Genomic DNA, 99,652 nt, shown 5'->3' with positions numbered 1-99,652 from the left:
ACTTTATTTTATCAGATTTTTGCCTATCTCTCTTTTCTTTTTTCTTAATTTTGTCCAATATCTATTGTAGCACTACAACCGTTACTTTTTTATTAATAGATAATACTTGAAATCTTCGGGATAATATAGTATAATAGCTTTATATGTTGTTATCCTGATAGGAAAACTCAGGCAGAAGGAATGGTGATAGTATGAAAAAAGGAGTTATCTCTGTGAACTCAAATGCAGAGAAAACTATTATCGCAATGACGATATCCGTTGTTCTTGCCATTATTTTTGACGGCAAAAAGAAAAAGCCTGCAAAGCGCAAAAGCTTTGCTCAGCGTGTTTCAAAGCACTATAAAACTATCGACAATATAATGCTTATGACAGTTGCAAAGGACGTCAAGAAAAAAGAGCAGGAACGTGCGGCTCTTAAAAAGAAAAATTCATACAAGACCAAGCTCCGTGACCTTGAGATACAAGACGCTGAGTTTATTGAACTGTAGGTGATATCATGACGGAATATTTCAAGCGTTACCGCAGTTTTGTTGCAAGCTGTCTTGATGATAAAGACTGCGACTTTGCAAAGCTCCTTGATTATCACAAAGAACATATCGCTTTTTTTCAGCACGAACGGCTGATACATCTTATCGTGACGGTGCTTTTTGCACTTTGTACTGTCATGACGTTCATTGCCATTGCAGTTTGGCAGGTCATGATACTCATACCCCTTGCCATTGCGTTTCTCGTACTGCTTGTGCCTTATATAAAGCACTACTATTTTCTTGAAAATCAGACTCAGCTTCTTTATAAGGACTATGACAAAATATACAGACGAGTACATAATTTTGGACTTAACAACGAGAAAGGCGTGAAATAATGGAGTACACAAAATACACCAAGGAGCAGTGGAAAGGCAGCGTCATAACCTCTCCCCTGCCACCTACTCTCGTTACCTGCGGCAGTATGGATAAACCCAATGTGTTCACAGTTGCGTGGACAGGTATTCTCTGCACTCAGCCGCCTGTTACCTACATCTCCGTCAGACCTGAGAGATATTCCCACGAGCTTATCACTCAAAGCGGTGAGTTCGTCATAAATCTGCCGACCAGAGAGCTTGTGAAAGCTGTGGATTGGTGCGGTGTGAAAACCGGCAGAAAAGTGGATAAGTTCAAGGAAATGCACCTTACCGCAGAGCCGTCCGCAAAGGTATTGGCACCTTTGCTGGCCCAGTCCCCTGTGAATATCGAGTGCAAAGTAAGAGAGGTCGTGAGCCTTGGAACGCATGATATGTTCATTGCTGACATTGTGGGGCTTGACGTTGCAAAAGAATTGCTTGACGAAAAAGGAAAGCTTTGTCTTGACAAAGCGGGGCTTCTTGCCTACGCTCACGGAGAGTATTACGGTCTTGGCAAAAAGCTTGGCACGTTCGGCTACTCAGTAAGGAAAAAGAAAAACAACAAAAATATCAGAAAAGGAAAATAGAGTTATGAAAAAAATTCTCACAGCCGCAGTTGCGCTGGCTGTATGCTATAGGCTCAGACCTATCAAAGCGTACGCATGGAGCGGCACTACTCACGAGGACATTGTGAAAAAATCACTTGCACTTCTGGAAAAGGAAAAGAAACAAAAGCAGGTGACATTCTATAAGGACTATCACAGCGAGATACTCAAGGGCTGCACACAGCCTGACGAGGAGAACGATATGGACAAAGGTCATGGCAAGCATTATTACTCATGCGTTAATCCAAAGGGCAAGGAACTTCCTGAAACTAACGGCTATTACCGCAACCGCTTTGGTGACCTTGCAGTGAGCGCAAGAACTTGCCTCGAAGAAAACTACACCGCCGCAGTATCTCTTTACAAAAGCGGTGACATAAAAAACGCCATGCGTGTTCTCGGCAGAGCCGCACATTTTATTTCAGACATGGGCTGCACTGTTCACGTTGCAAACATGAAATATCAGGACAAGGCAAACAACGTGCATTACGCTTTTGAGAAACACGTTTCCACCACCTGCACAAGACACACAGCCGACAGCTTCGACAAGCGTCTGCTGAAATACTACGGCAAGGATAACTTTGGCGAGGCTTCAAACAAGCTTGTAAAATACGCAGGCAAGTTCGTTGACACCATTTCTCACCTTGACCCAAGAGCTTTTGATGACGTTGCAAAGAACACTCTGCCGGTCACACAGCAGAATGTCACAGCGCTTCTTCTGAAATTCTATGACGATTGCACCTCTGATGCAGGAAATTACATACTTGACGGCAAGGCTTACACATTCAAAAACGAGATATCGGGACTTATCCTCACTGTTACCCCAAAGGGATTGCAGCTTGAAAAACCTGACAAGGAGCTTGAACAGAAGCTGACGGTCTGTCTTACAGAGGACGGCACATTCGGTTTGAAGATAGGCGACGGCGGATATGTAAACGCTTCATGCAAGGGCTATGACTATCTGAAAATAGACGGCAAGCCTGTTCAGTTCAGGGTCACTGCGCTGGGAAAAAGACGTTTCAGAATATCCACTGAGTCCACAGACTATGTAAAGGTGCTTGCAAACTCAAAGGGCGGAAAGCTCTCCTTTGCTGACCTTGAGCCTGAAAACTCAGCTCAGATTTGGATTCTTAACTAAAGATCACAACACAAAAAAGGCAGACTCATCGTCTGCCTTTTTTTTACTGCAAATTATGTTTGCGTGTTATTATGAAGTTTGTTAGCAGGAAATATGCCAAAATATATGCGAACTGATACATTGTCATAAACACAAGTCTTAGGTTGAATGCCACTTCCGTATCGGGCAAGCGTGACGTTGGCATAAAGAGCATATTCCACAGAGAAAGGTCGCCTGCCAGATTGCTTATCATCGAGGATAACATATTGCAAGCGAAGATTATGGCAAAGCCTACAAGAACTTTGTGCTTGAAACAGTTTGAAAGGGAGATAACAAAATATAAGAATATCTGCAAGCCTGCAAACAGCGTCAGAGTATACAGGCATATCAGAAACGAAGTGAGCGGTTCTTCAGCAAAGCCGTTGCCAAATGCGTTTATAAAATCTCCCACAGAGTCAAGATACTCTGTTGGGTCGATAAGCAACAGCGAAAGCACAAAAACGATCATGCTTGCCGCCGACCATATAACAGAAGAAATGAACTTTGTGAAAATATGATAATATGGCTTGACAGGTATTGTCAGCATAAGATAGCCCTCGTCAGTGAAAAGGGTCTTGTGAAAGTTTGTCAACGATATGGTAAAACCCACAGTGAACAAAGCCCCCACGGCAATACCATAGGCAATGCTCACAACAATGAATATCATCAGAAAATTAGGGCTTTTAACGCTCTCACCGTAACGAAGCATAAGAGAAAATATCAGTGCAACTATCATATATCCCACCACAAGAGGGAAAAACTTTCTTGCCGAGCGTTTAAGCTCATATTTCAAAAGCTTGCCTAACATCTGTACACCTCCCTGAAAAGCTGATCCACAGACTTGCCGGTTTCGTTATGGATAGCGTCAACAGATTTATGCAACCTTAGCATACCATTTTGTATCATTACTACGTCGTCAAGGACAGGTTCGATATCTGCAATAAGGTGGGTGGAAATTACCACAGCCGCCCGCTCGTTGTAATTTGAGATTATGGTGTTGAGGATATAATCTCTCGCCGCAGGATCAACGCCTGCAATTGGCTCATCAAGAAGATAAACGTCAGCCTCACGGCTCATAACAAGACAAAGCTGCACCTTTTCTTTTGTGCCCTTTGACATTGTCTTGAACTTTGACGCAGGGTTTATCCCCAGCCTGTTCATCATATCCTGAGCCTTTGCTACATTGAAATTGCTGTAAAAATCCTGAAAAAACCTGAGCATCTCATTTACTTTCATATCGTCAGGTATGAAATTTCTGTCAGGCAGATAGGAAACCACTTTTTTAGTTTCCACGCCAATAGGCATTCCGCATATGAGTATATCCCCTGCCGTAGGTTTTATAAGTCCACAGCAAAGCTTGATAAATGTTGTTTTTCCGCTTCCGTTCGGCCCTAGCAGACCGATAATTTTACCCCTCTCCAGCGCAAGGTCAAGATTGCTCAGCGCTGTAAAGCTTCCATACTGCTTTGTAAGCCCATAAGTCTGCAAAACAGTTTCCATGCTGTCCCCTCCTTTGTAGCAAAAAGCAGCAAGACTTTAACACGCCTTGCTGCCGCATTATTATCTTTCTTCACAAATAAGCTTGATCGCAGTTCTTTCCTCACCGTCGATCAAAACGCTTGCAAATGCAGGGATACAAATAAGATCAATGCCCAATGGTGCAAGATAGCCCCTTGCGATTGCTATAGCCTTGATCGCCTGATTGGCTGCGCCTGCGCCCACTGCCTGTACCTCAACTGCACCGCTGTCACGGATAACGCCCGAAACTGCTCCTGCCACCGAATTAGGGACAGACCTTGAAGAAACCTTTAGAATTTCCACTTGAATACCTCCATAAGTAAATTCAAAGAATTTACCCCACTTATTATACAAACTATATTATACTACATACATAATAAAATTTCAAGCTTTATTAATACTTTTCGTTATTATCGCTTAATAACACGCTGTATATTTGTTGCTTTTCCCGATTTTTCATCAAATTTTACCACAACTCCGTTTATAAAGCAATCATTGGTGCTTTCTGAAAACCTCACAGGGGTGCGATATTTGAACTTATTTATGACTATATCACTGTCTACCCCAAGTACGGAAAGCTCAGGGCCTGTCATTCCAACATCGGTGATATAGGCGGTATGTCCGCCTAAGATCGTTTCATCAGCCGTCTGAACATGGGTATGAGTGCCAAGCACAGCAGTGCATCGTTTTTGCAGATAAAAGCCCATAGCCTTTTTCTCAGAAGTTGCCTCCGCATGAAAATCAACGATTATATTAGGCGTATCAATGCTTTCAAGAAGCTTGTCAACATAGTTGAAAGGATTTTCCACTGCTTCCATATACATCGTTCCCATAAGATTTACCACGGCTATCTTATAAGGACACATATCGATATAAGTCACACCATGACCCATAACGCCCTCAGGGTAATTGGCAGGTCTTAAAAGTTGCTCGTTTGTGTCATAAAGCTCCTCAGCCTCACGTCGTCTGAAAGAATGATTTCCTGTCGTTACAACGTCAGCCCCCATGTTGAGAAGCTGTCTGTAAGACTGCGGTGTGATACCATTGCCCTGAGCAGAATTTTCACCGTTCACCACGGTCACATCTATATCATATTCACGCTTCAGCTTATACATTCTGCTTTCAAGAAAATCGCAGCCACTTTGTCCCACAACATCTCCGATAAAAAGTAAGTTCATTTGCTATCTCCGTTCTATACTGCATTTTACAGTTACCCTTATTATACACTATCCTTACTGCAAAATCAAGCAGACATCACAAAAAAAATCAGACGCTTTTACACGTCTGATCTTTTATATCAATTATCGTCAACTGAAATATCATCAACTATCTCAGGAGTATCCTGAATTTCTGGTGTTTTATCAGGTTCGCCCATAAACTCGCTTTCTGTAAGCTCGCCATTCATAAGCTTCTCGAATGTCGCACCGTCAACCTTTTCATATTTCATAAGATACTTAGCCACAACATGAAGCTTATCCATATGCTCGTTGAGTATCTTTTCAGCGTCAGTAAACGCACTTTCAATAAGAGTTCTTATCTCATTATCGATCTCAGCCGCAACGTTATCGGAATAGCTTGGTGTATTAGTGTAATCCCTGCCAAGAAATACTTCATGATCGCCCTGACCGTATACAACTGGACCAAGATTGTCACTGAAGCCGTAGCGTGTTACCATGTTTCTAGCTGTTGAAGTAGCTCTCTCAAGGTCATTTGAAGCACCCGTTGAGATATCGTCAAGGATCAGCTTTTCAGCAACACGTCCGCCAAGAAGAACCACGATATTTTCGTACATCTCGTTCTTGCTAACATAAGATTTATCCTTGACAGGCAGGCTCATTGTGAAACCGCCAGCCTGACCTCTAGGTATGATAGATACCTGATGAACTTTATCCTGTGATTTGCTGTAGTATGTGCAGAGTGCATGACCGCCCTCGTGATAAGCGGTAAGCTTCTTTTCGTCCTCTGTGATGACCTTAGACTTTTTCTCAGGACCTGCCACAACCTTGATAGAAGCTTCCTCAAGCTCGTCTTTGGTGATAGCCTTTTTATTCTTTCTTGCCGCAAGGAGCGAAGCCTCGTTCACAAGGTTTTCAAGGTCTGCACCTGTGAAGCCTACAGTTGATTTTGCAATAGTTTCAAGGTCAACGTCAGGAGCGAGCGGCTTGTTTCTTGTGTGAACTTTCAGTATAGCTTCTCTGCCCTTAACGTCAGGATAGCCCACAAGTATCTGTCGGTCAAATCTGCCCGGACGAAGAAGTGCAGGGTCAAGTATATCACGTCTGTTTGTTGCAGCCATAACAATAACAGAATCGTTATCCTCAAAGCCGTCCATTTCAACAAGAAGCTGGTTAAGGGTCTGCTCACGCTCGTCATGACCGCCGCCAAGGCCTGCGCCTCTCTGTCTGCCCACTGCGTCGATCTCGTCTATAAAGATGATAGCAGGAGCGTTTTTCTTAGCCTGCTCAAAAAGATCTCTTACTCTTGAAGCACCGACGCCCACAAACATCTCAACGAAGTCAGAACCTGAGATCGAGAAGAATGGAACTTTTGCTTCGCCTGCAACGGCTCTTGCGAGAAGCGTTTTACCTGTACCCGGAGGGCCGAGGAGCAGAACGCCCTTAGGTATTCTCGCACCGATCTCGGTATACTTCTTATTATCACGAAGAAAATCAACGATCTCCTTAAGTTCTTCCTTTTCCTCGTCTGCACCCGCAACATCTTCAAAGGTAGCTTTCTTGCTGCTTGGCGCCATTTTGGCATTTGTTTTTCCGAAAGATGACATCTTTCCGCCGCCTGCATTCTTCATCATGAACACAAAGAAGAATATCATAACGCCCAGCATAAGCAGCGTCGGTATCAGATTGAGCCAGAAGCTGTTATCCGATATCGGTATAAGATTATACTGCAAAGGATCGTCTGGATTTTCAGTATTATATTTCTTACGATAATTCTCAGCATCCTCACCGCCAAGGACTTCATTTGCAAACAGTGAAACATTTGGAACTGTATAACTATATACCTTATCCTCGCCCTTGAGCTTATACTTAAGCTGTCCAGAGCCAAGGTCAAGCTCAAACTGTGACACGTTTAGGCTGTCAAACTGTTCCATTATCTCCGAATATTTTTTGTCGGAAGATTTTGTGCTCATGCTTGTTAGCATATAGACCAATCCGCAGATTATGGCAACCGATACCAGCAGATAGATCAACAGGGTCTTTCCATTATTATTGTTTTTCAATCGATCACAACCTTTTGTTCTGTATTATATTTGGCTCCTTATTCGGAAACTATACCGATAAAAGGAAGATTTCTATATCTCTCATCATAATCAAGACCACAGCCAACAACGAATTTGTCCTCGATCTCATAGCATTTGAAATCAGGTGTTATGTCTGCAACACGTCTTGACGGCTTATCAAGCATAACAGCTATCTTAACACTTGGCGCACCCATTGACGCAAACTTCTTTTTTAACTCGCAAAGCGTTCTTCCTGTGTCGAGAATATCCTCAACCAATAAAACGTCCCACTCTCTCAGGTCAAGACCCATAAAATCATGATCTCCTGAAATTGAAACATTTCCTGTTGAGCTTGTGCCAACATAACTCTTTGCAGTAATAAAAGCGATCTGCATATCGTTGTCGATACTTCTTACAAGATCAGCAGTAAACACGAACGCTCCCTTAAGAACGCACACAACAAGAAGCTTTTTTCCTTTATACTCTTCAGTTATCTCTGCTCCAAGCTTTTTCACAGACAATGCAAGCTCTTCCTCAGAATAAAGAACCGATATATTGTTCATTAACTAACAACCTCTCTGATTATATATTATCAATGTGACAGAAAAGTGAAAAAATACAAGTTCACACAAAAAACTTTTCACCTTAGGGTGATATTCATCTCACTTTATGGTAAAAGCCAATATTTTAACGGTTTCAGAGTCTATCTTCACCCTTTCAGCCGCACCGCTTCCTTCAACGAAAACAACGCCCTGACTATCTTTTAGGATAACGGCACTGCTCCTGTCCTCAAGTCTGAAGGACTTGTTCACCAGCTTTCGCACATCGCTGTCAAAATCTCTGTTCACAAGGCGTATCTTCTCGCCCTCTCTGCGATTTTCGACAACAATCTCACCCTTTATTTTATCATAATCCAGGCAACAATTTGCAAACTTTTTATGAACATTTGCGATTTTTCCGTCAAAAGGATAGATTTTGAACTCTATCTCCTTATTGCCGAACTGATAAACGCCCTCGTTGCTTACCTTAACGCTCCTGAGAGTGCTGTTTTCAAACATCTCGCCCTTTGCAAAGCTGAGCACACCTTTTGAGCAGACCGCAAAGACTCCGCCCTTGACGTTCGCCTTACCCACGTCAAGTATCAGCCTGTCGATATCCTCGATACTGTCATGGCTCACAGTAAGCCCCTCTTTCTCAAGAATGTGCATTATTGCACGTCGGCGTACACTTTCGTGGAGCTGTCTTAGACACAATGCGTCATAACCCTTTGGCAAGACCGCTTTCTCAAAGGCTTCAAGCCCCTGACTTTCAAGATAGTCGCTGTCTGTTCTAAGCCTGTCAGCTGTCATGGAATATGAGCCAAAAAGCGAACTATTAAGCTCCGCAAGCCTTGGCACAACAAGGTGGCGAATCTTATTTCTGGTATAATCGTCAGTAAGATTTGTGGAGTCAGTAACAAAGTCCTGTCCTCTCTCTTTAAGAAAGCCCTCTATTTCCTGACGAGTACAATTTATAAGCGGTCTTATGATATTTCCCCTCACAGGCGGTATTCCGCAAATACCTTTCAGACCTGTACCCCTTGCGAGGTTGAATATGGCAGTTTCAAGGCAATCCGAAAGACTGTGTGCTGTGCATATCTTGTCTGCCCCAACGCTGTCAAAAAAGTCATATCTAAGCTTTCTTGCCCCCTCCTCAGTGGATACAGAATGTTCCTTGCAATAGCCCACAACGTCGGCATGAAACACCTTCAGCTCGACCCCAAGCTTCTCGCAAAGCTTTTCACAAAAATGCTGATCTCTGTCGCTTTCCTCCCCACGGAGGTGGTGATTGACATGACAAGCGCACACATCATAGCCCAGCTCATATAAACACAAAAGGAGCGTAACGCTGTCGGCACCTCCTGAGAGGCACACAAGCAAGCGTTCGCTCTTATTTGCCATATTAAATTTCTCTATGGTAGAAGCTACCTTTACAAGAAAATTATTCATCATCTCTCCTGAAATCAAGACCTCTGAACAGGGTATATTCGCCTATCCAGCCAAGCTGCACCTTATCTGTCTGTCCGTGACGGTTTTTCGCAACGATACACTCAGCCACCGACTTGTCGCCCTCATCGCTGTAGTAAGCGTCACGATAGAGGAACATGATGATATCAGCGTCCTGCTCGATAGAACCAGATTCTCGCAGGTCTGAAAGGATAGGTCTTTTATCGTCACGCTTCTCTGAGCTACGGGAAAGCTGTGAAAGTGCGATAACAGGCACATTAAGTTCCTTAGCCATAAGCTTCAAGGAACGTGTTATCTCAGACACCGCCTCAACACGGCTGGTGTTTTTATTTGCTGATTGCATGAGCTGTATGTAGTCGATGACCACAAGTCCAAGATTTCTCATTCTTCTGAGCTTTGCTTTCATCTGCGGCACTGTACAGCCTGCACCGTCATCAAAATATATAGGAAGCTGTGACAGCGTATCTGCCGCACCTGCTATCTTCTCCCAATCGGAAGGCTCGAGATTGCCCGACCTAAGCAGGGTATTATTAACAAGCGCCTCTGAAGCGAGCATACGGGACACAAGCTGTTCCTTACCCATTTCGAGAGAGAATATAACAACGTCACGCTTTGTCGCCTTGCAAGTATTCACCGCAATATTAAGTGCAAATGCAGATTTTCCCATTGCAGGACGTGCAGCGATAATGATAAGGTCAGTTCTGTTAAGACCTGTTGTGATTGCGTCAAGCTGGCCAAAGCCTGTCTTTGCGCCAAGATGTTCGCCTGCGTCAGGACCTGATATCTCCTGCAAATGCTCGAATGTATCAACGATAACGTCGCTTATTCGTGTAAGGCCCTGAACATCTCTGCCCTGTCTTATCTCAAATATAGACTGCTCGGCAGCGTCAAGCTGCGTCTGAGAATCCTCACCGCCGTCATACGCCTTTTCAAGAATTTGATTAGCGGCATTTATAAGCGACCTTACCCTTGCTTTTTCCTCGATTATCTTGCAATAGCTCTCGATATTATCCGTTGACGGCACCATTTCCATAATACCAAGAAGATAATTCTTAGCCATTGCAGACGTTTCAAAAACACCCATTGTGACGGCTTCATTAATTACCGTGATAAGGTCCTCTTTGCTGCCTGTGGTGAACATTCTCATTATTATGGAGAAAAGCTGCTGGTGCTGTGGACGATAAAAGCTTTCAGGCTTTAGTATCTCAATGACCTTCGGAAGCACCGAAGGATCACGAAGAACTCCTCCCAGAACGGCTTCCTCAGCCTCCTGAGAAAATGGCAGCTCCCTGCCAAGGGTCGCTCCTGTGGTAAGCCCACGGAAATTATCAGCCATGATTACTCCTCAACGACCTTTACTTTAATGCTGCATGATACGCCATGAGTAAGCTTTATCTGTGCAGTATAGTCACCGAAAGCCTTTATCTCGGCTGTAAGATTGATCTTCTTCTTCTCGATAACAACGCCGTACTGAGCCTTGAGGCAATCTGAAATAACGTTTGCTGTAACTGCGCCAAAGAGCTTTCCGCCCTGACCTGCCTTAGCCTTTACCAGAACTTCCTTATCATTTATTTTCTCTGCGATAGCTTTATTGTCGGCTGTTTCAACATCTATCTTGTGCTGAGCGGAAGCCTTTTTGCCTGCAAGGTCATTAAGGTTTTTAGCTGTAGCTTCAAGCGCAAGACCCTTTCCGATAAGAAAATTTCTTGCATATCCGTCTGCAACGTTGATGATATCTCCCTGCTTGCCTGAACCCTTTACATCTTTTAACAAAATAACTTTCATATTATTCACTCTGCCTTTCTTTTTTTATTCCTGCGAATTATTTTCCCAGTATTCGTCAATGGCGTCTGCAAGGCGTTTTCTCGCCTCATTCATTGAACAGTTGAGCTGAGTTGCCGCCATAGTAAGATGACCGCCGCCACCCAAAGACTCCATGACGATCTGCACATTACAAGCACCCATGCTTCGTGCAGAGATATTTATCACACCGTTCGTTTCATAGATAACGAACGAAGCTTTTACGCCTGTTATACCAAGCAGCTCGTCTGCCGCCTGTGAAGCCGCTATCCTTATTTCAGAGAAGCTTTCCTCTGTATAAGCCACTGCACACTCTTTATAAAGGTGAGCACTGTTTATAAGCGACGATTTTTGATGATAAGTCTCGATAGAGTTTGCAAAAAGCTTTTTGACAGCTATGGTATCAGCGCCCTTTTTCTTCAAAAACGCTGCCGCCTCAAAAGTGCTTACGCCTGTTTTCATAATGAAATTCTTTGTATCCAGCATTATTCCCGCAAGCAGAGCTTCCGCCGCATGGACTGTGATATTGGAATCCTCGCCGAAATACTCGATAAGAGCGGTCACAAGCTCGCAGGCTGATGACGCATTCGGCTCTAAGAACGACATGATAGTCGGCTCAATACCGTTCACCATTCTTCTGTGGTGGTCGATAACTACCACATTTTTCGCCCTTGCAAGTATCTCCTTTGACTCCACCAGCGCAGGGTTATGGGTATCAGTTACCACAAGAAGCGTGTTATCGTCAAGTCTTTCAAGACCCTCCTGAGGGGTTATGTAATAATGCTCTGACTCGTTTTCGTTTATGTAATTTATAAGCGTTTTCGACAAATTCTGCTCAGGGTCTACCACAACGTAAGCTTCTTTTACCATGTTTCTGATAGCACAGCAGAAGCCTGTTGCAGAGCCTACGCTGTCAAGATCGCCAAATCGGTGACCCATTATAAGCACCTTATCGTGATTGCAGATAAGCTCCAGCATAGCCTTTGCCACCATACGGATACGGGTCTTATTGTTCTTGTCAGGTGCAGAAGAAATGCCGCCGAAGAACTTGAACTCACCGTCCTCCTTGACAGCCGCCTGATCTCCGCCACGTCCAAGGCACATTTCGAGAGCCTGCTTTGCAAACTTCTCGCTCTCCGCAAGGTTTGCACCATCTCTGCCCACACCTATGGACAATGTAAGGTTAGAACGCTCGCCAACGGCTATTTTTCTTGCCTGCTCGAGTATCTTAAATCTCTGCTCGATTATAGGTGCAAGGTGGCGTTCCTCCATATAAACATAGAACTTGTCGCTTGCTACTTTCTTCGACACCGCAGTAGTATTCTCCAAAAATTCCTCTATGAGCTTTTCTATCTCAACAACCACGTGAGCCTTTTCGCTCTCTCTGATATTTGACATAAGCTCGTCAAAGTTGTCGATAGTTATGATTATTACCGCTTTATGGGACATTCTGAACTCATATTCAAGCTCTACATAATCGGTAACGTCATTGAAATAGACCATTGAAAGCTCACCGTTCACATCGGTGTGTATAGCCTTCGCCTTATAAAAATGGGCGTTTATGCACACAAGGTCGCCGTCAGAGGAATATATCTTGTCCATATCAATGTTCATAAGCTCAGTGAGGTCAATGCCGTAAGCCTCTTCCTCAGAGTAGACCTGTCTGCCAAAAAGTCTGTTATACCACACGATGACGTTTTCGCTGTCGATTATTATAGCAGGAGCAGGAAAATTCAGGAGAGAATCTCTCTCCGTCTTTGAGATCATCGTGGAAAGCTTTGCCACATACTTGCGAGTGTGATTGTGGAAAACCACTTCTTCAAGCACCCACAACACAGCCGCCGCCACAGACACTAGGATAAGCACACTGCCCGACTCTCTGTGAGACGGAGTAGAATGCAGCATAAAAGCGCCTATAAGTGACGAAAGCATGGTAACGCACACTGTTATTCTTATTATGATCTGTAATCCGTTGTTACTTTTCATTTTAAAGCTCCTGCATTTCTATAAACAGCCGCACTGTTGTCAGGCGGTCATAATTCCATTATTATTGGCAAAATCATAGGACTTCTCTTTGTCTTTGTGAAGATAAAGTCCGAAAGATTATCCTTCATTCTGCCCTTTATGGTATTCCAATCCTTCATATTCCTATCAAGACAATCCTGAAGTGTTTCGGTAAGAAGCTTCTGAGCTTCAGTCATAAGCTCCTCGCTCTCTCTTACATACACAAAGCCTCTTGAAACCACGTCAGGCCCTGCAAGTATATCTCCCGAAGCCCTGTCGATAGTTGCCACGGCAATGATAAGTCCATCCTGAGCAAGATGTTTTCTGTCACGGAGAACTATTGCGCCAACGTCGCCGACGCCAAGACCGTCCACAAGTACCTTGCCCGCAGGCACTTGTCCTGTTATCTTCATGTCAACGCCGTCTGTTTCGATAACGTTGCCTATATCAGCAATGATTATATTGCTCTCAGGGATTCCCACAGAAAGCGCTGTATCTCTGTGCTTCATAAGATGTTTATACTCACCATGTACAGGGATAAAGAACTTTGGCTTTGTGATAGAAAGCAACAATTTCTGCTCTTCCTGACAAGCGTGTCCTGAAACGTGTACCTCGTACATTGACTCATATATTACCTCTGCACCCAATCTCATAAGGTCGTTTACTACCTTTGTGACATACTTTTCATTGCCGGGGATAGGATTAGCCGAGATTATGATAAAGTCCATAGGAGTGATAGTAACGTTTCTATGCTCGTTTGCCGACATTCTTGTAAGCGCCGACATAGGCTCGCCCTGACTTCCCGTTGTGACGATGACCATTTTTTCAGGTGCATATCTCGATATAGTGTCGATATCCACAAGCACACCGTCAGGCACTTTAAGATAGCCAAGCTCGATGCCCTTTGAGATAACATTCACCATACTTCTGCCTGACACAGCCACTTTTCTGCCATGTGTGACAGCGTTATTTATTATCTGCTGAACTCTGTGAACGTTTGAAGCGAAAGTGGCAATGATTATCCTCTTGCCCTCAGCCTTGTTGAAAAGCTTCACAAAGCTTTCGCCAACCTTGCGCTCGCTCATGGTATAGCCGGGTCTTTCAGCGTTTGTAGAGTCAGCCATAAGAGCCAAAACGCCCTTGTTTCCAAGCTCTGCAAATCTAGGCAGGTCGATTATACCGCCCTCGATAGGTGTATAGTCTACCTTGAAGTCGCCAGTATGGATAAGCACACCAGCAGGGGTATGGATAGCCATTCCCACGGCATCAGGGATAGAGTGATTTACTCTTATAAACTCCACCGCCATACAGCCAAGCTTAACTGTCTGTCTTGGCGTTACAACGTTGAGTTTTACAGTTCCTAGAAGTCCATGCTCTTTCAGCTTGCCCTCAACAAGACCAAGGGTAAGCCTTGTGCCGTAAACAGGCACGTTGAATTTTTTCAGAAAATACGGCAGACCGCCTATATGATCCTCATGACCATGTGTAAGCACAACGCCCCTGAGCTTTTCCTGATTTTTCTCGACGTATGAGAAATCAGGGATAACGATATCAACTCCAGGCATTTCACTGTCAGGAAAAGCCAAACCGCAGTCGATAACGAACATATCGTTTGAACACTCGATAACAGTGAAATTCTTGCCTATCTCGTTAAGACCGCCCAATGGGATTATCTTCACAGGCGTTCTTCTTACAGGCTCTTTCACTCTGTTCGCCGCAGGTCTTGGACGTCTTTGCTGAGTATTCTGCGGTTTTCTCTGTGGAGTTTCATTTCTCGGCTGAAGCGTTTTTTTCACACTGCCCGAAGCTCTCTGACTTTTTACACGGTCAAGCTCTTTTGAAGCCTGAGCCAGAGGTATCTCGTTCTTATTCTGTTTTTTTCTGAAAAAACGTTTTTGTGTAGGATTTTTTACCGTGTTGTTCTTTTCGTTCATAAAATAATGTACTTTGCCCTGCTGTACTCCGCTTTTAAGCCTTCAAAGGCACAAAATGCCGCAAAAAAGCAGCACAAACATACGGCAGGAGCAATTATCTCCTTCCTGCTGCATTTTATCATGCTCAAATAATATTCGATTTTTCCGTTTAGATTCAATATACCGCTGCGTTTGGGCTTTATTATCATGTGCTGTCAAAAACGCTTAAAGCCTCAAAGAAAGACAAAATGGTGTGATGAACGCAGTTTAAATACAGCGGCATGAGCCGCCTTTGTCCGAACAAAAATATCTGATTATATTGTACTCCATTTTCGTCTCAATGTCAATAGCAATTTATTACATTTATCTAAATATGCCCTTTATCCTGCTTGTTATATCCTCGCAAAAGGCAGCCGCCTGCTCGCAGCTCACGCTTTCTGCAAACACTGTTATACCTTTTTTATCCCTCAGCGGTCTGATAACTGCGTGTGTCTTGCCCATTGTTATCTCTCCCTCTACCGAACAGCCAAGCTCTGAAAATATCTTTTCCTTGTTTTCACGGCTCATTGTTATGCCCACAAATCGGCTTGAAGTGTATGCGTCAGGCACATCACAGAGAGCTTTTTGTAGCGTTATCCCCTGCTCTGACAGATAAGACGTTACCGCTGACGCAAGGTAAAGTCCGTCATAGGCAAACATATTATGGGTTGAAACGGCAACGTCCTTTGCTATGTCAGCATTGTTTTCGTATCGGTAAAGCCTGCCACAGTGGACTTCAGCAGTGGCATCGGCATTAGAGGGGAAATTCTCAGGCAATGCCACCGCAAGCCCCTTTTCAAAGCACACCCCTGCATACATTGCCACCAGTTTTTCCCACATGACATAGCTTGTTTTCTCACTGTAAGCTGATACTTTTGTGCCGTCTGCGGAAAGATTGAATATTATACGCTCACCGTCTATATCGTTCCTGCCGTGAAAAAGTCTGTCTGCAAGGGTCGCCTTTTTAACATCATATGTGCGGATATCCACATTTACGCCTTTAAATCGGTCAGGGAGTATTTTTTCAAGCTCTGCGACGTATATCTCCCTCACCGCTGAAAAATCTGTCACACAACCCGTCTGAGAAAGCCCCACACTGCGATAAGCTCTGTCGTCAGCTATGCTTCCAATGCGGTCAAGAAGCTTTTCATCAGGCAACATTCCCCCAGCCGAAATAAGCCTTGCATGACCTGAAATGTTTGCGCCTATGAGTACGCCAAACTCTCCGCCAAATCTGTTCACAGCATAAGAAAGCTCTGAAATGCCTGCTCTGCCTATACTGTACACGTTCACTCCTGCCTGACATATGCCGCAGTCAAGGGCTTGTTTGAGCAAAAGGCTTTCGTCAGAGCCATAGGCTGTCACTATACTTCCGCCTTTTTTTGCGGCGCTTGCGGCACAAAGTCCAAAAAGCATAGCCTTTTGCGCTGTGGCTTCACCGCCCCACAAACTGCACTCGCCGTTTTCGTCTATGACCAGTCGGCTGTCAGATGATCTTTTCACGTTTTCATAAAGCCTTGCGCCCTTTTCAACAGTTTTTCCAGACCATATGCCCACTCCTTTTTCAATGACGGCTTCACTTGCGATATGAGCCTTTTCGCCTATAACTGAATTTTCACCACACTTCACACCGCTGTCAAGGACAGCCCCACGGCATACCACTGCACTGTTTATATCACAGCGTTCAGATACCACAGAGCCTATGCCAACATATCCGTTCACCTTGCCGCCCTTTACAACAGCGTTATTGTCTATGACGCTTCCGCTTTCTATGACAGACCCTGACATGACAGAAACGTTCTCTCCTATATAAACAGGCTCACCTATTGCCGCACCGCTGAAATTATTTTCCGTCAGCCTTTGTGACATATTTTTGTTGTAAAGCATATGCCTTTGACAATCAAGAAAAGCCTCAGGCGTGGTTATCCTTTTATAATAACCTTTTCCGTCAAGCAGGACAGCTTCGCCACTTTTCACAGCCTCGGGTATAATATCCTCCGTCATATCCGTAGGCTTTTCAGGATTAAAACTATCAAAAAGCTCTCTTTTCAATATATATATGCCAGCAGGTTTGTTTTCAGTATCATAAGCCAGAGCCGTACAAAAGGTATCGTGGCTCAAATGAACTTTTATAATCTCATCAAGAGGGTGAGTGCAGATACAGTTACATTCCACGGCAAGAATTTCTGTTTCATCGCACATTGCTGTTCTAACAGCCTGCGCAGTGCTTTTGCCTGCGGTGTTTATCATATGGAGCTTTATCTTACCTGAGTATTTTTCGTCAAGAAGCCTTTCTACCTGTTCAGAGCCATAGCCCACTGCAAGGACAGCTTCTTCAAAGCCTGCTTTCTCCAGCATTTCAAGAGTAAAAAGCAAAATTTCTTTTCCGCATAATCTCAGAAGAGCCGCAGGTCGCCTGTCTGTCATGGGCATCAATCTTTCTCCACGTCCTCCGCATAAAACAACAGCTTTCATATATGTTCCTCCGTTCATAATATTTGATTTAATGTATTATTGGAAAACATACCCACTGTTATTCATGTGAAAAAAATTTGCCGCCGCCCTTTTCAAGATAGAAAAAATATGCTATAATGTAGGATGCGGCATAAAAGAAATTTTACGGAGGTGTATATAATGGAGCAGTTTACGGCTCTTAAAAGAAAAGCACTTGAAAAATATTTTTCACGAATGAACGACCAACAGCGCAAGGCTGTGTTCAAAATAAAAGGACCTCTCCTTATACTGGCAGGAGCAGGAAGCGGCAAGACCACTGTTTTGGTAAACCGCATCGCAAACATGATATACTTCGGCAACGCATACAACACAGAGCAGACCTACGGCACGCCCTCTGAGCAGGACATACAGTTTCTCAAAGACTACATTGACGGCAAGACAAATGACGCTTCTACCCTCGCAGACATTGTGGCATATGACTGCATAAAGCCGTGGAGCATACTTGCTATCACGTTCACAAACAAGGCGGCAGGCGAGCTTAAAGAACGTCTTGCAGGAATGTTGGGAGAGGCAGGTCAAGGCATAACAGCGGCGACTTTCCACTCCGCCTGCGCAAGGATACTCAGGCGTGAATGTGACAAGCTTGGATTTTCAAGCAGTTTCACCATTTATGATTCTGACGATTCTCAGAGAACTGTAAAAAGCATATTAAGAGAGCTTGGCATATCTGAGAAGATGTTTCCACCGAGAACAATACTCAGCGAGATATCCCACGCTAAAGACCTGCTCCAAGAGCCTGATGAATACATTGCCTCAGCCGCAGGAGATTATCGTAATCTGACCATAGGCAAGGTATACAAGCACTATCAGAAGAAGCTCAAAGCCGCAAACGCTATGGACTTTGACGACATGATCTGCCACACAGTCAAGCTTTTTGAGCAGTTTCCTGACGTCCTCGACCACTATCAGAACTTGTATAAATATATAATGGTAGACGAGTATCAGGACACCAACAAGGCTCAGTTCAGACTTGTTTCGCTGCTGTCACAGAAGTATAACAACCTGTGCGTTGTGGGTGATGACGACCAGAGCATCTACAAGTTCCGTGGTGCGACTATCGAGAACATCCTCAACTTCGAGGAGCAGTTCGACTGCAATGCTGACACTGATGTTATAAAGCTTGAACAGAATTACCGTTCAACACAGAACATTCTTAACTGCGCAAATCAGCTTATAAGCAACAATCAGGGTAGAAAGGGCAAAAATCTGTGGACAGCTTCGGGTGACGGTGAAAAGGTCACAGTATACAAGGCTTCAAGCGAGCGCAGTGAAGCAAAGTTTGTGGCTGACACCATTCTTGAGGACATAAACAAGGGCAGAAAATACAACGACCATGCTATACTCTACCGAATGAACGCACAGTCAAACGCTTTGGAGCAGACGTTCATACAAAGTGGAATACCATATAAAATAATAGGCGGTCTGAAATTCTACGACAGAAAGGAAATAAAGGATATCCTCGCTTATCTTTCTGTAATAAACAACCATTTTGACTTTCTACGTCTGAGAAGAATAATCAACGAGCCGAAACGTGGTATCGGCGAAGCCACTGTAAACGCTCTTGAGCAGATAACCTCAGACCTTGGAGATTCACCTATCCACATCATGCAGGAAGCCGATATGCTTGCTCCCCTTGTGAAGCGTTCAAAACAGCTTATGCCTGTGGGCGATATGCTCTCAGAGCTTACTGAGCTTTCTGACACTCTGCCACTTGCGGAGCTTTTGGACAAGCTTCTTGATATGACAGGCTACAAGCGTCATCTTGAAATGCAGGGCGACGAGGGTCTTACACGTCTTGAAAACATCAACGAGCTTAAATCCACCATGTCAAGCTACGAAGAAAATGCTGACGAGCCGTCGCTGTCGGGATTTTTGGAGGAAATATCACTTTACACTGACGTTGACAATCTCGACTCTGACGCTGACTATGTTGTGCTTATGACAATGCACTCTGCAAAGGGCCTTGAGTTCCCCATAGTTTTCGTGGTAGGCATGGAGGACAACATCTTCCCGTCATCAAGAAGTCTTGAATCGGAGGCTGACACGGAAGAGGAGCGCAGACTTGCATATGTTGCGGTGACACGAGCAAAGGAAAAGCTTTATCTTACCCACGCAGAGGAACGTATGCTTTATGGTCGCACTGACAGGAACAGGATATCACGCTTTATAAAAGAGCTTCCTGCCGATTGCATAGAAAAGCAAGCCGAGGAAACTAAGGCTTCACCTTATCTCAACGGCTATGAAAAGCCTCACAGCATGAGTTTGCAACAGCAATTGGCTCAGCGAAAGGCTGATAAGAGCAATTTTTCTGTTAATACTGAAACTTTTGCACCAGGCGACAGAGTTTTGCACAAGATATTCGGTGAAGGCACTGTTTTAAGTTCAAAACCTATGGCTAACGATACTCTTGTTGAGATAGCATTTGATAATCGTGGCACAAAGAAGATAATGGCAAATTACACGAAGATCAAAAAGATATAAGATAGAAAAATCCGCAGGGCGAAACAAAACGCTCTGCGGATTTTTTGCAATATAAAAGCCGTACACCAAAAAAATGTACGGCACATTTTATGTATCAGATAACATCGTCTTCCTGATTTGGAATGTTAAGCTGTTTCTTTGGAACACGCTTGATAGGATCATAGACCCACTTCTTACAGCTATAATCAGCGTCTACCAGACCCTGCTTCTCACAAAGGACCTTATTTCCTTCTCTTGATCTGTTGCCGAAAAGGCAGTAAGAACATGACGGTGAAATTCTGTTACCAAAATAGCTCTTCTTTGCCATGATTTATACAACTCCTTTAAGATAAGTTAATCTTTTTTCATTTGTTATTAATTATATCATACTGTTTTAGAAAATGCTAGTCTTTTCTTCAAAGTTAGTAATAAAATCATCATAATCAAGCAAAACGAGGGAACAAAATTGTTCACTTTGACGAATTTAACATTATTTGTAACAGAAGTCAAAACTGTGTCGGGGATAAAGAATGGATAGATAAAACGGCATATAACGGCTGACAAAAACGCTGATGCCAAACGTGAGATAAAAAAAGGCACAAGAGAGAAATCCACGCCCAAGGCGGCTATCTGTATCATCACACACAGACCTCCGAAGGAGCAGACAGCGGCTATAAATGGCAAAAGATAAAATGGGCTTCCCGAAAGCTCAGTGAGAGAAGTTATTTCAAGACAGCTTTTCACAAGCACAAGTTCGTTTTCTGACAGTGAAAACGCATCTTTCAGAAAGCTGAACGCTCCGCAGTATTCAAGAGAGGACATAAACGCTCCGAAAAAGACTATCATAACGCAGATAACAAAAAGTGACTTTCCTGCCGAGATAACGCTGTCGGTGAACATTCTGCCGTCAAGTCTGAAAGTCGGCTTTGATGTTTTCTTATCCTCATTTATAGCTCTGCCAAGAACAAGTGCAGTGAGAAAATTTGCCGCTAGTATGGATACGAACACTGCAATGCCTGCTCCTGTACAACCAAACACTGCAAGACCCACTGTACCAGAATAAAAAGCAGGCCCTCCACAGCAGCAAAAGCAGGACATTATCTTTGCAGTACGCTGGGATATTATCTTTCTCTGACACAGATCTGAAAGAAGCTTTACTCCCACAGGATAGCCTGCGGTATTGCCAAGAAGAAATACAAAGAAAAGCTGAGGCGGTATGCCCATTATAAATCTCGATATAGGATAAAAAGGCATTGAAACGCAGTAGTAAAGCCCACTTGAAACAAGTATCTGCGACAGCGCCATAAAAACAAACAGCGACGGGATTATGATATTCATACAGCGGTCAACGGCTTCGGAGATACCAAGCTTTACGCTCTCGCCCCCTGATATGGTGATAATGCAGAACCATATGGCCACCCCCGCAAGTATGTATACGCAAAGCTCCTTTGCAAGTCTTTTCAACATTTTTATTACCTCCCTACTTTTACTTTTTAAGTATATGTCAGTCTGTCTAATAATATAATTAAGCATAAGACAATGAACGGAGGACGCAAAAATGAAGAAGATACCATTTTTAAGCTTTTTCGGCATGACAAAAGAATTGACCGCACTAAGCTCATACATAAGCATAACTGACGACAGAGCCGCCGTTATCGAAAACTGCAAGCAGATAGTTGAGTGCAGTGAGATAATGGCAAAGGTGCTGACAGGCTCTTTTGAGATAGAGATATGGGGCAGCGGACTAACAATGTCAAATTTCTGCTCCGACAGCGTGGAGATAAGAGGAAAAATAGAGTCGGTCAAGCTTGTGTCAAGAAGTATCAGGGAGAGAGGATAATGATTTTCGGTTATATAGATTATGTTATCACAGGGGACAGCTTCACCAGGTTTTTCCGCAGGATAATGTCAAAAAAGCTTCCCGTTAGCAAAATGTGTGAAAAGAACGGAAAGCTCACTTTGCGTATGCCTGCGGAACACTGTAAGGCACTTGAAAGACTATGCGATGAACTTGGGCTTGAATACACCGCCACAAAACGTCACGGAAGCTTTGTTCTTGCAAAACGTTTTTTCGGAAGAGGAGGACTTGTCATAGGCACTGCGGCTGTCATGCTTTCATGCTTCTATCTATCAAACGTGGTGGTGAGGTTTGACATACTCAGTGATGATGAAAATATCAGAAAAGGCGTTATGTCGGTGCTTAAAGAGGAGGGCGTTGAAACCGGCACTTATATCCCAAGCATTGATCTCATAGTCACAGAACGTGCGTTAAAGCAAAAAGTGGAGGGCATATCATGGGCAGGCATAACACGCAAGGGTGACACGCTGATAATCGACGTTATCGAAACTGAGGGCGACACAAAGCGTGAGTCAAACCGCTATCCCTCAAATCTTGTTGCCTGCGAAAACGGAGTTATCGAAAAAATCGAGGTTTATGACGGACAGCTAAAGATACCTGTGGGAAGCGGTGTGACAAAGGGCGATATCGTTGTAGGAGGTGAGATCATCACATCAAAATCAAGCTGGATAGACGGCAAGGAAAACGTTGAAACAAAGACAAGCTATGCACGCTCCAAGGGTAAGATACTAGGCACTTTTGAGCGCACTGTCACATTCACACAGCCCTTTGAGTACAAGGCAGAAAAGACGACAGGCAAGAGAGATACAAAGCGTTTTTTCACTGTGTTTGACGCTGATATCCCTCTTTTTTTCTCAAAGCCTGAGGGTTACTGGAAAAATGAGCAGAGATATTCTCCTCTGTCGCTTTTCGGGCTTGAAATGCCTTTTGGCATAACCACCTGCGAACTTGAAGAGTATAAATTTTCACAAGACACCCTGACAGAACAGCAGGCACTTGACGCCGTTCATGAAAAGGCATATTTATATGAGGAAAATTTTCTTTCAGATTATGAGATAAAAGACCGACAAGTGGAGGATAATGTGACAGAAAACGGAGTAACCGCTACTGTAACATACACCCTATACGGCGAGCTTTGCAGAGAGGTGGAATTTTTTATTAAGAAATGATCAAAAAGTGTGAAAAGGTGCATAAAAAAAGTGTTAAATCTTACTGAGATTGTTGCAATCAGAGGAAAAATGTGATATAATAGCTTTGTATAATAGGTATATCAGAACAAAAAAAGAGGAAGTTGTGCTAATGGCGGAAAAACTTATCAGCGTGGACAGAATGGAAACTGTACTCAGCCTTTTCGGCAATTATGACAAGAATGTTAATCTTATCCAAAAAGAGTATAATGTTGTGATTCTCGGCAGAGGTGACGATATCAAGATAACAGGCGATGAGGAGAACGTATTTAACGCCTCGGAAGCTATAAATAGCCTCATTGCTCTTATCAACAAGGGCGAGGCTATCACTGAGCAGACTATAAGATATGTTTTCACACTTGTGCGTGAGGGCAAGCAGTATGAGATAAAGCATATGTCTGATGACGGCGTATGCGTAACGGTGAGCGGAAAGCTCGTCAAGCCGAAAACTCTCGGTCAGAAAAGATATGTTGAAGCAATAAGGAAAAAGACTATCGTCATGGGCATTGGTCCTGCGGGAACGGGCAAGACTTATCTTGCGGTGGCAATGGCGGTAAAAGCTTTCAAGGCGCACGAGGTGGAGAAGATAATCCTTACACGTCCTGCGGTTGAAGCAGGAGAAAAGCTGGGTTTTCTTCCGGGCGACCTGCAATGTAAGGTAGACCCATATCTCAGACCGCTTTATGACGCACTTTTTGAAATGCTCGGTCCTGACACTTTCGCTAAACAGCAGGAGCGTGGCTGTATCGAAGTCGCTCCGCTGGCATACATGAGAGGACGTACTCTTGACGATTCTTTCATTATCCTTGATGAAGCGCAGAACACCACTCACGAGCAGATGAAGATGTTCCTTACACGTCTTGGATTCAACTCAAAGATAGTCATAACAGGCGATATAACGCAGATAGACCTGCCTGACCAGAGAAAGTCAGGACTTATTCAGGCAATGAACGTACTCAAAGGCATTGACGATATATCAATAAACAGATTTACCGACAAGGACGTTGTCCGTCACAAGCTTGTGCAGGACATAATCCTTGCTTATGAAAAATATAACAAAAAAGGAATGTGAAAAAGTAATGGGCAAGGTAAAAGTAATGATAACCAACAACCAGACAGAGGTAAAGATACCTGTTGGCATAAGGCTTCTTGTAAGACGCTGTTGCCATGCTGTGTTGGAATATGAGGGCCACAATGATGATTTTGAAGTTTCTGTATCTTTTGTGAATGACGAGCAGATACATGAGCTTAACAAGGAGCATAGAAACATAGACCGCTCAACAGACGTGCTGAGCTTTCCTCTTGGCGAGAATGGTGATTTTGACATGAACCACGAAACAGGCGCTTTCCTGCTGGGAGATATAGTCATAAGCCTTGAAACGGCTTACCGTCAGGCTGAGATATATGGTCACTCTCTTGAAAGAGAGATAGGCTTTTTGACAGTACATTCAATGCTTCATCTCCTTGGCTATGACCATGAAGAAAGCAATCTTCAGGAGAGGATAATGCGTGAAAAGGAAGAAGCTATACTTGGCAATCTGGGCATATCCCGTGACGCCACTTTCTTAGGCGAGCATGAACACAGGTAAAACAGGGATAGGACGTTTCTTCAAGGGCTTTGTTTATGCCTTTGAGGGCGTTGTGAGCTGTATAAAAACAGAGCGCAATATGCGTTTTCACATTGGCGTTGCAGTGCTTGTGATACTGCTTATGCGATTTTACGGGCTTAGCGCCGCCGAAACTGCCGCAGTTTATATCTGCATAGGACTTGTTATTTCACTAGAGCTTGTGAACACGGCTGTTGAAGCCGCTGTGGATATGGCGTGTAAAGATAAAAACCCCCTTGCTAAAAAGGCTAAAGACTGTGCGGCAGGGGCTGTTCTCATTGCGGCGGCAGCTTCTGTGGCTGTGGGAATAAGGATATTCTGGGACTATTATGCTTTTATGGCGATAGCCTCTTATTTTGCAAGAAACATATGGCTAGGGATAGCTTTAGCCGCAGGTGTGATACTGTGGCTCGTATGGGTGTTCAAAACACCTGCTGACAAAGATAAAAAAGATAAGGAAAAATATATATGAACAAGAAAAATGCAAATTCAAAAAATGCGTTCGTCACCATTGTTGGACGTGCGAACGCAGGCAAATCCTCATTGCTAAACGCACTTGTGGGCGAAAAGATAGCCGCAGTGAGCGACAAGCCGCAGACAACAAGAACAAAGATAACAGGAGTTCTCACAAAGGGAGAAACACAGTTCGTTTTCATGGACACACCTGGTATGCACAAGGCTAAAAACAAGCTTTCAGAGCATATGCTCAACGCTGTGAACGAGTCTGTTGCAGGGGTTGACCTTATTATCCTTATGGCTGACTGCACAAAGAAAATATCCGAAAACGAGCGTGAGCTTGTAAAGGGCTTCAAGACAGGCAAGACTAAGGTGATACTTGTGCTGAACAAGATAGATCTTCTTGAAAACAAAGAGGATCTTATCGCAGTTATAGCAGAGTATTCAAAGCTTTTTGATTTTATAGATATCGTACCAGTGAGCGTTCTTGAAAAGGACGGCCTTGATATTATTATGGAAGATCTTGAAAAGAATGCTGTGGAGGGTCCGCACTACTTCCCTGATGATAAATTCACAGACCAGCCAGAAAAGGTCATAATGGCTGAGATAATAAGAGAAAAGGCACTCAATAACCTTAATGACGAAGTTCCTCACGGCATAGCTGTGACTATCGAACAGCTTAACGAGCGTGAAAATAGAAACGGTGAAGCTATACTTGATGTTACCGCTACTATTTACTGTGAGAGAGAGTCACACAAGGGTATACTTATTGGAAAAGGCGGCTCTATGCTTAGAAAGATAGGTCAGGAAGCAAGAGCTGACCTTGAAGATTTCTTCCAGATAAAAGTAAATCTCCAGTGCTGGGTAAAGGTAAAAGAGGGCTGGAGAAACCGTGAGGGCATGATAAAGAATTTCGGTTTGGAATAAAGGCAACATATTTTTCCGCTTATAATGACCGCCAAAAAAGCTGATAATATCAGTAAGGCGGTGAATATCATGACTTTATGGGACAAGTTCTTTGAAAGCGGCAGGATAGAGGATTATCTCACATATGCCGCACACAGAAAAGAGGATACTGACAATGCTGACCTTTATGGGACTGATACTGAGGGAAAATGACAGGGGCGAAACAAGCAAATCCGTCACTGTCCTCACAGCAGAGCGTGGAGTCATAGATATATTTGTTCGTGGAGGCAGGAAAAGCACGAAAAATGCGTCATCAACGCAGCTTTTTGCATACTCTAAGCTGTGCGTTGAGGAAAAGAAGAACGCTAAAGACCAATCAATGTTTTTTCTCAACAGCAGTGAATCAGAGAAGCTTTTTTACAACATCAGGCTCGACCCTAAGAAAACGGCTCTTGCCTCTTACTTTTCTGAGCTTCTCATGTATATACGAACAGAGGAAAGCGGCTGTGACGAGATAATGCGGCTGACTCTGAACACACTTTATTTTCTCGATAAAGGCGACAGGGATAACGAACTTCTCAAATCTATATTTGAGTTTCGTCTGCTGTGCGAAGCAGGATTAAGACCTGCGCTTCTTGGCTGTTCGGTTTGCATGGCGTATGAAGCTGACATTATGCACTTCAACCTGTCAACAGGGGTCTTGGAGTGTGACAAGTGCTGTTATAATCCTGACAGCATTTACGATATTGAATTAGACAGGACTATGCTATACATAGTCCGATTTATTGCACTGACGGAATATGAGCGGCTTTTTGCTTTTAAGATAAGCGAAAGATATCAGAAAAAACTGACCGCTTTTACAGAGCGGTTTGTTAGATATAATCTGAAAGGCAAGTTTCCGTCGCTTGATTTTTACAGACTTTTGTAGGCATTGCGTAGCTTTGCCTATTGTCATATTTTGAGGTATATATAATGGACGAAAGATTTTATGATTCGCTGGAGCTGAACAAAATTCTTGAAATGCTTTCAAAAGAATGCTCCAACGAAAAAACGAAAAAAATGGCTTTGGGGATAAAGCCTTGTTCTGATCTTTACACGGTCAAGAAAGAAACAGGCAAGACCGCCGAAGCACTTGAACTCAGCGTGAGATACGGCACGCCGAATTTCTACAACATAAATGACGTATCAACTTACATCAAAAGAGCCGAGGCAGGCGGTGTGCTTTCTCTCGGAGAGCTTATCCAGATAAGACGCTTGCTTGCACAGACCTATGAGCTTCACCACTGGTATGAGCAGTGTGAGAACAAGGACACTTCCCTTTCATATCTCTTTGAAATGCTCTATCCAAACAAATATCTGCAGCAGCGACTTGAAACGGCTATCATAGATGAAACAAAGCTTTCTGACGACGCAAGTGCGGAGCTGAGAAGCATAAGACAGAAGATAACACGTTCAGGGCTTAAGATAAGAGAGACCCTTGACAAGATGATAAAATCCCCAAGCACTCAGAAATATTTGCAGGAGAGCATTGTCACAATGCGTGACGGACGCTTCGTTCTTCCGGTAAAGACTGAGTTCAAGGGCAATGTCAGCGGTCTTGTTCATGACACCTCCGCAACAGGCTCAACCCTTTTTATCGAGCCTATGTCAGTTGTGGAAGCCAACAACGATATCCGCATTTTGCAGGGTCAGGAGCAGGACGAGATACACAGGATAATCGCTGAATTTTCTATGGAATGTGCCGAAATGAAAGACCAGCTCATTTCAAACTACAATGCAGTAACAGAGCTTAACCTTTATTTTGCAAAGGCAAACCTCGGTGCAAAAATGAGAGCAATGCTCCCTGAGATATCCAATGACGGTGTTATTGTGCTGAACAAGGCACGTCACCCTCTTATCGACCCAAAAAAGGTCGTGCCTATAAACTTCTCTATTGGCACTGACTATCACTCCCTGATAATAACAGGTCCTAACACGGGCGGTAAGACAGTTGTGCTTAAAACTGTGGGTCTGCTCACGCTTATGACAATGTGCGGTCTGCTCATTCCTGCGTCAGACGGAAGCAGGATATCAGTATATAAAAACGTGCTCGTTGATATCGGCGACCAGCAGTCTATAGAAAACAATCTGTCTACATTCTCTTCTCACATAAGCAGAGTAAAGACCATACTTGACGAGGCTGACAGCGAAAGCCTTGTGCTTCTTGACGAGCTTGGTTCAGGCACTGACCCTGTGGAGGGTGCTGCACTGGCGGTGGCTATAATCGAACGCATAAGGATATTCGGTGCGACGCTAGTTACAACTACACACTATCAGGAGCTTAAAATGTACGCTATCGACACTCCTGACGTTGAGAACGCTTCATGCGAGTTTGAGGTGCAGACTTTGCACCCGACATACAGGCTTATCATAGGCTCACCCGGTAAGTCCAACGCTTTTGCTATCTCTGAAAGTCTTGGTATCGACAAGGATATAATCAAGTACGCTGAATCGCTTATTTCTGAGGATAACAGAAAGTTTGAAACTATCATAGACAATCTTGAACGCACAAGAATGCAGCTTGAAGAAAACAACAGGCTTGCGGAGAAATACCGTGCGGAAAGCGAGGCTCTCAGAAAAGAGCTTGCAGAGCAGAAAGAAAAATTCTACGATCAGAAAGAAGCCGAGCTTGAAAGGGCAAGACGTGAGGCTCAGCAGATCGTAAATCGTGTTCAGCGTGAGTCGCAGGCGCTTGTTGACGAGCTTGACAAGCTGAGAAAAGAGAAAGAAAATCCAAACTTCACTCAGAAAGCCATTGACGCAAGGCACAAGCAGAAGTCCACAATGAACAAGCTTTACAGCGAGGCTAACCCTGTTTCTGAAAGCAGGAACGAGGGATATGTGCTGCCAAGACCGTTGAAAAAGGGCGACAACGTGCTTATCGTTGACACAAACAGAAAGGGTATCATTATAACGCCCCCTGACAACAGCGGAATGTGCTTCATTCAGGCAGGCATAATGAAAACCAAGATAGATGTAAAGAAGCTTCAGCTTATTGAAAAACAACAGCCGCAAAAGCAGACAAAGAAGCCTGTGAAAAAAGGCGGAGTATCTAAAAACGGCATTGAGAGCCGCATGACACGAAAGGTATCCACCGAGCTTGATATCAGGGGCTATGCCGCTGACGAGGGCGTTCATGAAATGGAGCAGTTTATTTCTGACGCTATCATGTCAGGAGTGACGATGCTCACCATAATCCACGGCAGAGGCACTGGTATTCTCCGTGACGCCATAAGGCGTGCGCTTAAACACCACCCTTCTGTAAAATCATTCAGAAAAGGCGTTTACGGCGAGGGCGAGGACGGAGTAACCATAGTCGAACTTAAATAATCACATATCACCGCATTTTGGTATATAATAAGCCAAAGGCGGTGATTTTTTTGAGCGTTCACAAGCGTTCTTTCAAGAACAGAATTTCATACATAATTCTTGCTGTCGTTATTATTCTTGCACTGCTCACGACGGTATTTTTTGCACAGCTTTCAAGGCACATCAGCGAAATAAGCGAGTTTGAAAGCAAGCAGGCGGCACTTGACGTGATAAATGCGGCCATAAGCAGAGAGCTTGAAAAACTGCCCCAGAGCAGTTATATAAAGATATCTGAAACTGACGGCAGGATAACCTCCATAAACAGCGATACGAACGCTGTGAACAGGCTTCAAAGCAGTGTTTCAAGGGCTGTGAACGAAAGCCTTTCACAGCTTGAGGGTACAAAACTCAGCGTACCCATCGGCACACTTTCAGGAATAAATATCCTCACAGGCAGAGGTTTTGACATACCACTGCGGCTTCATCAGATAGGTGCGGCAAAAACAGAGCTTAAAAGCAATTTAACGGAAGCAGGGATAAATCAGACAAAATACAGCCTCTATCTCACTGTGACCATAGAAATGACAGCCATTCTTCCTGCACACTCTACGGATATCGTGGTGAGCTATGACTATCCCGTAAGCGAAACTGTTATCGTAGGGGAGATACCTGATATGTACTTAGGCAAGGGAAAAGGCTGATTTTTTCGCAGTTTATAGAAAAAAGGCTTGTATTTCACCAGCAATTATGGTATAATATAAAGGGCAATACCGCATAAGGCACGCCTAACGGCTTTGCACGCAATCTGCTTGCAGATTTTCCGTTATCTCGCACAGAAACTCCTTGAAATACGGAAGTATTCCTGCGTCGTTTCTATACAAGCTAACGAAAAATCTGGCTACGCATCTTGCGTACAATCCTTATGTGGTATTGCCCTGCGTATGATATGCCGTAAAAAGTTGGCAGAAATGGAGTTGTGTTATTTTGAACGAACAGGACGCTAAAAAACGTATAGACGAGCTTGTGAAGCTTTTGAATTATCACTCTCAGCTTTACTATGTTGAGGACAGGAACGAGATCACAGACTATGAATACGATATGCTCCAGCAGGAACTAAAGGGTCTTGAGGAGCAGTTTCCGCAGTTTATCAGAAGCGACTCCCCTACTCAGCGTGTAGGCGGCAAGGCGATATCAATATTTGAGAAAGTCACACACCGTGTGCAAATGGGTTCTTTGCAGGACGTTTTTTCCTTTGAACAGGTGAGAAGCTTTATTGAGACAGTTCAGCAGGCTGTGGATAAACCGCAATTCGTTGTTGAGCCGAAAATAGACGGACTTTCGGTATCCCTTGAATATCACAATGGTGAGCTTGCCATAGGTTCTACCCGTGGTGACGGCTTTGTGGGCGAGGACGTTACTTCTAATCTGAAAACTGTAAAGTCCATTCCTATAAAAATAAACGAGGAACTGCCTTTGATAGAAGTCAGAGGTGAAACATATATGCCGAGAAATGTTTTTCTGAAGCTTGTTAAAGAGCAGGAGGATAATGACGAGCAGCCTTTCAAAAACCCTAGAAACGCCGCCGCAGGTTCTCTTAGACAGAAAGACCCTAAGATAGCGGCAAAAAGAAAGCTTGATATTTTTGTGTTCAATGTTCAGCAGATAGAGGGCAAGGAACTTACTTCTCACAAGGAGTCACTTGACTATCTGAAAACACTGGGATTCAAGACTATCCCTGATTACAAGCGTGTGTCTACCGCTGATGAGGTCATAGACTGCATAAAGGCTATCGGAGAAAAGCGTTTTGACCTGCCATTCGATATTGACGGCGTTGTTATAAAGGTCGACGATTTCAGACAGCGTGAGATACTTGGTGCAACTGCAAAAGTGCCAAAGTGGGCTGTGGCTTACAAGTTTCCGCCTGAGGAAAAGACCTCAAAGCTGCTTGATATAGAGCTTAACGTGGGCAGAACCGGTGCTATAACACCTGTGGCCGTGTTTGAGCCTGTTTTTCTTGCAGGCACGAGCGTTTCAAGGGCGACCCTACACAATCAGGATTTTATAAGAGAGAAAAACATTTCCGTGGGGGATATCATCAAGGTGCGCAAGGCAGGAGATATAATCCCTGAGGTACTTGGCTCTGTGGAAAAGCATGGCGACGGGGTTTTCACGCTCCCTGAGTGCTGTCCTGTATGCGGAACAAAGCTTGTGAAGTCCGAGGAAGAAGCGGCGGTAAGGTGTCCGAACGTTGAATGTCCTGCGCAGATATTCAGAAGCATCGTTCACTTTGCTTCAAAGGGCGCAATGAACATTGACGGTCTTGGTCCGCAGATAGTTCACACCCTTCTTGACAACAAGCTTATCACCTCTGTGGCTGACCTTTACACTCTGAGCGAAAACAAGCTTTTACAGCTTGACAACTTCAAGGAAAAATCAGTGAACAATCTGCTTAGTGCTATAGAAAAGTCAAAGTCCAATTCTTTGGACAGATTGGTGTTTGGTCTGGGCATAAGAAATATCGGACAGGCTTCTGCGAAGCTTCTGTGCGACAAGTTCGGCGACCTTGACAACATCATGAACGCTTCCGCTGAGCAGATATCCGAGATAGACGGCTTTGGCGGCGTAATGGCGCAAAGCGTTTACAACGCTTTCCATGAAGAGCATATGATAGAGCTTATCCAAAGGCTCAAAGAATGTGGGATAAACACAAAGTATGAGAAGATACAGATAGACGACCGCTTTGCAGGAAAGACTTTTGTTCTCACGGGCACTTTGCCGACACTGAAAAGAAGCGAAGCAAAAGCACTCATTGAGAAATACGGTGGCAAGGCAAGCGGCTCGGTGTCCAAAAAAACGGACTATGTTCTTGCAGGTGAGGAAGCAGGAAGCAAGCTTGATAAAGCTCAGCAGCTCGGTATCGAAATAATCACCGAAGAACAGTTCAAGGATATGATAAAATAAGATAATATCTTTTTATATAAATAAAACAGGAGGAATGTAAAATGAACATTGACATTAAACACATTGCCAAGCTGGCAAGACTTCGCATTGAAGACGATCAGCTTGATAAGTTTGAGTCAGAAATGGAAAACATCGTGGGAATGGTTGAAAAGCTCCCCGACATTCAGGACGAAATGACCCTTGACCATGACAACCCGATGATACTCAGAAAAGACGTGGCTGTTCAGGATAAATTCACAAGACAGGAGCTTATGCAGAACGCTCCTCAGGTAAAGGCAGGCTGTCTTGTCGTGCCTAAAACAGTAGAGTAAGGAGTGTTATAATTGGAACTTTTTGAAAGAAATGCCTGCGACTTGTCAGAAATGATAAAGAACAAGGAAATAAGCTCCGCAGAGCTTACAAAGTCTGTTTTTGACAGAATAAAAGCAGTTGAGGGCAAGGTAGACGCTTATCTGACACTTGACGAAGAAAACGCTATGAAAAAAGCCGCTGAGATAGATGAAAAGCTTGCAAATGGCGAAGAGCTTTCACCTTTGGCTGGTATACCTGTTGGTATCAAGGACAATATCTCAACAAAGGGTCTGAGAACAACTTGTGCATCAAAAATGCTTGGAAACTATGTTCCGCCTTTCAATGCGACTGTAATGAACAAGCTTGACGATATCGTTGTAACAGGCAAGCTCAACATGGACGAGTTCGCTATGGGTTCATCAACCGAGAACTCACATTTTAAGCCAACAAAGAACCCATTTGATACAGAGAGGATACCTGGCGGTTCATCAGGCGGATCTGCTGCGGCTGTTGCAGCAAGAGAGGCTATCGTTACCCTTGGTTCTGACACTGGCGGATCTATCAGACAGCCTGCTTCATACTGCGGCGTTGTAGGTCTGAAGCCTACATACGGCAGCGTTTCAAGATACGGTCTTGTTGCTTTCGCTTCATCACTGGATCAGATCGGACCTCTCGGCAAGTGCGTAAAGGACGTTGCTATGGTACAGTCCGCTATCGTTGGTCATGATAAGTATGACGCTACTTCTTCCTATAGAGAGTATCCTGATTTTGCGGCTGACCTCAAGGCCGACGTAAAGGGTCTGAGGATCGGTATACCAAAAGAGTATTTCGGTGAGGGTATCGACCCATTCGTTAAGCAGTCTGTAATGAATGCTGTCAAGGAGCTTGAAAAGCAGGGCGCAACTGTAAAGGAGATCTCTCTGCCGTCTACAGATTATGCACTTTCATCATACTACATCATTTCTTCTGCAGAAGCTTCTTCAAACCTTGCAAGATTTGACGGTGTAAGATACGGCTTCAGAGCTGAAGAATATGACGGACTTGTTGATATGTACGAGAGAACACGTTCAGAGGGCTTCGGCGACGAAGTAAAGAGAAGAATAATGCTAGGCACATTCGTGCTTTCATCAGGTTTCTATGACGCTTACTACAAGAAAGCAAAGCTCGTTCAGAAGAGAATAATGCAGGAGTTCGCATCTCAGTTCGCTGACGTTGACGTTATCGCTACTCCGACAGTTCCGTCAACAGCATTCAAGATCGGTGAAAACACTGACGATCCCCTTAAAATGTACGCAAACGATGTCTGCACTGTTACAGTGAACATTGCAGGTCTTCCTGCAATAAGCATTCCTTGTGCATATGACGACAAGGGTCTGCCTGTTGGTATGCAGCTTATCGGCGGAAAGTTTACAGAGCAGCGTCTGCTTAACACAGCTTATGCTTATGAGCAGCTTGTTGGCGGATTCAAAATGCCTGAGCTTTAAGGAAAGGGGTCACAAAAATGGTAAAAGGCTACGAAGTTGTAATCGGTCTTGAAACTCATGCTGAGCTTAATACCGAGTCTAAAATATACTGCGACTGCAAGAACCAGTTCGGTCTTGAAGTCAATTCACAGGTTTGCCCTATCTGCATGGGTATGCCTGGCACACTGCCTACTCTTAACGAAAAGGTAGTTGATTATGCAATAAGAATGGGTCACGCACTCAACTGCGAGATAAACCGTGTCTGCAAGCAGGACAGAAAGAACTATTTCTACCCTGACCTGCCAAAGGCTTATCAGATATCACAGGCAGAAGTTCCTCTCTGCGGCAAGGGTTATGTTGATATCCTTGTTGACGGCGAGGAAAGAAGAATAGGTATCACAAGAATACACATCGAGGAGGACGCAGGTAAGCTTCTCCACTCTGACAAGTTCCATGGTGTATCACTTGTTGACCTTAACCGCTGCGGCGTTCCGCTTATCGAGATAGTTTCAGAGCCTGATATGCGTTCTTCACAGGAGGCTAAGGTCTATCTTGAAACACTGAAATCTATTCTCCAGTATCTTGGCATATGCGACTGTAAGATGCAGGAAGGCTCTATCAGATGTGACGTAAACGTATCAGTTCACAAGCCTGGCGAGCCATTCGGCACACGTTCTGAGATGAAGAACGTAAACAGCTTCTCTGCCGCTGTAAGAGGTATCGACTACGAGGTAGAAAGACAGATAGCTGTTCTTGAAGCAGGCGGAAAGGTCGAGCAGGAAACTCGCCGTTGGGACGACGAAAAGGGAATGAGCATTCCAATGCGTTCAAAAGAGGACGCACAGGATTATCGTTACTTCCCTGAGCCGGACCTGCTCACTATCGTTGTTGAGCAGGAGCGTGTTGACGAGCTTAAAAAGAGTATCCCAGAGCTTCCAAACGTAAAGATACTCAGATATGTAAAGAAGTTCGGTCTGAACATAAAGGATGCAACGTTTATAGCAGAGTCTGTTTCCCTTGCAAAGCTTTTTGACGACTGCATGGCAAAGGACAAGTTCCCTGCAAAGTGCTATACAACATGGATACTTGGCGACCTTGTTAAGTACATGAACGCAACAGGCAAGACTCTCGAAGATACAAAGCTCACTGCTGACAATCTTACTGACCTCGTCGCTGCTATCGAGGCAAAGACCATTTCCAACGCTGGTGGAAAGAAAGTTTTTGCAGTTCTTCTCGAGGAGGACAAAAAGGTAAGCGACATTATCGAGGAACAGGGTCTTGCACAGGTCTCTGATGACAGCGCACTTGAAAAGATCGCTGACGAAGTTCTTGCCGCAAACGAAAAGTCTGTAAATGACTACAAGGGCGGAAAGACAAATGCTCTGGGCTATCTGGTAGGTCAGTGCATGAAGGCTTCAAAGGGCAAGGCTAACCCAGGAAAGATGAAGGAGATAATCCTTGCAAAGCTTGGCTGAGCACAGAAAAATCTGATATAACGAAAGAGGATCGCATTTGCGGTCCTCTTTTTTGTACTCATATAAGTTTCCCATAACAAAACTCGCCATCTGACGAGGTTATCTCTATCTTTAAAAGCTGTCGCCTTAAGGAAACTTCTTCGCTCGTCCTCGGTATTTTCACTGTCACATAATTTGGCGCATGACCTTGGTGCCACTGAGGGCTTGTTTCCTTTTCAAACAAAACCTCCTGCACTGTGCCAACAAGGCTTTTGAGATACAAAGCCTTTGTTTCGTTGCATACATCTGCCATTTGAGCCGCACGACTGTGCTTGGTCTTGCGGTCGAGCTGACCTTTCATTTTGTCGGCAACAGTGGTAGGTCTGCGTGAATATGGGAAAATATGCGTTTCTGCAAAAGATATCTTCTTTGCAAATGCCAGCGACTTTTCAAATTCCTCGTCAGTTTCCTGTGGAAAGCCCACCATTATATCGGTGGTTATAGCGCAGTTTGGAAAATACCTGCGAAGCTTCTCGCAAAGCTCAGCATACTCCGCCGTATCATAATGGCGGTTCATGCGCTTCAAAGTTTCGTCACAGCCACTTTGCAGGGAAAGATGAAAATGTGGACAGAGTTTTTCAAGCTTTGACATTCGCAGGATATCTTCATCTGAAATAAGCTCAGGCTCAACAGAGCCGATACGCACTCTGTAATCGCCATCACAGCCGCAGGCGGCTTCAACAGCGTCAATGAGCCGTGTGCCGTTTTTGAAGTCTCTGCCGTAACAGCAAAGATTTATGCCCGTGAGGATTATCTCCTTGTGACCTGAGTCAACGAGCTGCTGAACTTCGGGAGCGATATCCTCCAAAGGTTTTGAGCAGATGTGTCCTCTCGCAGTGGGGATAATACAGTAGGTGCAATACTGATCACAGCCGTCTTGAATTTTGATATACGCACGAGTTTTTTGGTCAGCACCTGAGTTTGTCATTTTCTCAAAAGCCTCTCCCCTCTCACGAGGAACTATCCTGATAATACGCTCGCCACTTGTGATATACCTTTTTATAAGGGCAGGTATCTCCTTTTTTGCACCTGTGCCAACTATGATACCGCACTCGTCAAGAGCAGAAGCTTCCTTTTCAAAAGCCTGCGGAAAACAGCCTGCCAAAACTATCAGACACTCAGGATTAGCTTTTTTTATCTTGTGGATAAGCTGTCGGCATTTTGAGTCCGACTGAGCGGTAACAGTGCAGGTATTTACAACACAGACCTCTGCATCAGCATAATCCTCAGTGACCTCATACCCCTCGGACAGCATTGCTTCCTTTATATTTTCTGTTTCATATTGGTTTACCTTGCAGCCGAATGTATAGAAAAAGGCTTTCATATTTGATTTCCTTTCAGTAGCCAAATGTTTATAATGCACAATAAATCACAGTAATATATGTGCATATTGCATAAATCTAAACTTTGATTTTTATCACTCTTGACTATTGTACCATATTTTAATTTTTTTTGCAAATATCCATTGACAAATCAAAAAAATCGTTTATAATATAAATTGTAGAGAAAAGATCTACAGAATTTATGTGGGAATCAAGATCGGATATACCGATCATTCTGAAGGAGGAATATTTATGACAAAGGTAAAAATCATGCTCGATTCCATTGCAGCGGTAAAGAAGTTTGTAAGCGTAGTTTCTATGTACGACTTTGATGTGGATCTTGCGTCAGGAAGATATGCAGTTGACGCTAAGTCAATTATGGGTATTTTCAGCCTTGACCTTTCAAATCCTATCCAGCTCGTAGCACACACAGACGACGCTACTAAATTCCTTGACGAGATCAAAGAATTTATTGTTGACTAAACTTTGATATCACGAAAGCACTGAGTTTTAAAAGCTCAGTGCTTTTTTTGTTGCAAAATTTAAACGATTTCGCATTTTTGCAAAATCTCATCGTATAGTTTAATATATTTACGAATATACACTTTCTACTTTTGTTGTATTTTCATTCAAAACGCATATAAAACGTTTGAGATTTTCGTAATAAGAAAACTTTTAGTTGATTTGTTATAGCTTTTATATAAGTTCCACATTAACTAAAACGTTTTAATATGATTAATTATCCAAATTTTATATAATGAATTAACATGAAATAAGTAAAATTCATATTAATATCTTCGTGTATAATATTTTACACAATATCTGTTTACTATTTGTTCACATGGGCATATAATTATATATGGATTAAGATATGTGACATATAAGTATAGAACTGCTGTTGCCAATGTAAAAAGAAACGAAAATATCAGAAATTTTCGGTTCTTTTTAGTTTTTTAGAGGTTATTATTGCGAAAGGAGGATATGCCAAAGGGCATAATCACGAACATGATCAAAGCTTATATCAGGATAAACGATCTTAATGACATCAAGACTTTGCATGAAGCGGCTTTAAGCTGCAAATACGATCTGGTGGTGCAGTCAGGAACAAAAATACTCAATCCAAAATCACTTATGGGTATTTTCGGTCTTGGCACAAAGAAAACTGTATCGCTGGTAGCTAAATATGACGACAAGCGTGATTTTCTCGAAAAATTCGGTGATCTGATCTCAACTTAGATCATTCCTTATAAAAGCGTTCTGCTGCTGCGGAGCGCTTTTCTCTTTTGCCCTTGTAATCACAAGAGCTATATGTTATAATAGTACAAAAAAGACAAGGAGATAACTAATGAGCGTAAAAATAATATTGCTTGCACTGGAAACTTTGCTGTTGTTTCTGTTTCTTGTACCATTACCTGTTATATGCTCTGGCAACCTGCTTGGCATCATCGTTTCGGTGATGCTAATGATCATAACGGCAAACTGGACAAAATTCTGCGGTATTATATCAAAAATATGGGGACATGGCGCAGGTAAATTCGGGCTTATCTTTGTAAGCACATTGATACTTGCTGGGATAATATATGTGGGCATTCTTTCCATACTTATGTACAAAGCACAGGAAAACCGCCCTGAAAAAGCCAACGTTATAGTTGTGCTTGGCTGTCAGGTAAAAGGCGAACGTCCCTCACGAATGTTACGCAGACGACTTGACGCTGCAATTAAGGCTATGAACGACAATCCCGATACGCTTTGTATAGTTTCAGGTGGCAAGGGTGATGATGAGAAAATAAGCGAAGCCTTGGCAATGAAAAACTATCTGCTAGAAAAAGGCATGGACAGCGACAGGATAATAATGGAGGACAAGTCCACTTCAACTTACGAAAATATCCAAAACTCTCTCAAGATACTCGATGAACTCGGCATGAGCCATGATATGACTATCGTCACAGACGGCTTTCATCAATACCGTGCTAGCCTTATCGCAAAGGCTCAGGGCGTGGAGAATGTCACCGCTTATTCAGCCTACACCGAGCCACGATACCTGTTCACATATTGGGTGAGAGAGTGGCTTGGGCTAACGCACTTTTTCATGCTGGGCAGCTAACTAAATTTCACGAAAATTTGCACAAAAAGCTATTGAAAACAGCACAAAGGTATGCTAGAATAAAGTCATAAATAAATGAAAATCGGAGGTTAAAACATGAAAAATATACCAGAAGTAAGACTTGGCATCATTGCAGTTTCAAGAGATTGCTTCCCTATGTCGCTTTCAGAATCAAGACGTATCAAGGTCTGTCAGGAGTACAAAAAGGCTTACGGAGATATCTACGAATGTCCTACAGTTGTGGAGAACGAGAATGATATGCTCAAAGCCCTTGACGAGGTAAACACAGCAGGCTGCAACGCACTTGTTGTATATCTTGGAAACTTCGGACCTGAGTCCTCAGAAACACTTCTAGCAAAGAAGTTTGGCGGTCCTGTTATGTTCGTTGCGGCTGCTGAAGAACCATGCGGTGATGCACTTATCGACAACAGAGGCGACGCTTACTGCGGAATGCTCAACGCAAGCTATAACCTTGCACTGAGAAACATCAAGGCTTATATCCCTGAGTACCCTGTTGGTACACCTGATGAGTGCGCAAAGATGATAAGCGAGTTCGTTCCAGTTGCAAGGGCTATCCTCGGTCTTAAGGATCTGAAGATAATCTCATTCGGACCACGTCCACAGGACTTTCTTGCCTGCAACGCACCTATCAGACAGCTCTACAACATGGGTATTGAGATAGAAGAAAACTCAGAGCTTGACCTTTTCGAGTCATTCAACGCCCATGCCGGCGACGAGAGAATATCTGCTGTTGTGGCTGACATGGAAGCAGAGCTTGGCAAGGGCAATAAAATGGCAGGCATCCTTCCAAGACTTGCGCAGTATGAGCTTACTCTTCTTGACTGGGCAGAAGCTCACAAGGGCTCAAGGAAATATGTTGTATTTGCAAACAAGTGCTGGCCTGCATTCCAAACGCAGTTTGGCTTCGTTCCTTGCTATGTTAATTCAAGACTTACAAAGATAGGCATTCCTGTTGCCTGCGAAGTAGATATCTACGGTGCTGTCAGCGAATACATAGGCGTTTGTGTATCACAAAAGCCTGTTACGCTCCTTGACATCAACAACACTGTTCCTGCGGACATATACAATGATGATATCGCAGGAAAGTTCCCTTACACACATAAGGATACATTCATGGGCTTCCACTGCGGAAACACAGCTTCATGCCTTGTAAAAGAGCCTGAGATGAAGTTCCAGCGTATCATGAAGAGAAATCTTGAGCCAGACAGCGAACCTAATATTTCAAGAGGTACACTTGAGGGCGATATCGTTGACGGAAATATAACATTCTTCCGCTTCCAGTCAACGGCTGACGCACAGCTCAAAGGATATATTGCAGAGGGCGAAGTTCTTCCTGTGGCAACACGTTCATTCGGCTCTATCGGTATTTTCGCTATCAACGAAATGGGCAGATTTTACCGCCATGTTCTCGTTCAGAAGAACTATCCTCACCACGGTGCTGTTGCTTTTGGTCACTATGGAAAGGCACTCCACAGTGTTATGACATATCTTGGTATGACAGACATAGGCTTCAATCAGCCAAAGGGTATGCTTTATCCAACAGAAAATCCGTTTGCAGATTAATATTTTAGGGATACCGCACTGTAATGGTGCGGTATTTCTGCTTTTATGAACTAAAAAATCAACAAGTGAGCCAACGCTTATTCACACATAATTATATGCCCTGCCGAATAATAATAATTTTATTGACAAATATGCGAAAAATGTAGTATAATAGAGGTAACTATTATAAGGAGATGTAGCCATGTCTGTTTACCGTATTTATGTAGAAAAAAAGCCTGAATTTGCAGTTGAGGCAAATTCACTTATCGGCGGAATAAAGTCAGCTCTGGGACTTGATAACCTTACAGGTCTGAGAGTTATAAACCGCTATGACGCAGAGGGTCTTTCAAGAGAGGATTTCGACCTTGCAGCGCCAGTCGTTTTCTCTGAGCCTGCTGTTGACGTTACTTACGATCACCTGCCTGCTGTAAAAGCTGACGAGTTTGTTTTTGCAGTTGAGTATCTGCCAGGTCAGTTTGATCAGAGAGCTGATTCCTGCGCACAGTGTATCTCACTTCTCACTGGAGGAAAAAGACCTACTATCAAGTCAGCGAGAATTTATATCGTTTCTGGCAAACTCACAGAAGCAGAGCTTGACCAGATCAAGCACTATATGATAAACCCTGTTGAGTCAAGAGAAGCTTCCCTTGATTGCTTCGATACACTCGATATCAAGTATACTATCCCTACCACAGTTAAGACTGTTGAGGGCTTTATCTATTCAACAGACGATGACCTGAGATTCATGCTCACAGACTTGGGTCTTGCAATGGACTTTGACGATATCAAGTTCTGTCAGGATTATTTCAAGAACGTTGAAAAGAGAAATCCTACTATCACTGAGATAAGAATGATAGACACATATTGGTCTGACCACTGCCGTCATACTACATTCTCCACTATCGTCGATAACGTTTCTATCGACTCAGACTACATAGCTGCTACCTTTGCAGACTATATCAACACAAGAAAAGACCTTTATGCAGGCAGAACTGACAAGCCTGTTACACTTATGGATCTTGCTTGTATCGGTGCAAAGCAGCTAAAAAAAGCTGGTCTGCTCAAAGACCTTGACGAGAGTGAGGAGATAAACGCTTGCTCTGTTAAGATAACTGTTGACGTTGACGGCAATCCTGAGGACTGGCTGCTCATGTTCAAAAACGAAACACACAACCACCCTACAGAGATCGAACCTTTCGGCGGTGCGGCAACTTGCCTCGGTGGCGCTATCAGAGACCCTCTGTCAGGACGTTCATATGTATATCAGGCAATGAGAGTAACAGGCGCAGGCAATCCGCTGGTTCCTGTTGAGGACACTATCACAGGTAAGCTTCCGCAGAGAAAGATAGTTGTAGGTGCGGCAAATGGTTATTCTTCATACGGCAACCAGATAGGTCTTGCTACCGGTCACGTTCACGAGATATATCACCCGGGCTACGTTGCAAAGAGAATGGAGATAGGTGCTGTAGTAGGTGCTGCTCCTGCTGAGAACGTAAGACGTGAAAGACCTGAGCCTGAGGATATCGTTATCCTCCTTGGCGGAAGAACAGGACGTGACGGCTGCGGCGGAGCAACAGGCTCTTCAAAATCACACAACCTCCACTCACTTGAAAACTGCGGAGCTGAGGTACAGAAGGGTAACGCACCTGAGGAAAGAAAGCTTCAGCGTTTGTTCAGAAATCCTGAAGTTACTTCAATGATAAAGCGTTGTAACGACTTCGGTGCAGGCGGAGTTTCCGTTGCTATCGGCGAGCTTGCTGACGGACTTTCTATCAACCTTGACGCTGTTACAAAGAAGTATGACGGTCTTGACGGCACTGAGCTTGCTATCTCTGAGTCACAGGAGAGAATGGCTGTTGTTATCGCAAAGAGCGACCTTGAAAAGTTCATGGCTGAGGCTGCAAAGGAAAACCTTGAAGCAACAATGGTGGCAAGAGTAACTGCTGAGCCAAGACTTAAAATGAACTGGTGCGGCAACACTATCGTTGACCTTACAAGAGAGTTCCTTAACTCAAACGGAGCTGAAAAGCACACAGATATTTCTATCCCTGCTCCTGTTTTCGCAGCAGAGAGCAACGACGCTGACACTGCTGACCGCTGGGAGTCTATGATATCAAACCTCAACATCTGCTCACAGAAGGGTCTTATTGAGAGATTTGACTCAACAATCGGCGCAAACACAGTTCTTATGCCATTCGGCGGTAAATATCAGAACACACCTACACAGGCAATGGCTGCAAAGCTCCCTGTTCTTCACGGCAATACAAAGACAACGTCCATTATGGGCTGGGGCTATGACCCATATCTCTCATCTGTAAGCCCATACCACGGCGCAATGAGTGCTGTAGTTGAGTCTATCGCAAAGGTCATCGCAACAGGCGGTACATATGAGAAGTGCTGGCTCACATTCCAGGAGTATTTCGAGAGAACACAGAATGATCCTGAGCGTTGGGGCAAGCCTATGTCTGCTCTCCTTGGTGCATACAAGGCACAGATAGAGCTGGGATGCGGTTCTATCGGCGGTAAGGACTCAATGTCAGGTACATTCGAGGAAATAGACGTTCCACCTACACTTGTTTCATTCGCTGTATCAGTAACAGACGCAGACAAGGTAGTTTCACAGGAGTTCAAGAAAGCAGGCTCTAAGGTGATCCTTATCAAGCCTGAATATGACGACAACAAGCTTGTGAACTTCGATTCACTTAAGGCAGTATTTGAAAAGGTAGAAAAGCTTATCGCTGAGGGCAAGGTGCTTTCATGCTGGGCTGTATCCTACGGCGGTGTATCTGAGGCTGTTGCAAAAATGGCATTTGGTAACAAGATAGGCTTTAAGTTCACAGACAAGCTCACAGCAGAAGAGCTTTACAGAGCTTGCTATGGTGCATTTGTTATCGAGCTTGCAGAGGGCGTTGACACTGACGAGAGAGTTATCGGTGAAACAACAGAAAGCTACGAGATAAAGTCAGACAACTACACAATAAGCCTTGACAAGCTCCAGACACTTTGGGAGGGCAAGCTTGAGCCTGTATATCCTGTTCATGTGAAAGAGCCTGCTGAAAAGCCTGAAAAGTACAGCTACAAGGCAGACAAGAGAGTTGCACCTGCTATCAAGGTGGCAAAGCCAAAGGTGCTTATCCCTGTATTCCCTGGCACAAACTGCGAATACGATACAGCAAGAGCCTTTGAAAAGGCAGGCGCTGAGGCTGACATCTTCGTTGTAAGAAACCTCACAGAACAGGCTATCAAGGAGTCTGTTGACGCAATGGAGAAGAAGATAAAAGAGTCACAGATAGTAATGCTCCCAGGCGGATTCAGCGGTGGCGACGAGCCTGACGGCTCAGGCAAGTTCATCGTATCATTCCTGAGAAACCCAAGACTTACAGACGCTATCCATGACCTGCTGAAAAATCGTGACGGTCTTATGCTTGGTATCTGCAACGGCTTCCAGGCACTTATCAAGCTTGGTCTTGTACCATATGGTGAGATAAGGGATATGAGAGACGACTCCCCTACACTGACATTCAACACCATTGCAAGACACCAGTCTAAAATGGTAAACACAAGGATTGCTTCCAACAAGTCACCATGGCTTGCAGGCTGTGAGGTAGGCGATATCCACAGCGTGGCTATCTCACACGGTGAAGGACGTTTCGTTGCAACAGCAGAGGAAATCGCACAGCTTGCTGCAAACGGACAGATCGCTACACAGTATGTTGACTTTGACGGAGAACCTACATTTGACATTCATTGCAACCCTAACACATCATTCCAGGCTATTGAGGGTATCACCTCACCTGACGGACGTGTTCTTGGTAAAATGGGTCACTCAGAGCGTAAGGGCTGCTGCGTATCAAAGAACGTTCCTGGTGAAAAGGATCAGAAGATATTTGAAAGCGGCGTAGCTTACTTCAAGTAAAAAAACAAAAATACAAGGGCGGAGCTTTTCCGCCCTTTGTTTATATGAGGACAAAGATATGCTGAAATACATTATAATATATCTTTCCGCAATGAGCCTTTTGACGTTCACACTTTTTGGTGCAGATAAGCACAAGGCAAAAGCACACAAATGGCGGATACCTGAGAAAACGCTCCTTGGTCTGAGCCTGCTTGGCGGCTTTGCAGGAGGATTTCTGGGCATGGAATTTTTCCGTCACAAAACAAAACACTGGTATTTTTATATGGTGATGATAATTTCTCTTGCACTATGGGCATTTATCATATACAAGGTCATTGCAGAATAGAATAAGTTCTTTAGGTAGTCGGTAACGGCTGCCTAATTTTTATGCCAATTCTGGTAAAAAGCATATAAAGCAGCGTAAACTTATTGGCGAAAAATAAAGTTAATCCTGTATAATAAAACTTGACACATACAAAACAGTGCATAGTATTATACCACAAAAAAAGACTGCTTTCTACCTTTTTTCCGGGGTAGAAAGCAGTCTTCTTTCATTGTGCGTTTTTTTACAGCGGCTTCAGTAAGTTCAGTTTCCGTGAAGATATAGTTGCTGTTGTCATTAGGAGCGATATACACCGTGATAGTTCCCAGCTTGCAATTTTCACTGATAGCACCACCAGTAATACCGAAGTTTATCGTGTCAGACGGAGCGGCTGAGCCTTCATCCAAATTCTTTATAGTGTCAAGCTCAAGTTTGTCAGTTGAAGTGCCGTCTTTAATAAAACTGCCCTCAATATCACCCTCGGGAGCAAAATTAAACTTCGCCATAATGCCCACATTAGAGTGATTTGTAACTGTGATAGCCTTTGTATCGCTGGTCCATTTGCCGTCTGCCTGATCGACTTGATGTGTTTCAGGATTCCAAGTCTTTTCGCCCTCGGTGTAATCGAAGGTCATATCTTCCCAAGTAATGTCGGCGGATATAGTTACAGGAGATTCCGCACCTGCCATATATTTGCCCTGCACGTCGGCAGTGGTGTCCGCAAAGGCAGGGACCGCCATAGAGGCTGTCATTGCCAGCGACAGTATGGATATAATAACTTTTTTCATTTTTCTGCCCTCCTTATTCCGCTGTAACGGTGTAAATGCCGTTCTCATCAGGTCCGCTGACGGTGCATCCTTCTGCTAGTTGAATACCGCCATATCTGCCTGTTTCATATTCATCCGGCTTAAAGTTATATGTACCCACACCGCAGATGATCTTTACCTCTTCTCTATAAACACTATCAAAGGAGAATTTGCCTATCCGAATATTACCCGACAGTTTTAAGGTCGGCGTACCGGTAGTAACCATGGGAACTTTAAGCGTCCCTAACGTAAAGTCGCCGGAAATGGTGACATCTTTCTTAACTTTCATTGTTCCGGTAATATTATTGACTCCCTCGAATTTCCAAATGTCGCCATAGCTGGTAAAACAATCTTTCGTGATGACACAATCTCTCAAGGTCACATCTGAGTAATTATTATTGTCGCCCAACCCATTCAGAGTACAATTGTCAACGATCAGATGTTGTTCAGCTCTTCCATTCATCTGCACATAACAACCGATAGTACCGTTGCTCAGCGTCAGCGTTTCGTTGCCATCATTTGAGAGTGAAATAGATTCGACGCTCAGCGTCTTTCTGTTCAGATCAAACGCCAGATCTTTTCCTGACGAAACCGTCAGCATCTCGTATGCTCCGTTAAGATCGTTGTTTAGCTTTGCCTTGCCACCATTTTCAAATACACCGCGTCGATCCTCCAAATTTTTCACCATAGTGGTGTCTGAGGTATCTGAGGTGATCTTTACTGTAATAGTACCGATCTTCTGATCTTTTGTGATCGCACCTCCGGAAATGCCAAAAGCAGTTGTGTCTGTTGGTGCGTTTTCAATTGTTGTATTCTCTGCAGAAGCAAGATCAAACTCGGTCTTGTCAAAGCTGCCATTCAGCCCATCCACAACGGCTGCGTAAGGAGCTTGGGCTAGACGTTCCGTCGCCTAAGGAAGAATTCGACCCGCCGTTGGGTTTCTACGAAAAGTGCAGTATTATGGACGAAATGCCTCTGGCTTACTGCGTTATCGAACTTGTATTCGATGAAGATGGTCACGGTGTTGACTTTATTTTCCGCTACTGCAACAAGGAGATGGCGGTAGTTGAGGGTGTGACAGTGGAAGAAATGCTGAATCGGTCTTTTTATGAAGTATTTCGCAACGGAGGCCGAAAATGGCTGGTATCTTACGCAGATGTAGCACTCAACGGCACAAAGCACACGCTGAAGGATTTTAGCCCTGAGATCGGAAAAGACCTCACCCATATATTGCTATCAGCCCGGACCCGGTTTCTGTGCCTGCGTCCTTCTGCCAGAATAAATGCACAACCTAAAATGACATTTCGTTAAAAAGCATAATGTAAAAAAAAGCTCTGATAAGACCAATTTTAGGTCAGCTCAGAGCCTTTAATCGTTAAATGAGGCACAGGTTAGATAGATACTTTTTAGCAAGTTCTTCAAGATAATCAAGCGTAAGTTCACTTTCTGATTTTGAATTGAGCTCATCTAATGCTTCCAATAACGTCAACATTACAATACACCTCCTTACTCATAGCCATATATTACCTTAGTCTGTCCACTTTCTTCGCCAGGCCATCCGGATATGTTGTAAGCTTTGAACGCGTCAGTTAACAAAATTTGAAGGTGTTCTTTATCGTTTAGCAATCCTTTCGGGAAATCAATACGTGTTATTTTCCAACAAACTTGTTGTTCATGAATACTCTTTATTGCTTGAACAGGTATCAGATTTGATTTATACATAAAGATAAATTCCTCTATATCATTATTCGTGTCATGATGGTTATAGCAATGTGCTAACCATGTTTCAGATTTTTTGTCAATAGTTAAGTACAGAGGCATGATACCTTCTGTCGTGTCCCTAAAGCTCCCGTATGGGTTCTTAATCTTTTTCTTAGCCAGTTCCTCTCTTTGCGTTGGAGTCAGCTTTTCATTAACAAATGCCATAGTCTAAACCTCACAATAATAAAAGTATTTAAGGGTATTTTAAAGAGAACCCATATGAAAGCTCTTGCTGCGCTTGTATAGTAAATACAATGAATGAAACGTAAGCACTCAGAATCTCTTCCTAATGAATTATATAGATTATTTAATTGTTTGGTTGGGATTTCATTTATTGAATTCGTGTTGCCAATTTCTCCTATATTAGGGTTAACATCCGGATTTGGTTTTAATTATAGCTTCATCAATTTCGGCACTTGGTGCAACCCAAACAACAGTATCATCTCCAACAGGACGTCCCAATGTAACATCTTTGCCTGAAATATAGTCTTCATAACCTTTTTTCAGATATTAGATAAGATGCACCTTTACTAAATATTTCGTCTATATTCATAATATACTCACCCCATAATTTTTAGTTGCAATGTTATTAATTCTTGTGATTTCCTGCCAAAGCCCATTTTCTTCATTCCAACCTTGCCATTCCTTACAAACACGAAGCTCCTTTTCGTGTTTTAATAGCGTTTCCTTCAATTTCTCAATTAACTCTTGATTAATGAATTTAAATGGTGCTTCGTGTCTTTTTTCATTCCTAATTTGATTCCAACATACCATAAACGCTATCCAATTCTTTGCTGGATCGCAATCAAGAAGATACAATATGGCTTCTTCGAATTTGGCAACAATTTTTTCATTTTTAGTTTCTTCATAAAGTTTGTATACTCCAAAATCTATAATTCTACTAAAATCCGTTGGTACATTTGCTGGAACAAAGTGACTTATAGGACAAGCATATCCTTTCTCTCCGCAAAGGAACTCAACAACCTCGTTATTTTCAAATGCTTTTTTTGTAAGTTCAAGCAGCTCTTCATTTGTAATTTGTTTTTCTAATTTCATAACATTTCCTTTCCCATCAAACGACGAATAAACATTTTCTATTTTTACATCAAGTATATCTATTTGTATCAATCACGGGGACATCTTCTAAATTATCATCTATCATTGACGTTGTGAATTTGAATGTAACCGTCAAACCCTCCGCATCTACCCCACCGATGACTAAAGAAGTATAATAAACTTCAAGCAACTCCATAGAGTAAATTATCCGAACTCAAAAAGTCTATAGAGCTGCTTAGACCAAATTAGATGTGGAGATAAAGATAATGAAAACAACGATTGCAACGGTAAAGAACGAATTTCGCCTGACTGAATGGTCAGCCCAGATCCAGGCACAGAAAAGTAGCGGACTTACAGTGCATAAATGGTGTGAAGAAAACGGTGTCAATGTTAATACCGTGTACTTGAATTTTGTTCCAATTATTTCGCTACTCATTTGTTTTTTATTTCTTGCCTTTAATCTATTCATTCTCTAAAATATATTCATATTTATTATCTTCGCTCCAACGGCTGTCTATATCCTTAACAGACAGCGCATTGATCGAGCCGTCATCTCTGCCAACAGCCACGATCGCATATTTATTGCTATCTGAAATTTCATACATATATACATCGGCTAAAACATGTTCCTTGTCATTGTCAAGAGATTCGGCATACGGAGCGCCGAATTTTTCCTTAAAGCTCAGAAAATCTCTGCTGTTCCATGCGGTTATATCATTATATTTTACAATACTTTGAGGATTGATTATCCTGTAAATATCTATAACTTCGTACTTATTGCCCGTCTGAGCCACTATATAACTGCTGCTGTCGCCATAACCGGAAGCAACGCAGCAGTTATGGTCTGCAATTTCAATAGTATTGGCAGTATTACACTCGATATCACCGGACTCATAATCCAAAGTATTTATGGATATGTTATAAACGCCGACCAGATCTTCCCCATCATCATGCTTTTCATCGATGGGGCAAACTGCTATATATACCCCGTATTTTTGCTTATCCGTGATAATATAAAATGATCTGGAAAAAAAAGCACTGGTATAATTTTTTCCTGAAGAACTGGCGCTCACAGTATCCTTTTCATACTCTGTCGTGCGAATTATATCGCCTTCAAATCCATCAATCAGCGCTTGTATATCAGCGTCAATACCATCTGAATTTTTCAGACCGTTACACAGTAAGGATTTTACGCCGTCTTTATCCCCATCGTCTATGTATGTCAATAATTGATCTACCGTATCTGCGTAGAACTGATCGTTGTATTTATACTCAACACCGTTTATGATAGGCGTTTCTTTAATGGCACAACTACTCAGAGATATCACCAATGCTAAGCTCGAAATAAGGCTGATGACTTTTTTCATTTATTATTTCTCCTTCCAGTCTAATGTTGCCGTATAAGTCTCATCTGAGAATGACCACCCTGCAGTTCCGTCAGTCGCATCTCTGAAAGCCTCATACATGATCTCGCCATTCTCCATCCTCAATATCCGGTTTTTAAGTATTCATACTTATCGTAAAAAACGCACTTACTCTTATCAGCACTATCAAAACGTAAAATATATTCCGCTATTTTACTGCTTATTTTTTCAATTCCACACTTTTGATTGGAAATATAATTTATCATATATTTTATCGTATCTAAAGCTATAAACCTATAGTTTTTCCAATCTTCCGTTAAAATTGCCGTCAGGTTCTGTTAAAGCCCAAACACTTCTACATTTTGTACACTTATAATAAAATTTTTTATGTCCATAACCATCATACTTATTAATGGAGTGTTTTTTACAAAGTTTCTTTGCTTTTTTTAATTCAGCAATATATTTTTTTAGATAACAAAAATCGGAAATATCGTTAAACTCATCAACTTCAGCTAGTACTTCACAAACACATGATATTTTTATTGATTTTATAATATTATTTTCTATAACAATTAAAGGAGAACCTTTCCAATCAAACCATATTGCATCATCTGCTATAAAATACAACCGTTTCTCACCCAAAAAGGTTTTGTTTGCTATAGTCATCAATTCTATTTTTTCATTAATTGTTGCTTTTTTATTTGGATACCACTCTATTTTATTAGCAAGCACCAAAAAATAATCTATTCCTATTTCTCCATGAAATGTTGCTATTTTATCATTATATTTTACATGAATTTTATCGCTACTTGCTTTGCCTACTGTTACAAATTCCATATGCATTTTCAATTATCACTTCTCCTTTAACCAATTGATGATGCTTCCATTTAATGAAAATAGACCTGATAAACCTGATGTAAATTCAAAAGTTCTTGGAATGTTAATTAATAATTGATTGCTAGTTCCAAAATCAGCTAGCTTTGAAACACTTGTTACCATTGCTATAGCTAATACTGCTCCTATTACAATTGTTACTGTGATTAGAATCTCTTTCCAATGCTCCTTGCACCACTCACAAGCGTTATCCCATTTTTCTTCCAGCCAGCTTTTTTCAATATATGGTTTTAAGTATTCATATTTTTCATAAAAGTCATTCTTGCTCTTATTAATAACATCAGCGACATCGCCGTCGATACGCACAACATCGGAAACAAACTCATTTACATCTTTTTTGAGATTATCAAAAGCGTCGATCTTATTTTCCTGAGTCTGTGTAGACGCTTTTATAGAACTAATTACATCGTCAACATTGCAAACGCTGATTACAATTTTTAAGGTCTAGATTTTGTAATCCAATTAACCTTATATTCTATTATTTGGTCATCAACATTTTCTGTTATGAAATTCAAGAATTTATCATAATTTTTCATTTTGCTGTCTACGTAAAACTTTCGTATACCCGCATATACTTTTATTCGTGTAACAATATTGGTTTTTTGATCAACTGTATCCGGTTTTATAATAGTAACTTTTTTTATCTCATCAGTTGTTATTTTTATTCGGATACCGCAGGTTTTAACAACCATTATTTCATCTTTTCGTACTTTAATTTTCAGAGTAGTGAATAATACAGGAAAAGAAAGCAAAACACAAAAAACAAGTAATCCTATATACATAAACCAATTTGCTTTAAAAGAGTGTTCAACAAAATCAATTATTTCAAGTATAATTACAAAAGAAAAAAGTACGACTACTAAAAACAGTAAGACATATCCATTATGTCTAATCTCAAAATAATTGTTTTTAGTTCTCAATCAACAGTTCACTCCTTTAATCTTTTATTGCATCAATTCCGCCTTGACCAATATTCTCAAAAAAACCTTCTATATATCCACCCACAAGACCATTGCGAAGAGTTTTGAAATATCTGCTAAAAATATCAAATTTAATTTTTCATCCAAGCTTCATCATAATTTGGATGTTCATTTAAGCATTTCAAATCAATTCCATGAGTCTCATGCCCTAAATATGAGAACTCTTCTAATTTTGGTAAGTTTAACACAAAGCTTATGTCTGTAATATTACAATAAGAAACATCTAAAGCTTTTAGATTATAAAGTTTATTTATAATTTCTTTATCAATTGAGTGTATATTCGTAGAATTTATATTGAGGGATACAATATTCTCCCAATTAACACTTTCATCATCCAGCTTGGTAAAATCAGCTCCTGAAATTGAAAGTGATTTCAATTCCGTTAATTCAGATAAATCCGGTAAGGTTTCAATTTGAACATCGTATAATTCCAACGATTTTAAATTCTTGAAGCTTCCCTCTGTTCCGAGCAAGTCAATATCGTCAATTTTAAAACGAGCACCCCCATAAGGATTTGATCTAATGCATAAGCTTGATAGACTTCTGATATCTGCCAGCTTTCTTATTGAACCAATAGGTGAATCTACAATATTAACAGAAGTTAATTTTTTTAGTTTAGTTAACTCTTCAAAAAAGTTCTGTGCATCTGAAGCATCACTGATTCCGACAATAGTAATTGTTTCAAGATTCGTTAATTTGCTGAGCAAATCATAATCGTGTCCCAAAAGTGCAACATCAGGACCCGGATCACAAACCAACTCACGTATCTCATCATAATTCTGACTTGTTTGATTAATACAGTCGTTAATGGTTTTTCGTTTCCACTGTAAATCAGCTTCTGTTTCATTATCACTGTTTAAGAACCATATTCCGAAACCTATTACAATAGCCAAAAATATTATAAGAATACAAGTAATAATTATCATCGTAGAAAATATGGTTTTATGTTTCATTATAAACAAATCCCTCATTACGTTAATCTTGCAAAAATGTTATAAAGGCATCAATATGCTGTTTATATTTATCTGCTCTCTTCTTTTTTTCTCCTACAAGTTCACCATCAATATAAGCACCCAAAGTAGATTTAACATCGTAATTTATATTATTGCGAATTTGATCAATACCACCATTATTTAATATGAACTCCGATTTAGGATTGATTGTGCCATCCATTACAGCCTTATTATATTCCTGTTGAACTTTGAGAAAATTACTGTTCTCAAATTTATACTGTATATTATTCGGATCAATATCAGATAAAAAATCCTGATCGTCATACCTTGTCGAAATAATATCTCCACTATAGGATATCATTCTATCAGTACTTCCATTAGCAAAATCCACAATGTCTAAATTATCGTTAAATTCAACATACTGTAATGCCTCATGAACAAAATCTTTCATAACCTCCGAACCAAATTCATTTGCTCTCCTTTTAAACTCTTCAACAGTTGGAGAATTTTCCCCATTAAAAAGATTTTCCTCTTCTCGTGAGAATCCAAAATGTAATTCAATATTCTCATAATTAGAACCATGTTGCACATTTAGAGCAATTGCAAAATCAATAGCATCAGCCACATTTTAGTCAATAGTCACAACATCAAAAATATTTTCATTAATGTCCGAAGCCCCCAAAAAAAAGAATTTTTATCTATTCTATATTTTACAAATACTTCATTATTGCATCTCATAAACCACTCCTTTACCCGGTAAAAAATCCAGCAAATATTATTTATATTCGCTTCCATCATCATTTACAAACTCAATTTTGAATGAACTATTCTTATTTTGCTTTCGCACCGCTTTGATAAGTTCAGTCAATTCATTCTTCTCGATATATTCTTGATGTTTTATCCAAGATATACTATTTACTGTTGCATAAAAACCATCTACGCACATTTCCCCACCAAATCTTGCGATATTCTCTTTGTACTCAATATCGACATACCATTTCGTACCTGTAATTTTAATTTCTTTCATTTTTTATTCCAATCATTTAATAATATTCCCGTTTGAGAAGTTCCTATAAACAAACTCCTTATTAGTGAACCAACCTGAGTAGTATGCGTAATCACATTAACAGCAGTAGGCGTATATATTGTGATATTTCCTACATTAGGATTTATTCTTAAAATAGTACGTTCAAAGACATTCCATACACTGGTTGATCGAACAGTATTTCCGAGTAACGCTTCCACATTCCCTGAAGAATGCATTGCGTAGGAGGAAGAAGCGTTATTCCATGCGCTTATTGTAGAAGGATTGGAAACATCCCAATTTGGAAGTTCAATACCCTTCGATGAAAGAGTTGTTTCCAAAGTAGATCTTCCCATTTTATCCGCACAATTTGCCGCTATCTCCGTTACATATACCCTCATCTCCAATTCCAGACCAGAAAGTTGACGAATCAGATTTAAGTGTGAAATTATATTCACTTGCACCGCTTATGGCTGAACGAAATTGAGGATTAGTTGTCCATTGCTTTCCATAATTTCTTAAATCAGCATTTGAAATTCCTTTTACACTACTATAAATAGATCCAATGGAATAAAAACAATTCGATATTGTACTTGTCCAATTTAATACATTTTGAAATGTATTAAAAACTGAATTATCAATATTTCACCATGTATCAATTATATTTAATGTACTTGATCCAAGAGTTGAAAGTATCGCTATTGCAGCAACAGAAAGACTAGTTATCGTTGCAATTGTTGTAGCAAGACCTGCGTAAACTCCAAATGTTGTAAGCACCGTGGTTAATAATGGTACAAGAGCCATTCCGCCAGTGGCAACAACAGCAACTATAGCTAATACTGCTCCTATTACAATTGTTACTGTGATGAGAATCTCTTACCAATGCTCCTTGCACTACTCGCCGACTTTTTTGCAGCCGTCCTTGAATTTCTCCCAACGGCTTTTTTCATATTCGGGCTTCATGTAGTAGTACTCGTCGTAAAAATCGTCTTTGCTCTCAATAATAGTCAGAGTTTATACAGTTGTATTTTACTTCTAGTATTGATTCTTCATGCTCAAATGAATTATTTTCTTTTGCATTCATAATTAATCACCAGCACCTTATTTGTTATTTATAAAACTCAAGGATATACTACTTTCGAATACTGTCCCAAAGACATATACGCATCTCCTGCACATTGATAAGCGTCAGGATTTTTTGGAGCAAGCCTAATTGCCTCGTTCGCTAAGTGAAGAGATTCGTTGTTTTGGCTGTTTATGAACGCAAAGTGCGAATCTGCCAAAAGCTGTGAAACTTTTTCTTGGTTTGTGGGCATTTTATCACCTCCGTAAATTGATATCAAATATGCCAATATTGATTAAAGATTCATTAATGGCATCATTATTTCCCAATATACTTCCATATCGGATACTTCAAGATTTTCTATGTCATCTTCCCCATTGAGGAATAGTGGTACTTTGTAACCCACACATTTATTGTGAGGCAAAACAAAATTGCCATTTGCCTCAAACCATTCATTGAAGAACTCAGACGCCAAGCAAGCGTCATGATATTGCGGTATCTCACTATCATGGAAATTCACAAAGTTTTCCCCAGTGTTAAGAATCTCTCCTGTACCTGGTTCAAATATCAAGACTACATCTCTTTGCGTATCCAGTGCAAAATTTCTGCCTAACCAATCATATCCGAATACCTGTATGCCATTTTTGAATTTAGGGAAAGCTCTCTTGAGTATCTCATTCCACTTTTTTACATCATTTTTGTTGTGTATACGATACAAACCATTCAAAAATGTTTCTCCGCCATAAATGTCCATAAATCCAGACATATCGGTCACATTATTTTTGTTTTCAACACCTACAAAATCATAAAATTTCTCAAACATCTCTTTTTACCACCTTATAAATTTTTTTGATCTACCATTTTAAAATTTCTTAAAACTGTCCCATAATCCAAATTTTTTATTAAATATGCTATCTGGCTTCCTAAACTTCGATTTACACTTTTATCTAATGGGTTCATATTATGGATATCATCTATTCCACCAAGTTGTAAATCAATAGTGTGATCGACATCTTGTGTCTTTAAAACTGAATTTTCTCCATACTCATTCTTGTATTTTTTTGAAGCGGATGTGCTACCACGTTCTGGAATCGTTTTTGCTGTATCAGCTTTAGATAACGCTTTACATTTTGCATCAGCTTCTGCTCGTTGCCCTGGTGTCCAATCCTCTTTATATGATAGCTCTGCATCATATGTGCCGTCATCATTTTTTATCAGCTTACAATTCGAATTATGAACCCAAACTCCATTTTCGCCAACATGATAAGTATGGAAATCTTCTACCTTAAAATTATAAACCTTAACAGGTTCATCTGTCAACTCAACATCAAAATTTTCAACTAAAAGAACATTTCCGTTTACATCAAGGAGTTCATCACCAACTATTAGTTCTCCTGCTTTGATAAAGCCTTGATTTTTTACATAGAACGGGTGGTCAACAGTTGTAACGATTTCTTCACCGTTCACAGTGAGATGAACAAGCGTTGTTACCTCTCTTATGTAGGTTTCAAGAACAGTTTTCGGAGAAGTTTCCATTGTTTCAGGGTCTGTTGAAATGACTTTATCTCCTGACTTTATCTTTTCTATAGCAACCATTCCGGCAACCGCCATGACAAGCGTTCCCGCCACAAAACATGACGGTTTAACTCCTGCACTGTTAGCTGCCTTGTTAAATCCGCTGTTCATTCCGCCGGTGAAAACAGCTACACTTGCTATAGTCGTCTGAGTTATATTGTATATAGAACTCTCATGCAAAGCCGCATTAAAGTCACTCAGTGTCAATCGTATTCAAATATGATACTATTTTAATATTCAAAACAGATAATTTTTGATTTGACACATTAATATATTTCTTACAATTTTCCGTTATTTCATAACGAAAGTGAATATTTATTACAAAATTATCAAATTGCTTATCTGGATAAATATCTGCATATTGCTTACTCTCAATATACCACAAATATGTATTGAGCTTATCTTGTAATATAACAATATGATCAAATTCAAACTTACCCTCAAAATGTAAATGATCATATATTTCCATAATTAAGGTTTTATTATCATCATCAAATGCTATTCCATCAATAACATTTACATCTGTAACAGCCATATATTTCACTTCCTGTTTTAAATTTGGTTAAATGAAATTTTATTTACCTCTAATCGTATTGATTGGTGTACCTTCAGGAATTACATCTCCAGGTTTAAAAACACCACCACCTTCTCCAGTAACTACAAGATCTTTATTTAAAGCTCCTGTATCAAATCCATTAGCCTTTTGATTAGATGTGTATGTTGCAGTTTGACTCGCTTTATACTCTTCAATAAAAGGATTTCCATCTGAATCTAAAGCAATACCATCGAGGTAATTTCCACCATTTCTCATGGCATTTCCATTCGAATCCATTGGCTTTACTGAAACTTGTGTTTCTGCTTCAGGGTGAGCTTCTTTCAAATTAGAAAATTGTTCTTTCTCAAACTTCTTCCCATTTTCTTGATTTTTGGTAACGGTTTCAGCCTTTTTCCCTGAATAATCCTTGCTAGCATTATGCACCAATACACCCAATCTACCAACAAGATATGTATGAAAATCCTCTACCTGAAAATTATACACTGTAGTGGGTTCATCTGTCAACTCAACATTAAATTTTTCAACTAAAAGAACATTTCCGTTTACATCAAGAAGTTCATATCCGATTGCAAGTTCTCCTGCTTTGACAAAGCCACGACTATTTACATAGAACGGGTGGTCAACAGTTGTAACGATTTCTTCACCGTTCACAGTGAGATGAACAAGCGTTGTTACCTCTCTTATGTAGGTTTCAAGAACAGGAGTTCGCTATAAGTTCAGATAAGCGACCATCTATCGAAAGTGTCATTTTATCACCTCGTCATTACTCAATTGAAATGAACCATATCATAAGGATAATACTGCTCATTTTGTAAATCGTTATCTATAAAACCAAGTCTTTTTGCAATAGCACCAGCTTCAAAACACCAATATCCATAATACTGATATTTATTCACCAGTTCATGTGTACCATACCAAGCACTATCTGCAGAGCCTTTATACCATCCTCTCAAATATTTTAGAAAAGCATCTCTATCTTCATCGTTAATGCTTTTTACTAACTTTTTGTATGGACGAGGGAAGGATATTTTCGATGTATCAAACTCACTTTTATTTCCAATGAGGATAAAATCTAATAATGAATCATATGTTTCAGATTTCCTCAATTTATTTTTAATTATATTCAACTTACCATCGTCCAAATTCAGAAGATATGCTAAAGAAGCAAAAATAATATTGCTCTCGTATACTGAATCATCCCAAGCTTCACCAAACAAATCTAAAGAAGATTCAAATTCTTTTTTTATTTCTTCAATTGAATCACCTTTTGAATACTTAGCGATTATTATCCCGATTTTTTTTTGTAAAATGTAATCTTTTACAAAAAGTATCTTGTCATTTAAGTATTTTCCAGCAGCAATACCCTCTTCAAATCTTTTGATTCCTTCTGACATTTTCAAAATATACTCATCAAAATACTCTTTTGATTTAATTGTATCTCGCATAATATTCTCCTTAATATCAAAAATTCTCGATGTAAATAATTGTCTACTTTAATGACTTAACACTAGTTGTAACATTTACTAAACCGTTATCGTTACTTACATTTACTCTGAACAATTCCTTAACAGTATCACCAGTTGCAAGTCCTTCGATTATGTCATCTGGGTCATCGACTATTTTTCCTATATTATTTTTTATCTTAGTAAATTTCACCTTTATTATTGTTTGGCACTAATAAAAGAGGTCATTCTATTTCAAACCATTTCCATGGCTGCGTTTCATCATCACGAAAAGCGCCGCATCCTAGAGGAAGATCACATAATTCACCAATAGAAGAATCAATCTGCTCCATTTCCGAAATCGATATTATAGCAGCACTTTCTTCACTAACGTCCTCTCCATCCAAAAATTCCCACATTTCATCTTCTTTATCATGGAAAACTAAAACTACTTTCTTTTTTTTGTTAATAATATCTACAGTTGTTATTACCATTGTATTTTCATCAATATCAAACATAATTTTTCCTCACTTATTTGATTTAAAAATATTTTCTTCTCTTGATAAAACCTGTGCATTAGAATAACTATTACTTCCTCCACTGCTTCTTGGCTTTATGTGGTCAATTTGAACTTCCAATGGATCTGGCGTTACGTTTAGCTTACTTTGAGTTGCGGGAACAAGTTCTTTTCCTGACATATCAGATTTTATTTTTCCGCAATTTCGTCTCATATTTTCTTGTATTATCTGTCTTTTTTGAGCCTTTGTAAACTTTTTCCCTTCACCTACATATTTTGAATCTTTTAGATTAGAATAATCACCAGCATTATGCACCAACACACCTAATCCGCTAACGTGATATGTATGGTAATCCTCTACTTGAAAATTATACACCTTAACAGAATCATCTGTCAACTCAACGTCAAAATTTTCAACTAAAAGAACATTTCCGTTTACATCAAGAAGTTCATCACCAACTATTAGTTCTCCTGCTTTGATAAAGCCTTGATTTTTTACATAGAACGGGTGGTCAACAGTTGTAACGATTTCTTCATTGTTCACAGTGAGATGAACAAGCGTTGTTACCTCTCTTATGTAGGTTTCAAGAACAGTTTTCGGAGAAGTTTCCATTGTTTCAGGGTCTGTTGAAATGACTTTATCTCCTGACTTTATCTTTTCTATGGCAAGCAAACTAACCGCCTTGGCATTACCTAAAAACTCACCTGCCGCTCCAAGTCCGCCAAAACCTAGTCATGCGATGTGTAGAACATCTTCTAATCTAATTTAATCTGAAATAGCAGGTGCTCTTTCCCTTGCCCTCTTTTTTTAGTTCTCCTGCGGCAACAAGTTTTCTTAGTGCACCTTCGATAGAACTGTCACTGAGAGTAGGACAGAGTTCCCTTATATCCTGCTTGTTAAATCGTCCTATTTTGCTTTTGCTTGCCATTCTGACCATCTCAAGTGCAGACAGTTTTTCTTGAACAAGGGAGGTACGCTCTTCAAAATCTTTATACGATGCAAGTATCGTGCCTAAAATGTACTTTATAAATGGCAAAGCATTCTCTTTGCCCTCGTGCCAGCCCGTCTGCGACTGACTCAGAGCACTGTAATACAGATCTTTGTTCTTAGAGATCTTTGCCTCGAGCGATATATATTTGCCAATGTAAAAACCATTCTGATACAGCAGAAGAGTGGTAAGCAGACGGCTCATTCTTCCGTTGCCGTAATTAAAAGGGTGTATACATAGAAAATCGTGGATAAATATAGGGATAATTATAAGCGGCTCAACCTCCAAATTACCGATAACACGATTGTACTCTTCACATATCCTGTCAAGTGACTCAGATGTTTCATATGGCGCGAGCGGAGTAAACAGTATTTCTGTATGTCCATCGGGGTAAGCCGCACTGATATAATTCTGCACGCTTTTTGTTCTGCCAGCAAGCGGATTGTTCATATGACTATAAAGCATTTTGTGAAGCTGCAGAATATAGTTCTGAGTTATCGGAATAGCGTCAAAGCTTTCGTGAATAACGTTCAGCACGTCTCTATACCCTGCGATCTCCTGCTCGTCAAGATTTCGAGGAGTAGTCTTTTCTTCGACCAACTGTTTGATCCTCGTGTTTGTTGTTACGATACCCTCTATCGCATTTGAAGCTTCGGTACTTTGAATTTTTGCTCTCTCAACAAGCTTCTCCATCTCTTGCGGACGCTGTTTCAGATACTGCTCCTGTTTTCCAGCCTCTTTGTATATGGCCGCTATAAGTCCGAGAATATCAGAATCCCACTTTTGTTCTTTAAAAGCAGAGTAATTAAAACTTCTCATTTCCTTACCTCCATTATTTTCCCTTAAATTATAATATAAAATAATGGAAATGTCAATAGAATAAGCAAATTTGTCCTTAATATTATGTGCGAAATAAGGGAATATATCAAACAGTATCCCTCTACTGTATAAAAGAGCCGATTTCTCGACTCTTTTGGTATCTATAGCATTGGGGAGCATATTCGTAATTTTATATCATAAATTGTTCCCCATATTTCTTGTTTTGGTTATTAAAAAAAGCACCTATCAGTGATAGATGCTAATGGAATTTGATAAATTTATATGGCTATTGTTGCTCGCCACGCAAAATCCGAAAAACGCAAAAATGCGGAATAACTCGGAATTAGCATAGAAAACCCACGAAAGTGGCGCAAATGCGGCGGTTTGAATATGCAAAAAGTTGACGTGCTTTGCGGATAAGAAAATTGAATGTCAAAAAAATAAGGTCTTAAAATGCAATTTTAAAAGCATTTTAAGACCTTTAAATTTTACCTTTTTAGAACGTTTTAGAACTGTTTTCAAATTTTAAAATTGTCACAAAACAGCGTATTTACGCATTTTAAAGCTATAACGTTTATAAAATAGTTTGAATGTTCAATTGAAAAATCTCATTGAAAAATTTCCATATTTTATACGGGAATATAGGAACTAAAAATTCGATTAATGGGAACTAGTTCCCATTAACTTATCAATGTCCCACTGTGCGGCTCGAACAATCACTACAGTCGGAAGATCAAGCACAAGTTGCTTAGTTTCATATTTTTATATCATACAGTTCCAATAACCTTTCCCCGGCAATAGATACTATCATAATCATGCAGCGGAATATCATCATAATCCGGGTTAAGGGAAATCAAGCGATCTCCGCCGAACTTCTTTATAAATCCTTCCCCGTTAAGTATAAAAATGCCTATCTCGCCGATCTCAACAGATGGCTGCGAGGCTATCAGAACTACGTCTCCGTCGTGGAATACAGGCTCCATGCTGTTGCCAGACACTCTTAGAGCAAAATTAGCCTCAAGAGTGAGCTGCGTTTTCTTAACCTCCAACATACCTTTTTCGCAGCCATCCAGATCAACGCCAGTTCCGGCACTGACAGGCAACGAATAGTACTCTATGAAAACACTGTTTTCAAGCTCTTTTAATGGTATTTTTGACTGCTCAAAAAGGACCTTGGCACGTTCGAGGACTTGACCCTTTTTCATTAAATCTAATTCCTTATAATATGTAAGTAACTCTTGCTCATCATCGGTCAACTGTTCCGCTGGTGAGCTTTTTTCTTTGCCGTAAACAAGGTAATCTATTGAAACATCAAAAAATTCAGCAATTTCAATTAGATATTTTCTATATGATTTGCTTTTCCCAGACTTCCATTCTGAAAAAGCAACATTATTTAATTTCAGGTAATTAGTCAATTCTTTTTGCTCTCGATTGCCTAAAAGCATAGTTATTCTATCCAAAATATCCAAAATTCAATCATCTCCTTTGTTACTTATCACGAAATTAGCGTTTTTCTAATTTCGAGTTAGAATTTCACTTGACAATTAGAAAAAATCTAGTTATAATTTACTATAGGGTAACCTCTAGGGTATAGTTACCCCATGATAAATTAAGTTTAACACAAAAAGCGTTAAACGTCAATCGAAAAAGGAGGAATTTTAATGAATAAGTATAAGATTAAGGAAACCGATGTGAATATGTATGAGTACAGAGGCTATACGATATCAGGTAACGATAGGATAGGCTATGTTTGCATATCACCTTATGGGGCTTTCTCGCCAAAGGCTTATAATACAATCGAGGATGCTAAGGCAGCAATAGATGATGATCTTGATTGCATAGCTGAAAAATACGGCGAGCAGCAAACAAGGGCGGAACAAACTCCGCCAATAAGAGGATATATAATGAATAAAGCTTTATTCGTAGAAAAAGAGCTCTATTTCCTGCTCCATGCCGCCAATGATGATGTTGATGATATAACTTACTGCGAAGACAACGGAGAAGAGTGGGTGCTTGTAACCATGAAGAACGGTCATGTGTATGATATAGGCATCACAGGAGACAGTCCGCTTGCTGCCGCTAAAGACGTTATCACCGTTATGATGTATAAGTAAGGAGGGTTTATTATGAAAAAACTTACGGACGAGGGAAAGGTGCTTACCATGTTTGCCATTATCATGCTATGGTGTGCCATAACAAGTCTTAGCGGACATTCCGAGTTCTGGATCATACCGTTGCTTACACTATCCGGATTGTTCTGTATGCACCTTATCATCTCTCTTATCAGAGATATATACTTTGCTAAAAGGAGGGAACGCCTTTATGAGCGCAGATATTGGGAAAAGCATAAAGCAGATTAGAGAGCAGCGTGATCTTAATCAGAGAGAGCTTGCTAAGTATGCGGGGATCAGCAATGTGACCGTGTGCAAGATAGAGCAGGGCGTTTTGACGCCCTCTCTTAAGACTACGATCAGGATAGCCAATGTGCTGCGATGCAGTCTTGACGATCTGTGCGGCAGATCACGAAACAGCCGAAACAGCCGACAGTAACTCGGCTGTCTGCCGGGGACGGTCTCCCGGTACTGATGATGGCAGACCAAAATATGCAGGTGCCGTGCTTGCCCGCCATAGGGGATATAGTGAATCACCTGCAGCTTGCAAGCTCAGAGGTAACGACTTAGATCTTGAACCAAGCCTGTCATACAGTCTGTAGACCGAGGACATAAAATATCGGTAGCGTATGACTTAAAAACCACGTGTTCTGGCTACGTGTCGTCGGGTTGAATTAGCCGAGGTACAGGTTTTGTTATAAGAGTTCCGACTTTCCTTAAGGTGCGAACTCGTAAATGCAAGCTGAGAGCGCATGAGCTTAATGTTTGCACCAGCTGGAACGTCTTTTGTATTTTTATAACACAGTCTAAAGACAACATAAAGATACCGCCCGTCTGAGCGTATCAGACCCACTTAGGATAACTTTTTATCCTATCTACCTTGCCGTTTCGGTAATAATCGGGGCGGCTAAATGTTCACGCATAGTGCTAGGTTCGCAAGCGTAAGCCTATCAGGTGCAAGTCCTGATGTGAAAGCCAACTCAATCAACCTAGTCGACAAGGTTGTGCAACGCAGTATAAGTGCGCAGGGTACTCTTTCGGAAGGAGTAGACTTATACATTCCGATTTTTCTAGCCGAAACCGAGCCGCAACAGGCGGTTCGGTCTGCCGGGGACGGTCTCCCGGTACTGATGATGGCAGACCGAGAAAGGAAGTGTAACCAATGAAATACAAGGAATTTAAAACACAAGTACTGTCTCATGCGGTGGGACAAGCCCGGCTTCTGGCTCAGGCAAGCTGCCTTGAGGACATAAAAATAGAGCCTGAACAGCTCCGCAGGAATGTTGCGACCATTCTTGCAGTATTGACCGAAACAGAAGATTTTCTGTCCGACCTCGTAAACAACCGTTCTGGCTCTGATACTTAGTATATCAGAAAACATTAGTTTTGTCAAGTAACTTCGGGAGGTGATGATGTGGAATATTTGACGGTTGCCAAAACTGCTGATCTTAAAGGCTGCAGTGAACGATATATAAAGAAACTGTGCAAGGACGGAAAATTGTCATGCAATATCGAAATCAACGACAGGAACCGTCCTAAATATATGATCCCAATATCATCACTCCCCGAAGGCCTGCAGGCAAAATACTATGCTCAGAAAAGAGCGGAAGCGGGCTTAGAACTTGTTGCACAGCCTGTTAAAAATGCATTAAAACAGCCCAAAAAGCCTGTGAAAACGTCAAAGCCTGTGAAAACGTCAATCGAAGAGTTTTCCGAAGATGAGCGTGATGAAATCGCACTCTGGGTAGATATCCTCAGAGACTGGCAGCGTTACCGGGATCAATACCCCGGAAAGAAAACCGAAGTGGATAAGCTTTACGTCGGCAAGTGTCAGCTCGAGCATAATGATATCAAAGTGTCGGTGGATATACTATACCGCAAGTATGCAGCCTACAGAAATAATAATCTGCAGGGGCTTTGTGAAAATCGAGGCGGAGCCAATAAGGGTAAGAGCAGTATCCCACCGGAGCTGTGGGAGCAGTTTTGCTATTTCTATCTTTCCGAAAACAAACCTACCGTTTCGCGTTGTTACGACCTAACGCTTGAATGTGCAAAAGAGTGGTATCCGTCAATGGTATCAAACTTCCCGTCAGACAATACTTTCAGGCGGCATATAAAGTCGGAAATACCACAAGCCGTGCTTACATATATGCGCGACGGCGATAAGGCTATGAAAGATAAATGCCTGCCATATATCAGCCGTATGTACGACGGTCTCCACGCTAACGACGTCTGGATCGCAGATAACCACACGTTCGATATACAGTCCTACGATGAAGATAACGGCACGATCCACAGGCTGTACCTTACAGCCTTTTTGGATGCCAAAAGCGGAGTGCTGGTCGGCTGGAATATATGCGACAGTCCGAACTCCCAGTCAACAATCATCGCATTAAGGCATGGAATTATGCGATTTGGCATTCCGAAAGCCGTATATTTTGATAACGGTCGAGAGTTTTTGACCCATGACGTTGGCGGAAAAGGTCATCGAAGCAGGAAAACCGATAACCCTGAGATCGAACCACCGACAATACTCCAAAGGCTTGGAATCACGATGCATAACGCAATCGTCCGTAACGCTAAAGCAAAGCCTATTGAGCGTACATTTAGCACGGTCACAATGCAGTTTGCAAGAATGTTTGAAGGTTACTGCGGCGGCACTATTATGCAGCGACCTGAGAGCCTTAAGCGTAGAATTAAAGAAGGCAAGATTCCCTGCGACTTTGAGATTAGAGAATATATTGATATGTATATTGACGGTGATTTTAATATGCAGGAATATGGCGGAGCTGAGACAAAGTACAAAGGAATGAGTCGTATCGACGTATGGAATATGGATATAAAGTCTGTAGGAATACGCAAAGCTCCGGAAGCCGAACTTAATCTTATGCTTATGAGATCAACAAGGGTACAAAAGATCAAGCGCAACGGCGTATTTGTTGAAATATCCGGCGAAAAGGTCTGGTTTATGGACTATGAAAACACTTACCGTCACCTGGGCGAGGAGGTCTATGTAAGATACGATCCCGCCGATCTTAGAAGCGTAAGGGTTTACGATAAATCGGACCGTTACCTTTGGACTTGGGAATGTGCGGACAAGCTGCTTATAGATTACATCACCGAAAGCAAGGAAGAGATTTCCGATGCAATGGCTTTACAGCGCAGAGTACAACGGTTTATTAAAGCCGAGGCCCAGAATATCACAGATGGCTTAAACTCAGAGCATAAGATCGACCTTATGGAGGCTGCCGCTCTCAAGGCAGCACATGGTAAGCAGAGCTTTAAGATCGTTATGCCGTCCAATGTGATTATGATAAGAGCTGATAATGAACCGGAAAGTATATCAAAGGCTTCCGGAGACGATATTGTGGTCAATATAGATAAAATGAACGAAAACGCCGAGAGGCGGAAGAATAAATGGAGGAGTGATTAATAAATGAAAAAGCTAACAGCTAAACAGGAGTGGGCATTGGAACAGATAAAACAGCTGCAGTACTCGGAAAATCTATCTGCGGCTGCAGTCTGCAAAAAGATTGGTATATCCGATAGCTCATACTCTGCAATTAAGTCAGGTACCTACAACGGCGATGTAGATAAGCAGATGAAAAAAGTAATTGAATACTTTGTAACCAAGCAGGCTGCAGCTGAAATCTATGTCGGCACAGACTATAAGGAAACGTCAATATCGTCTAACGTGTACAAGATCATACGCAACTGTCAGCTTCAGGGCGGTCTTGCCATAGCCTGCGGTGACGCAGGTATAGGCAAAACACAGGCTTGCAGGCAGTATTACCGTGAGCACGGCACAAACTGTATATACATAACGGTAAATCCGTGCATCAAGTCATCAAAATCCGTGCTGGAGCTTATCGGTTCTAAGCTGAACGTATCCTCCGGCTCTGTGAGCAGACTCTGGCTGGAAATCTCGTCAAAGCTTTCGGACGGCATGGTGATAATCGTGGACGAAGCCCAGCATCTCACCAGAAATGCCATTGATACTCTCCGAAGCCTTTGCGACTGCTTTGACGAAAAGGGACAGACCCTTGGAATATGCTTTGTCGGCAACGAAACCACGGTAAGCAGACTTGGCGGAAAGCAGAAAGCGGAGTTTGCACAGATACGCAACAGGACGAAGAATACCCGGTTTTACAGCGTTAAGCAGATAAAGAAGAGCGACATCGAAATGCTCTTTCCGGATATCAGAGAGGACACTGCTGCTGTTGAATTTTTACTGTGTATCGCTCAAAGTCCACAGGCTATCAGAGGAGCGGTCAATCTATACTCCAACGCCCTCGATAACGGCAATGTGACCGCCAAGGGATTGTCTGCAATCGCTAAATATATGGATATGGCGGTATAAAAAGTGAAACGGAGGACAAAAAGAATGAAGCACGGAAAAAATCCCACCAAAGCTCAGAAACGAATAATAGCGTATTACAAGCTTGATCCTGCGGACTGGATGGTTTCGAAGGCGACGGACAAGCAGCTTTGCCTTGTACATAGATATACTGATAAGATACGCTGGATAGACATGGTACGCATCGAGGAGCCGAGGAAAGTAAAGGCGACTAAATATGCATAATAATTTTGAATGTTTTATGAAAGGCAGCGCAGAATGTGCCTTTTTTATGAAAATGTGTTGTGATGACTGTCCGTACTGCGATAAATGCGGCTATTGTGATAATATTTGCAACAGTAACGGAGAATGCAATGAATGCTCAATTGTAGACAAGAAATAATAAGTATCAGAGGGGCTGTGCCCCTCCTGTAATGCAGCCGCCGATCGGCGCAGGTCACAAGCCCTGATAAATGCAGAGTGCAGAAAAACAAGGAGGTAAAAACGCTATGGAAACAAAACATAAAAAGCTTACAAGCAAAGCTGGATTGACGATCCCGAAGGACATCAGACTTGCAGCGGGCTTTGCGGGAGGCATGGCTGTTGACATCGAGAAGACAGCGGACGGTATCATGATTCGCAAGCACAGACCTACCTGTTGCTATTGTGGCAGTGTTGATAATGTGCGCTCTATCAAGGGACGTGATACCTGCAGAAACTGCGCCGAAGAAATCATAGAGGAGGTAAAGACGGCTTATGGATCTGTCTGAAAAGGTAAAACGTTATGCTGAGATCAAGGCGGAAATTTCGGAGCTTAAATCAGAGGCAGACGGCATCGAGGCTGATATCCTTAAGGCTTCGGAAGCCGACCTGCAGGATACAAAGTTTAAATCTGCTGTCTACAGCGACAATGCTGGCAATGCAATCACAGTCACCAACGCTGACAACGTTAAGCTTGTGTACCCCACAATGCTTAAGGAGATCTTTGGTAAAGCGTACGGCGACGTTGTAAAAGAGGACGTAACCTACACCTTGTCAGAATCTGCAAAACGCTTGCTTTCCGCCGTTTACAACAAGGAGTACATAAAGGACGGCAGCGTTGCTAAGATACTGGACGGGCTTGGGCTTGACGATAAGAGCCGCAAAGCTCTGGAGAAAAAGCTTAAGGGTGCGAAATATGAGACCGACGTAAAAAATCTTATGCAGCTTGGCGGTCTGGATGAAAAGGCGGCGCAAGAGAACGCTTATCTGGTATCCGAAGCCGTCGCTTGGCAGAATCTTAAACGTCTGCTTATGATTAATAACGAACGGCTTACCGATGAGATTGTGGAGCGTGCTGTGGATATGATTGACAGCGCGGTTGTAGTTGAAAGAACGCCGAAAACGAAATTCACGGCTAAAAAATAAGGACAGGAGGATTTGGATATGGCAACAAAGGAGCAGATTAAAAGAATTTACGGTCTGGGAGCAGGTCTTGGTATTGTCGGCAAAGATAAAGATGATATGCTGCACGAATTGATCTTTAGCATTACCGGTAAAGATTCGGTAAAACAGCTTGACGATAGCGAATTCAAGGCTGTTCAGGCGGAACTTATCAATCGCATGAAGCTTGCCGATCCAAACCATCAGCTGCATAATACCAAATCTAGAAACAAAAAGAAAGAAGCTGAAGAGATCGGCTGCAACGGTATGGCTACGCCTGAACAGCAGCGGCTGTGCTGGAGATACTGCTACAGGCTCAAGGAACTTGACACTAATCCAGAGTCAGCTGACGTTGGAGACAGGCTAATTGGCGTGATAGGCAAAGTACTGGGCGTTACGGCATCAAAAAAGCAGCCGTTTCGGTGGATAGATCAGGAACAGTGTTCTAAGCTTATCGAACAGCTCAAGCGTTATGTTAATTCGGCAGAGCGGCGGGCGAAAAGGCAAGGTGAGAAATATGCCGGAACTTGATATATACGAAGAAGACCTTACTCCAGAGCAGCGGGATATTTACGACTGCATCGGCTCACAGGCATACGAAAAGCTTGTGCAGCGTTACGGTGGTTTGTCAATTTACATTGCAAAAGCTGATTCTGTTATCCGATCGGCACGTGACGAAAAGATACGCAGGGATTTTAACGGATATAACTTCAAGTTTCTTGTCAATAAATATAATCTGTCTGAGCGCACGATCCGCAGCATAACGGCTGAGATAAGGCAGGAAAAGCAAAACGCTCCTATCGAGGGTCAGATTACCTTTGATGAAATATAATTGCAGAAACTCGCTGAAACGCTTCATCTGTAACACCCCCAATATATATGGTACAGTTATTATAACGGATAACGGTACTAAATATATTGGGGGTGTTTTTATGACAAGTCAGCAGATATTTACGATAGTATTTCAGCTCGTTCTTACAGGCGGTATAGGTATTATAACCTACTTTTTAAAGCGGACTATGGACGACATCGATAAATGCAAAAGCGGTCTGGATAAGGTCAGAGAAAATTACGTCTCTAAAGACGAGTTTGACAAGTGCAAGACCGATATTACCGACGTCAAGCAGAACTATCTTACCAAAGAGGATTTTTACAGAGAACAGCTTAAGACTGAACAGAAGCTGGACAAGATCATGGATATCTTGATGGAAATGAAGGGAGAAAAATAGCATGGATATGGAAAAGCAGATGCAGCTTATCAGAGCAGGCAATTTTAAAGAAAATAACGGCTCTGTTATGCGCACTATAAATATGCTCAGATATCAGTATCATAAGCTTAAGAGCGTTGAGTATGCTCTTCCCGATATAACAAAGGGCGAAATTACCGACAGCGTGAACTATCTTTATGAAGCCGGATACATACATCTGAGGACGGTGTTGTCCAAAGAGCCGTCTACGCTGGCAGACAGCGATTTTGACGATCTCGAGGCAAAGCTTACGGCAAAGGGGATCAGCCTGCTTGCCGGAGGTATCAACGACCCCTGCATAAAGCTGTAGGGGGTGCGGATAATGGCAAGAAAGCGCAGAAAGCACTCTAAAATAGACAAGCTGTCGCCGGAACTTAAAGCAACGGTCGAAGATATGATGAAAGCCGATTTTACATATGCGGAGATCGCAGACTATATAAAGGATCAGACCGATCAGCCCATATCAATATCCTCGGTTTGCAGATACGCCGCAAATCTGAATGAATCTGTTGAGACCCTCAGAATGGCTCAGGAGAATTTCAGGGTCATAATGGAGGAGATAAACAAGTATCCGGCTCTCGATACCAGCGAGGGAATAATCAGGCTGCTGTCGCATAACGTGTTGGAATCTATACAGAACACTCCCGAAGAAAAATGGAAGAACATAGACCCGGAAGCCTTGCTCAAACAGGCTACCAGCCTTGTAAAGGCTGCGGCGTATAAAAAGAATATGGATCTGAAAAACGAGGATATCCTTAACGCGGGCTTTGAACAGGTCAAGTCAATGGTGTTCGAGGCAATGGCAAGGGAACGTCCCGATCTTTACAAGGATGTGGCTAAGTTCCTTGAGGAGAAAAGGAGCGATATATGATCTACGTTATTTATGTTCAGAGCGGCAGAGAGCATGACGTTGTTGCCACTCTCAGAGATAAAAATATTAACGCCTATGCGCCTGCTCACGACCTGTTGGAACGTAAAGGCGGCGTGTGGCGCATGGTACGCCGGATGATATTTCCCACATATGTTTTTGTTAACAGTGAAGGCATCACAGACGAGCTTTACTACACCGTGAAAAATACTGTCGGCGTATTGAGATTTTTGGGCAGACCGCCCACTCCGCTGCCGATGAGCGAGGAAGTCAGACTTCGGTGGATACTTGATGTCGAAAATCTTACCGTCAGCCGTGGTTACATAAACAGCGGAAAGGTGACTATCACAGAGGGACTGCTCAAAGGCAGAGAACACTGCATTGTTAAATACAGCAGGCGGCGTAAACGCTGTACGCTGTACTGTGAGATAAACGGCAGGCGTCATTACTTTGACGTTGCTGCAGAACTGGAAAAGATCTGATCATAAGCGTAAGGTTGATTCGTCCCCTGCGCTTAAGCTCAGATTACATAGCGCCGGACATCAACGGAATTTTGAAACAAAAATATCCGAATGGCGAAGCATTGCTATTTGATTTCATTTTAGCGGCGTTTAACGGCGTTATAGCACGTTTTGAAATAATTCTTAGGATAATTTCACACTTGAAAGAGAAAGCCCTTAAAACGGGCGTGTAGTTTGAGTTTGAGCGAACGGAGGTGTTAATGTGAATGTAAAGAGAAAACAGGCTATCGACACGCTGTCGGCAGCTGTAAGCAACATTAATGATGTAAAAATACAGACGGATATACAAAGCCTCGGCGAGCTGTCGGAGGCTTTTATTAATACCTCCGACAAGGCAGAACGGAAAAAGCTTGCCACAGATTATAAAAAGCGGCACAAGGAACTTCAGGATTTTTTGGACGACAATCCTGAACTTGTAAACTCCGAAGTGGAGAGAGCTTTGCTTGCGGCGGCTCTGGGCGGCGAATATGCAGAGGAAGAAGTTAGAGTTGACGCCAGAGGGCGCAAAACGATCAGGCGCAGGGTAAAAAAAGTCGCTCCCAATCCGTCCGCCGCTCTGAGCTATTTGCAGAATAAAGACAAAGAAAACTGGTCACCGAATCCCAAGGCTGATCCTGAGCTGGAGGACACGTCGGAAATTGAGGAGGATATCTATGGCAAGGACAACTAAGCCTGAGAAACGCAAAAAGACCATACCCTACAATTTTGGCGATAAGCATAAGGCATATATCCGAAAGTCACAGGACTGCATGATAAACGTTGCCGAGGGAGCGGTAAGAGCCGGAAAGACAGTGGACAACGTTCTTGCTTTTTGTCACGAGCTTAAGACTACTAAAGACAAGATACATCTTGCATCGGCGTCAACACTCGGCAATGCGAAAATCATTCTTGGCGACTGTAACGGCTTTGGTATTGAGCATTTCTTTCGAGGTCAATGCCGCTGGGGTAAGTACAAGGGCAATGAGGCTCTTATCATAAAGGGCAAGGATACAGGATTTAAAACAAGGATCGTCATCTTTTCCGGCGCTATGCTTGCCAGCAGTTATAAGTCCATACGAGGCAACTCTTATGGTATGTGGATAGGTACTGAGATCAATCTGCATCACAAATCATTTGTGCAGGAGGCTTTTAACAGATCTATCGCCGCAGATAAGCGTAAGATATGGTGGGATCTTAACCCGGACAATCCAAAAAACTGGATATACACCGAGTACATTGACAAGTACCAGCAGGACGCCGCCGATTGCAAATTCCTCGGTGGATACAACTACGCACATTTTACTATTGACGATAACATAAATATCTCAGATCAGCGTAAGGCTGAGGTAAAATCTCAGTACGATCCGACATCTATCTGGTACAAGCGAGATATACTGGGGTTAAGGATAGCGGCAGAGGGTCTTATCTTCCAGAGCTTTGCCAACGACCCCGAAAAGTATATAATACCCGAATCACAGCTTGACAAAAGCAAGATCACATCAATACAGATAGGTATCGACTTCGGCGGCAACAAGTCAAAGACCACATTCGTGGCTACGGCTTTTATTGAGGGCTTTAAAAAGCTTGTCGTTATTGCAGATCACAAAATAGACGGCGGCAAGGGCGAGGTCGGTCCCGATACTATTTACACTGCTTTTATAAAGTTTGTAAAGACGTTATATATGCGTTTTAATCCGCTTTTAATTAAATTTGCATGGGCGGACAACGAAAACCAAGCGGTAATAAACGGTCTGAGAGTAGCCTGTGCCAGAGCAAGACTGATGGTCAAGATCGTGGACTGCTACAAAGCTCCACGAAACGACAGAATATCTATGCTTACGTCTTTGATGGTTCAGGGCAGATTTTGGGTGCTTGACATTTGCAAAAATGTTATCGGAAGCTTGTCGGAGCAGATATGGGATCCTAAAATTCCGGACAGAGATGAGCGTCTTGACGACGGTACTTGCGATATAGATACCGCCGACGCTCTGGAGTACAGCTTTAGCAAATTTATCAAGCCGCTAACGCTGGCAGGAGGTGAAAACATTTGAACAGTGAGATAATAAACTGGCTGAATAATAACTTCGGCTATAACATTTCGACCGACTATTATAATAATATATCCGTATGGAAAGACTGGTGGAAGGGTTTTCATGAACCATTTCATAGGATAACTTTTGAAAACGGAGAAAAACGCAAGAGTCGTGATATGTATACCATGAAAATGGCCAAAAAGGTGTGCGAGGACTGGGCAAGCATATTAATAAACGACAAAACGTTTGTAAAAGTAGATGATGAATACTCGGAAAAGTTCATCGTTGGCGATACCGACAACGGCGGAGTGTTCGGCAGCAACAACTTCTGGGATCAGGCTAACGACCTTATGGAAAAAATGATGTATTCCGGCACTTGTGCCGTTGTGATACGTCTTAAAAATGCTGTGGTAAGCTCAGACGGCAGACTTCTGCCGTCACCGGACGCATGGATAGATCTAAATTACCTTGAGGCGGATAGGATAATAGTCCTATCATCGGACAACGGCATTATCACCGAAGCAGCGTTTTGCTCCGATATCTGTACAAAAGGCAGCAACAAGCTGTATCTTGAGATACACCGTCTGGAAAAAGGCGAATATGTCATAGAAAATCACATCTTTGGAATAAAAGATAAATCGCTGTTGAGCGAAGAACCTCTGCCGGACGGTGTTGCAAGAATAATGCATACAGGATCAGACAAGCCTTGGTTTACCATATGCAAACCTGCTATCGTTAATCCCATTAACGGCAATAATGGGATGGGCTGTGCGGTTTTTGCCGGAGCGATTGACAACTTGAAGGGAGTTGATCTTGCATATAATAATCTTAACTCTGATTTTTGGTTGGGACAGAAAAAAGTGTTTTTAAACAAAAATATGCTTGAAGATATGTCTGGAGATAAAAAGGTTGCTCCCGATGAGGTAAATCAACAACTGTTTTATTATATCGGCGAGACTATGGACGATGGCACGGGTAAGAGTATGGTGCAGGAGCATAATCCCGATCTGAGAGTTGCAGACAATACGGCGGGTATACAGGCACAGCTTGATTATCTCAGCTTTAAGGTGGGATTTGGTACTAAGCATTATCAGTTTAATGCAGGCTCTATAGTAACTGCTACCCAGTACACAGGCGACAAGCAGGACTTGATCCAAAACGCACACAAGCATTTTATAAAAGTTGAGAGCTTTTTGCATGGTCTTGTTAAAACGCTCCTCTGGATAGGCCACAGCTTTATCGACGCACAGGTCAAGGAGGACGCACATATATCCATAGTCTTTGACCAAAGTCCACTGGTAGACGAAAATGCCGAGCGACAACGTGACAAAGATGATGTCACAGCAGGTTTAATGCAGAAGTGGGAATACCGTGTTAAATGGTACGGCGAATCGGAAGAGGAGGCAAAGGCACGTCTTGCAGACGGTGAACCTACCGACGATGAGCTTATGGGCTTTGAGGACGGTGAGGAGTAATGCTTACCCCTCAGACGTTACAAAAACTGCCAGATGACTTGATTGATCTTGTAAGCGAGGTACAGACTGATATAATCAAGTCTATTGCCAAAAAGCTTGTTAAAGCGGACTATCTTACTCCCTCGGCGGAATGGCAGTTGTACAAAGCAAGCCAGCTGAAGATGTCTACAAAAGAGATCACTGCTATGCTTGCAGAATTTACAGGCAAATCAAAGCGGCAGATATCAAAGCTGTACACCGATGCCTGTAAGGAGGCAATCAACAACGACGCCAAGATATACAGAACTTACGGCAAGGACTGCTCCGCCGCTCTGAGGTCGGTGGCATTATCCAACACGCTTAAGGCAGGCGTTAAAAATGCAAATGGTATGACAAAAAATCTGTGTAAGTCCATGGTAGAGTCCTCGCAGGCAACTGTTACTCATCTTATGGACAAGGCATGGTTAAAGGTACAAAGCGGTGCTTTTACATATCAGGATGCTATTTACGACGCAGTTGTCGAGCTTGCTAAACAAGGTATTGCGACTGTAACTTATCCATCGGGTAAGACCGACTGGGCAGACGTTGCAGTGCGGCGTGCGGTAATGACGGGCATAAGTCAGACCGCAGGTCAGATGCAGCTTGATCTTGCCGCAGAAATGGACTGCGATCTGGTTGAGGTCACCGCACACATGGGCGCGCGTCCCTCACACGCTTTATGGCAAGGCAAGGTTTACAGCATTTCGGGCAAATCTAAAAAATACCCTAAACTCAGCACCGCCACAGGCTACGGAACGGGTGACGGCTTGAAAGGCTGGAACTGCCGACATGATTTTTATCCGTTTTTCGAGGGAATTTCCGAACGTGCTAATCTCCCTGTTGACGTGACCGAAAACAACAGACAGTATGAATTATCGCAGAAACAGCGTGCTATGGAGCGGTCTATACGAGCTACAAAAAGACGTTTAGCTGCATATGACGGTGCTATCTCTGAGACGGAAGACGAGGTGCTTAAACGGAGACTGCAAAATCAGTTTGAACGCCACTCGGCTATACTGAAAACTAAGGAAAAACGGCTGTCTGAGTTTTGCGATACGAACGATCTTTATCCCGAAAAGGACAGAGTTCGGGTTGTTGGATTTAACAAGAGTGTTTCGCAGAAAGCGGTATATGGGAATAATCGTTACTTTGTTAAGCAAATGAAAAGCTACGGCATAGAAAATCCGCCGAAAAGCCTTGACATTTTTGAAAATATGAAGTATAATAACTCTCCTGAGTACAAATTGATGAATGCATATATTACTTCTGTAAAAAAGGGAAAAATTTCTCCGCTTGTAGGTTACGATCATTATAAGAAGTTGCACAATGAGATTAACAACAGTCTTGTTGGTTTAACTACAACTAACGGTATTGAAATAACTGGGCAATCGGATCATTTCATTGAACGTGTTATTGGTGTAATCAAAGATCCTGATACGGGTAAGAAACGTCTTGGCGTTGAACTTCAAGATATTCAGGATGCTTTGACCAATGGTAAAGCAATGAAACCCAAAATTAGCAGGGATAAAAACGGTAACATTTTATATGATGAAGATGGTAAACCTAAAATATCTCAGCTATTTGTTACAGATAAATGTGCAGTATCCATAAATCCTGAAACGGGCGTGCTTATTCAATGTAATCCAAAGTGAGGTGTATTATTATGATATTCAATTTCAAAAAAGATGAATATGAAATGCTTGTCAAATATGGCGATTTTGAAGATTTGGAATACCCATACAAGCTCTTCCCCGAAACAAGTCAGATAGAAATAAATAATAAAGATGTTTCTATGTTTCAATGCATAATTAGCAACATATCAGTTGTTTATGGCATGGACGAAAATCAGAATAATATGACAGATTTCGGATATAAAGCATTGGATATTTATGATAAGGTTTATTTTCAAATTCATAATGAATAAGCTCCCAGCTACTGGGGGCTTTTAATTTTGCAAAAAGGAGCTGATAATTTATGCTTTCAACCCTTATATTGCTTTACGCCCTCGATACAGGGCAAATCCCCGTTGGCTGTTATGTAGCCGCATGGGTCTTCACAATAATAAAAGGTATTTGTTTGGTTATTAAATGCCTTGTAGATTTATCAGATGATTAAAACTGCATTTTAACGATAGTAAAACGCTCTTTCAAGGGCGTTTTATTTATCCTCGTTTTTGCGGAGCAAAAATCCGAGCCGCTTGCGAGGAGATAAATTTTATACTCAAAATTAAGGAGGAAAAATCCCTATGGAACTGAAAGATTTAACAGCTCTCGGTATTACCGAGGAGCAGGCAAACAAGGTGCTTGAACAGCACACAGCGGAGCTGACCGCAGAACAGCAGAAGTACACAGACCTTAACGCAGAACTGGAAACGGCAAAAGGCACGATCTCAGAGCTTACTGATAAGGTCAAAGCATTTGACGGCGAGGACATTGAAGGACTTAAGAAAGCGGCGTCCGACTGGGAAAGCAAGTACAATGCAGATATTGCCGCACTTAAGCTTGACAAGGCTCTGGAACTGTCCCTTGCCGGAGCAAAAGCAAGAGATGTGGACATTGTCAAGTCTCAGCTTGACTCGTCGCTCCTCAAGCTTGACGATGACGGCAAGATCACAGGTCTTACCGAACAGCTTGACAAGCTTAAGGCCGACAAAGCATTTCTCTTTGCGGATGGTGATGAGCCTACCGCAAGGATAGACACCGGTCTTGACCACGGTTCGGCAACAGAAACAACATCAGACGCACAGGCAAGAGCCGTAATGGGTCTGCCTGCGACTAAGTAATTTTACGGAGGTAAAATATTATGGCAAACGCAATTACAAAATTTAAAACCTACATCGCACTGCTTGACGAGGTTTACAAGCAGGCATCTTTGACCGCCGATCTCGACAGCGATCCTACTCTTGTTAAAGCGGGCGCAAACGCAAATGAGATCATAATCCCTAAGATCTCTATGGACGGTCTGGCGGACTACTCCAGAAACAGTGGCTATGTAAAGGGCGACGTTACTCTTACAAACGAGACTGTTACCTTTAATTACGACAGAGGTCGTAAATTCAGCGTTGACAATATGGACAATGAGGAGACTGCAGGACTTGCTTTCGGCAGACTGTCCTCAGAGTTTATCCGCGTCAAGGTTGCTCCCGAACAGGACGCATTCAGGTTCGCGACCTATGCAGGTACAACAGGCATATCTAAGGTTTCTGCAGGAGCAACACTTTCATCGGGTAATGATGTCCTTACCGCTCTGATCACTGCACAGAACAAAATGGACGAAGACGAAGTATCGCCGGAAAACCGTATTCTGTACATCACTCCTACTCTGTATAACCTTGCTATCAATGTGGACACCACAAAGTCAAAGGCTGTACTTGACGGCTTTGCTAAGATCGTAAAAGTGCCTCAGAGCAGATTTTACACTGCGATCGATCTTAAGGACGGCACGACAAAATCAGAGGGCGTCGATGAAACGGCAGGCGGTTTTGCTAAGGCGACAACCGCAAAGGATATAAACTTTATGATAATCCAGAAGTCGGCGGTTATCCAGTATCCTAAGCACACGGTAAACAAGGTCGTTACGCCGGAGGAAAATCAGACGGATGACAGCTGGCTGTTCTTCTTCCGTGCTTATGGTCTGGCTGATGTGTACGAAAACAAGGCGGCAGGTATTTATCTGCACCACAAGGCATAGGAGGTGTCTTTATGGCAAAGACAGTAGGATTGACTTTTAACGAGAAGCCAATAACAATAGAACCGCCTGCCGACTATCGCGAAAATGAAAATGTCATTGATTATAAGAGCATGACAGTCCCTGAACTAAAAGCTTATGCCGCCGAACTTGGCATTGACCTCGGGTCGGCAAGCAAGAAGGACGCAATCATTCAGGAAATCGTCGATGCAGTTGCGGTAGAGGATACGACAAGCGAAACGGAGGTGTAGGCTATGGCTTATGCTGATTACACGTTTTACACTGCTGATTTTCATGGCAATAAGATTTCCGAAACGGATTATCCTTATTTTGCGGAGCGTGCATCGGAATATCTCGACAGTCTGAGCTTTGCCGAGACCGACGAGATCAGCCTTGCCAAAGCCTGCTGTGCTTGTGCAGAGATCATGTACTCCGCACAGCCGGATAAACAGATAGCCTCCGAAAAGGTCGGAGATTATTCGATAAGTTATTCGACCACTCAGACTGCTGTCGCCGATGAGCTGATCAAGACCGCCTCCAGATACCTTAATCTCAGGTCTGTGGGGTGGATATAAATGAGATATAATACAAAATGCACCGTCTGGCACAAACAGCCCGACGGTGCATTTATTACACAGCATTATCCTTGCTGGTGGCAGGACACCGAAGCCGAAAACATTGCAAAGACGGGCAAGACCGATGTTGACCGGGCGTTGATACATCTGCCGTTGTTGGCTGTAGTCGATAAGTCCGACTATATTGCAAAGGGCGATATTGATTTTGACGTGACAGCCTCTGTGGCAGAGTTGCTTAAGGCTGTAAGCCCGCTCAAAATCAGTACTGTAGAGCGCAAGGATTACGGCAGTCCCATAATGCGGCACACGGAGGTGACGGCTAAATGAGTAATAACAGTATTAAAGTAACTCTCACGGTCGCTCCCGAAAATGAACTGTTTGCGAGGCGTGGTCTGCAAAAAGGCGGCCGAGTACAGAAGTATATCGACAGCGAAGTATTACGTTGCTGTGATAGTTATGTGCCAATGCTTACCGGTAAGCTTAAACAGTCCGGTATTACATCAACGGTAGTTGGATCAGGCATGGTGCATTACAACACACCATACGCCCGCAAAAATTATTACGATAACAAAGGTATGGGCAAGCAGGGGCTTAACCTTGGGGGCAAGCGAGGCAGACTATGGTTCGAGCGTATGAAACCCGATCATCTGTCCGGAATAATCAAAGGAGTGAAACGAATTGCCGGAGCAAAATAAAAGCCTTTTGGAGGCTATGAAAGAATATGTGTTACAGTATCCCAATCTTGGAGATATTGATCTGCACATAGACCAGACTGAGTCTGAACCTGTTAATTACAGTATACAGACATCAGGCCTTGTAAAACTCAGTGAGGACGTGTGCGGAAATCAGACATGGCAGTACAATGCTTTGCTCCAGAGCAGAGAGTACACAGCCGATGATCTGTCAAGGCTCAATGCATCAGCTTTTACGGAGGATTTTATCTTCTGGATTGAAAAACAGAACAGTAGCCGGAATTATCCAGAACTTGCAGGAAATTTTGAACCTATCAGTATATCCGCTGATAATGGCATACTGCTTGCTCTGGATGAGGACGGAGACAGAGGATTGTATCAGATACAGATACATTTTACATTTGAGGAGGAAATATAAATGGCAGCTACAGGAATAAAAAAGCTTAAAAGAAGTCATCTTATGCATTTGTTGGATTCCACTTTTGGCGGAGAAACTCCGTCATGGTTCCTGATTGGCAAAAACATTGAGGATATGTCTATGGATTTGGGACCGGATACCGCGACTGTTAAGAATATCCTTGATGAAACAGATGTAAATGACAACGGTTACGAACCTAGTTTGTCTGTTGAAACCTACTACGCAAATACAGAAGATGCGATTTACGAAAAGATCAAATCTATTGCGTTGGATCGTCTTGTTGGCGACGACTGCAAGAGCAAATATCTTGAGGTGCTTATCGATAAGACCGAAGGTCCTTACGATGCATGGATGGAAGATTGCATCGTTAAGCCGCAGTCATATGGCGGACCGCAGGGCGGTGTCAACATACCGTTTAATATCCAACCTTGCGGCAATCGTATTAAGGGTACTGTAACAATCGCAAATAAAGTGGTGACATTTACGCCGCTGGCTGAAGGATAATTTGAGGGGCGACTAAGCCCCTCTTTTCTAAGGAGTGTTTTTTATGTCAGAAACAATTAAGCTTAGTTTTGACGACGGATACAAAAATATCGAATTAAATGGGAATCCGGATAAAATAATCCGTATTAATCCAACAGATACTCAGTTTATTAACCGAATTTCAGGCTTTGATGAGAAATATGAGAATATACGCAGTAGATACGGAGATATCGATATGAACTCTATCAATGATCTGCAGAATCTTGATGAGAATAATCCGGACTTTGAAAAGCTGAAACTTGCCGCTGATAGTGTGGACAAACTTGATATGGCGGTGAAGGATCTTATAAATGAGATCTTTGGTTATGATATTTCATTAATAGTATTCGGAACTGATTCATGTCTTTCGCCTGCCGGAGGTCAACCAATATTTATGAATTTTATGCAGTGCATCTTCGCGTACATAAATGAATGTTCTGTGGAGGAAAGAAAGAAATCACAGGAGAAACTTAATTCCTATGCGGCACAGCGCAATACCATTGTTGGTGAAACAAAATGATAGGTGCATTGCCTAAAGCTTTGACAGTCAACGGTAAAATATATTCAATATATAGTGATTATCGCGTAGCTTTGCTGATTTTTTCTATGTGCAATGACGATACGCTTAATGACAAAGCCAAAACATATGGATGTATACAACTGTTGTACAAGCATCACGATCAGATACCTAACTCGGATCTTTACGAAGCGGCAGAACAAGCCAAATGGTTTCTTGACGGCGGAGATATGCCAAAATCTAAACGTCAACCTAAACCGTTGATAAACTGGGATCAGGATGAAGGGATTATTTTTCCAGCTCTCAATAAGGTAGCAGGAAAGGAAATTCGTGAAATTGATTATATGCATTGGTGGACGGTTTTAGGCCTTTTTAATGAGATTGGTGAGGGTTTATACAGTAATGTTATAAATATACGCTATAAGCTTGCACACAATAAAAAACTTAGTAAAGGAGAACAGGACTTTTACCGGAACAACAAAGAACTTATTGATATTAAGGTGAAGCTTACAGCAGAGGAACAGGATGAACTTGATTTTATAAATAATCTGTTATAAAAAAAGTCAGCCCGTTTGGACTGACTTTTTTATTACGCCCACCACTGATTACCGCAGTTAAGGCAAGTTATACGAACTTTTTTTGCTCCTTTGTTTCCGGAAACAAGACCTATTGGACCGGCAACAGCAGTTCCTATGACTGCTTTTCCGACTCCAAAGCCTTTTTTGTTTGCCGTAAGCGAAGTACTTCCACATTTAGGACAGCAAGCAATACCGTTTTTCTTGTTTTCCTTTATACGCTGACGTTTTGATAACGTTTTTTCTTCATGTTGTGTTTCGCCTGTTTGTGATGAAGTTGATGTGGTTACTTCCATCGGTATAAAAGTATTATTGCTAAGTGCGGAGAAGTAACCACATAACTCAGCAATTTTTTTATTATTGTTAAAGAAAAACATTACGTTATATGATTTTCCGTTTGCTGTTATAAACAAGCGACCGTTCTCGGAAGGAGTTCCGGCTGTATATCTAATATCTGATATGTCGGATACTTTTATAGTTTCGCTTTTGAGCCCACTTTTGTATGAGATCTCCGTTTCCGAAACTATTATAGTTGACACAAAAGCCGATTTTATTGTGGCATTCATAGGTATAGTTGAAATCGAGTTGACTTCTTCAATTTCGGTTTTATTGTGATGCAGAATTTCAGTTCCACATTTCATGCAGAAATCTGATTCATCGGATATTTCTGCGCCGCATTTAAAGCAAAACATAACATTTCCTCCCATTATGTATTTTTTCATTATACAGCGTATGGAGGATTTTGTCAAGAAAGGAGGCTGATATAATTGGCAATTGACGGCAGACTTAATTTCGATACAAAAATAGATACAAAAGGATTTTCCAAAGGTATAAACAGTTTAGGTAACCAGCTTAATAATCTCCGAAATATAGTTTTAAAAATGGGTGCAGCACTTGGTACTGTGTTCAGTGGAAAAGAAGCTCTTGAAGCTGCTGCAGATATAAATGCTGCAAATTCTCAAATGCAACAGACTTTTGGAACTTTAAAATCTGCTGCAGATAATGCTATGAAAAGTGTAGCTGATAACAGTAGCATTCTTCAGACAAGACTTCAAAATGTAGGCACATCTATTTATGCTTTTGCTAAAACTACGGGTATGGATTCAGTTAGTGCTCTAAAAATGATGGAAGAAGCGTTGCAGGTAACAGCAGACAGTGCGGCATATTACGATCGAAGCCTTGAAGATACTGCAGAAAGCCTAAAATCGTTCTTGAAAGGCAACTTTGAAAACGATGCTGCTTTGGGTTTGAGTTGTACAGAAACTACGCGAAACACAGCGGCTAATAAACTCTATGGAAAATCATTTATGGAATTATCCGAAGCTCAGAAGCAACTTACACTATTGCAAATGGTCAAGGATGCAAATGCTCTTTCTGGAGCGGAGGGACAAGCCGCGCGAGAAGCAGACGGCTGGGAAAATGTCATCGGTAATCTGAAAGAGTCTTGGAAACAGTTGCTTGCTGTAATAGGACAGCCTGTTCTTTCTGGTGCTGTAACAGTTGTAAAAAACATAACAGCGGAATTGCAAAGTTTGACAGCTGTTGCTAATTCAGCAGTTAAAGCACTTTCTGAGGTGTTTGGAATTAAACTGATGAATACAACAGATGGAGTTGCTGAAAGTTCTTCGCAGGCGGCGGAAAATTATTCCGATATGGCAACATCGGCTGAAGCTACTGTCGAGGCTCAAGAAAATGCACTTGCAAGCTTTGATCAGATAAATAAGCTGGCGGACAACAGTTCCTCATCTGATACAAATGCATCGCCAGTGGTCGGTACTCTAAGCGGCAATACGATCTCCACTACTGTAGATGTTGATACATCTGATGCCGATAAAAAGCTTAAAGATTTTTTTTATTGGGTAAAATCATCTTTTAATACTATTTTTACGCCATTTAAACAAGCTTGGGATAAAAATGGAGTCAAGGTAACAGATAGTATGAGATTTGCTTTCGAGGGTGTATGGAGTGTTATCAAAAGCATAGGCGGATCATTCACCGATGTTTGGAGTAACGGAACGGGCGAACAAATTTCTGAACATTTACTCGGTATATGGACAAACATTAATAATACAATCGGATATGTGTCACGCAATTTTTCCTCCGCTTGGTCTGATAGCAGTGGTACAAAAATTATTCAGGACATTCTTGATATTTTTAATGATATACTCGACACAATTGAAAACATAACGGCAGACACTGTTGAATGGGCGCAGAACATTGACTTCTCACCGCTCATTACATCATTTGAAAATGTAACATCCACATTAAAGCCTTTAACTGCCGACATATTTGACGGTATCGAATGGTTCTGGGATAATATTTTGCTCCCTATGGCATCATGGACTATAAGTACTTTGATACCAACATTTCTTAATTTGCTGGCGGCAGCTATAAAAGTTCTTGATTCAGCAATTTCAGCGTTAAAACCTATGGGTAAATGGCTGTGGGATAAATTTTTGAAGCCTATTGCAACATGGACCGGAGGTATTATAGTAGGCGCGTTGAAAGGTATTACATCAGCCTTAAATGGGGTTAGTGACTGGATAAAGAATCATCAGACTGCTGTCGAAAATTTTGCTGTTGTAGTTGGGACTTTGGGATCGGCATTTGCAATATCCGGAATAATTCAAGGCGTAGTAAGTGCATTTGCCGCATTGGCGGCAGGAACAAGTGTATTGACACCGTTAATTACTGCACTTGGTGTAGCAGTTAATTTTTTGACGAGTCCAATCACACTTGTATGTCTAGGAATCGGTGCGCTTATCGCTATCGGCGTATTGCTGTACAAAAATTGGGAAACAGTAAAACAGTTTTTTATTGATTTGTGGGACAGCTTTAAAATGACCATACAGCAATTTGTAGACTGGGTAACAGAGGTCTGGACATCAATTAAAGACTTTTTCGCCGGAATATGGCAAGGCATAAAAGATGTATTTGCCGTCGTGGCAGAATGGTTTACGGGAATTTTCCAAGCAGCTTGGGACGGTATTTTGTCTGTCTGGAATGCCGTTATAGGTTGGTTCTCAAATCTGTGGACAGGAATCAAAGACATTTTTTCTGCAGTAGGAAGTTGGTTTGGAGATATATTTACAACTGCGTGGACAAATATAAAATCGGCGTTTTCGGCTACAGCACAATTTTTCAGGGATTTGTGGACTGCAATAAAATCACCGTTTATTAAGGTAGCTGATTGGTTTAAAGATATATTTTCAAAGGCTTGGCAAGCAGTTAAGGACGTATTTTCGACTGGTGGCAAAATTTTTGACGGTATCAAAGAGGGTATAACAGGAGTATTCACAACGGTTGTAAACGGCATAATTGGCGGAATAAATAAAGTTATTTCTACTCCACTGGATTTTCTTAATGGCATACTTAATGATATTCGTGATATTGAAATAGCAGGCTTTACACCATTTGATGAGTTTTGGGACTATGACCCTATACCAGTTCCTCAGATTCCAATGCTCGCCACCGGCGCGGTAATTCCGCCGAACTCCGAGTTTCTTGCGGTTCTCGGCGACCAGAAACGCGGCACAAACATCGAAGCTCCGCTGGATACGATCAAGCAGGCTTTGTTTGAGGCGCTTGCTGTTTACGGCGGAGCTGTAGGCAATCAGAAAATAAGCGTAACGATACCAATCGAAGTAAAGGGCAGAGTGCTGTCACAGATCGTTATTGACGATATAAATGATTTTATCAAGCGCAACGGCAAATCGCCGATAAAAGTATAGGAGGGATACTATGAAATCAAATGGATTGAAATTTGAAGAAGAAACGGTAGCCACTCCTGCTGAAATTACTTTTTGTAACAATAAAATCTGGTCGGGCAATGCAGGGCGCACCGCTAATTGTCTTATGGTCGGAGACATCAGGGCTATAAAGAAAACGGTCACTATTAAATGGTATCATCTCACAGGCGAGCAGACTGCACAGATAAATAAGTATATCTCAAATGTTGATAGCCCATTTTTTAACGCCACACTTTTGGACGAGACTTTTAATGAAATCAAAATAAGGGTCTATGCAGGAGATCCAAGCTATGAAATATTCGGCTGGGACGAAAAGCGGCAGTTTTGCAAAGGCGTTGCTGTTGACCTTATCATGCAGTAGGAGGCGGATATATGTATACAACAAGTACAACCGTCTCCTCACGCATCGAAAGCTACTGCCGCACATGGCGTATGTGGCTTGAAAACGACGAGAGCGTAATAATGGGGGACAACATAATGTCCGCTACCAGTGACGTGCAGTCAACGAGCCTCAGTGACGACATAGAGCTTGGTGCAGTGTGCTCACAGTCTTGGGCATTACAGATAAACGATGCTGAAACACGTTTCCTCGGCAAAGAGTATGACCTGTCCCTGTACCTTGCAGACCTCACAGGCGTGACCACCTACTCCACCCTAGAATCCTACACCTATGCCGAGCTTTCAAAGCTGACAGTGGAGCAGATAAGTAAGCTTGGAGAGGTGCTTGACGGAGAGAGAATACCTCTGGGGCGGTTTACCTGCGTGAAATCGAAAAAGTCGGGCGGAAATACTGAGGTCACTTTTGCGGATAGGCTTTACTTCTCCGACAAGACCTATGTGCCAAAGGTCAAGCTACCTGCGTGGTCAAAGGCTGTCGAGGACGACATATGCAAGCAGCTTGGACTGCAAAACGGCAACGACTACACCATCCCTGCAAAGCTCCGTGTAAAGGGCGGTGCAAGGCTTTACGGCAAGGGTCACATAAGGCTGAAAACTGCAAACTTCGACTTCAAAATAAGCTCTATACCCAAAGACACCACAATGCGGCAGATGCTCAGTTACATAGCTTCGGCACAAGGCGAGTTCGGTTTTGTTGACCGATACGGCAGATACGTCCGCAAATGGTACGGCTCGAGCGTGAAGATACTGGACAACAACACTATCGACCTGCCAACACTGGGAGAACGTCCGAATGTTTTGGCAGGCATTGTCTGTAAGGTCAGCGACAGCGAAACTCTGCGGCTGGGCAATACCACAGGCTCGGCAGGGCGTGTGCTAGAGTTTGAAAATCCATATATGACAATGTCGCTGCTGCGGTCATTGTGGCATAGGATAGGCGGCTTTTCGTGGTATACAACGGAGCTTTTTCACCGCCTTGGCGACCCACGATTTGACGTCGGGGACGTGATAACATACGTCAGCGAAAGCGGCGAAAGCTACGATATACCAATAACTAACATAGGATTCAATTTTGACGGCGGACTTTCAGCCGATATTTCTGCGGTGGGTCTGTCTGTGGAAGAACAGCTTTAGGAGGCGAGATTATGGACGAGAACGAGATAACAACTGTAGCTGATACGCAGGCGGAGAAAACTGCCGATACAGCAGACACAGGTCAGACAACGCCCACCACCGAGGAGCTTATCCAGCAGCTTACGGCGAGAGTGGCGGCACTTGAAGAAATAGTCGGCGAGGAGGAGTATGAGCTGCGGTACTCGGGCGAACAGACGGACGAGCTTTTAGACGGCGGTACAGCGGTGTTTCGTGCAAAGACAGCGGCGCAGATAGTAAGTCTTGTGAACAGGCTCTACCCACTGTATATGCGGTGGGGGTCTTTCACGGTGAATATGAAGGTCAACGCCGACAACGGCTCACAATGGACTTACAATACACGCACAGGCATGATACCCTCGGGGGTCACTAACCCTGCGGTGTTTATGGTGTGCGACTGGGGCAAAAAGCACTTCAAGTCGCAGAGTTTTCAATACAAAGTCGCAAGCAACAGCAGGGACATCGACTGGGAGGCATACCTTGAGCACACCTCAGACCAGGGCGGCACATACGCTTTCAAGGTGTACTATCTCATAGTCGGCAAAAATGCGGAAGGGGGAAGTATAGTTGGCTAGTTTCACGGAAAATCTCGGACTTAAAAAGCCCGACAGGTCGGACAGGTTCAGCATCGAGGACTTCAACGGCAATATGGATATTATCGACACTATACCCGATATGGCGAGCGGACAGAGCCTTGTGGGAGTGTCAGTGGGAGAAGCGTACGGAAATATAGGTATAACAGGCATAGCGGAGGCGGTCGAAGATGAAAATATACGAGGGAACAGACGGACTTAGAGGATTAGTCAGGAAGCTTATTGAAGTTTATAATTTTAAGAAAGTTGTGTACGAGGGCGATAACGCAAGTATTGACACCAAAGATGCTACCTTTCAGCTTTGGGTAACAGACGAGCTGTTTTTAAGAGGTCAGTTTGCTGATACAAGTAGAAGTTTTGGTTGGTGTGACCTAAGAACAGAAGCATTGACTTGTCCTTGTGTGAGCACTGCGCCTAACATTGGAGACCCAAGAAGATGGATTATTTATAAGCAAAGTGATTTAGTAGCTATTGGAATAGCCGGTAATACCGCTAGTAGACCTGGTATAAATATAATAATTGGCGAAATAACTAACTATGAAACAGGAGAAACTGAAATAGGTATGACAACAAGTTGTGCTACTAATAATATTGACAAATATGCTGTTTTTACCAACGGCATGTCTGTACTGTCTGCACCATATAGATATTTTTGTCAGCAAAAATCAGTAACATCACTTGCTCCTGTAGTTTCTACCAGTCAAAACAAAGGTTTTACAAATGTATATCACATACTTTCTCATATACAGGGTATATCAGATAACATTACTTATTGTGACTACGCTGTACCTACACAAACTATACTGCTTAATAATAAGAAATATCTGTTAAGCAGATTTGCTTTTGAGATAAAGGAGTAAGCAAGATATGAAACAGAAATTTGCAAAGCTTATAGACGTCAAGTCTATCGTGACGATACTGCTGACGGCAGTGTTCTGCGTGCTGGCACTGCGCCACACGATTTCAGCAGAGCAGTTCATCACGGTGTTTACTGTGGTGATATCGTTCTATTTCGGCACGCAGTATCAGAAAAACTATAAAAATAACAAGGAGGATAATTATCATGGCAGCGACAATTAAAGGCATTGATGTTTCTATGTATCAGACAAACGTAGATTTCGCAAAGGTCAAAGCGGCGGGCTACAGTTTTGTTATTATCAGATGCAATAACTGGGATCACACGAAGAACTGTGTAGTAAAAGACCCGCTTTTTGAAACGCATTACAAAAATGCAAAGGCAGCTGGGCTTGACGTCGGTGTATATTACTATACATGGCAGACAACGGTATCCGGTGCGAAACAGGACGCAGTTCTTTGTCTCGATTACATCAAGGGCAAAACTTTTGAATACCCAATTTACTTTGATCTGGAGTGGCAGAAAGCTTTTGCACGCGGTAAAACGGTATGCTCCGACATGGTAAAAACTTTTTGCACTGCGCTGGAGGAAGCAGGCTACTTCGCAGGTCTGTATATCAGCCGCAGTCCGCTCCAGACTTACATAACAAATGATGTCGCAAGACGCTATGCACTGTGGATTGCAGAATACAACAGCAAGTGCAACTACGGCGGCACATACGGTATGTGGCAGTACAGTTCAACGGGCAAGGTCAGCGGTGTTTCCGTGCCGGTAGACATGGATTACTGCTATGTGGATTACCCATCTGTGATAAAGGCTAAGGGGCTTAACGGGTTTAAGGCTACTAACACAAGCACGTCTAAGGTACTTGACAGTTCGGGCTTTAAGAAAGGTGATAAATCCGATGGAGTTCTTGCACTGAAACAGCTCCTTATGCTGGCAGGGTACAAACTTGACAACAACGGCACGTTCGGAGACGGTACCCTAAAGGCGGTCAATGCTCTGTTGAAAAAGTGGGGCTATACTCAGAACGGTATTGCGGGGACTAAATTTATTAAAAAGCTGTCTGCAACGATAAAGTAAAGGAGTAGCTTATGGATACAAAAGAAACATCATACAGCCAAATGGTGACAGTCACTAGGCTTAATTACAGGAGCGATTGCAACTTCACCGCCGGAACGATCGTTGGCGTTCTCGAAGATAATACTCCGGTAAAAGTCGCTGATGATTTTTATGAATTTCATCACGGTCACTACTGGAGAAAAATCAAGCTTGGTCGCAAGCATTATTATGTTGTTGCTGATTGGCTTAAAAAGATTTAAAAGTAACAGCTCCGGGCAATCCGCTCGGAGCTGTATACTATATTAAAAGGAGGTCATATTTATGAAAAGTCCAATACCATGGATTGGTGGAAAGAGCCAGCTTAAAAGTAAGATCATCAAGTCTTTCCCGCCTACTGAAAGCTACAACAGATTTATCGATGTATTCGGCGGAGGCGGGTCTATACTTTTTGCAAAAGGCAAACACGCTGATCTAGAGATCTATAATGACGCCAACAGTGATTTGGTCAACTTTTTCAGATGCTTAAAATATCATTCTGATGAGCTTAAAAAGGAGATAAAATACTATTTAAACAGCCGGGAAATGTTCCTTGACTGCCGTGAGCGCATATCTGTAACCGGATTTACAGACATTCAGCGGGCTGCTATGTTCTATGTGCTTGTCAAGACAGGCTTCGGAGCAAGTCTGAGAACGTTCGGCTGCAACAAAAAGCGGCTTAACACAGATAATTTCGCAGATATCGAGGCAAGACTGGATGGAGTAGTGATCGAAAACAAAGATTTTGAGGATCTTATCAAGGTATACGACCGTGAGAAAGCTTTATTCTACTGCGACCCTCCATACCACAAGACAGAGCGACATTACACTGTTAAATTTACCGAGGATGACCATGAGCGGCTCTGCAGAGTTCTTCACCAGATCAAGGGCAGATTTGTACTGTCGTACAACGATGACAAGTATGTGAGAGACCTGTATAAAGACTACAATATTCAGGCGGTCACCCGCAATAACAGTCTTTCATCAGGTGATTTCAAAGAGGTAATAATCACAAATTTCTAGTATTTTTTTTAGAGAATAAATAACGGATTTCGTTATTTATGTTGTAAAAAACATACCGGAGGTAATCATGAGAGTAAAATTAAGGGCTTTGCTTAATTCCAGGGGCATTACTCAGGCTGAACTTGCGCAGGCGACAGGCATCAGACCGTCCACAATCTCACAGCTTTGCAATAACATCGCTGTCGGTTTCAAATTTTCACATCTTGAGCTGATTTGCAGATTTTTAAAATGCGATTTAAATGACATTTTAGAGCTGTAAAAAATACGTTTCAAAAATTCTCGATAATTCAAAAAAAGTGATGAGTGTTTCGTTTTGTTGAAACATTTCATCACTTTTTTGCGTTTTGCTTGTCAGTTTTTTGGATTTTGCTTGTCAAACATCAGCTATTTCAACTTCCATGTTGATAAATGTAAACTTTTTTAGAAAGTATGATATAATATAGTATTGCATTAAATAAAAATACGAATCCATACTTACTCAGTCTATGTCACCTTACCCCCTCAATAACTCCCTTATCCATTTCATGCACAGTATCGCACAGCACAGAAATGTCCTCCGCCGAATGAGAGCAGATAAGGATAGTCTTACCCTGCTCTTTGTATGAAAGTAGGTACTCACGCATTTCTTTTACGCCGTCCTTGTCAAGACCATTGAAAGGCTCGTCAAGAATGAGTATCTTCGGATTTTCCATAATGGCTTGTGCAAGTCCCAAACGCTGCCGCATACCTAGACTGTATTTGCGGACGTGTCGCTTTAAGTCAGGGTCAAGCCCCACCTGCTTCATGCTGTTGCGTATCTCTTCTTTGCCGATCTTGTTGTTCAGCCCCGCAAGAAGTTTGAGATTTTTGTATCCACTGTAATACGGTATAAACCCAGGTGTTTCAATAATGATACCCATATCTTTCGGGAAGTCAACGTCCTTGCCCACCTGCTTGCCGTCAACGATAATCTCACCGCTCGTGGGCTTGATAAAGCCGCATATACACTTCATAAGCATTGTCTTTCCGCTGCCGTTTCTGCCGATAAGTCCGTGTATCCTGCCCTCCTCAAAGGACACATTTATGTGCTTTAGTATCTCCGTTTTGCCAATCGTAAGGCATACGTCATTTACATTGATGATATCCATTTCGTCCCCCTAACTTGCAACCTCCGTCACATTATCATAATTAAACTTACCAATGGCTATCCCTCCGAAAACCAGCAGAACCGCAATAAGTACTAGCAGATAAATCACAGAAAAGCTCATCGGCATTATTGGCTTTTTGAAATATTTCGTGTAATGCAGCCAAGTTATTGAGTTTGCCATTGGCATTGTCCACATAAGATTTGTCCTTATAGCACTGAACGCCATTCCAAGTGATATCATTCCGCCGCATATGATAAAGCCCATAGTCTTGCGCTTGAACAGCGAAAATACCAGCAGTATCAGCCCTATTATCATCAAATACGCCGCCACGAGCAGATAGCTTTTCACCGCCGCCTCAAATACCGAAAGCTGATTGTAGAGATTTTCTGGAAGCAGCTCAACGCCGAAATCGCCTCGCCTGTCGGGGAACATTTTCACAAAACCCGTGGCAACATTGCTCCAGCCATTGTACCAAAAACCATTTGAAAGCATTGGCAAAACTGTACCGAGAAATATTACCGCAAGACATGATACTATCATAAAAACAAGTTTCAAAACCTGCCCTACAAACCAGTTCGCCCTGCCGATACGCACGATATAAAACACAGTATTTGTGTCGACTTTCGGATAGTCAGCAATAAGGGTCAGAAAAACTATTGGGATTATAAGTATCAGTATCTCAGAATTTGCTACCGCTATAAATGGCTCTAGTATGTTAAGCGGCTCACCCATAAGCTCTGCATTGTTAGTCAGCGGAGAAACTGCAAAATTGTTTATGAATATGAGCAGCACCGCAACTATCACCATTCGTGCGTCGCAGACCCATTTGACAAATTCCGTCACCTCACAGGAAAAGGCTTGCTTTAAACTAAAATTTTTCATCGCTTACACCCCTTTGTCCGGCCGCATATTCATTATTACTATAAAACCTATCACAGAGAAAAGTATTATCCCGAAATTGAAAAACAGAATGTATTTTGTGTCAGCAAAAGCTGTGTAATATGACAAATTCATTATGCTGTTGGGATAAAAATTCTCCAATATGCTTGCCCTGTCGAAATCCTCTTTCATCATCGAATTTGCAATAAGTTTCTGCACAGCTATCTGCCACATATATGTTACCATAAATGGCACGCAGGTTATAAGATATGGATTTTTGCAGAATGAGCTTATGAATAGCGCAGGCATTGTGCTTATGGCTCCATACAAAAACGCTGAAAGCATATATCTTAACACGCCTATAAGTTCGTTTTTGTTGTTCACAAGCACGAATGACAAGTCATCTGCGGAAAGTTCATATTGGCTCAATGAAGGAAAAATTATTCTTACGATAACACCAAAAATTATATATCCGAATAGAACAGCCGAACCGCCGCACAAAAATGCTGAGCAGAATTTTGACAGATAATATCTCAAACTGCCTGTTCGGGTTATGTTGAACCGCATTGAGCCGCCGTTTCGCTCTGCACAAAATGCCGTCATAAAGGGAAAAGCCGCTATTATAGGCAGAAACATTGCCATATATCCCGACATACCTTTTGCGAATATCAGATAGGAACTGAAGGAATAATCATCAGCAAAAAGCTGTTTATCAAGCTTTGCAATGCACTCAAACACCGTGTATATCTTCGCCGTGTTTGGGTCAGTATACGCCTTTGCGGTAAAGCATAGCAGAGTCGTGAGCAGCACCGCTCCGACATATCCGATATTCAGCATACTCTTGTTAAGGTCGCATTTAAGTGCTTTCATTGCCCCACCCCCTATGGAATAAGCACATATATCTCGCCCGTAACGCAGTCAACTGTCACATAATTTATTGCGTGCAGACCTGTCGGCTGCTTATCGTCGATAATAAAATCCACTTTGGCGTACAGCATATATTATCCGCACTTTCGCCGACTTCGGTACTCTCGCCACGAGGTTCATACATAAGCTTGACGTCATCAAACTGTATATCGATCTTGTCCGCAAGATTTTCCTCAAGCAGATCGCAAGCACCCTTGAAAGACAGCATTTTGTCTATTTTCTCAACCTTTGCCACCTTGAAAGCGTTACAACCTATGTAATATTCGGGGCCAAAGTTTGCGTCGAGATCGGTATAAGTCTGCATTGAATAGGTCATAAGCGCATTGCCCTTCACGAACAGCGTATCGTCAGCATTCGTGGAAAAAACATTTTGTATGCCGATACCTTTATATGCCTTTTGTATCTCGATCTCATAGCCAACGCCGCTGTCGGTGGTGATTATATACCCGTCACTGACCACATTGTCAAGCTCCTCTCCAAGCACATTGCTGAACGTGTCCGCCAAAGTCTTTGCCTTGTCCGCAGCAGACAAAAGTCCGCTGTCAGCATTTTCAGAAGTTGGTCTGTCGAGATAAAAAAGCTCCATATTATCGGCGTCAGCGTCTGCGGTATTTACGCCGTTTTCGCTTGCCTCCCAACAGCAATAAGGCTGTGCAAAGCGTGTTATTTTAAGTTTGTTATGTTCGTCCTGGAGCTGTGCCTGATCTTCCACAGTTTCGATCTTACCATCGATCTTGATATCCAAGGCACTTTGCAGCTCTTCCACTTTTGACGACAGCCAGTCCATATCATTTTCGGCATTGATATAAGCAAACTCCAAGTCATAAACACCGTCAGGTTTGCAAATGCTCACCGCCGATTTTTCGGGCAGCTTGAATTTTGTATACTCTTTTTCAAATGCAGCATCAAAGCTGTCATAAATATTCTCTGACGAAACATAAGCCTCGCCGCTGTCCACCTCAGCCGAATGCTTATTACTTCTGATATTGTCGGGAGTATTTTCACAAGCTGACAGCGCCACAGCCGCCAACATCACGGGCAATAATACTTTTGTTTTTCTGATATTTTTCATATGTCATTCCTTTCTTTTGGGTTATTGCTGCGAGGTAGTATAGAAATCAAGCTGTTAAATTGATCGTATAATTTAAGGCAATATCACATAAAAAGATAGTTAGTGATATTGCCTTAGCTTAAATTTTATTTACCGCTAACATATCCTGAAGCATGACTACCTACACCTGACGGAGCTGGATTGAGTGACATTGTGCACAAAATACGTTCACCTTTATCAATGTATGTCGCATTAGTGTGTTTCGTAGTATGGTTTCCTTTACTTGATATTTCTCCACTTGCAATATATGTACCTCCAACCGTTGTTCTATAGGAAACGGATGTAGCATTTGAGATATTGTCAATTCGGTAGTTGACCCTAACATAATCATCCTGAGCTGCATTTCCAGCAGTAATAACTTTTGACGTAACAGATCCAGTGTTGGAAATATAGAACGAGAAACTATCTGCCGCACTAGCCCCAATAGCCATAGAACTCATCATCATAACAGCAGCACCCATAGCTGCGATTCTCTTAACGATATTTTTCATAATATAGGTGTGATTTTCTTCAAGTTTTGTTGCAAATAAATTCAATTTCATCATATAACACAATTATTGCAACGGATAATTGTGCATAATGAATATTCACATCTTCATTGAACTCACCACATTTTTTGCAATAGACTTTTTTATCTATGCATACATTATTTTAACACATATAACACCAAAAGTCACTATATTCTGCATATTTCTCTCATATGCAGAAGATTTTTGTATAGCTGAATAAATATTGCGTTCTAAATTATTTCATTTTACATAAGTTAATTGTTAAATACTTGTTAACATCAACATGAAAGTTGAAATAGCCAGATTATAACGCTTATTGACATACAAGTCAATGAATGATATTATTAAGATATAACGATTTTAGCACAGGCGGTGAATTAATTTTGAAATTCTACGATTATCCGATAATCAGCAAAGAAAGCAGTCTTCCCGTCTTTTTGGTGAGCGTAGGGCTGAACGAATGGCAGTATCATGTTAAATGCGACAAAGGCGACAATTATGCCAAGGCTCTTTATTGTACAAAAGGCAGCGGCGTACTTATAATGAACGGAGAGAAACATATAATAAAACCGTACACTGCATTCTTTATCCCTGCCGGCTGTCCGCATGAGTATTATTCAACGGACGAATCCTGGGATACGCATTGGATAAAACCATCAGGAAAGTCCTGCCCTGATATGCTTAAAGCACTCGGCTTTGTCAAGCCAAAAATCTTCCCTCTCCCAAAAGAAGAAATTACATATCTTGACCACTGTTTCAGATGTATGCACGAGGCACTCCTGTCTGACAAGGTTGACGGAAATTTCAGAGCGTCGGGCTATCTGTACAGCTTTTTCATTGAATTGAGCCGTCTTGCGACGAAAGGAAAAGGCAGTGTACAAATCGCCCCTTCGGTGACAAAGGCAATCGCATATATTGACGAAAACTATATGAAACAGCCCGGTCTTGAATCCATAAGTAAAGCCGCAGGAGTTTCTTCGCAGCATTTGTGCAGATTATTCAGGCAGACCTTGAACTGCCGACCGATGGAATATATCACAAAACGCAAGATACAGGCGGATAAAATGCTTCTGACGGAAACGCAGAAAACTGTCGATCAGATAGCTGAAGAAACAGGTTTCTGTGACAGCAGTTATTTTTGCAAGATTTTCAAAAGGTTCGAGAGTATTACTTCGTCGCAGTTCAGAAGTATAGAACAGGCTCTATGAAATTCGTAAATTGACCGCTGACTCCGTATGAAAAACAAAAAGGCATCATGTCCGGATACATGATGCCTTTTTCCTATTGTAGCTTTGCATAAACCTGCCGGATACGATCAGTTATTCCTGCGTCTGGCTCTGTTCAGCAGCAGGAGCGATATCATAAGTATCAAGGGAAATGCGCAGCCTGCGAGCATACCTTTCTGCATATCATCGCCTGCACTCTGGGTGATATTTCCTACAATAGCAGGGCCGAGTGCTCCGCCAAGGTCACCAGCCATGGCGAGGAGTGCAAACATTGCAGTTCCGCCAGAGGGTATTTTTCCCGAACAGATGCTTATAGAACCGGGCCACATGATACCTACCGAGAATCCGCACATTATGCAGCCTAGAAGTCCGATTACAGGTATTCCCGACAGGGAGGCAGTGATGTAACAGATCAGACACAGCAGCGCCGAGCCTATCATGAATTTCATAAGATCGAGCTTTTCGCCGTACTTCCCGTAAAGTGTACGGCTAATGCCCATCGTCACCGCAAACATACACGGTCCTGCAATATCTCCGACTGACTTAGTCAGTCCGAGAGCAGATTCTGCAAATGCCGACGCCCACTGTGCCATTGAAAGCTCCGAAGCTCCCGCACAAACCATAAGCAGTATCGCAAGCCAGAACAGCGGTACTCTGAGCAGGTCACGGATACGCATTCCCTCGCCGTCCTCGACGGGGTGTGCAATGGGACATACTGAAAAATTGTAAACATTCACCAGCGGAATTATCGCCCAGATACAAGAGAGCCACTTCCAGTTTTCTATGCCGAAAACAGTAAAAAACAGTGTTGAAATGAGTATGACTCCGACCGAACCCCAGCAGTAGAATGAATGCAGCAGGCTCATTGCAGCTTCTTTGTGCTCAAACGGGCAGGCTTCAACTATCGGACTTACAAGCACCTCGGTCAGACCGCTTCCCATTGCATATATTACCGTGCTTATAATTATTCCTGAAAACGGATTGGGAAGCAGTTCTGGCAGAAAAGCAAGCCCGATAAGTCCCAACGCAGAAAACACCTGCGAACCGATAACGCATTTCCGATAGCCGATCTTGTCGGCGAAACGTGCACACAGCACATCTATGATAAGCTGAGTAACAAAAAATACCGACGAAATAAGGGCAATTTTTCCAAACGGAATACCATAGCCATTGTGAAATGTGAGAAATAGAAGCGGAGCGAAATTAGCCGCTATTGCCTGTGTGATGAATCCAAGATAGCAGGATATAAGTGTTTTTCTGTAATTTACAGCCATATTGACAAACTCCTTGACAAATGATATAATCAGATTATATAGTAAATATCGTAACATTTCAATACACAAAATCACATTTTTATTACACAATATCGTAAATCGGGTGAGAACATGGGAAATGAAATCAAAAAGGACAGGATCACAACGGACGAAACCTTACGTGAAACTGCAAGTCACGGCAGCGAAGAATATCCGTTCAGTTACTATTATGAGGACATCTGGGATTTCGATTTTCACTGTATCGACTGGCACTGGCACCCAGAGGTCGAATTTGTTTATGTACAGCATGGCAAGGCTGATTTTCTGGTGGGTGGAAACAGGTATGTTCTAAGCTCGGGCGATGGGATCTTTATAAATTCTCAGGTGATACACAGGTTTGAAGCAGAAGACAGCGCCATCATTCCGAACATTGTTTTTTCACCTGTTCTGCTTGCGCCGCAGGGCAGTCTGATATACAGCAGATACATCAGACCGATAATTGAATCAACTACCGAATGTGTGATTTTTTCCGCCGAAGAAACAGCGCACCACAGCATTATCGAAACAATGAGGTCGGTATTTGCTGTGCAGGGTTCTGGCACGGCTTCTGAAATGGAAACGGTAGAACTGCTGCTGAAACTATGGCGCCTGTTATATGAAAGCATACAGATAACAGACTGCGGCCCCGTGTCCGGGCATTCCGCACAGACGCAGGCGAAGCTTCAGATAATGATGCAGTATATTCATGATAATTACAGCGGTCAGATAACACTGGACGATATTGCAGGAACAGTTCTTATAAGCAAAAGCAGTGTTCTCAATATTTTCAGGACATACCTGCACACTTCGCCGATTAATTACGTTGTGGAATACAGACTGAAACGTGCGTCAAAACTGCTTGTTGATACCGAAAACAGCGTTTGCACCATAGCGCAGGAAACAGGATTTGAGAACATCGGCTATTTCTGCCGCAGATTCAAAAAGCTGTACGGCGTTACACCGATAAATTACAGAAAATACTATCGCAGTGCGGAGCGTAATTCAATGAGAAATACACATTCTGACACAAATGTCCTGTCGGGCTGATGAAATAGCTAAACTTGATAAAAAGACATCAGATTTAAGAGAGTATGACAAAATCTGCAAGCAGAGGAAAGAACACCTTAATAATACAACTCAGATTATTGATGAGATCTTGTCCGAAGGTTCCGGAACAATCTGCACCGCCAACGGTGGGCTGCCTCCGGCAGACCGAAGAAAGCTCTACTATGATCATATCTTTCTCGTTGCATAATTCTTGTTCGAATAAAATGGGTCAAGTGATATTGACAAAACCATATCGGCATAGGCTGTCAGACTTGCTGAGCCTATCAACGTAATACTTGCTACAATGGGGATTATTTTTTGAATCATTTCGAAAATCTCCTTTCATGTTTTAGTATTGGGTACAATACTATTATATATCATTACACTTGTTTTTACAAGCCGCAATGCGCACAAAGTTATCTGAAAAAATCCGGACAATTTTTATAAGATGAATTGACAAAAAACCTCTGAGAGAGTATAATTATAGTAATGTGTACAATATGAAAGGATTGATTTCTATGTACTATAACGAAAAGCGCAAAGCAATCACGGCAAAATATGTGAAAACACATCTTGATGACATCAAAATTCGTGTTCCAAAGGGACAGCGTGAAAAACTGAAAGCTATCGCTGCTGAAATGGGCATGAGCATGAATCAGATGTTCATTAAGGCTGTTGAGGAATATATTGAACGAAACTATAAGCCTGAAGAAGCAAATGAAACAGATTGACAAATCGGAATTTAACGCACATCTAAAAAACGAGAATTCATAGAAACGTAGCCATAAAATGGTGATGAAAGGACGTATAACTTATGAGTAAAAAAGTATTTGTTTTGGTACACGATTACTGGCATCATGATGATTCCATCAAGCCTATGATGGACTATCTGTTTAACGCAGATTATGAAGTAACATTCACAAAGAACCCAAATGATTATTT

Annotated in this window: 115 protein-coding genes, 2 other RNA genes and 2 pseudogenes; 73 read left to right on the top strand and 46 right to left on the bottom strand. The window is 42.1% G+C overall.

The features are described 5' to 3' along the window. The first annotated feature begins 191 nt into the window (after positions 1–191). The 4 genes from AB5Z01_RS05665 to AB5Z01_RS05650 are packed head-to-tail and all read left to right on the top strand — an operon-like array spanning position 192 to position 2,620. The gene (locus AB5Z01_RS05665; RefSeq protein ID WP_022287830.1) at positions 192–488 is read left to right on the top strand and encodes a hypothetical protein; all 297 of its coding nucleotides are present in this window, start codon (positions 192–194) and stop codon (positions 486–488) included. A gap of 8 nt (positions 489–496) precedes the next feature. After that, entirely contained in the window at positions 497–862 is a 366-nt protein-coding gene (locus AB5Z01_RS05660) for a hypothetical protein (RefSeq protein WP_118161925.1), read from the top strand. Further along, positions 862–1,467 carry a flavin reductase family protein gene (locus tag AB5Z01_RS05655; protein ID WP_287215586.1) on the top strand — a complete coding sequence of 202 codons (606 nt, stop codon included), beginning with the start codon at positions 862–864 and terminating at the stop codon, positions 1,465–1,467. The genes AB5Z01_RS05660 and AB5Z01_RS05655 overlap by 1 nt, the downstream gene beginning before the upstream one ends. 4 nt (positions 1,468–1,471) lie before the next feature. Then, positions 1,472–2,620, top strand: coding sequence for a zinc dependent phospholipase C family protein (locus AB5Z01_RS05650; protein ID WP_195221528.1), 1,149 nt, complete (start codon positions 1,472–1,474; stop codon positions 2,618–2,620). A 43-nt stretch (positions 2,621–2,663) separates the two neighbouring features. Here AB5Z01_RS05650 and AB5Z01_RS05645 read toward each other — a convergent pair whose 3' ends face one another. From AB5Z01_RS05645 to AB5Z01_RS05590, 12 genes are all read right to left on the bottom strand, one after another. Then, positions 2,664–3,446 carry a hypothetical protein gene (locus tag AB5Z01_RS05645; RefSeq protein ID WP_117864593.1) on the bottom strand — a complete coding sequence of 261 codons (783 nt, stop codon included), beginning with the start codon at positions 3,444–3,446 and terminating at the stop codon, positions 2,664–2,666. After that, entirely contained in the window at positions 3,440–4,138 is a 699-nt protein-coding gene (locus AB5Z01_RS05640; protein WP_046440168.1) for an ABC transporter ATP-binding protein, read from the bottom strand. The genes AB5Z01_RS05645 and AB5Z01_RS05640 overlap by 7 nt, the downstream gene beginning before the upstream one ends. Positions 4,139–4,198: 60 nt before the next feature. Next, the gene (locus AB5Z01_RS05635) at positions 4,199–4,459 is read right to left on the bottom strand and encodes a stage V sporulation protein S (RefSeq protein WP_022287824.1); all 261 of its coding nucleotides are present in this window, start codon (positions 4,457–4,459) and stop codon (positions 4,199–4,201) included. A 107-nt stretch (positions 4,460–4,566) separates the two neighbouring features. Further along, on the bottom strand, positions 4,567–5,334 hold the full coding sequence (locus tag AB5Z01_RS05630) for a TIGR00282 family metallophosphoesterase (protein WP_046440166.1): 768 nt from the start codon (positions 5,332–5,334) through the stop codon (positions 4,567–4,569). Positions 5,335–5,453: 119 nt separating this feature from the next. Continuing rightward, the gene (gene ftsH, locus AB5Z01_RS05625; RefSeq protein WP_022287822.1) at positions 5,454–7,394 is read right to left on the bottom strand and encodes an ATP-dependent zinc metalloprotease FtsH; all 1,941 of its coding nucleotides are present in this window, start codon (positions 7,392–7,394) and stop codon (positions 5,454–5,456) included. A 38-nt stretch (positions 7,395–7,432) separates the two neighbouring features. After that, complete coding sequence (gene hpt / locus AB5Z01_RS05620) at positions 7,433–7,957, bottom strand: hypoxanthine phosphoribosyltransferase (protein ID WP_046440161.1); 525 nt, start codon at positions 7,955–7,957, stop codon at positions 7,433–7,435. Positions 7,958–8,056: 99 nt separating this feature from the next. After that, on the bottom strand, positions 8,057–9,382 hold the full coding sequence (gene tilS / locus AB5Z01_RS05615) for a tRNA lysidine(34) synthetase TilS (RefSeq protein ID WP_287215590.1): 1,326 nt from the start codon (positions 9,380–9,382) through the stop codon (positions 8,057–8,059). After that, positions 9,375–10,736: a replicative DNA helicase gene (gene dnaB / locus AB5Z01_RS05610; protein WP_287215592.1), complete on the bottom strand. Its 1,362-nt coding sequence runs from the start codon at positions 10,734–10,736 to the stop codon at positions 9,375–9,377. Before dnaB ends, tilS begins: the two co-directional genes overlap by 8 nt. A 2-nt stretch (positions 10,737–10,738) precedes the next feature. Beyond that, entirely contained in the window at positions 10,739–11,185 is a 447-nt protein-coding gene (gene rplI, locus AB5Z01_RS05605; protein WP_287215594.1) for a 50S ribosomal protein L9, read from the bottom strand. Between the two features lie 24 nt (positions 11,186–11,209). Beyond that, positions 11,210–13,186 carry a DHH family phosphoesterase gene (locus tag AB5Z01_RS05600; RefSeq protein ID WP_022287817.1) on the bottom strand — a complete coding sequence of 659 codons (1,977 nt, stop codon included), beginning with the start codon at positions 13,184–13,186 and terminating at the stop codon, positions 11,210–11,212. Between the two features lie 47 nt (positions 13,187–13,233). Beyond that, positions 13,234–15,138, bottom strand: a complete 1,905-nt coding sequence (locus tag AB5Z01_RS05595; RefSeq protein WP_287215596.1) for a ribonuclease J — start codon at positions 15,136–15,138, stop codon at positions 13,234–13,236. Positions 15,139–15,480: 342 nt separating this feature from the next. Beyond that, a complete protein-coding gene (locus AB5Z01_RS05590; protein WP_287215598.1) occupies positions 15,481–17,631 on the bottom strand; it encodes a sugar phosphate nucleotidyltransferase in 2,151 nt (716 codons plus the stop codon). 159 nt (positions 17,632–17,790) lie between these two features. Here AB5Z01_RS05590 and AB5Z01_RS05585 point away from each other — a divergent pair, with 159 nt between their 5' ends. Beyond that, complete coding sequence (locus AB5Z01_RS05585; RefSeq protein WP_022287814.1) at positions 17,791–20,151, top strand: ATP-dependent helicase; 2,361 nt, start codon at positions 17,791–17,793, stop codon at positions 20,149–20,151. A 94-nt stretch (positions 20,152–20,245) separates the two neighbouring features. Here AB5Z01_RS05585 and AB5Z01_RS05580 read toward each other — a convergent pair whose 3' ends face one another. Continuing rightward, positions 20,246–20,458 carry a hypothetical protein gene (locus AB5Z01_RS05580; protein ID WP_022287813.1) on the bottom strand — a complete coding sequence of 71 codons (213 nt, stop codon included), beginning with the start codon at positions 20,456–20,458 and terminating at the stop codon, positions 20,246–20,248. A 56-nt stretch (positions 20,459–20,514) separates the two neighbouring features. Further along, on the bottom strand, positions 20,515–21,597 hold the full coding sequence (locus AB5Z01_RS05575) for a nucleoside recognition protein (protein ID WP_287215600.1): 1,083 nt from the start codon (positions 21,595–21,597) through the stop codon (positions 20,515–20,517). 91 nt (positions 21,598–21,688) lie between these two features. Between AB5Z01_RS05575 and AB5Z01_RS05570 the strand changes: the two genes are divergently transcribed. The 14 genes from AB5Z01_RS05570 to gatB all read left to right on the top strand — a co-directional run bounded on the left by AB5Z01_RS05570 (position 21,689) and on the right by gatB (position 35,682). After that, positions 21,689–21,970, top strand: coding sequence for a YabP/YqfC family sporulation protein (locus tag AB5Z01_RS05570; protein WP_022287811.1), 282 nt, complete (start codon positions 21,689–21,691; stop codon positions 21,968–21,970). Continuing rightward, the gene (locus AB5Z01_RS05565; protein WP_368365368.1) at positions 21,970–23,157 is read left to right on the top strand and encodes a sporulation protein YqfD; all 1,188 of its coding nucleotides are present in this window, start codon (positions 21,970–21,972) and stop codon (positions 23,155–23,157) included. Before AB5Z01_RS05570 ends, AB5Z01_RS05565 begins: the two co-directional genes overlap by 1 nt. A gap of 130 nt (positions 23,158–23,287) precedes the next feature. Beyond that, positions 23,288–24,247 (top strand): PhoH family protein, encoded by a 960-nt coding sequence (locus AB5Z01_RS05560; RefSeq protein WP_368365367.1) that lies wholly within the window; start codon positions 23,288–23,290, stop codon positions 24,245–24,247. 7 nt (positions 24,248–24,254) lie between these two features. Continuing rightward, a complete protein-coding gene (gene ybeY / locus AB5Z01_RS05555) occupies positions 24,255–24,764 on the top strand; it encodes an rRNA maturation RNase YbeY (protein ID WP_046440186.1) in 510 nt (169 codons plus the stop codon). Beyond that, positions 24,751–25,254, top strand: coding sequence for a diacylglycerol kinase family protein (locus AB5Z01_RS05550; RefSeq protein WP_329988849.1), 504 nt, complete (start codon positions 24,751–24,753; stop codon positions 25,252–25,254). The genes ybeY and AB5Z01_RS05550 overlap by 14 nt, the downstream gene beginning before the upstream one ends. Further along, positions 25,251–26,165, top strand: coding sequence for a GTPase Era (gene era / locus AB5Z01_RS05545; RefSeq protein ID WP_022287806.1), 915 nt, complete (start codon positions 25,251–25,253; stop codon positions 26,163–26,165). The genes AB5Z01_RS05550 and era overlap by 4 nt, the downstream gene beginning before the upstream one ends. 69 nt (positions 26,166–26,234) lie before the next feature. Beyond that, positions 26,235–26,357 (top strand): hypothetical protein, encoded by a 123-nt coding sequence (locus AB5Z01_RS05540; RefSeq protein ID WP_022287805.1) that lies wholly within the window; start codon positions 26,235–26,237, stop codon positions 26,355–26,357. Continuing rightward, positions 26,320–27,072 (top strand): DNA repair protein RecO, encoded by a 753-nt coding sequence (gene recO / locus AB5Z01_RS05535; protein ID WP_038671479.1) that lies wholly within the window; start codon positions 26,320–26,322, stop codon positions 27,070–27,072. Before AB5Z01_RS05540 ends, recO begins: the two co-directional genes overlap by 38 nt. A gap of 44 nt (positions 27,073–27,116) precedes the next feature. Beyond that, positions 27,117–29,513 carry an endonuclease MutS2 gene (locus tag AB5Z01_RS05530; protein WP_287215606.1) on the top strand — a complete coding sequence of 799 codons (2,397 nt, stop codon included), beginning with the start codon at positions 27,117–27,119 and terminating at the stop codon, positions 29,511–29,513. 50 nt (positions 29,514–29,563) lie between these two features. Then, positions 29,564–30,193, top strand: coding sequence for a sporulation protein YunB (gene yunB / locus AB5Z01_RS05525; RefSeq protein WP_278459898.1), 630 nt, complete (start codon positions 29,564–29,566; stop codon positions 30,191–30,193). A 283-nt stretch (positions 30,194–30,476) separates the two neighbouring features. Further along, positions 30,477–32,453: an NAD-dependent DNA ligase LigA gene (ligA, locus tag AB5Z01_RS05520; RefSeq protein ID WP_287215609.1), complete on the top strand. Its 1,977-nt coding sequence runs from the start codon at positions 30,477–30,479 to the stop codon at positions 32,451–32,453. Positions 32,454–32,494: 41 nt separating this feature from the next. Further along, positions 32,495–32,764, top strand: a complete 270-nt coding sequence (gene gatC, locus AB5Z01_RS05515) for an Asp-tRNA(Asn)/Glu-tRNA(Gln) amidotransferase subunit GatC (RefSeq protein ID WP_287215611.1) — start codon at positions 32,495–32,497, stop codon at positions 32,762–32,764. A gap of 12 nt (positions 32,765–32,776) precedes the next feature. Next, the gene (gene gatA, locus AB5Z01_RS05510) at positions 32,777–34,228 is read left to right on the top strand and encodes an Asp-tRNA(Asn)/Glu-tRNA(Gln) amidotransferase subunit GatA (RefSeq protein ID WP_117864563.1); all 1,452 of its coding nucleotides are present in this window, start codon (positions 32,777–32,779) and stop codon (positions 34,226–34,228) included. A gap of 17 nt (positions 34,229–34,245) precedes the next feature. Continuing rightward, positions 34,246–35,682 carry an Asp-tRNA(Asn)/Glu-tRNA(Gln) amidotransferase subunit GatB gene (gene gatB, locus AB5Z01_RS05505; RefSeq protein WP_117877556.1) on the top strand — a complete coding sequence of 479 codons (1,437 nt, stop codon included), beginning with the start codon at positions 34,246–34,248 and terminating at the stop codon, positions 35,680–35,682. 58 nt (positions 35,683–35,740) lie between these two features. Here the strand turns inward: gatB and mtaB are convergent, their stop codons facing one another. Next, positions 35,741–37,045 (bottom strand): tRNA (N(6)-L-threonylcarbamoyladenosine(37)-C(2))-methylthiotransferase MtaB, encoded by a 1,305-nt coding sequence (gene mtaB / locus AB5Z01_RS05500; protein WP_287215614.1) that lies wholly within the window; start codon positions 37,043–37,045, stop codon positions 35,741–35,743. A 250-nt stretch (positions 37,046–37,295) separates the two neighbouring features. Between mtaB and AB5Z01_RS05495 the strand changes: the two genes are divergently transcribed. The 6 genes from AB5Z01_RS05495 (at position 37,296) to AB5Z01_RS05470 (ending at position 44,951) form a co-directional block, all read left to right on the top strand. Further along, positions 37,296–37,526 carry an HPr family phosphocarrier protein gene (locus tag AB5Z01_RS05495; protein ID WP_022287796.1) on the top strand — a complete coding sequence of 77 codons (231 nt, stop codon included), beginning with the start codon at positions 37,296–37,298 and terminating at the stop codon, positions 37,524–37,526. Positions 37,527–38,024: 498 nt separating this feature from the next. Further along, positions 38,025–38,279 (top strand): HPr family phosphocarrier protein, encoded by a 255-nt coding sequence (locus tag AB5Z01_RS05490; RefSeq protein ID WP_022287795.1) that lies wholly within the window; start codon positions 38,025–38,027, stop codon positions 38,277–38,279. Positions 38,280–38,388: 109 nt separating this feature from the next. Beyond that, the gene (locus AB5Z01_RS05485) at positions 38,389–39,147 is read left to right on the top strand and encodes a YdcF family protein (protein ID WP_287216374.1); all 759 of its coding nucleotides are present in this window, start codon (positions 38,389–38,391) and stop codon (positions 39,145–39,147) included. A gap of 96 nt (positions 39,148–39,243) precedes the next feature. Then, positions 39,244–40,731 (top strand): L-fucose/L-arabinose isomerase family protein, encoded by a 1,488-nt coding sequence (locus AB5Z01_RS05480; protein WP_287216373.1) that lies wholly within the window; start codon positions 39,244–39,246, stop codon positions 40,729–40,731. A gap of 181 nt (positions 40,732–40,912) precedes the next feature. After that, complete coding sequence (locus tag AB5Z01_RS05475; protein WP_287216372.1) at positions 40,913–44,626, top strand: phosphoribosylformylglycinamidine synthase; 3,714 nt, start codon at positions 40,913–40,915, stop codon at positions 44,624–44,626. A 58-nt stretch (positions 44,627–44,684) separates the two neighbouring features. Further along, positions 44,685–44,951 (top strand): DUF1294 domain-containing protein, encoded by a 267-nt coding sequence (locus tag AB5Z01_RS05470; RefSeq protein WP_287216371.1) that lies wholly within the window; start codon positions 44,685–44,687, stop codon positions 44,949–44,951. Positions 44,952–45,097: 146 nt separating this feature from the next. On the opposite strand, the gene AB5Z01_RS05465 is transcribed toward AB5Z01_RS05470, so the two are convergent. Then, on the bottom strand, positions 45,098–45,715 hold the full coding sequence (locus AB5Z01_RS05465) for a hypothetical protein (protein ID WP_287216370.1): 618 nt from the start codon (positions 45,713–45,715) through the stop codon (positions 45,098–45,100). 13 nt (positions 45,716–45,728) lie between these two features. Next, positions 45,729–46,604: a hypothetical protein gene (locus AB5Z01_RS05460; protein ID WP_287216369.1), complete on the bottom strand. Its 876-nt coding sequence runs from the start codon at positions 46,602–46,604 to the stop codon at positions 45,729–45,731. A 62-nt stretch (positions 46,605–46,666) separates the two neighbouring features. Here AB5Z01_RS05460 and AB5Z01_RS05455 point away from each other — a divergent pair, with 62 nt between their 5' ends. Continuing rightward, on the top strand, positions 46,667–47,044 hold the full coding sequence (locus AB5Z01_RS05455) for a hypothetical protein (RefSeq protein WP_287216368.1): 378 nt from the start codon (positions 46,667–46,669) through the stop codon (positions 47,042–47,044). Between the two features lie 195 nt (positions 47,045–47,239). Here AB5Z01_RS05455 and AB5Z01_RS05450 read toward each other — a convergent pair whose 3' ends face one another. Both AB5Z01_RS05450 and AB5Z01_RS05445 read right to left on the bottom strand, forming a co-directional pair. Continuing rightward, positions 47,240–47,659 carry a hypothetical protein gene (locus AB5Z01_RS05450; protein ID WP_287216367.1) on the bottom strand — a complete coding sequence of 140 codons (420 nt, stop codon included), beginning with the start codon at positions 47,657–47,659 and terminating at the stop codon, positions 47,240–47,242. Positions 47,660–48,043: 384 nt separating this feature from the next. Beyond that, positions 48,044–48,622, bottom strand: coding sequence for a hypothetical protein (locus AB5Z01_RS05445; RefSeq protein WP_287216366.1), 579 nt, complete (start codon positions 48,620–48,622; stop codon positions 48,044–48,046). Positions 48,623–48,816: 194 nt separating this feature from the next. Here AB5Z01_RS05445 and AB5Z01_RS05440 point away from each other — a divergent pair, with 194 nt between their 5' ends. After that, entirely contained in the window at positions 48,817–49,026 is a 210-nt protein-coding gene (locus tag AB5Z01_RS05440) for a hypothetical protein (protein ID WP_117892445.1), read from the top strand. On the opposite strand, the gene AB5Z01_RS05435 is transcribed toward AB5Z01_RS05440, so the two are convergent. The 20 genes and pseudogenes from AB5Z01_RS05435 to AB5Z01_RS05340 form a co-directional block, all read right to left on the bottom strand. Further along, positions 49,012–49,917 (bottom strand): DUF5104 domain-containing protein, encoded by a 906-nt coding sequence (locus tag AB5Z01_RS05435; protein WP_195221506.1) that lies wholly within the window; start codon positions 49,915–49,917, stop codon positions 49,012–49,014. The genes AB5Z01_RS05440 and AB5Z01_RS05435 overlap by 15 nt on opposite strands. A 291-nt stretch (positions 49,918–50,208) precedes the next feature. After that, positions 50,209–50,763, bottom strand: coding sequence for a hypothetical protein (locus tag AB5Z01_RS05430; protein ID WP_022287963.1), 555 nt, complete (start codon positions 50,761–50,763; stop codon positions 50,209–50,211). Positions 50,764–50,766: 3 nt separating this feature from the next. Continuing rightward, positions 50,767–51,114 (bottom strand): hypothetical protein, encoded by a 348-nt coding sequence (locus tag AB5Z01_RS05425; RefSeq protein ID WP_195221505.1) that lies wholly within the window; start codon positions 51,112–51,114, stop codon positions 50,767–50,769. A 131-nt stretch (positions 51,115–51,245) separates the two neighbouring features. Further along, positions 51,246–51,728, bottom strand: a complete 483-nt coding sequence (locus AB5Z01_RS05420; protein ID WP_195221504.1) for a hypothetical protein — start codon at positions 51,726–51,728, stop codon at positions 51,246–51,248. 131 nt (positions 51,729–51,859) lie between these two features. Further along, positions 51,860–52,741, bottom strand: a complete 882-nt coding sequence (locus AB5Z01_RS05415; RefSeq protein WP_195221503.1) for a hypothetical protein — start codon at positions 52,739–52,741, stop codon at positions 51,860–51,862. Between the two features lie 22 nt (positions 52,742–52,763). After that, the gene (locus tag AB5Z01_RS05410; RefSeq protein ID WP_368365366.1) at positions 52,764–53,366 is read right to left on the bottom strand and encodes a hypothetical protein; all 603 of its coding nucleotides are present in this window, start codon (positions 53,364–53,366) and stop codon (positions 52,764–52,766) included. Between the two features lie 150 nt (positions 53,367–53,516). Further along, the gene (locus AB5Z01_RS05405) at positions 53,517–53,768 is read right to left on the bottom strand and encodes a hypothetical protein (protein WP_038671438.1); all 252 of its coding nucleotides are present in this window, start codon (positions 53,766–53,768) and stop codon (positions 53,517–53,519) included. Then, positions 53,765–54,106, bottom strand: a complete 342-nt coding sequence (locus AB5Z01_RS05400) for a hypothetical protein (protein ID WP_195221501.1) — start codon at positions 54,104–54,106, stop codon at positions 53,765–53,767. The genes AB5Z01_RS05405 and AB5Z01_RS05400 overlap by 4 nt, the downstream gene beginning before the upstream one ends. 304 nt (positions 54,107–54,410) lie before the next feature. Next, positions 54,411–54,569: a hypothetical protein gene (locus AB5Z01_RS05395; protein WP_195221500.1), complete on the bottom strand. Its 159-nt coding sequence runs from the start codon at positions 54,567–54,569 to the stop codon at positions 54,411–54,413. A 317-nt stretch (positions 54,570–54,886) separates the two neighbouring features. Next, positions 54,887–55,081: a M48 family metallopeptidase gene (locus AB5Z01_RS05390; RefSeq protein ID WP_195221499.1), complete on the bottom strand. Its 195-nt coding sequence runs from the start codon at positions 55,079–55,081 to the stop codon at positions 54,887–54,889. Between the two features lie 42 nt (positions 55,082–55,123). Next, positions 55,124–55,651 carry a T6SS immunity protein Tdi1 domain-containing protein gene (locus tag AB5Z01_RS05385; protein ID WP_117925361.1) on the bottom strand — a complete coding sequence of 176 codons (528 nt, stop codon included), beginning with the start codon at positions 55,649–55,651 and terminating at the stop codon, positions 55,124–55,126. A 14-nt stretch (positions 55,652–55,665) separates the two neighbouring features. After that, the gene (locus AB5Z01_RS05380) at positions 55,666–56,514 is read right to left on the bottom strand and encodes a polymorphic toxin-type HINT domain-containing protein (RefSeq protein WP_195221498.1); all 849 of its coding nucleotides are present in this window, start codon (positions 56,512–56,514) and stop codon (positions 55,666–55,668) included. A gap of 82 nt (positions 56,515–56,596) precedes the next feature. Then, positions 56,597–56,938, bottom strand: a complete 342-nt coding sequence (locus tag AB5Z01_RS05375) for a DUF6572 domain-containing protein (RefSeq protein ID WP_038671371.1) — start codon at positions 56,936–56,938, stop codon at positions 56,597–56,599. 39 nt (positions 56,939–56,977) lie between these two features. After that, positions 56,978–57,610 carry a polymorphic toxin-type HINT domain-containing protein gene (locus AB5Z01_RS05370; RefSeq protein ID WP_368365365.1) on the bottom strand — a complete coding sequence of 211 codons (633 nt, stop codon included), beginning with the start codon at positions 57,608–57,610 and terminating at the stop codon, positions 56,978–56,980. Between the two features lie 116 nt (positions 57,611–57,726). Next, positions 57,727–58,404 (bottom strand): PoNe immunity protein domain-containing protein, encoded by a 678-nt coding sequence (locus AB5Z01_RS05365; protein WP_368365364.1) that lies wholly within the window; start codon positions 58,402–58,404, stop codon positions 57,727–57,729. 242 nt (positions 58,405–58,646) lie between these two features. Continuing rightward, positions 58,647–58,919 (bottom strand): hypothetical protein, encoded by a 273-nt coding sequence (locus AB5Z01_RS05360; RefSeq protein WP_216552162.1) that lies wholly within the window; start codon positions 58,917–58,919, stop codon positions 58,647–58,649. Between the two features lie 9 nt (positions 58,920–58,928). Beyond that, positions 58,929–59,099: an HNH endonuclease domain-containing protein gene (locus AB5Z01_RS05355; RefSeq protein WP_287215950.1), complete on the bottom strand. Its 171-nt coding sequence runs from the start codon at positions 59,097–59,099 to the stop codon at positions 58,929–58,931. 114 nt (positions 59,100–59,213) lie between these two features. Further along, positions 59,214–59,591 (bottom strand): annotated as a pseudogene (locus AB5Z01_RS05350) (polymorphic toxin-type HINT domain-containing protein); the annotation flags it as partial. Between the two features lie 88 nt (positions 59,592–59,679). After that, positions 59,680–60,726, bottom strand: a complete 1,047-nt coding sequence (locus tag AB5Z01_RS05345) for a Fic family protein (protein WP_287215948.1) — start codon at positions 60,724–60,726, stop codon at positions 59,680–59,682. Positions 60,727–61,493: 767 nt separating this feature from the next. Then, positions 61,494–62,195 carry an XRE family transcriptional regulator gene (locus AB5Z01_RS05340; RefSeq protein WP_117924068.1) on the bottom strand — a complete coding sequence of 234 codons (702 nt, stop codon included), beginning with the start codon at positions 62,193–62,195 and terminating at the stop codon, positions 61,494–61,496. A 192-nt stretch (positions 62,196–62,387) separates the two neighbouring features. Between AB5Z01_RS05340 and AB5Z01_RS05335 the strand changes: the two genes are divergently transcribed. The 32 genes and pseudogenes from AB5Z01_RS05335 (at position 62,388) to AB5Z01_RS05180 (ending at position 81,704) form a co-directional block, all read left to right on the top strand. Next, complete coding sequence (locus AB5Z01_RS05335) at positions 62,388–62,840, top strand: hypothetical protein (RefSeq protein ID WP_041337551.1); 453 nt, start codon at positions 62,388–62,390, stop codon at positions 62,838–62,840. A gap of 12 nt (positions 62,841–62,852) precedes the next feature. Further along, the gene (locus AB5Z01_RS05330) at positions 62,853–63,086 is read left to right on the top strand and encodes a hypothetical protein (RefSeq protein ID WP_117905586.1); all 234 of its coding nucleotides are present in this window, start codon (positions 62,853–62,855) and stop codon (positions 63,084–63,086) included. Next, positions 63,049–63,183 (top strand): annotated as a pseudogene (locus AB5Z01_RS05325) (helix-turn-helix transcriptional regulator); the annotation flags it as partial. The gene AB5Z01_RS05330 and the pseudogene AB5Z01_RS05325, both read left to right, overlap by 38 nt. A gap of 72 nt (positions 63,184–63,255) precedes the next feature. Continuing rightward, an RNA gene (locus AB5Z01_RS05320) (hammerhead ribozyme type II) lies at positions 63,256–63,327 on the top strand. A gap of 582 nt (positions 63,328–63,909) precedes the next feature. After that, positions 63,910–63,983, top strand: an RNA gene (locus AB5Z01_RS05315) — hammerhead ribozyme type II. 16 nt (positions 63,984–63,999) lie between these two features. Beyond that, positions 64,000–64,203, top strand: a complete 204-nt coding sequence (locus AB5Z01_RS05310) for a hypothetical protein (protein ID WP_041337548.1) — start codon at positions 64,000–64,002, stop codon at positions 64,201–64,203. Positions 64,204–64,251: 48 nt separating this feature from the next. Then, on the top strand, positions 64,252–66,270 hold the full coding sequence (locus tag AB5Z01_RS05305; RefSeq protein ID WP_117863485.1) for a DNA-binding domain-containing protein: 2,019 nt from the start codon (positions 64,252–64,254) through the stop codon (positions 66,268–66,270). 3 nt (positions 66,271–66,273) lie between these two features. After that, positions 66,274–67,197 carry an AAA family ATPase gene (locus tag AB5Z01_RS05300; protein WP_117863484.1) on the top strand — a complete coding sequence of 308 codons (924 nt, stop codon included), beginning with the start codon at positions 66,274–66,276 and terminating at the stop codon, positions 67,195–67,197. 24 nt (positions 67,198–67,221) lie between these two features. Next, a complete protein-coding gene (locus AB5Z01_RS05295; RefSeq protein ID WP_041337545.1) occupies positions 67,222–67,419 on the top strand; it encodes a hypothetical protein in 198 nt (65 codons plus the stop codon). Between the two features lie 263 nt (positions 67,420–67,682). Then, the gene (locus AB5Z01_RS05290) at positions 67,683–67,943 is read left to right on the top strand and encodes an AbrB/MazE/SpoVT family DNA-binding domain-containing protein (RefSeq protein ID WP_041337544.1); all 261 of its coding nucleotides are present in this window, start codon (positions 67,683–67,685) and stop codon (positions 67,941–67,943) included. After that, positions 67,930–68,580: a hypothetical protein gene (locus tag AB5Z01_RS05285; protein ID WP_287215944.1), complete on the top strand. Its 651-nt coding sequence runs from the start codon at positions 67,930–67,932 to the stop codon at positions 68,578–68,580. The genes AB5Z01_RS05290 and AB5Z01_RS05285 overlap by 14 nt, the downstream gene beginning before the upstream one ends. A gap of 18 nt (positions 68,581–68,598) precedes the next feature. Next, positions 68,599–69,126: a phage protein GemA/Gp16 family protein gene (locus tag AB5Z01_RS05280; protein ID WP_287215942.1), complete on the top strand. Its 528-nt coding sequence runs from the start codon at positions 68,599–68,601 to the stop codon at positions 69,124–69,126. Beyond that, positions 69,113–69,427: a Mor transcription activator family protein gene (locus AB5Z01_RS05275; protein WP_041337542.1), complete on the top strand. Its 315-nt coding sequence runs from the start codon at positions 69,113–69,115 to the stop codon at positions 69,425–69,427. The genes AB5Z01_RS05280 and AB5Z01_RS05275 overlap by 14 nt, the downstream gene beginning before the upstream one ends. Before the next feature lie 100 nt (positions 69,428–69,527). Further along, the gene (locus AB5Z01_RS05270) at positions 69,528–69,824 is read left to right on the top strand and encodes a hypothetical protein (RefSeq protein WP_041337541.1); all 297 of its coding nucleotides are present in this window, start codon (positions 69,528–69,530) and stop codon (positions 69,822–69,824) included. Between the two features lies 1 nt (position 69,825). After that, complete coding sequence (locus AB5Z01_RS05265; RefSeq protein ID WP_041337540.1) at positions 69,826–70,152, top strand: hypothetical protein; 327 nt, start codon at positions 69,826–69,828, stop codon at positions 70,150–70,152. Between the two features lie 12 nt (positions 70,153–70,164). Further along, a complete protein-coding gene (locus tag AB5Z01_RS05260) occupies positions 70,165–70,713 on the top strand; it encodes a phage protein Gp27 family protein (protein WP_041337539.1) in 549 nt (182 codons plus the stop codon). Beyond that, a complete protein-coding gene (locus AB5Z01_RS05255) occupies positions 70,710–71,192 on the top strand; it encodes a transcription termination/antitermination NusG family protein (RefSeq protein WP_117863483.1) in 483 nt (160 codons plus the stop codon). Before AB5Z01_RS05260 ends, AB5Z01_RS05255 begins: the two co-directional genes overlap by 4 nt. Positions 71,193–71,433: 241 nt before the next feature. Then, a complete protein-coding gene (locus AB5Z01_RS05250; RefSeq protein WP_041337537.1) occupies positions 71,434–71,901 on the top strand; it encodes a hypothetical protein in 468 nt (155 codons plus the stop codon). Then, positions 71,885–73,261, top strand: a complete 1,377-nt coding sequence (locus tag AB5Z01_RS05245; RefSeq protein ID WP_287215936.1) for a PBSX family phage terminase large subunit — start codon at positions 71,885–71,887, stop codon at positions 73,259–73,261. The genes AB5Z01_RS05250 and AB5Z01_RS05245 overlap by 17 nt, the downstream gene beginning before the upstream one ends. Next, positions 73,258–74,718 (top strand): hypothetical protein, encoded by a 1,461-nt coding sequence (locus AB5Z01_RS05240; protein WP_117863481.1) that lies wholly within the window; start codon positions 73,258–73,260, stop codon positions 74,716–74,718. The genes AB5Z01_RS05245 and AB5Z01_RS05240 overlap by 4 nt, the downstream gene beginning before the upstream one ends. After that, positions 74,718–76,388 (top strand): phage minor capsid protein, encoded by a 1,671-nt coding sequence (locus AB5Z01_RS05235; RefSeq protein WP_117905589.1) that lies wholly within the window; start codon positions 74,718–74,720, stop codon positions 76,386–76,388. Before AB5Z01_RS05240 ends, AB5Z01_RS05235 begins: the two co-directional genes overlap by 1 nt. Before the next feature lie 11 nt (positions 76,389–76,399). Further along, positions 76,400–76,660: a hypothetical protein gene (locus AB5Z01_RS05230; RefSeq protein ID WP_041337534.1), complete on the top strand. Its 261-nt coding sequence runs from the start codon at positions 76,400–76,402 to the stop codon at positions 76,658–76,660. Positions 76,661–76,981: 321 nt separating this feature from the next. Next, a complete protein-coding gene (locus AB5Z01_RS05225) occupies positions 76,982–77,518 on the top strand; it encodes a phage scaffolding protein (RefSeq protein ID WP_041337533.1) in 537 nt (178 codons plus the stop codon). A gap of 20 nt (positions 77,519–77,538) precedes the next feature. After that, a complete protein-coding gene (locus AB5Z01_RS05220) occupies positions 77,539–78,426 on the top strand; it encodes a hypothetical protein (protein WP_117863479.1) in 888 nt (295 codons plus the stop codon). A gap of 11 nt (positions 78,427–78,437) precedes the next feature. Then, the gene (locus tag AB5Z01_RS05215) at positions 78,438–78,674 is read left to right on the top strand and encodes a Rho termination factor N-terminal domain-containing protein (RefSeq protein ID WP_117905591.1); all 237 of its coding nucleotides are present in this window, start codon (positions 78,438–78,440) and stop codon (positions 78,672–78,674) included. A 3-nt stretch (positions 78,675–78,677) separates the two neighbouring features. Beyond that, positions 78,678–78,998 carry a hypothetical protein gene (locus tag AB5Z01_RS05210; protein ID WP_117863478.1) on the top strand — a complete coding sequence of 107 codons (321 nt, stop codon included), beginning with the start codon at positions 78,678–78,680 and terminating at the stop codon, positions 78,996–78,998. Next, positions 78,999–79,325 carry a DUF6751 family protein gene (locus tag AB5Z01_RS05205; RefSeq protein WP_041337529.1) on the top strand — a complete coding sequence of 109 codons (327 nt, stop codon included), beginning with the start codon at positions 78,999–79,001 and terminating at the stop codon, positions 79,323–79,325. Next, entirely contained in the window at positions 79,322–79,693 is a 372-nt protein-coding gene (locus AB5Z01_RS05200) for a minor capsid protein (protein ID WP_081856069.1), read from the top strand. The genes AB5Z01_RS05205 and AB5Z01_RS05200 overlap by 4 nt, the downstream gene beginning before the upstream one ends. Further along, entirely contained in the window at positions 79,677–80,108 is a 432-nt protein-coding gene (locus tag AB5Z01_RS05195; RefSeq protein ID WP_117863477.1) for a hypothetical protein, read from the top strand. Before AB5Z01_RS05200 ends, AB5Z01_RS05195 begins: the two co-directional genes overlap by 17 nt. Further along, on the top strand, positions 80,109–80,612 hold the full coding sequence (locus AB5Z01_RS05190) for a hypothetical protein (RefSeq protein ID WP_041337527.1): 504 nt from the start codon (positions 80,109–80,111) through the stop codon (positions 80,610–80,612). 43 nt (positions 80,613–80,655) lie between these two features. Then, entirely contained in the window at positions 80,656–81,150 is a 495-nt protein-coding gene (locus AB5Z01_RS05185) for a hypothetical protein (protein WP_117905594.1), read from the top strand. Continuing rightward, on the top strand, positions 81,147–81,704 hold the full coding sequence (locus AB5Z01_RS05180; protein ID WP_041337525.1) for a Gp15 family bacteriophage protein: 558 nt from the start codon (positions 81,147–81,149) through the stop codon (positions 81,702–81,704). The genes AB5Z01_RS05185 and AB5Z01_RS05180 overlap by 4 nt, the downstream gene beginning before the upstream one ends. 32 nt (positions 81,705–81,736) lie before the next feature. Here AB5Z01_RS05180 and AB5Z01_RS05175 read toward each other — a convergent pair whose 3' ends face one another. Beyond that, entirely contained in the window at positions 81,737–82,414 is a 678-nt protein-coding gene (locus AB5Z01_RS05175; protein WP_158455163.1) for a zinc ribbon domain-containing protein, read from the bottom strand. A 75-nt stretch (positions 82,415–82,489) separates the two neighbouring features. On the opposite strand from AB5Z01_RS05175, the gene AB5Z01_RS05170 reads away from it, so the two are divergent. The 11 genes from AB5Z01_RS05170 (at position 82,490) to AB5Z01_RS05120 (ending at position 90,851) form a co-directional block, all read left to right on the top strand. Continuing rightward, a complete protein-coding gene (locus AB5Z01_RS05170) occupies positions 82,490–85,453 on the top strand; it encodes a hypothetical protein (protein WP_287215927.1) in 2,964 nt (987 codons plus the stop codon). Positions 85,454–85,463: 10 nt separating this feature from the next. Then, the gene (locus AB5Z01_RS05165) at positions 85,464–85,832 is read left to right on the top strand and encodes a hypothetical protein (RefSeq protein ID WP_041337523.1); all 369 of its coding nucleotides are present in this window, start codon (positions 85,464–85,466) and stop codon (positions 85,830–85,832) included. An 11-nt stretch (positions 85,833–85,843) separates the two neighbouring features. After that, a complete protein-coding gene (locus AB5Z01_RS05160) occupies positions 85,844–87,004 on the top strand; it encodes a hypothetical protein (RefSeq protein WP_287215925.1) in 1,161 nt (386 codons plus the stop codon). An 11-nt stretch (positions 87,005–87,015) separates the two neighbouring features. Next, the gene (locus AB5Z01_RS05155) at positions 87,016–87,597 is read left to right on the top strand and encodes a hypothetical protein (RefSeq protein ID WP_256320399.1); all 582 of its coding nucleotides are present in this window, start codon (positions 87,016–87,018) and stop codon (positions 87,595–87,597) included. After that, positions 87,590–87,817, top strand: a complete 228-nt coding sequence (locus AB5Z01_RS05150) for a hypothetical protein (protein ID WP_287215923.1) — start codon at positions 87,590–87,592, stop codon at positions 87,815–87,817. Before AB5Z01_RS05155 ends, AB5Z01_RS05150 begins: the two co-directional genes overlap by 8 nt. Further along, entirely contained in the window at positions 87,786–88,475 is a 690-nt protein-coding gene (locus AB5Z01_RS05145; protein WP_287215921.1) for a hypothetical protein, read from the top strand. The genes AB5Z01_RS05150 and AB5Z01_RS05145 overlap by 32 nt, the downstream gene beginning before the upstream one ends. A 7-nt stretch (positions 88,476–88,482) precedes the next feature. Further along, on the top strand, positions 88,483–88,695 hold the full coding sequence (locus AB5Z01_RS05140) for a hypothetical protein (protein WP_287215918.1): 213 nt from the start codon (positions 88,483–88,485) through the stop codon (positions 88,693–88,695). Next, positions 88,679–89,554 carry a glycoside hydrolase family 25 protein gene (locus tag AB5Z01_RS05135; RefSeq protein ID WP_287215916.1) on the top strand — a complete coding sequence of 292 codons (876 nt, stop codon included), beginning with the start codon at positions 88,679–88,681 and terminating at the stop codon, positions 89,552–89,554. The genes AB5Z01_RS05140 and AB5Z01_RS05135 overlap by 17 nt, the downstream gene beginning before the upstream one ends. 11 nt (positions 89,555–89,565) lie before the next feature. After that, a complete protein-coding gene (locus tag AB5Z01_RS05130; protein WP_041337517.1) occupies positions 89,566–89,793 on the top strand; it encodes a hypothetical protein in 228 nt (75 codons plus the stop codon). 61 nt (positions 89,794–89,854) lie between these two features. After that, positions 89,855–90,592, top strand: coding sequence for a DNA adenine methylase (locus tag AB5Z01_RS05125; RefSeq protein WP_041337516.1), 738 nt, complete (start codon positions 89,855–89,857; stop codon positions 90,590–90,592). A 67-nt stretch (positions 90,593–90,659) separates the two neighbouring features. Then, a complete protein-coding gene (locus AB5Z01_RS05120; protein WP_041337515.1) occupies positions 90,660–90,851 on the top strand; it encodes a helix-turn-helix transcriptional regulator in 192 nt (63 codons plus the stop codon). 229 nt (positions 90,852–91,080) lie between these two features. On the opposite strand, the gene AB5Z01_RS05115 is transcribed toward AB5Z01_RS05120, so the two are convergent. The 5 genes from AB5Z01_RS05115 to AB5Z01_RS05095 form a co-directional block, all read right to left on the bottom strand. Beyond that, complete coding sequence (locus AB5Z01_RS05115) at positions 91,081–91,719, bottom strand: ABC transporter ATP-binding protein (RefSeq protein ID WP_287216451.1); 639 nt, start codon at positions 91,717–91,719, stop codon at positions 91,081–91,083. A 9-nt stretch (positions 91,720–91,728) separates the two neighbouring features. Further along, positions 91,729–92,601, bottom strand: coding sequence for a hypothetical protein (locus AB5Z01_RS05110; RefSeq protein WP_195221808.1), 873 nt, complete (start codon positions 92,599–92,601; stop codon positions 91,729–91,731). Positions 92,602–92,604: 3 nt separating this feature from the next. Further along, positions 92,605–93,468, bottom strand: a complete 864-nt coding sequence (locus tag AB5Z01_RS05105) for a hypothetical protein (protein WP_195221807.1) — start codon at positions 93,466–93,468, stop codon at positions 92,605–92,607. A 64-nt stretch (positions 93,469–93,532) separates the two neighbouring features. Next, positions 93,533–94,597, bottom strand: coding sequence for a hypothetical protein (locus AB5Z01_RS05100; RefSeq protein WP_287216450.1), 1,065 nt, complete (start codon positions 94,595–94,597; stop codon positions 93,533–93,535). 125 nt (positions 94,598–94,722) lie between these two features. After that, positions 94,723–95,181 carry a hypothetical protein gene (locus AB5Z01_RS05095; protein WP_287216449.1) on the bottom strand — a complete coding sequence of 153 codons (459 nt, stop codon included), beginning with the start codon at positions 95,179–95,181 and terminating at the stop codon, positions 94,723–94,725. Positions 95,182–95,480: 299 nt separating this feature from the next. Here AB5Z01_RS05095 and AB5Z01_RS05090 point away from each other — a divergent pair, with 299 nt between their 5' ends. Then, complete coding sequence (locus AB5Z01_RS05090; RefSeq protein ID WP_195221804.1) at positions 95,481–96,353, top strand: AraC family transcriptional regulator; 873 nt, start codon at positions 95,481–95,483, stop codon at positions 96,351–96,353. Between the two features lie 107 nt (positions 96,354–96,460). Here AB5Z01_RS05090 and AB5Z01_RS05085 read toward each other — a convergent pair whose 3' ends face one another. Further along, complete coding sequence (locus tag AB5Z01_RS05085; protein ID WP_195221803.1) at positions 96,461–97,645, bottom strand: sugar MFS transporter; 1,185 nt, start codon at positions 97,643–97,645, stop codon at positions 96,461–96,463. 111 nt (positions 97,646–97,756) lie between these two features. On the opposite strand from AB5Z01_RS05085, the gene AB5Z01_RS05080 reads away from it, so the two are divergent. Together AB5Z01_RS05080 and AB5Z01_RS05075 are read left to right on the top strand one after the other, a co-directional pair. After that, a complete protein-coding gene (locus tag AB5Z01_RS05080) occupies positions 97,757–98,710 on the top strand; it encodes an AraC family transcriptional regulator (protein ID WP_308805413.1) in 954 nt (317 codons plus the stop codon). Between the two features lie 518 nt (positions 98,711–99,228). Continuing rightward, positions 99,229–99,441, top strand: a complete 213-nt coding sequence (locus AB5Z01_RS05075) for an Arc family DNA-binding protein (protein WP_117924983.1) — start codon at positions 99,229–99,231, stop codon at positions 99,439–99,441. The last annotated feature ends 211 nt before the right edge of the window (positions 99,442–99,652 follow it).

This window comes from Ruminococcus sp. RTP21359st1_H3_RTP21359_211015, from assembly GCF_040909065.1.
Classification (GTDB): Bacteria; Bacillota; Clostridia; order Oscillospirales; family Ruminococcaceae; genus Hominimerdicola; species Hominimerdicola aceti.
The sequence above is the reverse complement of the archived record's forward strand: the minus strand, read 5'-3'. Positions and strand labels throughout refer to the sequence as shown.

Excerpts from the sequence above, each read along its gene's own strand:
- AB5Z01_RS05390 (WP_195221499.1), bottom strand. The coding sequence starts at position 55,081 with ATGCCCACAAACCAAGAAAAAGTTTCACAGCTTTTGGCAGATTCGCAC.
- era (WP_022287806.1), top strand. The coding sequence starts at position 25,251 with ATGAACAAGAAAAATGCAAATTCAAAAAATGCGTTCGTCACCATTGTT.
- AB5Z01_RS05255 (WP_117863483.1), top strand. The coding sequence starts at position 70,710 with ATGATCTACGTTATTTATGTTCAGAGCGGCAGAGAGCATGACGTTGTT.
- AB5Z01_RS05490 (WP_022287795.1), top strand. The coding sequence starts at position 38,025 with ATGCCAAAGGGCATAATCACGAACATGATCAAAGCTTATATCAGGATA.
- AB5Z01_RS05140 (WP_287215918.1), top strand. The coding sequence starts at position 88,483 with ATGAAACAGAAATTTGCAAAGCTTATAGACGTCAAGTCTATCGTGACG.
- AB5Z01_RS05100 (WP_287216450.1), bottom strand. The coding sequence starts at position 94,597 with ATGAAAAATATCAGAAAAACAAAAGTATTATTGCCCGTGATGTTGGCG.
- AB5Z01_RS05265 (WP_041337540.1), top strand. The coding sequence starts at position 69,826 with ATGGATATGGAAAAGCAGATGCAGCTTATCAGAGCAGGCAATTTTAAA.
- AB5Z01_RS05205 (WP_041337529.1), top strand. The coding sequence starts at position 78,999 with ATGAGATATAATACAAAATGCACCGTCTGGCACAAACAGCCCGACGGT.
- AB5Z01_RS05480 (WP_287216373.1), top strand. The coding sequence starts at position 39,244 with ATGAAAAATATACCAGAAGTAAGACTTGGCATCATTGCAGTTTCAAGA.
- ybeY (WP_046440186.1), top strand. The coding sequence starts at position 24,255 with ATGGGCAAGGTAAAAGTAATGATAACCAACAACCAGACAGAGGTAAAG.
- AB5Z01_RS05385 (WP_117925361.1), bottom strand. The coding sequence starts at position 55,651 with ATGTTTGAGAAATTTTATGATTTTGTAGGTGTTGAAAACAAAAATAAT.
- AB5Z01_RS05095 (WP_287216449.1), bottom strand. The coding sequence starts at position 95,181 with ATGATGAAATTGAATTTATTTGCAACAAAACTTGAAGAAAATCACACC.
- AB5Z01_RS05575 (WP_287215600.1), bottom strand. The coding sequence starts at position 21,597 with ATGTTGAAAAGACTTGCAAAGGAGCTTTGCGTATACATACTTGCGGGG.
- AB5Z01_RS05335 (WP_041337551.1), top strand. The coding sequence starts at position 62,388 with ATGAATAAGTATAAGATTAAGGAAACCGATGTGAATATGTATGAGTAC.
- AB5Z01_RS05090 (WP_195221804.1), top strand. The coding sequence starts at position 95,481 with ATGATATTATTAAGATATAACGATTTTAGCACAGGCGGTGAATTAATT.
- AB5Z01_RS05180 (WP_041337525.1), top strand. The coding sequence starts at position 81,147 with ATGATAGGTGCATTGCCTAAAGCTTTGACAGTCAACGGTAAAATATAT.
- AB5Z01_RS05485 (WP_287216374.1), top strand. The coding sequence starts at position 38,389 with ATGAGCGTAAAAATAATATTGCTTGCACTGGAAACTTTGCTGTTGTTT.
- AB5Z01_RS05080 (WP_308805413.1), top strand. The coding sequence starts at position 97,757 with ATGGGAAATGAAATCAAAAAGGACAGGATCACAACGGACGAAACCTTA.
- AB5Z01_RS05550 (WP_329988849.1), top strand. The coding sequence starts at position 24,751 with ATGAACACAGGTAAAACAGGGATAGGACGTTTCTTCAAGGGCTTTGTT.
- AB5Z01_RS05405 (WP_038671438.1), bottom strand. The coding sequence starts at position 53,768 with ATGAAAGAAATTAAAATTACAGGTACGAAATGGTATGTCGATATTGAG.
- AB5Z01_RS05200 (WP_081856069.1), top strand. The coding sequence starts at position 79,322 with ATGAGTAATAACAGTATTAAAGTAACTCTCACGGTCGCTCCCGAAAAT.
- AB5Z01_RS05105 (WP_195221807.1), bottom strand. The coding sequence starts at position 93,468 with ATGAAAGCACTTAAATGCGACCTTAACAAGAGTATGCTGAATATCGGA.
- AB5Z01_RS05650 (WP_195221528.1), top strand. The coding sequence starts at position 1,472 with ATGAAAAAAATTCTCACAGCCGCAGTTGCGCTGGCTGTATGCTATAGG.
- AB5Z01_RS05190 (WP_041337527.1), top strand. The coding sequence starts at position 80,109 with ATGGCAGCTACAGGAATAAAAAAGCTTAAAAGAAGTCATCTTATGCAT.
- AB5Z01_RS05130 (WP_041337517.1), top strand. The coding sequence starts at position 89,566 with ATGGATACAAAAGAAACATCATACAGCCAAATGGTGACAGTCACTAGG.
- AB5Z01_RS05295 (WP_041337545.1), top strand. The coding sequence starts at position 67,222 with ATGAAGCACGGAAAAAATCCCACCAAAGCTCAGAAACGAATAATAGCG.
- AB5Z01_RS05125 (WP_041337516.1), top strand. The coding sequence starts at position 89,855 with ATGAAAAGTCCAATACCATGGATTGGTGGAAAGAGCCAGCTTAAAAGT.
- AB5Z01_RS05475 (WP_287216372.1), top strand. The coding sequence starts at position 40,913 with ATGTCTGTTTACCGTATTTATGTAGAAAAAAAGCCTGAATTTGCAGTT.
- AB5Z01_RS05360 (WP_216552162.1), bottom strand. The coding sequence starts at position 58,919 with ATGTTTGATATTGATGAAAATACAATGGTAATAACAACTGTAGATATT.
- AB5Z01_RS05435 (WP_195221506.1), bottom strand. The coding sequence starts at position 49,917 with ATGAAAAAAGTCATCAGCCTTATTTCGAGCTTAGCATTGGTGATATCT.
- AB5Z01_RS05185 (WP_117905594.1), top strand. The coding sequence starts at position 80,656 with ATGTCAGAAACAATTAAGCTTAGTTTTGACGACGGATACAAAAATATC.
- AB5Z01_RS05395 (WP_195221500.1), bottom strand. The coding sequence starts at position 54,569 with ATGGCTCTTGTACCATTATTAACCACGGTGCTTACAACATTTGGAGTT.
- AB5Z01_RS05645 (WP_117864593.1), bottom strand. The coding sequence starts at position 3,446 with ATGTTAGGCAAGCTTTTGAAATATGAGCTTAAACGCTCGGCAAGAAAG.
- AB5Z01_RS05110 (WP_195221808.1), bottom strand. The coding sequence starts at position 92,601 with ATGAAAAATTTTAGTTTAAAGCAAGCCTTTTCCTGTGAGGTGACGGAA.
- AB5Z01_RS05565 (WP_368365368.1), top strand. The coding sequence starts at position 21,970 with ATGATTTTCGGTTATATAGATTATGTTATCACAGGGGACAGCTTCACC.
- AB5Z01_RS05595 (WP_287215596.1), bottom strand. The coding sequence starts at position 15,138 with ATGAACGAAAAGAACAACACGGTAAAAAATCCTACACAAAAACGTTTT.
- AB5Z01_RS05145 (WP_287215921.1), top strand. The coding sequence starts at position 87,786 with ATGAAAATATACGAGGGAACAGACGGACTTAGAGGATTAGTCAGGAAG.
- AB5Z01_RS05270 (WP_041337541.1), top strand. The coding sequence starts at position 69,528 with ATGACAAGTCAGCAGATATTTACGATAGTATTTCAGCTCGTTCTTACA.
- AB5Z01_RS05345 (WP_287215948.1), bottom strand. The coding sequence starts at position 60,726 with ATGAGAAGTTTTAATTACTCTGCTTTTAAAGAACAAAAGTGGGATTCT.
- AB5Z01_RS05085 (WP_195221803.1), bottom strand. The coding sequence starts at position 97,645 with ATGGCTGTAAATTACAGAAAAACACTTATATCCTGCTATCTTGGATTC.
- AB5Z01_RS05640 (WP_046440168.1), bottom strand. The coding sequence starts at position 4,138 with ATGGAAACTGTTTTGCAGACTTATGGGCTTACAAAGCAGTATGGAAGC.
- AB5Z01_RS05210 (WP_117863478.1), top strand. The coding sequence starts at position 78,678 with ATGGCTTATGCTGATTACACGTTTTACACTGCTGATTTTCATGGCAAT.
- AB5Z01_RS05290 (WP_041337544.1), top strand. The coding sequence starts at position 67,683 with ATGGAAACAAAACATAAAAAGCTTACAAGCAAAGCTGGATTGACGATC.
- AB5Z01_RS05530 (WP_287215606.1), top strand. The coding sequence starts at position 27,117 with ATGGACGAAAGATTTTATGATTCGCTGGAGCTGAACAAAATTCTTGAA.
- AB5Z01_RS05590 (WP_287215598.1), bottom strand. The coding sequence starts at position 17,631 with ATGAAAGCTGTTGTTTTATGCGGAGGACGTGGAGAAAGATTGATGCCC.
- AB5Z01_RS05355 (WP_287215950.1), bottom strand. The coding sequence starts at position 59,099 with ATGTCAGGAAAAGAACTTGTTCCCGCAACTCAAAGTAAGCTAAACGTA.
- AB5Z01_RS05215 (WP_117905591.1), top strand. The coding sequence starts at position 78,438 with ATGGCAAAGACAGTAGGATTGACTTTTAACGAGAAGCCAATAACAATA.
- AB5Z01_RS05495 (WP_022287796.1), top strand. The coding sequence starts at position 37,296 with ATGACAAAGGTAAAAATCATGCTCGATTCCATTGCAGCGGTAAAGAAG.
- AB5Z01_RS05465 (WP_287216370.1), bottom strand. The coding sequence starts at position 45,715 with ATGAAAAAAGTTATTATATCCATACTGTCGCTGGCAATGACAGCCTCT.
- AB5Z01_RS05285 (WP_287215944.1), top strand. The coding sequence starts at position 67,930 with ATGGATCTGTCTGAAAAGGTAAAACGTTATGCTGAGATCAAGGCGGAA.
- AB5Z01_RS05075 (WP_117924983.1), top strand. The coding sequence starts at position 99,229 with ATGTACTATAACGAAAAGCGCAAAGCAATCACGGCAAAATATGTGAAA.
- AB5Z01_RS05160 (WP_287215925.1), top strand. The coding sequence starts at position 85,844 with ATGTATACAACAAGTACAACCGTCTCCTCACGCATCGAAAGCTACTGC.
- AB5Z01_RS05600 (WP_022287817.1), bottom strand. The coding sequence starts at position 13,186 with ATGAAAAGTAACAACGGATTACAGATCATAATAAGAATAACAGTGTGC.
- AB5Z01_RS05155 (WP_256320399.1), top strand. The coding sequence starts at position 87,016 with ATGGACGAGAACGAGATAACAACTGTAGCTGATACGCAGGCGGAGAAA.
- AB5Z01_RS05470 (WP_287216371.1), top strand. The coding sequence starts at position 44,685 with ATGCTGAAATACATTATAATATATCTTTCCGCAATGAGCCTTTTGACG.
- dnaB (WP_287215592.1), bottom strand. The coding sequence starts at position 10,736 with ATGGCTGATAATTTCCGTGGGCTTACCACAGGAGCGACCCTTGGCAGG.
- AB5Z01_RS05230 (WP_041337534.1), top strand. The coding sequence starts at position 76,400 with ATGATATTCAATTTCAAAAAAGATGAATATGAAATGCTTGTCAAATAT.
- AB5Z01_RS05235 (WP_117905589.1), top strand. The coding sequence starts at position 74,718 with ATGCTTACCCCTCAGACGTTACAAAAACTGCCAGATGACTTGATTGAT.
- hpt (WP_046440161.1), bottom strand. The coding sequence starts at position 7,957 with ATGAACAATATATCGGTTCTTTATTCTGAGGAAGAGCTTGCATTGTCT.
- gatB (WP_117877556.1), top strand. The coding sequence starts at position 34,246 with ATGGTAAAAGGCTACGAAGTTGTAATCGGTCTTGAAACTCATGCTGAG.
- recO (WP_038671479.1), top strand. The coding sequence starts at position 26,320 with ATGCTGACCTTTATGGGACTGATACTGAGGGAAAATGACAGGGGCGAA.
- AB5Z01_RS05245 (WP_287215936.1), top strand. The coding sequence starts at position 71,885 with ATGGCAAGGACAACTAAGCCTGAGAAACGCAAAAAGACCATACCCTAC.
- AB5Z01_RS05570 (WP_022287811.1), top strand. The coding sequence starts at position 21,689 with ATGAAGAAGATACCATTTTTAAGCTTTTTCGGCATGACAAAAGAATTG.
- AB5Z01_RS05135 (WP_287215916.1), top strand. The coding sequence starts at position 88,679 with ATGGCAGCGACAATTAAAGGCATTGATGTTTCTATGTATCAGACAAAC.
- AB5Z01_RS05655 (WP_287215586.1), top strand. The coding sequence starts at position 862 with ATGGAGTACACAAAATACACCAAGGAGCAGTGGAAAGGCAGCGTCATA.
- AB5Z01_RS05165 (WP_041337523.1), top strand. The coding sequence starts at position 85,464 with ATGAAATCAAATGGATTGAAATTTGAAGAAGAAACGGTAGCCACTCCT.
- gatC (WP_287215611.1), top strand. The coding sequence starts at position 32,495 with ATGAACATTGACATTAAACACATTGCCAAGCTGGCAAGACTTCGCATT.
- AB5Z01_RS05585 (WP_022287814.1), top strand. The coding sequence starts at position 17,791 with ATGGAGCAGTTTACGGCTCTTAAAAGAAAAGCACTTGAAAAATATTTT.
- AB5Z01_RS05175 (WP_158455163.1), bottom strand. The coding sequence starts at position 82,414 with ATGTTTTGCTTTAAATGCGGCGCAGAAATATCCGATGAATCAGATTTC.
- AB5Z01_RS05660 (WP_118161925.1), top strand. The coding sequence starts at position 497 with ATGACGGAATATTTCAAGCGTTACCGCAGTTTTGTTGCAAGCTGTCTT.
- AB5Z01_RS05380 (WP_195221498.1), bottom strand. The coding sequence starts at position 56,514 with ATGAACAGCGGATTTAACAAGGCAGCTAACAGTGCAGGAGTTAAACCG.
- AB5Z01_RS05375 (WP_038671371.1), bottom strand. The coding sequence starts at position 56,938 with ATGGCTGTTACAGATGTAAATGTTATTGATGGAATAGCATTTGATGAT.
- AB5Z01_RS05415 (WP_195221503.1), bottom strand. The coding sequence starts at position 52,741 with ATGAAACATAAAACCATATTTTCTACGATGATAATTATTACTTGTATT.
- AB5Z01_RS05225 (WP_041337533.1), top strand. The coding sequence starts at position 76,982 with ATGGAACTGAAAGATTTAACAGCTCTCGGTATTACCGAGGAGCAGGCA.
- AB5Z01_RS05440 (WP_117892445.1), top strand. The coding sequence starts at position 48,817 with ATGAAAACAACGATTGCAACGGTAAAGAACGAATTTCGCCTGACTGAA.
- AB5Z01_RS05260 (WP_041337539.1), top strand. The coding sequence starts at position 70,165 with ATGGCAAGAAAGCGCAGAAAGCACTCTAAAATAGACAAGCTGTCGCCG.
- AB5Z01_RS05220 (WP_117863479.1), top strand. The coding sequence starts at position 77,539 with ATGGCAAACGCAATTACAAAATTTAAAACCTACATCGCACTGCTTGAC.
- AB5Z01_RS05365 (WP_368365364.1), bottom strand. The coding sequence starts at position 58,404 with ATGCGAGATACAATTAAATCAAAAGAGTATTTTGATGAGTATATTTTG.
- AB5Z01_RS05275 (WP_041337542.1), top strand. The coding sequence starts at position 69,113 with ATGCCGGAACTTGATATATACGAAGAAGACCTTACTCCAGAGCAGCGG.
- AB5Z01_RS05580 (WP_022287813.1), bottom strand. The coding sequence starts at position 20,458 with ATGGCAAAGAAGAGCTATTTTGGTAACAGAATTTCACCGTCATGTTCT.
- AB5Z01_RS05560 (WP_368365367.1), top strand. The coding sequence starts at position 23,288 with ATGGCGGAAAAACTTATCAGCGTGGACAGAATGGAAACTGTACTCAGC.
- AB5Z01_RS05665 (WP_022287830.1), top strand. The coding sequence starts at position 192 with ATGAAAAAAGGAGTTATCTCTGTGAACTCAAATGCAGAGAAAACTATT.
- AB5Z01_RS05630 (WP_046440166.1), bottom strand. The coding sequence starts at position 5,334 with ATGAACTTACTTTTTATCGGAGATGTTGTGGGACAAAGTGGCTGCGAT.
- AB5Z01_RS05115 (WP_287216451.1), bottom strand. The coding sequence starts at position 91,719 with ATGGATATCATCAATGTAAATGACGTATGCCTTACGATTGGCAAAACG.
- tilS (WP_287215590.1), bottom strand. The coding sequence starts at position 9,382 with ATGAATAATTTTCTTGTAAAGGTAGCTTCTACCATAGAGAAATTTAAT.
- AB5Z01_RS05300 (WP_117863484.1), top strand. The coding sequence starts at position 66,274 with ATGAAAAAGCTAACAGCTAAACAGGAGTGGGCATTGGAACAGATAAAA.
- rplI (WP_287215594.1), bottom strand. The coding sequence starts at position 11,185 with ATGAAAGTTATTTTGTTAAAAGATGTAAAGGGTTCAGGCAAGCAGGGA.
- AB5Z01_RS05280 (WP_287215942.1), top strand. The coding sequence starts at position 68,599 with ATGGCAACAAAGGAGCAGATTAAAAGAATTTACGGTCTGGGAGCAGGT.
- AB5Z01_RS05310 (WP_041337548.1), top strand. The coding sequence starts at position 64,000 with ATGAAATACAAGGAATTTAAAACACAAGTACTGTCTCATGCGGTGGGA.
- AB5Z01_RS05120 (WP_041337515.1), top strand. The coding sequence starts at position 90,660 with ATGAGAGTAAAATTAAGGGCTTTGCTTAATTCCAGGGGCATTACTCAG.
- mtaB (WP_287215614.1), bottom strand. The coding sequence starts at position 37,045 with ATGAAAGCCTTTTTCTATACATTCGGCTGCAAGGTAAACCAATATGAA.
- AB5Z01_RS05330 (WP_117905586.1), top strand. The coding sequence starts at position 62,853 with ATGAAAAAACTTACGGACGAGGGAAAGGTGCTTACCATGTTTGCCATT.
- AB5Z01_RS05450 (WP_287216367.1), bottom strand. The coding sequence starts at position 47,659 with ATGGCATTTGTTAATGAAAAGCTGACTCCAACGCAAAGAGAGGAACTG.
- AB5Z01_RS05540 (WP_022287805.1), top strand. The coding sequence starts at position 26,235 with ATGACTTTATGGGACAAGTTCTTTGAAAGCGGCAGGATAGAGGATTAT.